A 114329-nucleotide genomic window follows, 5' to 3' on the forward strand; every position below is an offset into this window, starting at 1 on the left:
GCTTAGAATTCGGCCTCTCTCGCGATGACGGAAACGCAGAACGGGAGGGGAAGCTAGGCAGGACAAGGAGAGCGCCGGAATTTAGGCTGCTTCTTTGAACTGGTGAAGAACTCGATCGATGCGGTTTGTTGATCGAAGCGCTGAAAAAAGTAGTTGACGCGCTTCAAAATGTTCTTCATAATCTCGCTTCTCTGCTGCTGAAAACGCAGCGCCGAAACGAAGCCAAGCTTCTCTCGGAAACGCTCTTTAACAATCTACAGCCGATAAGTGTGGACGCTTGATGGAAGCGGTCCTGATCTTAGGATCAGGTCAGCAAAAGTATCAAGAGTCTCACACAAAAGTAAGTCAGGTTTATGAAGTAATTCGTAATCCTGTCAGCTTTGAGTGAGCGACCGGTTCGAAAGAACCGAAAAACAGTAACAGGTATTGAACTGAAGAGTTTGATCCTGGCTCAGATTGAACGCTGGCGGCATGCCTTACACATGCAAGTCGAACGGCAGCACGGACTTCGGTCTGGTGGCGAGTGGCGAACGGGTGAGTAATACATCGGAACATGTCCTGTAGTGGGGGATAGCCCGGCGAAAGCCGGATTAATACCGCATACGATCTACGGATGAAAGCGGGGGACCTTCGGGCCTCGCGCTATAGGGTTGGCCGATGGCTGATTAGCTAGTTGGTGGGGTAAAGGCCCACCAAGGCGACGATCAGTAGCTGGTCTGAGAGGACGACCAGCCACACTGGGACTGAGACACGGCCCAGACTCCTACGGGAGGCAGCAGTGGGGAATTTTGGACAATGGGCGAAAGCCTGATCCAGCAATGCCGCGTGTGTGAAGAAGGCCTTCGGGTTGTAAAGCACTTTTGTCCGGAAAGAAATCCTTGACTCTAATAAAGCCGAGGGATGACGGTACCGGAAGAATAAGCACCGGCTAACTACGTGCCAGCAGCCGCGGTAATACGTAGGGTGCAAGCGTTAATCGGAATTACTGGGCGTAAAGCGTGCGCAGGCGGTTTGTTAAGACCGATGTGAAATCCCCGGGCTCAACCTGGGAACTGCATTGGTGACTGGCAAGCTAGAGTATGGCAGAGGGGGGTAGAATTCCACGTGTAGCAGTGAAATGCGTAGAGATGTGGAGGAATACCGATGGCGAAGGCAGCCCCCTGGGCCAATACTGACGCTCATGCACGAAAGCGTGGGGAGCAAACAGGATTAGATACCCTGGTAGTCCACGCCCTAAACGATGTCAACTAGTTGTTGGGGATTCATTTCCTTAGTAACGAAGCTAACGCGTGAAGTTGACCGCCTGGGGAGTACGGTCGCAAGATTAAAACTCAAAGGAATTGACGGGGACCCGCACAAGCGGTGGATGATGTGGATTAATTCGATGCAACGCGAAAAACCTTACCTACCCTTGACATGGTCGGAATCCTGGAGAGATCTGGGAGTGCTCGAAAGAGAACCGATACACAGGTGCTGCATGGCTGTCGTCAGCTCGTGTCGTGAGATGTTGGGTTAAGTCCCGCAACGAGCGCAACCCTTGTCCTTAGTTGCTACGCAAGAGCACTCTAAGGAGACTGCCGGTGACAAACCGGAGGAAGGTGGGGATGACGTCAAGTCCTCATGGCCCTTATGGGTAGGGCTTCACACGTCATACAATGGTCGGAACAGAGGGTCGCCAACCCGCGAGGGGGAGCTAATCCCAGAAAACCGATCGTAGTCCGGATCGCACTCTGCAACTCGAGTGCGTGAAGCTGGAATCGCTAGTAATCGCGGATCAGCATGCCGCGGTGAATACGTTCCCGGGTCTTGTACACACCGCCCGTCACACCATGGGAGTGGGTTTTACCAGAAGTGGCTAGTCTAACCGCAAGGAGGACGGTCACCACGGTAGGATTCATGACTGGGGTGAAGTCGTAACAAGGTAGCCGTATCGGAAGGTGCGGCTGGATCACCTCCTTTCTCGAGCTAATACCGCGAAAGTTGAGCGTTCACGCTTATCGGCTGTAAATCAAGACAGACTCAGGGGTCTGTAGCTCAGTTGGTTAGAGCACCGTCTTGATAAGGCGGGGGTCGTTGGTTCGAATCCAACCAGACCCACCACTTAGTCTGGACAGTATCCTTGAGAAGTCTCTGTATGGGGGCATAGCTCAGCTGGGAGAGCACCTGCTTTGCAAGCAGGGGGTCGTCGGTTCGATCCCGTCTGCCTCCACCAATCTTCAATGACAAGCGTTCAGGTCAGCATGACCTGAGGATTTGTCATTGGCGATTGAGCCAGTCAGAGCGATCGGTACACCTTGTGTACTTATCGGCTGTCGTTCTTTAACAATCTAGAAGAAGTAGTAATTTGAATAACGGAAGCGTCTATTTGAGATGGGCGTGAAAGTTATTCGGGTTGTGATTGTATCGATGTATCTCAAGAAGATTCGAACTTAAATGTTCGGCTCAAATTGGAATACGGCACAAATGCGAGAACTCAACCTGTAACGACTGTCAAGCGCAAGCAAGACGGACTCGTTATAGGGTCAAGCGAACAAGTGCATGTGGTGGATGCCTTGGCGATCACAGGCGATGAAGGACGCGGTAGCCTGCGAAAAGCTACGGGGAGCTGGCAAACAAGCTTTGATCCGTAGATGTCCGAATGGGGAAACCCACTCCTTTTGGAGTATCCATAGCTGAATACATAGGCTATGTGAAGCGAACGCGGTGAACTGAAACATCTAAGTAACCGCAGGAAAAGAAATCAACCGAGATTCCCAAAGTAGTGGCGAGCGAAATGGGAAGAGCCTGTACTCTTTATTTGTATTGTTAGTCGAACGCTCTGGAAAGTGCGGCCATAGCAGGTGATAGCCCTGTAGACGAAAACAGTATGAAAGAACTAGGTGTACGACAAGTAGGGCGGGACACGTGAAATCCTGTCTGAAGATGGGGGGACCATCCTCCAAGGCTAAATACTCGTGATCGACCGATAGTGAACCAGTACCGTGAGGGAAAGGCGAAAAGAACCCCGGGAGGGGAGTGAAATAGATCCTGAAACCGCATGCATACAAACAGTCGGAGCCTCGTAAGGGGTGACGGCGTACCTTTTGTATAATGGGTCAGCGACTTACGTTCAGTAGCAAGCTTAACCGAATAGGGCAGGCGTAGCGAAAGCGAGTCCGAATAGGGCGTTCAGTTGCTGGGCGTAGACCCGAAACCAAGTGATCTATCCATGGCCAGGATGAAGGTGCGGTAACACGTACTGGAGGTCCGAACCCACTAACGTTGAAAAGTTAGGGGATGAGCTGTGGATAGGGGTGAAAGGCTAAACAAACTTGGAAATAGCTGGTTCTCTCCGAAAACTATTTAGGTAGTGCCTCGCGTCTCACCTTCGGGGGTAGAGCACTGTCATGGTTGAGGGGTCCATTGCGGATTACCTCGCCATAGCAAACTCCGAATACCGAAGAGTGCAATCGCGGGAGACAGACATCGGGTGCTAACGTCCGGTGTCAAGAGGGAAACAACCCAGACCGCCAGCTAAGGTCCCCAAATATAGCTAAGTGGGAAACGAAGTGGGAAGGCTAAAACAGTCAGGAGGTTGGCTTAGAAGCAGCCATCCTTTAAAGAAAGCGTAATAGCTCACTGATCGAGTCGTCCTGCGCGGAAGATGTAACGGGGCTAAGCTATATACCGAAGCTGCGGATGCACATTTATGTGCATGGTAGGAGAGCGTTCCGTAAGCCTGCGAAGGTGCACTGTAAAGTGTGCTGGAGGTATCGGAAGTGCGAATGCTGACATGAGTAGCGATAAAGGGGGTGAAAGGCCCCCTCGCCGTAAGCCCAAGGTTTCCTACGCAACGTTCATCGGCGTAGGGTGAGTCGGCCCCTAAGGCGAGGCAGAAATGCGTAGCTGATGGGAAGCAGGTCAATATTCCTGCACCATTGTTAAATGCGATGGGGGGACGGATCGCGGAAGGTTGTCCGGGTGTTGGAAGTCCCGGTCGCTGCATTGGAGAAGGTGCTTAGGCAAATCCGGGCACAGAATTCAAGGGTGTGGCGCGAGCTTCTTAGGAAGCGAAGCAATTGGAAGTGGTTCCAAGAAAAGCCTCTAAGCTTCAGTTTAACAGTGACCGTACCGCAAACCGACACAGGTGGGCGAGATGAGTATTCTAAGGCGCTTGAGAGAACTCGGGAGAAGGAACTCGGCAAATTGGTACCGTAACTTCGGGATAAGGTACGCCCTTGTAGCTTGACTGGCCTGCGCCAGAAGGGTGAAAGGGTTGCAATAAACTGGTGGCTGCGACTGTTTAATAAAAACACAGCACTCTGCAAACACGAAAGTGGACGTATAGGGTGTGACGCCTGCCCGGTGCCGGAAGATTAAATGATGGGGTGCAAGCTCTTGATTGAAGTCCCGGTAAACGGCGGCCGTAACTATAACGGTCCTAAGGTAGCGAAATTCCTTGTCGGGTAAGTTCCGACCTGCACGAATGGCGTAACGATGGCCACACTGTCTCCTCCCGAGACTCAGCGAAGTTGAAGTGTTTGTGATGATGCAATCTCCCCGCGGCTAGACGGAAAGACCCCATGAACCTTTACTGTAGCTTTGCATTGGACTTTGAACCGATCTGTGTAGGATAGGTGGGAGGCTATGAAACCGGAACGCTAGTTTCGGTGGAGCCGTCCTTGAAATACCACCCTGGTTTGTTTGAGGTTCTAACCTTGGCCCGTGATCCGGGTCGGGGACAGTGCATGGTAGGCAGTTTGACTGGGGCGGTCTCCTCCCAAAGTGTAACGGAGGAGTACGAAGGTACGCTAGGTACGGTCGGAAATCGTGCTGATAGTGCAATGGCATAAGCGTGCTTAACTGCGAGACCGACAAGTCGAGCAGGTGCGAAAGCAGGTCATAGTGATCCGGTGGTTCTGTATGGAAGGGCCATCGCTCAACGGATAAAAGGTACTCTGGGGATAACAGGCTGATACCGCCCAAGAGTTCATATCGACGGCGGTGTTTGGCACCTCGATGTCGGCTCATCTCATCCTGGGGCTGTAGCCGGTCCCAAGGGTATGGCTGTTCGCCATTTAAAGAGGTACGTGAGCTGGGTTTAAAACGTCGTGAGACAGTTTGGTCCCTATCTGCCGTGGGCGTTGGATATTTGAAGGGGGCTGCTCCTAGTACGAGAGGACCGGAGTGGACGAACCTCTGGTGTACCGGTTGTCACGCCAGTGGCATCGCCGGGTAGCTATGTTCGGAAGAGATAACCGCTGAAAGCATCTAAGCGGGAAACTCGCCTTAAGATGAGATATCCCTGGAGGCTTGACCTCCTTGAAGGGTCGTTCGAGACCAGGACGTTGATAGGTCAGGTGTGTAAGCGCAGTAATGCGTTCAGCTAACTGATACTAATTGCCCGTAAGGCTTGATCCTATAACAAGTCTGCGTCGATAGCTGTGAGTGCTTCAGCACTTACAGATATCCCGTCCTGAACCGCAGGTTCAGGATCTTAAACAGCGCGACAAGTTATACAGCATTGAGTCCTCGTGTGCCGATACACACAACTCATTACTACTTCTTCCAGATTGGTCGTGGCGCTCAACAGCGACTCGACAACCCCTTTAGCCTGATGACCATAGCGAGTCGGTACCACCCCTTCCCATCCCGAACAGGACCGTGAAACGACTCTACGCCGATGATAGTGCGGATTGCCCGTGTGAAAGTAGGTAATCGTCAGGCTTCCTCCTTCAGAACCCCCGCTGCGTATGCAGTGGGGGTTTTGTCTTTTCGGCCGCGGAATGTCGTTCACGCCGCTGCGCTTTAAAATCCCTCAAAATATCTCCTGAATTTCGCCTGAACGGACAAATCGTCCTACGAAATGCTTGCGTGCATCGATTGGCGCTGCGATGATCCGACACCAGATCGCGATTCAAACCATCGCGTCCTACACGGAATTGGTCATAAAACCCAGCCGCTCGGCGGAGTTTGAAAGGAGTGTCTAACCCGGTTGTTTCGAGGCAGCCTACCGGCTAGGATGCTTTTTTAGCACGACCATTCGAAAATCAGTAAGGAGACGTCTTGCATGGACAAGATTTGGCTGAAATCGTACCCCGCCGGCGTGCCAGCCGAAATTGATCCATCTCGCTATCCGACCGTCCCCGATCTGCTGGATGACAGCTTCCGCTCGCATCGCGACCGTACTGCCTTTATCTGTATGGGAAAGGCGCTTACCTATGGTGAAATCGATGCGTTGTCGCGCAAGCTCGGCGCGTGGTTCCAATCGCGCGGGCTGACGCGCGGCGCGCGCATCGCGATCATGATGCCGAACGTGCTGCAATATCCGGTGACGATTGCCGCCGTCCTGCGCGCCGGCTATACCGTCGTCAACGTCAATCCGCTCTATACGCCGCGTGAGCTGCAGCACCAACTGGCCGACAGCGGCGCCGAGGCGATCGTCGTGCTCGAGAACTTTGCCGCGACGCTGCAAGCGGTGATCGCCGAAACATCGGTCAAGCATGTGGTCGTCGCGGCCATGGGCGACTTGCTCGGCATCAAGGGCCTGCTGGTCAATTACGTGGTGCGCAGCGTCAAGAAGATGGTGCCGGCCTGGCAATTGCCGGCGTTCACGCGCTTCAACGCGGCGCTCGCCGAGGGCGGCCGCCAGACGTTTACACCGCCGACGCTCGGGCCAAACGACGTCGCGTTCCTGCAATACACGGGTGGCACGACCGGTGTGGCCAAGGGCGCGACGCTGCTGCACCGGAATATCGTCGCGAACGTGCTGCAATCGGAAGCCTGGCACGCGCCGGCCTATACGAAGCTGCCGGCCGGGCAAACGCAGTTCTTCACGGTGGCTGCACTGCCGCTGTATCACGTGTTCGCGCTGACAGTGTGCGGTTTCCTGACCATGCGCACCGGCGGCACCGGCTTGCTGATCCCGAATCCGCGTGACATCGCCGGCATGATCAAGGAACTGAAGCGCTATCCGGTGTCGACGTTCCCGGCTGTGAACACGCTCTACAACGCGATGCTGAATCATCCCGATTTCGACCAGCTCGACCTGTCGAGGTTGGCGGTGGCCAACGGCGGTGGAATGGCGATCCAGGAAAGCGTCGCGAAGCGCTGGTACGACAAGACACACACGCCGATCGTCGAAGGCTACGGGCTGTCGGAAACCTCGCCGGTGGTCAGTTGCAACCCGGTCACGGCCACGGAATACACGGGCACGATCGGCTTGCCGCTGTCGTCGACCGAAATCTCGATTCGCGACGACGATGGCGTCGAAGTGGCGCTCGGCCTGCCCGGCGAGATCTGCATCCGCGGGCCGCAGGTGATGGCCGGTTATTGGAATCGTCCCGACGAGACGGCCAAGGTAATGATGCCCGACGGCTATTTCAAGTCGGGCGACATCGGCGTGATGGACGAGCGCGGCTACGTGAAGATCGTCGACCGCAAGAAGGACATGATCCTGGTGTCCGGCTTCAACGTCTATCCGAACGAGGTCGAGGATGTGGTCTCCTCGCACCCGGGCGTGTTCGAGGTGGCGGCGGTCGGCGTGCCCGACGAGCATTCCGGCGAGGCCGTGAAGCTGTTCGTCGTGAGGAAGGATCCGGCGCTGACCGACGCCGATATCGTTGCCTACTGCAAGGAACGGCTGACGGGTTACAAGCGCCCGCGTTTCATCGAATTCCGCACGGAACTGCCGAAGACCAATGTCGGCAAGATCCTGCGTCGCGAGTTGCGTGACGGCAAGGCCTGATCGAGCGATAGCGGGGCGGTACAGCAACGGGCGCCAGCAGTGGCGCCCGTTTTGTTTGAGACGAAACACTGCCGGAGCGGGCGAGAAAAAAGCGCCCCGCAGGGCGCTTTCGAGGGTGAAGCGGCTGTTATTACATGCGTATTCGTCAGAACTTGTGACGGATGCCAACCTGCGCCGACACCTGATTCGGCGTGGCGGAGGCGGTGATGTTGTTGATTGCCGCGACCGCGCGGTTGCCGGTCGAGTCGTAGCCCAGTGCGTGCTGATAAACGCCGATTGCGTAAAGATCGGTGCGCTTTGACAGAAAATAATCGACACCGAGGTTGACCTGGTGATACTGGGCCGCCGATTGCCCGTTGATCTTGGAGCCGCGCGTGTAGTCGTACGCGATGCCTGCCAGCAGTGCCGGGCTCAACTGATACTTGAAGCTCGCTTCGACGTTGTTGAACACCGCGTCGCCGCGCAGGTTCAGCGGGTTCAGGCTGGCGCCCGCCGTCGAGCCGACCGCGTCGAACCGCGTATAGCTGTAGGTCAGGCCCAGTGTTGCCGCGCCGATCGAATAGGCGCCGGCTGCCGCCACGATTTCCAGCGTATTGGCCGACGCGTAGCCGCGGTAGACGGGGCTGGTCATGTTCAGGCCGCTCGTCGTTGCCGCCGTGTTCGAGTTCGGGTTGTTGCCGAAGAACGAGTAGTTCGGATTGCGCGCGTTGACGTAGCCCACGCCCAGGGCAAGCGGGCCGTTGTTGTAGCCGGCCCCGGCCGAGAATATCTGGTTGCGGCCCGGCTGGCCGGCCACGCCGCCCAGGCTGTACAAGCCGCCGAACTGAAAACCGCCGTACACGGGGCTGGTGTACTTGATCGCGTTGTTGACGCGATTGGCGTTGTTCATGTTGTCGAGGTCGCCCGGGTGCGCGCCGATGTAGCCGGCCCACTGGCTGCCAGTCGCGAGCGCGCCGGTGTAGTCGACCACGGAGTCGTACTGGCGACCCAGCGTGACCTTGCCGAACGCATCGCTCGACAGGCCCACGAAGGCTTGCCGGCCGAACTCGCCGCCGCCCTGGCCGAGCGCGCCGCTCGACACGCTGAAGCCGTTCTCGAGCACGAAGATGGCCTTCAATCCGCCGCCGAGATCCTCGACGCCTTTCAGGCCCCAACGGCTGCCCTGCAGCACGCCGCTCGACTGCTGCCACTGGCGTGCGCCATTCGAATTGTTGTTGAACAGGATGCCGGCATCGATGATGCCGTACAGCGTGACGCTGCTCTGCGCGTGGGCCGCGCCAGCAAACGCACCCAGCGCGACGAGCGCGAAAAGCGACTTTTTCATTCGACGATCTCCAAGGATTACTGAATGATTTTTTATCTGGCGGGGCGTTTGCTTTTGAGTAGGTTCGTTGCCCCGCTTCACTTCTGAGTAGCCGCACGTACTGTAGCGCAAGGCATTTTTACGAAAAAGGAAAAGACCGACGCGACATGGCGCATGTCCTCTTTTGGCAACAATGGTTAAAATTGGGGGTTTACCGCAATGTTCGCGGCAGAATTGGATCAGTTAGCGCAACAAACAACTGACGAAACCCTGCGGCGAGTGGCTGACCGGAGATCCCGAATGCTGTTCGATGAACTAATTAACGAATTCGACCGAGGCCTGCGCGCGATCGCCGGCGTGAGCCGCATGACGCGTCCGGTGCCGCTGCCCGATGGCGACCTCTCGCCGGAATTGAGCGCGGAACAGCGCAAGCACGCGGCTGGCCTGATGCGGGTCAATCACGTCGGCGAGGTGTGCGCGCAGGCGCTGTACCAGGCGCAGAAGCTGTCGACGGCGTCGCCGTCGCTGAAGGCGCTGTTCGAAGAATCGGCGCGCGAGGAGGAAGATCATCTGGCGTGGACGATGCACCGCCTCACGTCGCTCGGCTCGCGTCCGAGCCTGCTGAATCCGCTCTGGTTCGGCGGCGCCATGGCGATCGGCCTGGTGGCGGGGCGGCTGGGCGACAAGGCAAGCCTCGGCTTCATGGCCGAGACGGAGCGCCAGGTCGAACGCCATCTCGACAGCCATCTGTCCGAGCTGCCGGCAGCCGATTCGGCCTCGCGTGCCATCGTCGAACAGATGCGTGATGACGAGGCCAAACACGGCCGCACGGCTGCCGATGCCGGCGGTGCGGAGCTGCCGATACCGGCTCGCTGGCTGATGCAGGCGGCCTCGAAAGTGATGACGAGGACTGCCTACTATCTCTGAGTTTTCGGTGGGACGCGGAGCCTCCCGCGTCTCGCCAACTTCAACGCCCCATCCGCACTTTCCCGCCTCCCTAACCCTCGCCATCACGCCAGCTTGCGCGCGTCTTTTCACGTATCACATCCACACATCACGCTAGTCCGTTCATTTCAAACGAATTTCGGTTTCAGGGTCAGCGTGAAGAGGTGAGCGTAAGTCCTTGTTCTAACTAACAAAATTCGTCAAAAAAACGGCGGCCGCCCTTGACCGTCCCTGACCCTTCCTCTAAAGTGGGAAACAGTGTGAGGAAGTGTATTTTTGTGTGATTCAGCGGGTCGTTCCGGTTAGATTCTCAGTCAATGGGCGGGTGTCGAGACACCCCGAACAGGAGAGCGGAAAGTGTTCCAGGGGGCGTCGGCGCTGACGCTCGATGCGAAAGGGCGGATGTCGGTCCCTTCTCGCTATCGCGAGGCGCTGCAAGGACAGGCAGAAGGACGGGTGACTGTGACCAAGCATCCGGACGGCTGCCTGTTGCTGTTTCCACGCCCCGAATGGGAAGTTTTCCGCGCCAAGATCGCCGCCCTGCCGATGGACGCGCACTGGTGGCGCCGCATTTTTCTCGGCAACGCGTCGGATGTCGATCTCGACAGCGCGGGCCGGATTCTCGTATCGCCGGAGCTGCGAATGGCAGCCGGGCTGGAAAAGGAAGTCATGTTGTTGGGAATGGGTAGTCACTTCGAGCTGTGGGATTCGCAAACCTACATCGCGAAGGAGCAGGCGGCGATGGCGCAGGGCATGCCCGATGCGCTGAAGAATTTCACCTTCTGATTGCGGTGACGGAGACGCCCGCGATGGGAAATGAATTTCAGCACCGGACGGTGCTGCTCGATGAAGCGGTCGATGCGCTCGTGACGCGGCCCGACGGCCTTTACGTGGATGGCACGTTCGGCCGCGGCGGCCATAGCCGCCTGGTGCTCGATCGGCTGGCCGAAGGCGGCCGCCTGATCGCGTTCGACAAGGATCCGCTCGCGATCGAGACGGCGCGTCGGATCGGCGATGCCCGCTTCTCGATCGTGCATGACAGTTTTGCGTCGCTCGGCGACGCGCTTGCCGAACGCGGCGTGCCGCGCGTGACGGGCGTGTTGCTGGATCTGGGGGTGTCTTCCCCGCAGATCGACGATCCCGAGCGCGGTTTCAGTTTCCGCGCGAACGGCCCGCTCGATATGCGGATGGATACCACTCGTGGCGAATCGGCAGCCGACTGGCTGGCCCGCGCGCCCTTGCAAGAACTGACTGAGGTGATACGCGATTATGGGGAAGAACGGTTTGCTTTTCAGATTGCAAAGGCGCTTGTTGCTCGCCGGGCGGAATCCGAGCGCCTTGGTCCCCTCGACAGCACGGGCGAGCTTGCCCAAATCGTGGGTCACGCCGTCAAGACACGTGAGAAAGGCAAGGATCCGGCAACCCGCACCTTTCAAGCTATACGGATTCACGTCAATCAAGAGCTTGCGGACCTGCAAGTCGTTCTAGCGTCCGCGTTGTCGTCGTTGGAGCAAGGGGGGCGGCTGGTCGTGATCAGCTTTCATTCGCTCGAGGATCGGATCGTCAAACGCTTCATGCAGACGCACGCGAGCGCGCCTGTGGTCGATCGCCGCCTGCCGATCCGCGCCGCCGATCTCCCGTCTCCGCCGCTCAAGCTGCTCGGCCGCAAGTTCCCGAGCGACGCCGAAGTGGCCGCGAACCCGCGGGCCCGGTCCGCCGTGATGCGCATCGCGGAGCGCATCGCGCCATGAACCGCCTCAACATCTTCCTGCTGATCGTCGTGATGGGCTGTGCCCTGTCGGTCGTCAATTCGACCAATCAGCAGCGTCAGATCTTCTTCCAGTTGCAGCGTGCGCAATCGCAGGAGCATCAGCTCCAGCAGGATTACGCGCAACTGCAATATCAGCAGGGCGCGTTGTCCAAGACCTCGCGCATCGAGCAGCTCGCCAACGATTCGCTGAAGATGCAGACGATCGTTACCGGTCGCACCCAATACCTGACGCTGCCGCCCGATGCCGTGAAGGCCGTCGACACGCCGCTGCCGAGTTCGGCTGCCGCTGGCGACCAGGGGAGCCGGCGATGAAACAACGCCAGTCGAACGTGAAATTCGCGTCCAGCCCGGTCCTGTCGGTGCATCTGCCGATGTGGCGCTCGAAGCTCGTCGTGTTCATGCTGTTCATGGCCTTCGTCGCGCTGGCCGCGCGCGCCTTCTGGATCCAGGGGCCGGGCAATGCGTTCTACCAGAAGCAGGGCGAAAGCCGTTATCAGCGCACGCTCGAACTGCCGGCCACGCGCGGCAAGATCCTCGATCGCAATGGCCTCGTGCTCGCGACGAGCCTGCCCGTGCGCGCGATCTGGGCGATCCCCGAAGCGGTGCCGGACGATCTCGGCGCCGGCAAGCTCGACCAGCTCGGCAAGCTGCTCGACATGAGCGCGCCCGAGCTGCGCCGCAAGCTGTCGGGCGACCGCAGCTTCGTCTACGTGAAGCGGCAGGTGCCGATCGACGTGGCCGACAAGGTCACCGCGCTCGATATCCCCGGCATCTATGCGCGCAACGAATACAAGCGCTTCTATCCGGAAGGCGAGATCACCGCTCACTTGATCGGCTTCACCAATGTCGAGGACGAAGGCCAGGAAGGCGTCGAGCTGGCGGACCAGAAGCTGCTGGCCGGGGTGTCGGGCAGCCGTCACGTGATCAAGGATCGCGTCGGCCATATCGTCGAGGACGTCGACGAGCAGCTGCCGCCGCACAACGGCACCGACGTCGATCTGTCGATCGACAGCAAGATCCAGTACGTCACCTACGCGAACCTGAAGGCCGCGGTCGAGAAGTTCCACGCCAAGGCGGGCGCGGCGATGGTGGTCGACGTGCGCACCGGCGAGGTGCTGGCGCTGGTCAACTATCCGACCTACAACCCGAACGACCGTTCGCACCTGACCGGCGAGCAGCTGCGCAACCGCGCGCTGACCGACACGTTCGAGCCGGGCTCGATCATGAAGCCGTTCACGGTGTCGCTCGCACTCGACCTGCACCGTGTCTCGCCGAATACGCTGGTCGATACCGGCAACGGCCACTTCGTGCTCGACGGCGCGCCGATCAGCGACGATGCCGGCTTCGGCGTGCTGACGGTGGGTGGCGTGATCCAGAAGTCGAGCAACATCGGCGCGACCAAGATCGCGATGACGATGCGGCCCGAGGAAATGTGGAATATGTATACGAGCATCGGCCTCGGCCAGGCGCCGAAGGTCGGGTTCCCCGGCGCCGTGGCCGGCCGCCTGCGGCCGTGGAAGAGCTGGCGCCGCATCGAGCAGGCCACCATGTCGTACGGCTATGGCCTGTCGGTGTCGCTGTTCCAGCTCGCGCACGCCTATACGGCCATCGCCCACGACGGCGAGCTGATGCCGCTGTCGCTGTTCAAGACCGACGACAAGCAGCCGCCGCAAGGCCCGCAGGTGTTTTCGCCCACCACCGCGCGCGAAGTGCGCGAAATGCTCGAAAGCGTCGTGACGAAGAACGGTACGTCGCCCGACGCGGCGGTGCCCGGCTATCGCGTCGGCGGCAAGAGCGGCACGGCGTACAAGCAGGTCGGCCGCGGCTACGACCACAAGAAATATCGCGCATCGTTCGTCGGCATGGCGCCGATGCCGAATCCGCGCATCGTGGTGGCCGTCTCGGTCGACGAGCCCACCGCCGGCAGCCACTTCGGTGGCGCGGTGTCTGGCCCGGTGTTCTCGACGATCGCCGGCGATACGCTGCGCGCGCTGAACGTGCCGCCGAACATGCCGGTCAAGCAACTGGTCGTGAACGACGACACGCCGAAGCCACCTGCCCCGCCGAAGGCCGGCGCCGCGCGGCTCGCGGCCATGCCGGCGCATCACATGGTGGTGTCGAGCAACACGCATGACCGCCCCGGAGTCGTTCGATGAGCGCCGTACGCAGCGCCCATCCGGCGCACGCCCGAATCGCAGCCGCGCTCGCGTGGCTGCGCGCACATCTGCAGCCCGGCGCGAATCTGCATTCCGATTCGCGCGCGGTGCAGCCGGGCGACGGGTTCCTCGCCTATGCCGTCGACGGCGTCGACAACCGCCAGCACATCGCCGGCGCGCTGTCGCGCGGCGCGGCCGCGGTGCTGGTGCAGCCCGAAGGCTTCGCCGTCGATGCGCTCGACGCGGCCGTCACGCACGCCGTGCCCGAACTCGGCGCGCTGGCCGGCGAGATCGCCAGCAGCTGGTATGGCGACCCGAGCGATGCGATGTTCGCGGTCGGCGTGACGGGCACCAACGGCAAGACCTCCTGCACGCAATGGATCGCGACGGCGCTGAGCGCGCTGCGCACGCCGTGCGCGCTGATCGGCACGCTCGGCAGCGGCATGCCGGGCCGGCTGGTCGCCACCGGCTTCACGACGCCCGATGCGCCGCAGCTGCAGCGCAGCCTGGCGCAACTGCGCGACGAAGGAGCCAAGGCCGTGGCGATGGAAGTGTCGTCGCATGCGCTGCAGCAGGGCCGGGTCAACGGCACGGCGTTCGACGTGGCCGTGTTCACGAATCTGACGCAGGATCACCTCGATTACCACGGCAGCTTCGCAGCCTACGAGGCCGCGAAGGCGAAGCTGTTTGCGTGGCGCGGGCTGCGTCACGCCATCGTCAACCGCGACGACGCGGCCGGCGAACGCCTGCTCGAAGCGCTGGCCGGGCGCACGCGCACCGTGGCGTACGGCATTGGCGATCGCGCTGATGCGCCCGACGCCGATCGCGAACTGATCGCGCACGACGTACACGCCACGGCTACCGGCACGGCATTCCGTCTGGCGTCGTCGTGGGGCGATGCCGATGTCGAAGTCGGCACGCTCGGCCTGTTCAACGTCAGCAACCTGCTGGCCGTGCTCGGCACGCTGCTGGTGGCCGACGTGCCGTTCGACGCGGCGCTTGCCGAACTGCGCAAGCTCGAATCCGTGAACGGCCGCATGCAGCGGCTCGGCGGCCGGATCGCGAGCGACGAACCGCTGGTCGTGGTGGATTACGCGCACACGCCCGACGCGCTCGAAAAGACGCTCGAAGCCTTGCGTCCGATCGCGGCGGCACGCGGCGGCGCGCTGGTCTGCATGTTCGGCTGCGGCGGCGATCGCGACACCACCAAGCGTCCGCTGATGGGCGGCATCGCCGAGCGGCTCGCCGATCGCGTCGTGGTCACGAGCGACAACCCGCGCAGCGAAGTGCCGCTCGCCATCATCGAGCAGATCGCCGCCGGCATGCGCACGCCGGATGCGGCGCAACGCATCGAGGATCGCGCCAGCGCGATCCTGCAGGCCGTACGCGGCGCGGCGCGCGAGGATGTCGTGCTGCTCGCCGGCAAGGGCCACGAAGCTACACAGGAAATCATGGGCAAGAAACGCGAATTCTCGGATCAGGACCATGCGCGGCTCGCGTTGGCCGCGCGCGCGACGCACGCACACGGAGGCAACGAATGACGATGCTGACCCTGCGCGAAGCCGCCGAACTGATTCCGGGCGCGACGATCGCGGGCGACGGGAACATCGCGTTCTCGCGCGTGTCCACTGACAGCCGCACGGCAGGCGAAGGCGATCTGTTCGTCGCGCTGAAGGGCGAGCGCTTCGACGCGCACGATTTTCTCGCCGACGTTGCCGCACGCGGCGTGAGCGCGGTGCTGGTGTCGCGCAGCGACGCACCGGCCACGCTGGCGCAACTGAAGGCGGCCGATACGCGCGTGGCGCTCGGCGCGCTCGCACATGGCTGGCGCCGGCGCTTCACGGGGCCGCTGGTTGCCGTGACGGGCAGCAATGGCAAGACCACCGTCAAGGAAATGATCGCGTCGGTGTTCGCGGCGGCGGTGGGCAAGGATGCGCGGCTGTCGACGGCCGGCAACTTCAACAACGACATCGGCTTGCCGCTGACGCTGTTGCGGCTCGCGCCGGCGCACCGGCTCGCCGTGATCGAACTGGGGATGAATCACCCCGGCGAGACGCAGACGCTCGCGAAGATCGCCGCGCCCACGGTCGCGCTGGTCAACAACGCGCAGCGCGAGCATCAGGAATTCATGGCGACGGTCGAGGCCGTCGCGCTCGAACATGCTTCGGTGATCCATGCGCTGACGCCCGACGGCGTCGCGGTGTTTCCGGCCGACGACAAATACGCCGGGATCTGGCGCGTCGCGGCCACCGGCAACCGGATTGTCGATTTCGCGCTGAACGACGGCGCCGGCACGACCAACGCGGCGGTGACGGGCACCATGCAGGGCGGTGTGCTGTCCATTGCGACGCCGGCCGGCGCGCTGGAGGTGCGCCTGCAGGCGCTGGGCGCGCACAACGCACGCAACGCGCTCGCGGCCACCGCGGCTGCGATTGCGGCGAACGTGCCGCTCGACGCGATCCGCGCCGGCCTCGAAGCGTTCGAGCCGGTGAAGGGCCGCCTGCAGGTCAAGCATGCGGCGCTCGCGTCGCTGGCTGGCGCGACCGTGATCGACGACAGCTACAACGCGAATCCCGATTCGATGCGCGCCGCGATCGACGTGCTGGTCCAGCAGGCCGCACCGCGCGTGCTGGTGATTGGCGAGATGGGCGAGGTGGGCGACGAAGGGCCGGCCTTCCATCGCGAGATCGGCGCCTACGCACGCGAGCGCGGCATCGAGGCGCTCTACGCGATCGGTGACGCCACGCGCGACGCCTGTGCCGCGTTCGGCCCCGCCGCACGGCACTTCGGCGAGATCGGCGCGCTGCTCGCGGCGCTCGACGCCGCCGGCCACGGCCCGGCAGCCACGGTGCTGGTGAAGGGCTCGCGTTACATGAAGATGGAGCGCGTGGTCGACGCACTGACGAACCAACCCGCGACGGGCGCGACGCCCGACGCACACTGAGAAGGAAGTAAGCAATGTTGCTGGCGCTGGCGCAATGGCTGCAAGGAGACGCAAGCTTTTTGCGCTTGTTCACCTATCTGACGTTCCGTGCGGTGATGGCTACCATCACCGCGCTTGGCATCGGCCTGGTCTGCGGTCCGTGGGTCATTCGCAAGCTGGCCGAAATGAAGGTCGGCCAGGCGGTGCGCAAGGACGGTCCGCAAACCCATCTCGTCAAGTCGGGCACGCCGACCATGGGCGGCGTGCTGATCCTGATCGGCATCGCGGTCGCCACGCTGCTGTGGGGCGATCTGACGAACCGTTTCATCTGGATCGTGATGCTGGTCACGTTCGGCTTCGGCGTGGTCGGCTGGGTGGACGATTACCGCAAGGTCGTCCACAAGGACCCGCGCGGCATGTCCTCGCGCGAGAAATATTTCTGGCAATCGTTGATCGGCTTGTTTGCTGCGGTCTATCTCGCATTTAGCGTGTCCGAGGCCAGCAACGTGCGGGTGTTCGACCTGTTCATGAGCTGGGTGCGCAGCGGCCTGTCGATGGGCCTGCCGGCACGTGCCGACCTGATGCTGCCGTTCCTGAAGTCGATCAGCTATCCGCTCGGCGTGTGGGGTTTCATCGCGCTCACGTATTTCGTGATCGTCGGCGCGAGCAATGCGGTGAACCTGACCGACGGCCTCGACGGGCTCGTGATCATGCCGGTGGTGCTGGTCGGCGCGTCGCTCGGCGTGTTTGCCTACGTGATGGGCAGCTCGGTCTATTCGAAATACCTGCTGTTCCCGCACATCGCGGGCGCGGGCGAACTGCTGATCTTCTGCTCGGCGATGGGCGGGGCGGGGCTGGCGTTTCTCTGGTTCAACACCCACCCGGCCCAGGTCTTCATGGGCGACGTCGGCGCGCTGGCGCTGGGCGGCGCGCTCGGCACGGTGGCCGTGATCGTCCGCCAGGAAATCGTGCTGTTCATCATGGGCGGCGTGTTCGTGGCCGAAACCCTGTCCGTCATGCTGCAGGTGACCTGGTTCAAGTACACCAAGCGCCGTTACGGCGAAGGGCGTCGCATCTTCAAGATGGCGCCGCTGCATCACCATTTCGAATTGTCCGGCTGGAAAGAGACGCAGGTGGTCGTGCGTTTCTGGATCATCACGTTGATGCTCTGCCTGTTCGGTTTGACCACGCTCAAATTGCGGTAAAGGGATAGCAAGCGATGTCTGGCGAGATGTTTGGAGATCGGCAACGGCCGATGGTGCTCGTGCTGGGGCTCGGTGAATCGGGCCTCGCGATCGCGCGTTGGTGCGCGAGGCACGCGTGTCCGTTGCGCGTCGCGGATACCCGCGAGGCGCCGCCGAATCTTGCCCAATTGCGCGACGCCGTCGCCGAAGCCGAATTCGTCGGCGGCCCGTTCTCGCCCGCGCTGCTCGACGGCGGCGTGGAGCTGGTGGCGCTGAGCCCCGGCTTGTCGCCGCGCGATCCGGCCACCGCCGCGCTGCTCGACGCCGCGCGCGAACGCGGCATCCCCGTGTGGGGCGAACTCGAATTCTTCGCGCGTGCGCTGGCCGCGCTCGGCGCGAACGGCTATGCGCCGAAGGTGCTGGCGATCACCGGCACCAACGGCAAGACCACCACCACCAGCCTGACGGGCCTGCTCTGCGAACGTGCGGGGCGCTCGGTCGCGGTGGCCGGCAACATCAGCCCGGCGATGCTCGACAAGCTGTCGGCCGCGATCGATGCGGCCGCGCTGCCCGACGTGTGGGTGCTCGAACTGTCGAGCTTCCAGCTCGAAAGCGCCGAAAGCTTCGCGCCCGACGCGGCCACCGTCCTGAACATCACGCAGGATCACCTCGACTGGCACGGCGGCTTCGACGCCTACGCAGCCGCGAAGGGCCGGATTTTCGGGCCGCGCACGGTGCGCGTGCTGAACCGCGACGACGCCGAAGTCATGAAGTTCGTGCCGCCCGCCGCAGCCGCCGACGCGCCGCGCGCGGTCACGTTCGGCTTGAACGAGCCGTCGCGCGAGGGCGATTACGGCCTGCTGCGCGAGGGCGGAATCAACTGGCTGGTGGAAGCGATCGATCGCGATGGCCACGACGAGCCGGTATCGCCGCGCCGTCGCAAGGCCGAAGCGGCCGTCGCGCCCACGCTGGCTCAGAAACGCCTGATGCCGGCCGACGCGCTGCGCATTCGTGGTCTGCACAACGCCGCGAACGCGCTGGCCGCGTTCGCGCTCGCCCGTGCGATCGGCCTGGCGCCGGCCGCGCTGCTGCACGGGCTGCGTGAGTATCGCGGCGAGGCGCATCGCGTCGAGCTGATCGCCGCGCTCGATGGCGTCGATTATGTCGATGACAGCAAGGGCACCAACGTCGGCGCGACCGTGGCCGCGCTCGACGGCCTCGCGCAGCGCACCGTGCTGATCGCCGGCGGCGAAGGCAAGGGCCAGGATTTCTCGCCGCTCGCCGCGCCGGTCGCGCGCTGGTGCCGCGCCGTGATGCTGATTGGCCGCGATGCCGGGCTGATCCGCGCCGCGCTGGCCGATGCCGGCGTGCCGCTGATCGATCAGGCCACGCTCGAAGCCGCCGTGCAGGCCGCCGTCGAGCTGGCCGAGCCGGGCGACGCCGTGCTGCTGTCGCCGGCCTGTGCGAGCTTCGACATGTTTACCGGTTACGCACATCGCGCCGCGGTGTTCCGCAGCGCGCTCGAGGACATCGCACTCGACCGAGGTACGACGCTATGAGCTGGTCCGACCGCTTTGTTTCCCGTTTCATCGGCCAGCGCGAAGCCGGCGGCGGCGCGGCCGTCGCACGGCCGGCCACGCGCGGCGCCTCGTCGTCGGGCGGTTTTGCCGCCGGCCTCGGCGGCGTGCGCCCGACCCGCTCGCGCGTGCTCGATTTCGACTACTCGTTGATGTGGGTGGCGATCGCGCTGCTCGGTCTCGGCGTGGTGATGGTCTATTCGGCCTCGATCGCGATGCCCGATTCGCCGAAGTACGCGGCCTATCGCGACTACGCGTTCCTGATGCGTCATTGCATCTCGCTGACGGTCGCGTTGATCGCGGCCGTGTTCGCGTTCCGCGTGCCGATCGCGACCTGGGACAAATACGCGCCGCACCTGTTCCTGCTGGCGCTGGTCGCGCTCGTGGTGGTGTTGATCCCGCACATCGGCAAGGGCGTGAACGGCGCGCGGCGCTGGATTCCGCTCGGCATCACGAACATGCAGCCGTCGGAGATCATGAAGCTCGCGGTGACGATCTACGCCGCGAACTACACGGTGCGCAAGCAGGAATACATGCAGAGCTTCGCCAAGGGCTTCCTGCCGATGGCGGCCGCGGTCGGCCTGGTCGGGATGCTGCTGCTGCTCGAACCGGACATGGGCGCATTCATGGTGGTCGCTGCGATCGCGATGGGCGTGCTGTTCCTCGGCGGCGTGAACGGCAAGCTGTTCGGCGGCCTGGTGGCGACGGCGGTGGGCACCTTCACGATGCTCGTGTGGGCATCGCCGTGGCGTCGTGAGCGGATCTTCGCCTATCTCGATCCGTGGGACGAGCGTTACGCGCAGGGCAAGGCTTACCAGCTGACCCACTCGCTGATTGCGTTCGGACGCGGCGAATGGTTCGGCGTCGGGCTCGGCGGCAGCGTCGAAAAGCTCAACTACCTGCCCGAAGCGCATACCGACTTCATCCTCGCCGTGATCGGCGAGGAACTCGGCTTCGTCGGCGTGCTGGTGGTGATCCTGCTGTTCTACTGGATCGTGCGCCGCGCGTTCGAGATCGGCCGTCAGGCGCTCGCGCTCGACCGCACGTTCGCCGGCCTGATGGCCAAGGGCATCGGCCTGTGGTTCGGCGCCCAGACCTTCATCAACATGGGCGTGAACCTCGGCCTGCTGCCGACCAAGGGCCTGACGCTGCCGCTCGTCAGCTACGGCGGCTCGGGCATCCTGCTCAACTGCGTGTCGCTGGCCGTGCTGCTGCGGGTGGACTACGAAAACCGGGTGCTGATGCGCGGAGGCAAGATATGACCGCACGGCAGCGCACGCTGATGGTGATGGCAGGCGGCACCGGGGGCCATGTGTTCCCGGGGCTGGCGGTCGCCCATCGGATGCAGGCGCAGGGCTGGCGGGTGGTATGGCTCGGCAATCCGGCCGGGATGGAAGCCACGCTGGTGCCGAAGCACGGCATCGCGATGGAGCCGGTGCGTTTCGGCGGCCTGCGCGGCAAGGGCCTGAAGACCAAGCTGACGTTGCCGCTGAACCTGCTGCGCGCTTGCGCCCAGAGCCTCGGCGCGCTGCGCCGGGTGCGGCCCGACGTGGTGCTCGGGATGGGCGGCTACATCACGTTCCCGGCGGGCGTGATGACGGCACTGACCGGCCGTCCGCTCGTGCTGCACGAACAGAATTCGATCGGCGGCCTGGCCAACAAGGTGCTGTCCAAGCTGGCGCGGCGCGTGCTGGTGGCGTTCCCGGGCGCGCTGCCGAACGCCGAGTGGACAGGCAACCCGATCCGCGACGAGCTCACGCACACCGAGCCGCCTGCCGCGCGCTACGCCGCGCGCACCGGCCCGCTGCGCGTGCTGGTGGTGGGCGGCAGCCTCGGTGCCGCGGCGCTCAACGAAGTCGTGCCGCGTGCGCTGGCGCTGCTCGCGCCCGAGGCGCGCCCCCAGGTCGTGCATCAGGCCGGTGCCAAGCACATCGATGCGCTGCGGGCCAACTACGACGCGGCGGGCCTCGCGGCCGGCCAGGACGTCGCGCTGCTGCCGTTCATCGACGACATGGCCGCCGCCTACGCGAACGCCGACCTGGTGATCTGCCGGTCGGGCGCGATGACGGTGTCGGAGATCGCCGCGGTGGGCGTGGCGGCGCTGTTCGTGCCGTTCCCGCACGCCGTCGACGATCACCAGACCACCAATGCAGCCTTCCTCGCCGATCAGGGCGCGGCCGTGCTGATGCAGCAACGCGACCTGTCGGCCGAGCGTCTGGCCGACTGGCTGCGTGGCCAGACCCGCGCCTCGCTGGCCGGCATGGCCGAACGTTCGCGCTCCCTCGCGAAGCCCGATGCCACCGACGTGGTCGCGCGCGTGTGCGCGCAAGTCGCGGGCGCGAACCTGGAATCGAAGCAATGAAACACATCGTCAAACATATCCATTTCGTCGGCATCGGCGGCGCGGGCATGAGCGGCATCGCCGAAGTGCTCGTCAACCTGGGCTACCAGGTCAGCGGCTCCGATCTGTCGCGCAATGCCGTGACCGAGCGCCTCGAGGCGCTGGGCGCGCACGTGGCGATCGGCCACGACGCCGCCAATATCGAGGGCGCGAACGCCGTGGTGGTGTCCACCGCGGTGCGGTCGGACAATCCCGAAGTGCTGGCCGCGCGCCGCCTGAGCGTGCCGATCGTGCCGCGCGCCGTCATGCTGGCCGAGTTGATGCGCCTCAAGCAGGGCATCGCGATCGCCGGCACGCACGGCAAGACCACCACCACCAGCCTGGTCGCCAGCGTGCTGGCCGCGGGCGGGCTCGATCCGACCTTCGTGATCGGCGGCCGCCTGATCAGCGCCGGGGCCAACGCGCGGCTCGGTTCGGGCGATTTCATCGTCGCCGAGGCGGACGAATCGGACGCGTCGTTCCTGAACCTGTATCCCGTCATCGAAGTCATCACGAACATCGATGAAGATCACATGGATACCTACGGGCACGATTTCGCGCGTCTGAAGCAGGCCTTCATCGAATTCACGCAGAAGCTGCCGTTCTACGGCAGCGCCGTGGTGTGCGTCGACGATCCGAACGTGCGCCAGATCGTGCCGTTCATCTCGAAGCCGGTGGTCGGCTACGGGCTGTCGGCCGATGCGCAGGTGCGCGCCGAACAGGTCGACGCGCGCGACGGCCGCATGCATTTCACGGTGATCCGCGAGGGGCGCGCGCCGCTGCCCGTGGTGCTGAACCTGCCGGGCCTGCACAACGTGCAGAATGCGCTGGCCGCGATCGCGATCGCGACCGACCTGGGCGTGTCGGATGCCGCGATCCAGCAGGCGCTCGCCGAATTCAACGGCGTCGGCCGGCGCTTCCAGCGCTACGGCGAAGTGGCCGTGGCGGACGGCAGCGGCAGCTACACGCTGATCGACGACTACGGCCACCATCCGGTCGAGATGGCGGCCACCGTCGCCGCCGCGCGCGGCGCGTTCCCGGGCCGCCGCCTCGTGCTGGCGTTCCAGCCGCACCGCTACACGCGCACGCGCGACTGCTTCGAGGATTTCGTCAAGGTGCTGTCGACCGTCGACGCGCTGGTGCTGACCGAGGTGTACGCGGCCGGCGAGGCCGCGATTCCGACCGCGAGCGGCGAGGCGCTGTCGCGCGCGCTGCGGGCGATCGGGCAGGTCGATCCGGTGTTCGTCGCAACGGTCGACGAATTGCCGGCCGCGCTGGCCCAGGTGGTGCGCGCGGGCGATGTGGTGATCACGATGGGCGCGGGTTCGATCGGCGCGGTGCCGGGGCGAATCGCGCAGCAACAGCAACACAAGGAATGACATGAGCGGGATCGATCCGAAACGTTTCGGCAAGGTGGCGGTACTGTTCGGCGGCGTGTCCGCCGAGCGCGAGGTGTCGCTGAATTCGGGCCGGCTGGTGTTGCAGGGCCTGCGCGAGGCAGGCATCGACGCGCATCCGTTCGACCCGTCCGAGCGGCCGCTGGCCGCGCTGAAGGACGAAGGCTTCGTGCGCGCGTTCAACGCGCTGCACGGCGGCTACGGCGAGAACGGCCAGATTCAGGGCGCGCTCGATTTCTACGGCATCCGCTACACGGGCACCGGCGTGCTCGGCTCGGCGCTGGGCCTCGACAAGTTCCGCACCAAGCTGGTGTGGCAGCAAACCGGCGTGCCCACCCCGCCGTTCGAAACCGTGATGCGCGGCGACGACGTCGCGCAGCGCGCCCCCGGGATCGTCGCGAAGCTCGGTCTGCCGCTGTTCGTGAAGCCGGCCAGCGAAGGCTCGAGCGTCGCCGTGATCAAGGTGAAGGACGCCGCGGCGCTGCCGGCCGCGATCGAGGAAGCCGCGAAGCACGACAAGATCGTGCTGGTCGAGCAGAGCATCGAGGGCGGCGGCGAATACACGGCGTGCATCGCGGGCGATCTCGATCTGCCGGTGATCCGCATCGTGCCGGCCGGCGAGTTCTACGACTATCACGCGAAGTACGTCGCCGACGACACGCAATACCTGATTCCCTGCGGTATCGCACCGGAACAGGAAGCCGAATTCAAGCGGCTCGCGCGTCGCGCGTTCGACGTGCTGGGCTGCACCGATTGGGGCCGCGCCGATTTCATGCTGGATGCGGCCGGCAAGCCGTACTTCCTCGAAGTGAACACGGCGCCGGGCATGACCGACCATTCGCTGCCGCCGAAGGCGGCGCGCGCGGTCGGCATCAGCTATTCGGAGCTGGTGGTGAAGGTGCTGTCGATGACGCTCGACGACTGACGGAAACGGGACGCAACCCATGTGGAACAACGTTCGCCAACTCAACTTCGCCGCCAGCGCGCTTTACGCGTTGCTGCTGCTCGGTTGCACGGCGGCGGGCTGCTACTGGCTGATCCAGCGCCCGGCGTTCGCGTTGCGGACGATCCTGATCGACGGCGATACCGATCACATCAACTCGCCGACGGTGCGGGCCGGCGTGGTCGGGCGCCTGAAAGGCAATTACTTCACGGTCGATCTCGACACCGCGCGGGTCGCGTTCGAGCAGATGCCGTGGGTGCGTCACGCGAGCGTGCGGCGGGTCTGGCCCGATGCGCTGGCCGTCACGCTGGAGGAGTACAAACCGCTCGGCACCTGGGGCAGCGATCAGCTGGTCAGCACCGACGGCGAGCTGTTCACGGCGAACCAGGGCGAGCTGGACGAGGAACTGCCCGCGTTCGACGGCCCGGACGGCAGCGCGAAGGAAGTCGTGCAGCGCTATCGCGACTTCACGAAGTGGCTCGCGCCGCTCAATTCGGAGCCGGAGGAAGTGACGCTGTCATCGCGCTACGCCTGGACGGTCAAGCTGGCGAACGGCATGGAAATCGAATTCGGGAGGGAGCGCAACACGGATACGCTGCCGGACCGAGCGCAGCGGCTGGTGGCGGCATGGCCGGCCGTCTCGCAGCGCTGGGGCAACGACATCGAGTACGCGGATCTGCGCTACCCGAACGGATTCGCGATCCGCGCGGCGAACATGCGGTTCTTGAGCGATACCGACAAGGGCAAGAAGTAACAGGACATCACACGCAAGAGCACTTATGAGCAAAGACTACAAAGATCTGCTGGTTGCCCTCGACATCGGCACGTCGAAGGTCGTGGCCGTCGTCGCCGAGCTGAAGGGCGAGGGCCACTACGAGGTCATCGGCCTCGGCCAGAGCGAATCGAAAGGTCTCAAGAAAGGCGTCGTGGTGAACATCGAGGCCACGGTGCAGTCCATTCAGCGTGCGCTCGAAGAAGCCGAGCTGATGGCCGACTGCAAGATCACCAACGTCTTCACGGGGATCGCCGGCAGCCACATCCGCAGCTTCAATTCGAGCGGGATGGTCGCGATCAAGGAGAAGGAGGTCACGCAGACGGACGTCGCGCGCGTGATCGAGACGGCGAAGGCGATCAACATCCCGACCGATCAGCAGGTGCTGCACATCCTGACGCAGGAATTCATCATCGACGGCCAGGAAGACGTGCGCGAGCCGATCGGCATGAGCGGGATCCGCCTCGAAGTGAAGGTGCACATCGTGACGGGCGCGGTCAGCGCCGCGCAGAACATCGTCAAGTGCGTGCGCCGCTGCGGCCTCGAAGTGAACGACCTGATCCTGCAGCCGCTGGCGTCGTCGCTGGCGGTGCTGACCGAGGACGAGAAGGACCTGGGCGTGGTGCTGGTCGACATCGGCGGCGGCACGACCGACATCGCGATCTTCGCGGAAGGCGCGATCCGTCACACCGCGGTGATCCCGATCGCGGGCGACCAGATCACGAGCGACATCGCGATGGCGCTGCGCACGCCCACGCCGGACGCCGAGGACATCAAGGTCAGTTGCGGCATCGCCAAGCAGGCGCTGGCCGATCCGGACGAGATGGTCGAAGTGCCGGGGCTCGGCGAGCGCGGTCCGCGCACGCTGTCGCGCCAGGCGCTGGCGGCGGTGATCGAACCGCGCGTCGAGGAGCTGTTCTCGCTCGTGCAGCAAGTCGTGCGCGAGTCGGGTTACGAAGAGTTACTCAGTTCCGGTGTGGTGCTGACCGGTGGCGCTGCCATGATGCCCGGCATGGTCGAACTGGGCGAAGACATTTTCCTGAAACCGGTGCGCATCGGTGCGCCGGAATATGCGGGCGGCCTGGCCGACGTGGTGCGCAATCCGCGCTACTCGACCGCGATGGGCCTGCTCGTCGAGGGTAGCGCGCAGCGGATGCGCGGCCGCAAGGTGGCCGTGCAATCCGGCTCGGCGGGCCAGATCTTCACGCGAATGAAAGACTGGTTCCTGAGCAATTTTTGACGATTTCAAGCGCTGGTGCCGGCGGCTGGCGCGCGCGCAGGGGGTTGCCCGATCTCCTGCCGAATAACGCCGAGCAGATTTATCTTTCTTGACGGAGGCAATAATGGAATTCCAAATGCTGGAAACCGAGACCAACGGCACCATCATCAAGGTGATCGGGGTCGGTGGCGCGGGCGGCAATGCCGTTTCGCACATGATCAACCGTGGCGTGCAGGGCGTCGATTTCGTCGTCATGAACACCGACGCGCAAGCCCTGTCGCGTTCGCGTGCACCGAACGTGATCCAGCTCGGCAACACCGGCCTCGGCGCCGGCGCGAAGCCGGACATGGGCCGTGCGGCGGCCGAGGAAGCCCGTGAGCGCATCGCCGATTCGCTGCGCGGCGCGCACATGGTGTTCATCACCGCCGGCATGGGCGGCGGCACGGGTACGGGCGCTGCGCCCGTGGTCGCGCAGATCGCCAAGGAAATGGGCATTCTGACGGTCGGTGTCGTCAGCAAGCCGTTCGAATTCGAAGGCGGCAAGCGCATGCGCGTCGCCGAAGCGGGCGCGCAGCAGCTCGAGGATCACGTCGATTCGCTGATCGTCGTGCTCAACGACAAGCTGTTCGACGTGATGGGCGACGACGCCGAAATGGACAAGTGCTTCCAGTGCGCCGACGACGTCCTGAACAACGCGGTGGCCGGCATCGCCGAAATCATCAACGTCGACGGCCTCGTCAACGTCGACTTCGAAGACGTCAAGACGGTGATGGGCGAGCAGGGCAAGGCGATGATGGGCACGGCCACGGTGGCCGGCGTCGATCGCGCGCGTCTGGCCGCCGAGCAGGCCGTGGCCAGCCCGCTGCTCGAAGGTGTCGATCTGTCGGGCGCGCGCGGCGTGCTCGTCAACATCACGTCGAGCCGTTCGCTGCGTCTGTCGGAAACGCGTGAAGTCATGAACACCATCAAGAGCTACGCGGCGGAAGACGCCACGGTGATCTTCGGTGCCGTGTACGACGACGCGATGGGCGATGCGCTGCGCGTGACGGTGGTCGCGACGGGCCTCGGCCGCGCCGCGAAGAAGCAGCAAACGCCGATGACCCTGCTGCGCACCGGTACCGACAACCAGCCGGTTGCCGCGGTGGGCCACAGCTACGCACCGGCGCACGTGAACACGGCAGATTACGGCGCGCTCGACACGCCGGCCGTCTGGCGCAATTCGCGTGAAACGGCGGCTTCGCACGTGCAGGCGCTGCAGGAAAAGGGCGTCGATACGTACGACATTCCGGCGTTCCTGCGCAAGCAGGCCGACTGACACGGGCAGGCCGGCCGCTCGCGCGGCCAGCCGACGTGACGGGTGGAACGGATCGACCGAGGCCGCGTCGCCAGCGACGCAGGGCAGGGCCAATCGCCCGCTTCGCAGTCGCGAGGTGGCATGGGCCGTGTTGTCCGTAACCCAACCCGCAACCGCATCGCAATGAAGGACCAGTCATGATTCAAGCAGGCGACACGCTGCCCGACGCACAAGTCTTCGAATTCGTCGACGAAGCGCGTGAGGGTTGCACGCTCGGGCCGAATGCGCTGAGCGTGCGCGAACAGACAGCCGGCAAGCGCGTGGTGATCTTCGGATTGCCGGGCGCGTTCACGCCCACCTGTTCGGCGAAGCACGTACCCGGTTATGTCGAGGCCGCCGACGCGTTCGGCGCGGCCGGCATCGACGAGATCTGGTGCGTGTCCGTCAACGACGCATTCGTGATGGGCGCTTGGGGAAGGGATCAGCACACCTCGGGCAAGGTGCGCATGATCGCGGACGGCAGCGCAGCCTTCACTCATGCACTGGGGCTTACGCAGGATTTGTCCGCGCGCGGCATGGGAATCCGTTCCCAGCGCTACGCGATGGTGATCGACGACGGCGTGGTCAAGACGCTGGCCGTCGAGGCGCCGGGCAAATTCGAAGTCAGCGACGCGGCAAGCATCCTGGCGGCGGCGAAACGCTGAGCGTTTCTCGCCGAACGTTGCGTCGCGGCAACGCGTCGTGACAACAGGGTGCCGCAATACGGGCCGACGTCCGGGAACGCCTCCGTTCCGGGCGTCGGCCTGTCTTTCTCGACCTGCACGGGCTCCGCGAGAGTAACGTGCAGAAACAGTTGCTACGACAATCGGCCGAACGCCGTCTGTTGTTTTGCGCTATACTCTCGCCTATCGAATAAAAGTACTGATTGATAACTTCAATCAAGAAGCGCACCGCCATGTTGAAGCAGCGAACCATCAAATCGATCGTGAAGACGGTCGGCATCGGCCTCCACTCGGGCCGCAAGGTCGAACTGACCCTCCGTCCGGCAGCGCCGGGCACGGGGATCGTCTTCACGCGCGTCGATTTGCCGACGCCGGTCGAGATCCCCGCCAACGCGATGGCGATCGGCGACACGCGGCTCGCGTCGGTGCTGCAGAAGGATGGCGCGCGCGTTTCGACCATCGAGCATTTGATGTCGGCCTGCGCCGGCCTCGGCGTCGACAACCTCTACGTCGACGTGACGGCCGAGGAAATCCCGATCATGGACGGCAGCGCCTCGTCGTTCGTGTTCCTGATCCAGTCGGCAGGCATCGAGGAGCAGGGCACGCTGAAGCGTTTCATCAAGGTCAAGCGCACGGTGGAAGTGCGCGACGGCGACAAATTCGCGCGCCTCGATCCGTTCTTCGGTTTCAAGCTCAAGTTCACGATCGATTTCCGTCACCCGGCCGTCGATAAAACGGGTCAGGAACTGGAAGTCGATTTCGCCAATACGTCCTATGTGCGCGAAATCGCGCGGGCGCGCACGTTCGGCTTCGCGCACGAAGTCGAGATGATGCGCGAGCTGGGGCTGGCGCGCGGCGGCAGCATGGACAACGCGATCGTGCTCGACGAGTACCGCATCCTCAACAACGACGGCCTGCGCTACGACGACGAGTTCGTGAAGCACAAGATGCTCGATGCGATCGGCGATCTGTACGTGGTCGGCCATCCGCTGTTGGCGTCCTACACGGCGTACAAGTCGGGTCACGGCCTGAACAATGCGCTGCTGCGCGAACTGCTCGCGCACGAAGATGCCTACGAGATGGTCACGTTCGACGATCTGAAAGCCGCGCCGCGTGGCTTTGCGTTCGACGCGCAAACGGCCTTCGCCTGAGCGAAGCCGCACGAATTCGGTAAAAAGGCAGCCCGCGGGCTGCCTTTTTCTTTTCCTGCCGGGGGCCGGGGCGTTCAGCGCACCGGCTTCTTTACATGGCGCGCGGCCATTTTCGCGAGCGCATCCTGCAGCGGCGAGGGCGGCAGCGTGTCGGCCAGATCGCGCAGCGCGTCGGCGCCGACCGGCGTCATGCGCGCCTGTTTGACGCGCACCGGCTCCGGTGCATCCTGGGGCCGCACGCGCACCTTCAGCGCCGCCACGTTCCAGCCGCGGGCCTGCAAGTCCGCCACCAGGCGCGGCGCGACCTGCCGCAGCCGCGCGGCCAGGGCGTTATGGGCCGCGAACAGCGTCAGCGTGCCGTCCTTGATCGATCCCGGATCGACGTGATTGGCCAGATAGTCGGGCAGCAATGCGCGCAGGTCGCGCTGCAACGAGGCCACCTGCTCGACGCCGGCCCGCAGCGCGGCGAACGCGTCGGTGCGCTTGAGCACGTCGGCGGCCACCTGCGCGCGTGCGAAGCCGGATGAACGGAGGTACCTCGGGGGGCGATTCATGAAGGCGTGGAGCGGCGTGATGACGGTCGATGGCCGGATTGTACCGCGCACACCCTCTGCCGAACGGCCGCGCCGCCATGCCGCGGGAAAGGGCTCGATCGCCGCGCCGGACGGGCTGTTCGGGCCGTTTCGCCCCGCCTCTTGACGCAGCCCCGATCCGGCCGCATATCGGAACCTGAGCCGACACGGGCCGTTCGCGGTCCGGCCGGCGGATTGCCCGTGCAAAGTCCATACCGGAGCGACACCGGCTTGCCCAAATGCGCGTGCTAAAATTCCCCGTTTGCATTCACTCATACGCTAAGCCGCCAAGGCTCGGCGCGCCGGGGCTGGCGCCATTTCTGCTCCGGGGCCGTTGCTGCGACGCAGATCCGATCCGATGACAACCGGTTTTCTCCAGAAGATTTTTGGCAGCCGCAATCAGCGGCTCGTCAAGCAATACCAAAAGACCGTCGCGGCGATCAATGCGCTCGAAGCGCAAGTCGAGAAGCTGACGGACGACCAGTTGCGCGGCAAGACGGACGAATTCCGCCAGCGCGTCGCGGGCGGCGAATCGCTCGACAAGGTGCTTCCCGAAGCCTTCGCGGTGTGCCGCGAGGCCAGCCGTCGGGTGCTGAAGATGCGGCACTTCGATACGCAGCTGATCGGCGGGATGGTGCTGCACTACGGCAAGATCGCCGAAATGCGCACCGGCGAAGGCAAGACGCTCGTCGCCACGTTGCCGGTCTACCTGAATGCGCTGTCGGGCCGCGGCGTGCACGTCGTCACGGTCAACGACTACCTCGCCCAGCGCGATGCCGAATGGATGGCGCGCCTCTACAACTTCCTCGGTCTGTCGGTCGGCATCAACCTGTCCGGCATGGAGCACGAGCAGAAGCACGAGGCCTACGCCGCCGACATCACCTACGGCACCAACAACGAATTCGGCTTCGACTACCTGCGCGACAACATGGTCTACGAGACCGACGGGCGCGTGCAGCGGGTGCTGAACTTCGCGGTGGTCGACGAGGTGGACTCGATCCTGATCGACGAGGCGCGTACTCCGCTGATCATCTCGGGCCAGGCCGAGGATCACACCGAACTCTACGTGCGCATGAACGCGCTGCCGCCGCTGCTCGAACGCCAGATCGGCGAAGAGAAGGCCGACGGCACGGGCGTCGAAAAGCCGGGTGACTACACGCTCGACGAAAAGGCGCGCCAGGTGTTCCTGACGGAATCGGGCCACGAGAAGGCCGAGCGCCTGCTCGCCGAGTGGCACCTGATCGGCGAGGGCGAAAGCCTCTACGCGCCGCAGAACATCACGCTGATGCACCACGTGTATGCCGCGCTGCGCGCCCATACGCTGTTCCATCTCGATCAGCACTACGTCGTGCAGAACGGCGAAGTCGTGATCGTCGACGAATTCACGGGCCGCCTGATGGCCGGCCGCCGCTGGTCGGATGGTCTGCACCAGGCGGTCGAGGCCAAGGAACACGCCAAGATCCAGAGCGAGAACCAGACGCTCGCGTCGATCACGTTCCAGAACTACTTCCGGATGTACGCCAAGCTGTCGGGCATGACCGGCACGGCCGATACGGAAGCGTACGAATTCAACGAGATTTACGGTCTCGAAACGGTCGTGATCCCGACCAACCGGCCGCCGAAGCGGATCGACAAGCAGGATCAGATCTACAAGAGCGCGAAGGAGCGCTACGACGCCGTCACGCGCGACATTCGCGATTGCTACGAGCGCGGCCAGCCGGTGCTGGTGGGCACCACCTCGATCGAGAACTCGGAGCTGCTCTCGCACCTGCTCAAGCAGGCCGGGCTGCCGCACGAAGTGCTGAACGCGAAGCAGCACGCGCGCGAAGCGGCGATCGTGGCCGAAGCGGGCCGTCCGAAGCGCATCACGATCGCCACCAACATGGCCGGTCGCGGTACCGACATCGTGCTCGGCGGCAACGTCGAGAAGCAGGCCTCGTTCATCGAAGCCGACGAATCGATCCCGGCCGAAGAAAAGGCCGCGCGCATCCAGAAGCTGCATGACGAGTGGGAATCGCTGCACGAGCAGGTCAAGGCGGCAGGCGGCCTGCACATCATCGGCACCGAGCGCCACGAATCGCGCCGGATCGACAACCAGTTGCGTGGCCGTGCCGGCCGCCAGGGCGATCCGGGTTCCTCGCGCTTCTTCCTGTCGCTCGACGATCCGCTGCTGCGCATCTTCGCCGGCGATCGCGTGCGCGCGATCATGGATCGCCTGAAGATGCCGGAGGGCGAGGCGATCGAGGCGGGCATCGTCACGCGTTCGATCGAATCGGCGCAGCGCAAGGTCGAAGCCCGCAACTTCGATATCCGCAAGCAGTTGCTCGAATACGACGACGTGTCGAACGACCAGCGCAAGGTGATCTACCAGCAGCGCAACGAGCTGCTCGAGGCGAACGACATCGCCGAGACGATCGGCGCGATGCGTCATGGCGTGGTGGCCGAGATCACGCACCAGCACGTGCCGGCCGGCAGCATCGAAGAGCAATGGGATCTGCCCGAGCTCGAGGAAGCGCTGCGCAACGACTGGGGCCTCGATCTGGCGATCCAGGAGATGGTCAACGAATCGCAGTCGATCAGCGTCGATGAAATTCTCGAGGCGGTCGTCACGGCGGCCGACGAGCATTACGAGGCGAAGGTCGCGATGGTCGGCCGCGAGGCATTCAACTCGTTCGAGCGCTCGATCATGCTGCAGACGCTCGACCGCCTCTGGCGCGAGCATCTCGCCGCGCTCGATCACCTGCGCCAGGGCATCCATCTGCGCGGCTATGCGCAGAAGAACCCGAAGCAGGAATACAAGCGCGAAGCGTTCGAACTGTTCGCCGCGATGCTCGACGCCACCAAGCAGGAAGTCACGCGCATCGTCATGAACGTGCAGATCCAGTCGCCCGAGCAACTGGAAGAAGCGGCCGAGCAGATCGAGGAAGCGGGCGGCAATCTCGACCACGTCGAATTCCGTCATGCCGATTTCTCCGATACCGCCGGGGTCACGGCGGGCGCGGCCGTTGCGACGGCCGTGGCCGTCGATGCCACCGCGGGCCTCGTCGACGACGCGATGGCTGGTGCGGCGCCGGCCGGCGACGTGCCACGCGTGGGTCGCAACGACCCCTGCCCGTGCGGCAGCGGCAAGAAGTACAAGCAGTGCCACGGCAAACTGAGCTGATGCCTGCGGTGAATGCGGCGGCGTGCGATCCATGCCGCCGGCAGTCGCCGGTTCGTCACACAGAGTTTGCAAGATGAATCCGCGGCGGCCCGCAGTCATGCGCGCCGCCGCTTCGTCCCAATCCAACAATGCCGGCAGGAGCCGGCATTGTCCTTTCGGCAGGTGAATCCATGGCTGTCAACTTCCCTTCGATCGATCCCGCGCAACTGCATCCCGTGGCCGGCGTCACGCTCGGCTGGGCGGAAGCGAATATCCGCAAGCCGAACCGCAAGGACGTGCTCGTCATTTCCGTCGAAGAAGGCGCGACGGTGGCGGGCGTGTTCACCGAGAACCGTTTCTGTGCCGCGCCCGTGATCGTCTGCCGTGAGCATCTGGCAGGCGTGAGCGCCGGCGCGCCGGCGATTCGCGCGCTGGTCGTCAATACCGGCAATGCCAACGCCGGCACCGGCGAGCCGGGCCTTGCCGCCACCCGCGCAACATGTGACGAACTGGCCCGCCTGGCTGGCTTGCAGCCGTCGCAGGTGCTGCCGTTTTCGACCGGCGTGATTCTCGAACCGCTGCCGGTCGATCGCCTGAAGGCCGGCCTGCCCGCCGCGCTGGCCAATCGCGCGGCCGCGAACTGGTTCGACGCCGCGCAGGCGATCATGACCACCGACACGCTGCCGAAGGCCGCCTCGCGCCAGGTCGCGATCGACGGCCATACCGTCACGCTGACCGGCATCAGCAAGGGCGCCGGCATGATCAAGCCGAACATGGCCACCATGCTCGGCTTCCTCGCGTTCGACGCTGCGGTTGCCCAGCCGGTGCTCGACCAGCTCGTGAAGGACGTGGCGAACCGCTCGTTCAACTGCATCACGATCGACGGCGATACCTCGACCAACGATTCCTTCATCCTGATCGCATCGGGCAAATCGAGCCAGCCGGCCATCACGTCGACCGATTCGCCGGCCTACGCGGCGCTGCGCGAAGCCGTGACCGACGTGGCGCAAACGCTCTCGCAACTGATCGTGCGCGACGGCGAAGGCGCGACCAAGTTCATGACGGTGCAGGTCGAAGGCGGCAGGAACGTGGCCGAATGCCGTCAGATCGCCTACGCGATCGGCCATTCGCCGCTCGTCAAGACGGCGTTCTTCGCCTCGGACCCGAACCTGGGCCGGATTCTCGCGGCGATCGGCTACGCGGGCGTGGCCGATCTGGATGTCGGCAAGATCGACCTGTACCTCGACGATGTGCTGGTCGCCAAGGCCGGCGGCCGCAACCCCGAGTACCAGGAAGCGGACGGCCAGCGCGTCATGAAGCAGAGCGAGATCACGATCCGCGTGCTGCTCGGCCGCGGCGACGCGGCAGCGACCATCTGGACCTGCGACCTCTCGCACGACTACGTCAGCATCAACGCCGACTATCGCTCCTGATCGGTTCCCGACTGGCCTTGCGGCGCGTCCGACCGGCGCGCCGTGCCCCTGAATTTCCGGATTCCCAGACAGATGGACAAGCTCGAACAGTTTCTCGATCGCGCCGAAGCGCTGATCGGCCGCTTTGAAGCGCTGCTGCCGCCGGCCCCCGCCGACATCGACTGGAGCGCCGCGAACGCGTTCCGCTGGCGCAAGCGCCAGGGCCGTGGCTACCTACAGGCGGTGCCCGCCATTTCGCAGATCTCGCTCGGCGATCTGCACAACATCGATCGCCAGAAAGGGCTGATCGAGCAGAACACGCGCCAGTTCGTACAGAGCCGCCCGGCCAACAACGTGCTGCTGACGGGCGCGCGCGGCACCGGCAAATCGTCGCTGATCAAGGCCTGCCTCAACGAATTCGCGGCCGACGGCCTGCGTCTGATCGAAGTCGACAAGGACGATCTGCACGATCTCGGCGACATCGTCGACCTGATCTCGGCGCGGCCCGAGCGCTTCATCGTGTTCTGCGACGATCTCTCGTTCGAAGATGGCGAATCGGGCTACAAGGCGCTCAAGGTCGCGCTCGACGGCTCGATCTCGGCGCAATCCGACAACGTGTTGATCTACGCCACGTCGAATCGCCGGCACCTGCTGCCCGAGTACATGAGCGACAACGAGTCGTACAAGCACCTGCCGGACGGTGAAATCCATCCGGGCGAGGTGGTCGAGGAGAAGATCTCGCTGTCCGAGCGTTTCGGTTTGTGGGTCAGCTTCTATCCGTTCAAGCAGGACGACTATCTGGCGATCGTCGGCCACTGGCTGCGCCATTTCGGCTGCAACGACGCCGATGTCGAGGCGGCGCGCGGCGATGCGCTGGTGTGGGCGCTTGAACGCGGTTCGCGCTCGGGCCGGGTCGCATGGCAATTCGCGCGCGATCGCTCGGGCCGTCAGGAGACGGCATGAGCACGGCAACCGAAACCGGCGGCGCGGCGCCGCGCAAGGTCACGGAGGTTGCCGTCGGCGTGCTGGTGCAGCCCGACGGCCGCTATCTGCTCGCGCAGCGTCCGGCCGGCAAGCCCTACGAAGGGTATTGGGAGTTTCCGGGCGGCAAGCTGGAGGCGGGCGAAAGCGTCGAGGCCGCGCTCGCGCGCGAGCTGCACGAGGAGCTGGGCATCCATGTGACGGCCTGCCATCGCTGGCACACGCTCGAGCACGATTACCCGCACGCCTACGTGCGCTTGTTCTTCTGCAAGGTGACGGGCTGGGATGGCGAGCCGCACAGCCGGGAAGGGCAGGCGTTCGTCTGGCAGCATTTGCCGGTGGAGGTCGCGCCGCTGCTGCCGGCTGCACTGCCGGTGCTCGACCTGCTGACCAAGGAAGCCTGCGCGCGTTGAACGATCAGTCGTGACGGCCGTTGCGGTCGTCCGGCTCGTCTTCCGACGACGGTTCGTCGGTGCTGCCGATCCGGTAACGTTCGGCGGCCCAGGCGCCGAGATCCATCTGCTTGCAACGGGCCGAGCAGAACGGGCGGAAGCTGCTTTCCGGAACCCAGCGGACAGGCTTGCCGCAGGCCGGGCATTTGACGACAGTAGTCACGATTTCAGAGATTGCAGAGCGTCAACTGGAACGGTACGTCGATATCGACCGCGCGCGGCCGGACGTCGCCATCCTGGACGGTGAAGCGCACCCACAGCATGTACTTGTTGGCGCTGGCTTCGGGGATCACATGGAGTTCGGGCGGCACGCGCACCTGCATGAGCTGGTAGCTGCGTCCCGACAGCATTTGCTGGTAACTGCCCTGCATCGCCATCACTTTCGACGCCTGGCCCGATTCGCGCGCCAGACGCAGCACGATGGTCGCCGCGTCGCGCAACGGCAGCATCGGCATCGCCCACTTCGCGATGTCCTGGCGCCGCTGCTCGGCGGGCCATTGCTGCCACGCATAGTAGGACGGCAGATCGAATTTGCAGGTACCGCCCGGAATGACGGCGCGGCTGCGAATACTGCTGAGCCATTCGTTGTCGAGCAGATGCTGGCCGGTCTTGCCCTGCATCTGGCTCAGGTTCGCGAGCGTCTGCTCGATTTCGCCGAGCACGGATTCGAGCGCGTTCTGCTCGATGCCGGGATTGCCGCGAAACGGCGCGAGCGTTTGCCGCTGGCGCTCCAGTTCCTTCATCAGGTCCGATTTGAGGTCCGCCCGGCCCGCGACTTCCGCGATTTCGAACAGCGTCGTGAGCGCAACGTGATGCTCCCTCGGGTCTTCCTGCGCGAGGAAGAACGTCAGGCGCTCGAACAAATCTTCGAGGCGCAGCAACGTGCGGATGCGTTCGTTGAACGGATACTCGTAAAGAATCAAGCGCGCTCGCCTAGGTTGGGACAAATGGACCGGAATTGCCGCCCATTCTAATGCCCACTGTCTGGTGTCGCAATCGCGCCATTTTGACCTTGCTTGGCGCGTGCTCCTGCACGGTGCGCGCCGCGCACGAATGCTCAGGACTTCGATGCGGCGAGCGCGAGATAGCGGGTGTGCAGCGCATCGATGCGGGCGTCGAGCACGGCATCGGGCGCATGTTCGTTGACGATCACGTCGTCGGCTGCCGCCAGGCGTGCCTCGCGCGTGGCCTGGCGGGCGACGATCGCCTCGACCTGCTCGCGCGCGAAACCATTGCGCTGCATGACGCGCGTGATCTGTGTTTCCACTTCGCAATCGATCACGAGTACGCGATCGACGCGGCTGCGCCAGCTTCCCGATTCGACCAGCAGCGGCACCACGAAGATCACGTAGGCGCCGGTTGCCAGCGTGGCCTCGCGTTCGGTTTCGGCGCGGATCAGCGGATGCGTGATCGCTTCGAGCCGCTTGCGCGCGGCGTCGTCACCGAACACCAGCGCGCGCATGCGGGCGCGGTCGAGTGCGCCGTCGGCCGCGACGAATTCGTCGCCGAAGGCTGCCGCGATCGGCGCCATGGCACTGCCGCCCGGCGCCGTGACGCGATGAGCAATGGCATCGGTGTCGACCAGCGTGGCGCCGCGCTCGCCGAAGCGGTTCGCCACCGTGGTCTTGCCGCTGCCGATTCCGCCCGTCAATCCAACCGAGAACATGGGGTCAGCCTCCGAGGGCCAGGTAGAACGGCGTGCCATGCAGCAGCGTGACGATGCCGCCGAGCGCGAGGAACGGGCCGAACGGCAGCGGTTCTTCATACCGCATGCGGCCGCGCCACATTGCCACCAGCCCGACCGCTGCGCCGCTCAACGCCGCGATCAGCAGCACCTGCGGCAGCGCAACCCAGCCGAGCCACGCGCCGAGCGCGGCCAGCAGCTTCAGGTCGCCATAGCCGATGCCCTCGATGCCGCGCAGCAGCTTGAACAGCCAGAACACGCACCAGAGGAACAGATAACCGGCAATCGCGCCGATCACCGCCTCGCGCAGTTCGACGAAGTTGCCTGACAGGTTGACGATCAGGCCGGCCCACAGCAGCGGCAGCGTCATCGAATCGGGCAGATAACCGGTTTTCGTGTCGATCAGGCTCATCGCCAGCAGCGTCGCGCACAAGCCGAACGCGGCCAGCGCGGCCGGTGCGGGGCCGAACGCGTAGAGCGAGGCGGCCGCGAGCAAGCCGGAGCCTAGCTCGACGAGCGGATAGCGCAGGCTGATTGGCGTGCGACATCGGGCACAGCGCCCGCGCAGCGCGAGGTAGCTGAATACCGGCACGTTCTCCCAGGCGCGCAGGACATGGCCGCAATGCGGGCAGGCGCTGCGCGGCGCCCAGAGGTCGTAGCGCGGCGGCAGCCCGTCGTCGTGCGCCGGATCGTTGCCCGTTGCCTCCGCGAGCTCCGCCTTCCAGGCGCGCTCCATCATGACCGGCAGCCGATGCGCGACGACGTTCAGGAAGCTGCCGACCACGAGGCCGATCACGACCGCGAACGCGTAGCGAACGGCGGCCGGCAACGCGGCGAACGCGAGCCAGGAATCGGACAGGGCGGAGAGCGAATTCATCGAAGCCGGGGAAATTCAGAGCAGGAACCGGGAGCGATGCTACACCACCACGTTGCCGAGCTGGATGATCGGCAGGTACATGGCGATCACGAGTGCGCCGACCAGCCCGCCGAGCACGATCACGACGAGCGGCTCGCAGAGGCTGGTCAGCGTGCCGATTCGTTCGTCGACCTGCCGCTCGCAGAGCACGGCGATATCCGCCAGCATGGCGTCGAGCGTGCCCGATTCCTCGGCCACGGCGATCGGCTGCACCACCTCGGCCGGGAAGCAGCCGGCCGCGCGCATGGCCGCCGCGAGCCGCTCGCCGCGCAGCAGCCGCGCCGCGATGTCGGGCGTGGCCCGGTCGAATACGGGGTTGCCGGTGGCGTGCGCGAGCGAATCGAACGCGTCGGCCAGCGGCGTGCCCGCACGCAGCAGCGTGCCGAGCGTGCGGCTCCAGCGCGCGGCCGCGAGCGTGCGCAACAACGGGCCGAGCAACGGCAGGCGCAAGGTTGCGCGGCTGATGACGATTTGCGCATCGGGTGAACGGCGCAGCAGCGTGGTGCCGGCGATGACGGCCACCGCACCGGCAAGCAAGGCCGGCGGCCCGTAACGGGCGACGCCATCGGACAGCGCCAGCACGAAGCGAGTGGGCGCGGGCAGTGCCGCGCCGAAGCCCTCGAAAACTTGCGCGAAGGTCGGTACGACCCACACCAGCAGCGCCGCCGTGATCGCCAGTGCGAAGGCCAGCACGGCAGCCGGATAGGTCAGCGCCGAACGCACTCGCGCGCGCAGGGCGGCGGCGTGTTCGCGATCGTCGGCCAGGCGCGCAAGCAAGGCGGCGAGTTGGCCCGAGGCCTCGCCGACCGCGATCAATTGCCGAAACATCGGATCGAACTGGCGCGGATAGCGGCACATGGCCTCCGACAACTGGCTGCCCGCGACGATCGCGCGGGACAGCCCTGCCGCGATGCGTGCGATGTCGTGCCGGCCGCCCGGCTCGGCGAGCAGGTCTAGCGCGGGCGCGAGCGGCAAGCCCGCGCGCAGCAAGCCGCCGAGCTGGCGCGTTAGACGCGTGACGTCGCGCGCCCGCGCAGCCGGTAGGCGGGCCGGGCCGCGATCGGCGAGATCAAGCACGGTGACGCCGCCGCGATGCAGTTGCCGGCGTGCCGCAGCGCCGTCGATGGCGATCAGGGTGCCTTGGCGGCGTGCACCATCTCGCGCCACCCCGGCCCAGCGGAACCGCCGTTCGTCCATCAGCGGCGCGCTCATCCGGCGTCCGTGGCGGCCAATGCCTCGTCGAGGCTGGTGGTGCCGTCGTACACGCGTGCCAGCGCGGCTTCGCGCAAGGTCCGCATGCCGTCGGCCCGTGCTTGCCGGACGAGCGCGCCGATGCCGTTGCGCGCGACGATGGCTTCGCGCAATGCATCCGAGACGCGCATCACCTGATGTATACCGATCCGGCCTCGATAACCGATGCCGTGGCAGGCCTCGCAGCCGGTGGCCTCGAAGGGCTGCCAGCCATCGTCGAGCTGCGCCGGATCGAGGCCGGCGGCTGCGAGCGCGGTGCGGGTCGTGCGCGAGGGCTGGCGGCAGGTGCCGCAGAGCCGCCGCACGAGCCGCTGGGCCGTGACCACGCGCAGCGCCGCCGCGATGTGATACGGCGCGACGCCGATATCTAGCAGGCGGGCAATCGCGCCCGGCGCGTCGTTGGTGTGCAGCGTCGACAGCACGAGGTGGCCGGTCTGAGCGGCCTTCAGTGCGACATCGGCGGTTTCCGTGTCGCGGATTTCGCCAACCATGATGACGTCCGGGTCCTGCCGCAGGAACGCGCGCAGCGCGACGGCGAAATTCAGCCCGGCCTTGTCGCGTACGTTGACCTGATTGAGGCCGTCGAGCTGCAGTTCCGCCGGATCTTCGATGGTGCAGAGATTGCGCGAGGCGAGGTTGAGCCGTTGCAGGCAGCAATAGAGCGTGACCGTTTTGCCGCTGCCGGTCGGCCCCGTAACCAGCGCGAGGCCATGTGGTGCGGCGATCGCCGCATCGAGTTCGGCAGCTTGCTGCGGATCGAAGCCGAGCGCCGGCAGCGACAGGTCGGCCGGCAGCGTGTCGAGCCGGCGCAGCACGAGTTTTTCGCCATGCAGCGTCGGCAGCGAATTGACGCGATAGTCGCCCGTCTGGCCCGGCGCGAGCGTCAGGCGCAGGCGACCGTCCTGCGGCACGCGGCGCTCCGCGATGTCCATCCGCGCGAGCACCTTCAGGCGTGTGACGACACCGTCGCGCAGATGCGCAGGCGGCGCGGCGAACGCATGCAGTGCGCCGTCGATCCGCAGCCGCACGCGCCAGCCGCGTTCGGCCGGCTCGATATGGATATCGGACGCGTCACGCGCGGCCGCCGCTTGCAGGATTTCGTTGACGAGGGCGACGACGGGCGCGTCACCGGCTGACACCGGCGGCGTGAGCCGCGCGGCGTCGGAGGAATGGGGCGTGGACATCGGAAACCGGCCTCGCGGCCGCCTCGGGATTGCGACGAGACGATCATCGCGCGGGCGGTGGCGGGCCGGTAGTCGGCCGAACGGCCAATGGTGCGGGAGCGGCGGCTCCGTCAGGATTCGAATATGACAGGAATCAGCGCAGCAGCCCGCGAGCCGCACGCGTGGTGCGCGGCTTGAACAGCTTGACGGTGCGCACCGCCTGGTCGTCGCTGCGCATGACCTCGAGCATCACGTCGCCGATCTTCATGCATACGTCGCCCTCGGGAATTTCTTCAAGGGTTTCGAGGATCAGCCCGTTGAGCGTCTTCGGCCCCCTGGTCGGCAGGCTCAGATGCAGCCAGCGGTTCAGTTCGCGCAGCGGGATGCCGCCCGACACGATGCACTCGCCGCTGGCGTTCCAGCCGCCGCGCGAGCCGCTGCCGTTCGGCGTCGACGAGGTGAATTCGCCGATCAGCTCCTCGATGATGTCCTCGGGTGTCATGAGGCCTTCGAGCTCGCCGTATTCGTTGACCACCAGCGCGGTGCGCTGGCGGCTCTCCTGGAAATATTGCAGTTGCTGGAACACGGGGGTGCCCGACGGCACGTAATACGGCTCGGCCAGCAGCCGGCGCAGCGTGTCGCGGTCGAGTTCCTGATTGCGCAGCGCAGCTAGCGTCTTGCGCACGTGCAGCACGCCGAGCACCTGGTCGATATCGCCTTGATACACGATCAGGCGGTTGTGGTAGCAGGTTTCGATCTGATGGAGGATGTCGTCGAGCGGCGCGTCGAAGTTCAGCGATTCGATCTGGCGGCGAGGGATCATCACGTCGTCGACGGTGATGTTCTCCAGGTCGAACAGGTTCAGCAGGATGCTGCGGTGCTTGGTCGGCATGAAGCTGCCCGATTCGAGCACGATCGAGCGCAGTTCCTCGATCGAGAAGCGCTGGTCGCGGCCCCCCTTGGTGTTGATGCGCAAGAGGCCGAGCGTGCCGTTCGCGAGCTGATTGACGAACCAGATCACCGGCTTCATCACGCGCATCAGCGGCGCGATCAGCAGGCTGGCCGGCAGGGCGATGCGCTCGGGGTAGGTTGCGCCGACGATCTTCGGCGTGATTTCGGCGAACACGATGATCAGGAACGCCACGATGCCGGTCGCGATCGACAGCACCAGGTTGTCGTGACCGAACGTGCGCAGCGCGATCGAGGTGGTCAGGACCGGGATGATCGTGTTGAACAGGTTGTTGCCGATCAGGATCACGCTCAACAGTTGATCGGTACGCGTCAGCAACCGTTGCGTGGTTTTCGCGCCAAGTGCGTTCTGATTGGCGAGGAGCTTCAACCGATGGCGGTTGAGCGCCATCATGGCCGTTTCAGAAATCGAGAAGAAGCTGGAGCAGAGAAGCAGGACAAAGACGGCGCAGATTTGCGCCCATAAGGGAATGTGGTCCACGCGGATCGGGAACGGTGAGGTTCAGGGATGGGGTGACTATAGCAGAGGGCCGCCCGGCGATCGTGACGGGCCGCAGTACGGCTCGTGGAGGCGCTTGCCGGGGCAGGGCGATGAAATCAGGCAAAAAAAAACCGCATACGAATATGCGGTTTTTTCAAAATTCTGGTCGGGGTGAGAGGATTCGAACCTCCGGCCTCTACGTCCCGAACGTAGCGCTCTACCAGGCTAAGCTACACCCCGAATTGGACTCTTCTGCTACTTCAGTCTCGTTCAAGACTTCCGTGTCGTCGAGTAAGAACATAATTCTAGCAGCGAGTTTTTGAAAATGGAAGAGGGGAATGAAAAAATTGCGTCGGCGGCGGCCTGCGCTTCCTGCCGCGCGCATTCGAGCGTGTGATCGAGGGCGCCCGAACGCGTGATCGCGTCGAAGATCGTGTCGAATCGATCGGTGCCGCCTTGTTCGATCGCGTCGCGCGCGAGCGTCTGCTGTTCGGGCGTGCCGTGCTCGAGCAGATGGATCAGCGGCAGCGTCGGCTTGCCCTCGCGCAGGTCGTCACCGGCGTTCTTGCCCATCGATTCGGCGGTGCCGGCGTAGTCGAGCCAGTCGTCCATGATCTGGAACGCGGTGCCGATACGGCGGCCGTACTCGGCGGCGGCCGCTTCGACCGTTGCGTCGGCGCCGGCCAGCACGGCGCCCAGGCGCGCGGACGCCTCGAACAGCTTCGCTGTCTTGTAGCGGATCACCTGCATGTAGCGCGATTCGTCCACATCGGCGTCATGCATGTTGAGCAACTGCAGCACTTCGCCTTCGGAGATGATCGTGGTGGCTTCCGAGAGGATTTCCATCACGCGCATCTTGCCGACGCCGACCATCATCTCGAACGAACGGGAATAGAGGTAATCGCCGACCAGCACGCTCGCGGCATTGCCGAACAGCGCGTTGGCCGTCTTGCGGCCGCGACGCAGTTCCGATTCGTCGACGACATCATCGTGCAGCAGCGTGGCCGTGTGGATGAACTCGACGACCGCGGCCAGCGTGTGGCGGTGGCTGGAGCTGTCGCCCAGCGCGCCCGCGACGAGCAGCAGCAGTGCCGGGCGCAGCCGCTTGCCGCCCGCGCCGATGATGTATTCGGCGATCTGGTTGATCAGCAGCACATCGGACGACAGGCTCTGCCGAATGACGCGGTTGACCTGCTCCATATCGTCGGTGATCGGGGCCAGCAGTTGGGCGGCGCTCGGGGAAGGGGAGGCAGTGGACGACATGATCATGGAATGGGGTAGTGCGCCGGATTATAAGGCGATTCGGGAGATCGCCGGGCCGTAGCCTGCCGGACGGCCAGGTTTGCTTCGCACGTGTCGCACCGGAGCACGCGGCGGCGGCCGGATCCGACGCGTGTTTCACGCCCCGTTTCACACGGCCGGCACCCGACGCCAGGCGGGGCAAGGGCTTTCCGAGGGTCGTATCGACCGGCGCGGCGCGCGGCGGAGGCGCTTGCGCGGGCGATCGCGATTGGCTTTGACCTATCTCCTAACTCTCTGTATAATCACGCGTTTTCCACGCACGGTGCATGGAAAAACAGATCTAGAGTGAGGTTTGCAATGTACGCGGTCATAAAAACCGGTGGCAAGCAGTATAAGGTTGCTGTCGGCGAAAAATTGAAAGTAGAACAGATACCGGCAGACATTGACGCAGAAATCACGCTCGACCAGGTTCTCGCAGTGGGCGAAGGCGAATCGATTCAGTTCGGTACGCCGCTGGTCAGTGGGGCTTCCGTCAAGGCTACCGTTGTGTCGCACGGTCGTCATGCCAAGGTCACCATCTTCAAGATGCGTCGCCGGAAGCACTACCAAAAGCACGGCGGCCACCGCCAGAACTACACCGAACTGCGCATCGACGCGATCACCGCGTAAGCGCTACGGTAAAGGAGCTATCAAATGGCACACAAAAAGGCAGGGGGTTCCTCCCGTAACGGCCGCGACTCCGAATCGAAGCGCCTCGGCGTGAAGGTTTACGGCGGTCAGGCCATCAATGCCGGCGGCATCATCGTTCGTCAGCGCGGCACGCGCATGCACCCGGGCGATAACGTCGGTATCGGCAAGGACCACACGCTGTTCGCACTGGTTGACGGCCACGTCAAGTTCGCGACCAAGGGCGCGGACAAGAAGCACCTGGTTATCGTCGTCCCGGCTGCTGCGTAAGTTTTCGCCGGTTCGGGCTTCATAGCCACAAAGGCCCCGCTGAAAACGCGGGGCCTTTTTCATTTGCGCGACGCCGCGCGTCTGGCCGGGTCGGCCCGACCTGGCCGAATGGCCGAATGGTCAAGCGCGGCGGCTCGCGGCACAATATTGGTTCACATTCTGGGCGGAGCAACGGATGAAGTTCATTGACGAAGCGCGAATCGAAGTCATCGCCGGGGACGGAGGTGATGGCAGCGCGTCGATGCGCCGCGAGAAGTTCGTTCCGTTCGGCGGGCCGGACGGCGGCGACGGCGGCCGAGGCGGCAGCGTGTATGCGGTGGCTGACCGCAACATCAATACGCTGATCGACTATCGGTTCTCGAAAAAGCACCTGGCGCGCAACGGCGAAACCGGCCGTGGCTCGGATTGCTATGGCAAGGGCGGCGACGACATCACGCTGCGCATGCCGGTGGGCACCATCATTACCGACATGGATACCGGCGAGCTGATCGCCGACTTGACCGAGCACGAGCAGAAGGTGCAGGTCGCGGAAGGCGGCGCGGGCGGCCTCGGTAACCTGCACTTCAAGTCGAGCACGAACCGTGCGCCGCGTCAGAAGACCGACGGCAAGCCCGGCGAGCGACGCATGGTGAAGCTCGAACTGAAGGTGCTGGCCGACGTCGGCCTGCTCGGCATGCCGAATGCGGGCAAGTCCACCTTCATTTCGTCGGTGTCGAACGCCAGGCCGAAGATTGCCGACTACCCGTTCACGACGCTCGCGCCGAATCTCGGCGTGGTGCGCGTCGGCCCGAGCAAGAGCTTCGTGATCGCCGATATTCCGGGGCTGATCGAAGGCGCGGCCGAAGGCGCGGGCCTTGGCCACCAGTTCCTGCGCCACCTGCAGCGCACCGGCGTGCTGCTGCACCTGGTCGATCTCGCGCCGTTCGACGAGAACGTCGACCCGGTGGCCGAGGCGAAGGCGATCGTCGGCGAACTGCGCAAGTACGACGAATCGCTCTACGAAAAGCAGCGCTGGCTCGTGCTGAACAAGCTCGACATGGTGCCGGAAGACGAGCGCGCCGAACGCGTTGCCGATTTCATCAGCCGTTTCGGCTGGGAAGGCCCGGTGTTCGAGATCTCCGCGCTGACGGGGCAGGGCTGCGAAAGCTTGATCTATGCGGTGTACGACTACGTGTCGGCGCACTCGGATGCGCATCGTGCGGCCGAAGCCGAGGATCTCGCCGCCGACGTGCGGTTCCGCGAAGCGCCGGGCGTCCATCCTGCGTCGCCGGAGCCGGGTGCCGAGCCGGCAGGCGAGTAATCGTACCCGGGCGGCTCAGGCCGCTGACCGATGCGCGGCAGGCTGCTCCGGCCGCCGCGCTCCGATTGAATTGCGCTTCACTACAGGAGCAGCGCACGATGCGTTCGATCATCGCCGATTCGAAGCGATTGGTTGTGAAGGTAGGTTCCAGCCTCGTCACCAACGACGGGCGCGGGCTCGATCATGCCGCGATCGGCCGCTGGGCCGCCCAGATCGCCGCACTGCGCGAGGCCGGCAAGGAGGTCGTGCTGGTCAGCTCGGGCGCGATCGCCGAGGGCATGCAGCGGCTCGGCTGGAGCAAGCGTCCGCGTGAAATCGACGAGTTGCAGGCCGCCGCCGCGGTCGGTCAGATGGGGCTGGCGCAAGTCTACGAAAGCCGTTTCGGCGAACACGGTATCCGCACCGCCCAGATCCTGCTGACCCACGCCGACTTGGCGGACCGCGAGCGTTATCTGAATGCGCGCTCGACGCTGCTCACGCTGCTGCGTCTGGGCGTGGTCCCGATCATCAACGAGAACGACACGGTCGTTACCGACGAAATCAAATTCGGCGATAACGATACGCTGGGTGCACTCGTCGCGAACCTGATCGAAGGCGATGCGCTCGTGATCCTGACCGATCAGCCGGGGCTGTTTACGGCCGATCCGCGCAAGGATCCGAAAGCCACGCTGGTGCAGGAGGCCGATGCCGGCGCGTCCGATCTCGAGTCGATGGCCGGCGGCGCGGGGTCGAGCCTCGGCCGTGGCGGCATGCTGACCAAGATCCTCGCGGCGAAGCGCGCGGCGCATAGCGGCGCAAACACCGTGATCGCGAGCGGCCGCGAGGCCGACGTGCTTGTGCGGCTCGCGGCGGGTGAAGCGATCGGCACCCAGTTGATCGCGCGCACGGCGCGCATGGCGGCGCGCAAGCAGTGGATGGCCGATCACCTGCAGGTGCGTGGCCACGTCGTCATCGATGCGGGGGCGGTCGAGAAGCTGACCAGCGGTGGCAAGAGCCTGCTGCCGATCGGTATCGTCAATGTGCAGGGCGTGTTCGCGCGCGGCGAGGTGATCGCCTGCGTCAACGACGCAGGCCGCGAGATCGCGCGCGGGCTGACCAATTACAGCAGCGCTGAAACCAAGCTGATTCAGCGCAAGCCGAGCAGCGAGATCGAAACCGTGCTCGGCTACATGCTCGAGCCCGAGCTGATTCATCGCGACAACCTCGTGCTGATCTGACGCACGTCGGGCTGCCAACGCCGTAAAAAACAAAGCCCGCTGATGCGGGCTTGTTTTTTTGACTTCCTGGTAACGAAACGCGTTGCGGCGACCGCGGCCGTTCAGCGAATCTGTTGACTCAGGATCGTGCGGTGCGCGCGCAGGTTCTCGATGATCGCCTTGGTGGTGGCGGCCGGCATCTTGTTCGAGCAGAAGTAGTCCTGGTAGAGCGCGGCGCGATAGGCGTTCAGGTTGCCATTCTCGATGCGCGTCCAGTCGGTTTCGACGGTGCGGTCCCAGCCGTCGTGGTCGGCGTTCAACGCCGCGTACTGGCGCCATTCATAGGTGTCGCAGCGGATCGCTTCGTAGGTCACGTTGCGCGCGCCGGCCGGGCTGGTAATGACCGACGTGTAACGAACGATGCCGTCGGTGCCGACAGCCAGCGACTTGTCGTCGACGGAAAACTGCAGCGGCGTGTTCTGCGAGACTTCGAACGGGATCAGGTTCGAGGCTTGTGGCAACGGCGGGAGCGTGTCGACCTTGTTTTCCTGCCAGGTCGGATGACGGTCGAGCAGATAGACGAACGTGCTGTTGTCCTTGCTGTCCTTGCCGTCCTGGTCGGACGGCTGACTTTGCGTTTTGGAGTGAGCGCAGCCGGCCAGCACGGCGACCGCAGCCAACGATGCTGCGGCAAGAGCGAACGATTTCAAATTGCACACCTCGAAAAAAGGGCGCGGCAACCGCTGCCGCGCCCGGACATGCTTCATGGTTTTCCCGGTCGGCGGGATCAGTCGCGCAGCAGGTAGCGAACCGGGGGCTCGTCGAGCACGCTAGCGCCCGGCTCGACCTCGGAACACACCTGCGATGCGTCGATCGGATGAACCCCGATCATGCGCGGATAACGCGTGGGCCGCACTGCGGCGCGCGTTTTGTTGCCGTCGGGCCGCTGCGCCGGCCGGCGCAGGAAACGCGACAATTCCGTCAACGCCAACTGATAGACATCCCGCTTGAACTCGATCACTGCGTCAAGCGGCACCCAGTACTCGTTCCAGCGCCAGGCATCGAACTCCGGGTGGTCGGTTGCGCGCAAGCAAATGTCGCAATCGCGTCCGACCATCCGCAGCAGAAACCAGATCTGCTTTTGCCCGCGATAATGCCCGCGGACTTCACGCTTGATGAACTTGTCCGGCACCTCGTAACGCAACCAGTCGCGTGTGCGGCCGATGATCTTGACGTGCTCGGGAAGCAGGCCCGTCTCCTCGTGCAATTCCCTGAACATGGCCTGCATCGGGGTCTCACCATACTTGATGCCCCCTTGCGGGAATTGCCAGGAATGCTCACGAAGCCGTTTGCCCCAAAACACCTCATTGTGCGCGTTCAAGAGGATGATGCCGACGTTCGGGCGAAAGCCTTCACGATCCAGCATACAACCACCTTCGAATCCTTTAAAATTGCTTTGATTATAAACAGATAACGGGCGCCGCGCACCGCATTGGCCCGAATCTCGGCGAGGTTCGCAGCTACACTGTCCCCGATTCGTCTGCTACGTCATCTGCGCCGCGATCGCCTCGTTGCACACCGTTGCGCGCAGTTATCCACCCCTTTTCGCCTTTTTCCGGCGGCCCCGCGTTGGGCCGTCGTTTCTGGAACTGTCCGCATGAAAGCCTCCCGTTTCTTTATCGGCACCCTGAAGGAAGCTCCCGCCGACGCCGAGATCGTCAGCCACAAACTGATGGTGCGCGCCGGCATGATTCGCCGCGTCGCCGGCGGTATCTACAACTATCTGCCGATCGGCCTGCGCTCGATTCGCAAGGTCGAGGCGATCGTGCGCGAGGAGATGAACCGGGCAGGTGCGATCGAACTGCTGATGCCGGCCGTCCAGCCGGCCGAGCTGTGGCAGGAATCGGGCCGCTGGGTGCAATACGGCCCCGAACTGCTGCGCTTCAAGGATCGCAAGGACAACGACTTCGTGATCGGGCCGACGCACGAGGAAGTCATCACCGACATCGCGCGCGCGCAGATCAAGAGCTACCGGCAAATGCCGGTGAACTTCTATCAGATCCAGACCAAATTCCGTGACGAGATCCGCCCGCGCTTCGGCGTGATGCGCGGCCGCGAATTCATCATGAAGGACGCCTATTCGTTCGACAAGGATCAGGCCGGCCTCAAGGAGTCGTACCGCAAGATGTACGAAGCCTACGTGCGCGTGTTTACGCGCATCGGCCTCGAATTCCGCGCGGTGGCGGCCGACAACGGCTCGATCGGCGGCAGCGGCTCGCATGAATTCCACGTGATCGCGGACACCGGCGAGGACGCGATCGCCTATTGCCCGACCTCCGATTTCGCGGCGAACGTCGAGGCGGCCGAAGCGCTGCCGCTGATCGCCAGCCGCGCGGCGCCGGCCGAGGCGCTCGCCAAGGTCGCCACGCCGGGCAAGGCGAAGTGCGAAGCGGTGGCCGAGCTGCTGAATATCCCGCTGGAACGCACCATCAAGTCGATCATCGTCGCGACCGACAACGAAGGCGCCGAGCCCACCATCTGGCTGTTGATGATGCGCGGCGATCACGAACTGAACGAGATCAAGGCGTCGAAGCAGCCGGGCCTGGCCGGTTATCGCATGGCGACCGAAGCCGAGATCGTCGAATGGTTCGGCACGCCGCCGGGCTACCTCGGCCCGATCGGTACCAAGAAGCCGGTCAAGGTGATCGCCGATCGCACGGTCGCGAACATGAGCGATTTCGTGGTGGGCGCCAACGAGGTGGATTACCACATCGCCGGCGTGAACTGGGGCCGCGACCTGCCCGAGCCGGTCGTCGCCGACCTGCGCAACGTCAGGAAGGGCGACGCGTCGCCTGACGGCAAGGGCGTGCTCGACATCTGCCGCGGCATCGAGGTCGGCCATGTGTTCCAGCTCGGCACCAAGTACTCGAAGGCGCTCGGTTCGACGTTCCTCGATGAAAACGGCAAGCCGCAGCCGATGGAAATGGGTTGCTACGGGATCGGCGTCACGCGCATTCTCGGCGCCGCGATCGAACAGAACTTCGACGACAAGGGCATCATCTGGCCCGAATCGATCGCCCCGTTCCAGGTCGTGCTGTGCCCGATGGGCTATGACCGCAGCGAAGCGGTGCGCGAAGCGGCCGATACGCTGCACGCCGACCTGCTGGCAGCCGGCATCGACGTGATCCTCGACGATCGCGGCGAGCGCCCGGGCGTGATGTTCGCCGATTGGGAACTGATCGGCGTGCCGCACCGCCTCGTGATCGGCGATCGTGGCCTGAAGGACGGCAAGATCGAGTATCAGGGCCGTCGCGAAACCGAGGCGACGCTGCTGCCGGTTCAGGGCGCGGCGCTGACGGTGATCGAAAAGGTGCGCGAAGCGCTCGCGCGCTGAACGCGGGCCGGCGGGAAGGGCGCCTCGGTGCGCCGTTCCCGGGGCCGCCCATGAAAAAACGGCTCGCGTTCTGGCGCGAGCCGTTTTGTTTTGTGCGCGGGCGCCGCGCGCGTGGCGCTGGCGTTGGCCGGCGTCAGACCTCGGCCGTCAGCGCGCGGATCGTCGGCAGGTTGCGCCAGTAGCCCTTGGCATCCATGCCGCAGCCGAACACGTAACGATCCGGCACCGAAAAGCCGCAGAAATCCGGATGCAGCGGCTTGTCCTTGGCGAGCGTCTTTTCGCACAGCACGGCGGACAGGAACCGCTTCGCGCCCATGTCGAGGATGCGGTCGCGGATCGCGGCCATCGTTTCGCCTTCGTCGAGGATGTCGTCGAGCACGATCACGATGCGATCCTTCACCGATTCGCGCGGCGCCACGCGCCAGTGCATTTCCGGGCTGCCCTGGGTGGTGTTCCGGTAGCGCGTCAGGTGGATGTAGTCGAACTCGAGCGGGAAATCGAGGTGCGGCAGCAGCATGCCGGTAAACACGGCCGCGCCGCCCATCACCGACAGCACGAGCGGGAACGCATCGCCGATTTCGTCGCGGATCGCGGAGGCCATCCGCGAGATCGAGGCGTTGACCTCCTCGGCGGAGACGATCTGCTCGGAGTGCTGGAATATCTGAAGGGCTTCTTCGCGGTTCATGGGTTCTGAGGTGCGATCGGATCAATCGGAAACGGCCCGCGAACGGGCCGGCGGACGATGCGTGAGTAGGATATACCTCGCATCGTGCCGCGTGGGGCGCGGCAAAATTCGATGCGGGGCCGCTTAACGCATGCCCGGCATCATGCCCTTCAGGCCGCGCATCATTTTCTGCATGTTGCCGCCCTTCAGCTTCTTCATCATGGTGCGCATCTGGTCGTACTGATTCAGCATGCGGTTGACTTCCTGCACCGGCACGCCCGCGCCGGCCGCGATGCGGCGCTTGCGGGTGGCCTTGATCAGTTCGGGCTTGGCGCGCTCGGTCGGCGTCATCGAGTTGATGATGCCTTCCATGCGGCGGATCTGCTTCTCGGCCATGCCCATGTTGGCGCCGGCGGCGGCTTGCTGGAACTGCGCCGGCAGCTTGTCCATCAGCGACGACAGGCCGCCCATGTTCTTCATCTGGGAGATTTGCGCACGGAAATCGTCGAGGTCGAAATCGCCGCCCTTCTTGACCTTGTTGGCGAGCTTTTCGGCCGCCTGCATGTCGACGCCGCGCTGCGCTTCCTCGACCAGCGCGAGGATGTCGCCCATGCCGAGGATGCGGTTCGCCATGCGATCCGGGTGGAACACTTCGAGGCCGTCGAGCTTTTCGGCCACGCCGACGAACTTGATCGGCTTGCCGGTGATGTGGCGCACCGACAGCGCCGCGCCGCCGCGCGAATCGCCGTCGAGCTTGGTCAGCACCACGCCCGTGAGCGGCAGGGCGTCGTTGAACGCCTTGGCGGTGTTGACGGCATCCTGGCCCAGCATCGCGTCGACCACGAACAGCGTTTCGGCCGGATCGAGCGCCGCGTGCAGGTCGGCGATTTCCTTCATCATCGCCTCGTCGATACCGAGGCGGCCGGCCGTGTCGACGATCAGCACGTCGCAGTAATGGCGCTTGGCCCAGTCGACCGCGGCGCGCGCGATCTCGACGGGCTTCTGGTCCGGCGTGGACGGGAAGAATTCGGCGCCGACCTGTTCGCTCACCGTTTTCAACTGGGCGATCGCGGCGGGGCGGTAGATGTCGCACGACACCGTCAGCACTTTCTTCTTCTGCTTGTCGCGCAGCAGCTTGGCGAGCTTGCCGACCGTGGTGGTCTTGCCCGCGCCTTGCAGGCCGGCCATCAGGATGATCGCGGGCGGCGTGACGGCGAGGTTCAGCTCGGCGGCCTTGCCTTCGTAGTCGCCGCCGATCACGGCGGTCAGTTCCTTCTGCACCACGCCGACGAGCGCTTGGCCCGGCGACAGGCTGCTGATCACATCCTCGCCGAGCGCCTTTTCCTTGACCTTGGCGATGAATTCGCGGACGACCGGCAGCGAAACGTCGGCCTCGAGCAGCGCGAGACGGACTTCACGCAGCATCTCCTGCGTGTTCGCTTCGGTGAGACGGGCTTCGCCGCGCAGCGTCTTGACGACGCGCGCCATCCGTTGGGTGAGATTGTCGAGCATGGGGAGCGATGGACAGTGGGGCCTGAAGGCTGGCGTCGGCTATATTGACAGCCGTCGCAGGCAAGGGGCCTAGTGTAAACTTCGAACATGGATATTGTACTGTATGCCCTCACCGCGCTCCTGTACGGCGGCCTGTCCGTCGCAGGATGGCGCGCGCACCGTTCCGGCCTTGCGCAGCCGCTCGTCGCGAGCGTGCCTCCCGTGCCGCGGGACCTGCGCGCATCCGCCGCGTCCGGGGTGAGCGGCACGGGCCGCGCGCTGCTGTTCGCGGCGCTGCTCGCCCACGGCGTGCTGCTGCACGCCACCATCTTCCCGCACGATTCGATGGTGTTCGGCTTCGCGTTCGCGTTGTCGGCGATGTTCTGGCTCGGCGCCGGCATCTACTGGATCGAGAGCTTCTTCTTCCGGCTCGACAGCCTGCGCCTGCTGGTGCTGCCGCTGGCCTGCGCCGCTTCGCTGCTGCCGCTCGCGTTCGGCGGCGTGCGCGTGCTGCCGTATGCGGCCGCGCCATTGTTCAAGATGCACTTCCTGATCGCCAACATCGCCTACGGATTGTTCGCGATCGCGGCACTGCACGCGGTGCTGATGCTGATGGTCGAGCGCCGCCTGCAGGCGCTGCGGCAAGGCGCGCGGATCGAGTCGGCCAGTTTCCTGGCGGGCTGGCTCGAAACGCTGCCGCCGCTGCTGACGCTCGAAAAGCTGCTGTTCCGTCTGATCGCCGCCGGCTTCGTGCTGCTGACACTCACGCTCGCCTCGGGCATCCTGTTCAGCGAGCAGGTGGATGCGCGCGCGCTGCGCTTCGATCACAAGACGGTGTTCGCGATCCTCTCGTGGTTCATGTTCGGCGGTATCCTCGTCGCGCGCCGCCTGTCGGGCTGGCGCGGGCGCGGCGCCGCACGCTGGGTGCTCGCCTCGTTCGGCGCGCTGCTGCTCGCCTATGTCGGCAGCCGCTTCGTGCTCGAGGTGCTGCTGCACCGTTCCGTGGTCTGATGGTCTGAATTCGATGCGTAACCTTCTCCTGCTGATCCTCCTGTTCTTCGCCGGCTCCTGGGTGGCGCGCAAGCTGCGCCAGGCGCAGGAACGCACCGCACGTGGCGTTTCGGCCGGCGGCCCGTCTTCCGGGCGCGGCCCCGGCTTCGGCGGCGCTCGACCGTCGGCCGAGCGTGCCGCCGCGCTGCCCGAGCCGATGGTGCGCTGCGCGCACTGCGGCGTGCACACGCCGAAGGGCGAGGCGGTGTCCGCCGGCGGCGAATTCTTCTGCAGCACCGAGCACGCGGCACGTCACACGACGTCGGCCAGCCGCGGCGCGTGACGCAAGCGCTGCCGGTGATCGACGCGTACGGCTGGGTGCGTGATGCGCGCCACGCGCCGTCGCCGAATCACGAGGCCAGGCCGGCAGGGGTGACGCCCACGCTGCTGGTGGTGCACAACATCAGCCTGCCGCCCGGCGAGTTCGGCGGCGAGGCGATCGAGGCGCTGTTCCAGAACCGGCTCGATTGCGATGCGCATCCCTATTTCGACGCGAACCTGCGCGGCCTGCGCGTCTCGGCGCATTTCCTGATCCGCCGCGATGGCGAGCTGGTGCAGTTCGTGTCGTGCGACGCGCGCGCCTGGCACGCCGGCGCGTCGAACTTCCTCGGCCGCGAGCGATGCAACGATTTCTCCATCGGCATCGAACTCGAAGGCGCCGACGACCAGCCGTTCGAGCCGGCGCAATACGCCACGCTGGCCACGCTGACGCGTGCGCTCGTCGCCCGCTATCCGGTCGAGGCAGTGGCCGGCCATGCCGACATCGCGCCGGGCCGCAAGACCGACCCCGGCCCGTGCTTCGATTGGCAACGCTATGCGAGCGATACCGGCCTCGGCCCCGAATCCTTTCCTTATCGTCGCTAACCGGGCAAGCGTCGAGCACCGCTCGGCACGCTGCGCTGCCGCGACGATTTCGCTCGATCCTTGCCCCGTCTACGCCTTCGCCAATGTGCTTCGCTGTCAATAGCGAAGCCCCAAATTTTCCGTTTTGAGATAGCAAGAACGTCCACTATACTTGGTGCCAGTTGACGAGTTTGTCACTAGATATAGTGTTAAAACAGTGGGCACCGCCAAGGTGGCCCGCTCCACCGGCAGGGGGCTGCCGGCACGAATTCTGAGCGCGGCGCCCGGCCAGCCCGGCGCGCCGCGGATAGCGCAGACACACCAGGCGGCAAGGGGCGCGATACGCATGACGAAAGCAGACGTCGGTTGTACGGTATCGCGCGGCCCGTGCCGCTATTGTGTTTTGCCGCCCGCGCCAAGCCCGGCGCATTAATCTTCAAATCCGCGGATCTCTCCGCACCATCCAACACCAGGAGCTTTGCACATGCAAACGACCGACACCGGGACGTCCCAATACGAGAGCGCGCAGCGCCCTCTTGGAACGGCTTCGCAGGCGCCCGCACTGGCGCCGCAGACGACGTTCGCCGACTACAAGGTGATCCGCCGTAACGGCAGCGTGGTGGCGTTCGAGCCGTCGAAAATCGCGATCGCCGTGACGAAGGCGTTCCTCGCGGTGAACGGCGGCCAGGGTGCCGCGTCGGCGCGTGTGCGCGAGCTGGTCGAGCAACTGACGCAAAGCGTCGTGCGCGCGCTGGTGCGCAGCCGCCCGAACGGCGGCACGTTCCATATCGAAGACATCCAGGATCAGGTCGAACTGGCGCTGATGCGCGGCGGCGAGCACAACGTCGCACGCGCCTACGTGCTGTACCGCGAGAAGCGTCACCTCGAGCGCGCGCATGCCGACGCGCCGGTCGACGCACCGGCCGGCACCACCGGCCTGAACGTGACCGACAAGGGCGTGACGCGTCCGCTCGACCTGGCCGACCTGCGTGCACTGGTCGGCGCGGCCTGCGAAGGGCTGGGCGATGCCGTCAACCCGGAGCCGATCGTCACGGAAACGATCAAGAACCTGTACGACGGCGTGCCGTTGAGCCAGGTCTACGATTCGGCGATCCTGGCCGCCCGCACGATGATCGAGAAGGACCCGGCTTACAGCCAGGTCACGTCGCGCATCCTGCTGCACACGATCCGTCGCGAAATCCTCGGCGAGGAAGTGCTGCAAGGCGAGATGCAGGCGCGCTACGTCGAATACTTCCCGCAATTCCTGAAGCGCGGCGTCGAAGCCGAGCTGCTCGACGACAAGCTGCTGCAGTTCGATCTGCCGCGCCTGGGTGCCGCGCTCGACGCAAGCCGCGACTTGCAGTTCGGCTATCTGGGCCTGCAGACGCTGTACGACCGCTACTTCCTGCACGTCGACGGCACCCGCATCGAAATGCCGCAAGCGTTCTTCATGCGCGTGGCGATGGGCCTGTCGCTGAACGAAGTCGACCGCGAAGCACGGGCGATCGAGTTCTACAACGTGCTGTCGAGCTTCGACTTCATGAGCTCCACCCCGACGCTGTTCAACTCGGGCACGCGCCGCTCGCAACTGTCGTCGTGCTACCTGACGACGGTTGCCGACGATCTCGACGGCATTTATGAAGCGCTGAAGGAAAACGCGCTGCTCTCGAAGTTTGCCGGCGGCCTCGGCAACGACTGGACGCGCGTGCGTGCGCTCGGTTCGCATATCAAGGGCACGAACGGCAAGTCGCAAGGCGTGGTGCCGTTCCTGAAGGTCGTCAACGACACGGCCGTGGCGGTCAACCAGGGCGGCAAGCGCAAGGGCGCGGTGTGCGCGTACCTCGAAACGTGGCACCTCGACATCGAGGAATTCCTCGAGCTGCGCAAGAACACCGGCGACGATCGCCGCCGCACCCACGACATGAACACGGCGAACTGGATTCCCGACCTGTTCATGAAGCGCGTGATGGAAGGCACCGACTGGACGCTGTTCTCGCCGTCGACCTGCCCGGATCTGCACGACAAGTTCGGCGCCGAATTCGAAGCGGCCTATGTCGGCTACGAACAGAAGGTTGCGCGCGGCGAGCTGAAGCTGTTCAAGAAGATTCCGGCGCAGCAACTCTGGCGCAAGATGCTCGGCATGCTGTTCGAAACGGGTCACCCGTGGATCACGTTCAAGGATCCCTGCAATATCCGTTCCCCGCAGCAGCACGTCGGCGTGGTCCACTCGTCGAACCTGTGCACGGAAATCACGCTGAACACGAGCGACACCGAAATCGCGGTCTGCAACCTCGGCTCGGTCAACCTCGTCGCTCACCTGGTCAAGCAGGCGGACGGCAACTACGCGCTCGACCACGACAAGCTCAAGCGCACCATCAGCGTGGCGATGCGCATGCTCGACAACGTCATCGACATCAATTACTACGCGGTGGCGAAGGCACGTAACTCGAACCTGAAGCACCGCCCCGTCGGCATGGGCATCATGGGCTTCCAGGATTGCCTGCACCTGCTGCGCACGCCGTTCTCGTCGGATGCGGCGGTCGAGTTCGCCGACCGTTCGATGGAAGCGGTCTGCTACTACGCCTACTGGGCGTCGACCGAGCTGTCGGAAGAGCGCGGCCGCTACTCGAGCTACCGCGGTTCGCTGTGGGATCGCGGCATCCTCCCGCAGGATTCGCTGAAGCTGCTGGAAGAAGCGCGCGGCGGCTATGTCGAAGTCGACATGAGCGAATCGCTCGACTGGGCGCCGCTGCGTGAGCGGATCGCCGTCCACGGCATGCGCAACTCGAACTGCATCGCGATCGCGCCGACCGCCACCATCTCGAACATCATCGGCGTCTCGCCGTGTATCGAGCCGACCTTCCAGAACCTGTTCGTGAAGTCGAACCTGTCGGGCGAGTTCACGGTGGTCAACGAGTTCCTGGTGCGCGACCTGAAGGAACGCGGCCTGTGGGATGAAGTGATGGTCGCCGACCTGAAGTACTTCGACGGCATGCTCTCGCGCATCGATCGAATCCCGTCGGACCTGCGCGCCATCTACGCGACGGCGTTCGAAGTCGATCCGAAGTGGCTGGTCGAAGGCGCCTCGCGTCGTCAGAAGTGGATCGACCAGGCGCAATCGCTCAACATCTTCATGGCCGGTGCATCGGGCAAGAAGCTCGACGAGATCTACAAGCTCGCTTGGCTGCGTGGCCTGAAGACCACCTACTATCTCCGCACGATGGCGGCGACGCACGTCGAGAAGTCGACGGTGGCGCACGGCGCACTGAACGCGGTGCCGTCCGGCGGCATGAGCGGCGGCGGTTCGGCCGGTGGTGCGCAAGGCGCGGCCGGTGGTTTCGGCGCGGCGGGTGGCTCGGATGTGTCGGGCGCCTTGAACGCGGCACCCATCGAAGCCGATGGTCCGGTCTGCACGATGCGTCCGGGCGACGCGGGCTTCGAAGAGTGCGAAGCGTGCCAGTAAGCGCGGCACGTTGAAGTGAACGCGGCGCGCATTCGAGACGAAGGTTGAACTGCGCGCCGTCGTTGACTACAAACGGATAAGGAATCCGTACTTTGGCAGTCTCGCGACACGCATCGCGAGTGCCGTGAGCGGGACGATCGGGCGACGCAGTCGCACACTCGACGATCATCGCTCGATGTCCCGAACCCACCGCATCACTCGCGAGTCATGCATCGCGATCGGTCTCATGCTGCGCGAAGTGTTGTATCGAGGTCGCAGCGCGAATCGAAAACAGGATTTTTCATGAGCGAACCCTTTTATCGCTCAAGAAAAGATGGTACAAACCGTTCTAAATTGATGGTGAGAATTTATGCTCAATTGGGATGACGAGAAGACGGCCGCAACGCCCGCGAGTGGAGCGCAACGCGCCCCCGCCGGAATGGCTGTCGGTGTGCAGGCAGCGCCTGCCGCTCATCAGGCTCCGTCGGTACGCGACATTTTCGAAGGCGACCTCGCGGTCGCACCGTACGCACCGGCGGCAGCGCCCTTGGCCGGCTCGCAAGAGCGCGTCAATATCGACGACAAGCGCATCATCAACGGCAAGACCGACGTCAATCAGTTGGTGCCGTTCAAATACAAGTGGGCGTGGGAAAAGTATCTGGCGGGTTGTGCGAACCACTGGATGCCGCAGGAAGTGAACATGTCCCGCGACATCGCGCTGTGGAAAGACCCGAACGGTCTGACCGAAGACGAGCGCCGCATCGTCAAGCGCAACCTCGGCTTCTTCGTGACGGCCGATTCGCTCGCCGCGAACAACATCGTGCTGGGCACCTATCGCCACATCACCGCGCCCGAGTGCCGGCAGTACCTGCTGCGCCAGGCGTTCGAGGAAGCGATCCACACCCACGCCTATCAGTACATCGTCGAATCGCTCGGCCTCGATGAAGGCGAGATGTTCAACGCGTATCACGAGATCAAATCGATCCGCGACAAGGACGAGTTCCTGATTCCGTTCATCCACACGCTGACGGACCCGGCGTTCGTGACGGGCACGCCCGACGCGGACCAGAAATTGCTGAAGTCGCTGATCGTGTTCGCCTGCATCATGGAAGGCCTGTTCTTCTATGTCGGCTTCACGCAGATTCTCGCGCTGGGCCGCCAGAACAAGATGACGGGCGCCGCGGAACAGTATCAGTACATCCTGCGCGACGAGTCGATGCACTGCAATTTCGGCATCGACCTGATCAACCAGATCAAGCTCGAGAATCCGCATCTGTGGACGAACGAGTTCCGCGCCGAGATCCGCGAGCTGTTCAAGCATGCAGTCGAGCTCGAGTATCGCTACGCTGAAGACACGATGCCGCGCGGCGTGCTCGGTCTGAACGCGGGCATGTTCAAGGGTTATCTGCGCTTCATCGCGAATCGTCGTTGCCAGCAAATTGGCCTCGACGCGCTTTATCAGAACGAAGAAAACCCGTTCCCGTGGATGAGCGAGATGATCGATTTGAAGAAAGAGCGGAACTTCTTCGAGACGCGAGTGATCGAGTATCAGACGGGTGGCGCGCTGTCCTGGGAATAACCCGGGCGCGACTCCGTCAGCAGCATGTGAACCGCCGGGCGTGCACGCCCGGCGCAAGGTTTAGGAGCAGAACGCCTGATGCAAAGCGTGGCCTGCGCCGATACGGCGCTCAGATATGACAGGCACCTTGCGAACCCTTCAGTGGGCTGGGCAAACTTCCCTCCGGAAAAGCCGGCAGGCCTCGAGCCTCCCGTCTTTATCAAGCGATTCGGGGCGACGGCGCGAACGGCGTCGGCTGCCCACTTGATCTGGCGCGCGGTGCCGCAGGGCACGGCGCGCCTTACCGTATTCATTAGCGTAAGCGCGAGCAGGAAGCGTACGCCGATGAATAGCCCGCTTCGTAGCGCGCGTAACGCCTATACCGTCCGCGAGAAACGGGTTTTGACGAAGGGTGTTTGAACTGACTCTCATCTGAACCTGAAGGAGAACATCATGGCAGTTGCCAAGAAGAAACCGGCTGCGAAGAAAGTCGCCGCCAAGAAGGCCGCACCGGTCGCAGCGAAGAAGGCTGCCCCGGCGAAGAAGGTCGCAGTGAAGAAGGTTGCTGCGAAGAAAGTCGCGGTGAAGAAGGTTGCCGCGAAGAAGGCAGCACCGGCCGCCAAGAAGGCAGCGGTGAAGAAGGTTGCTGCGAAGAAGGTCGCAGTGAAGAAGGTTGCCGCGAAGAAGGCAGCACCGGCCGCCAAGAAGGCAGCGGTGAAGAAGGTTGCCGCCAAGAAGGCGCCGGCAGCGAAGAAGGTTGCGGCGAAGAAAGTTGCCGTGAAGAAGGTTGCTGCCAAGAAGGCAGCACCGGCCGCCAAGAAGGCAGCAGTGAAGAAGGTTGCTGCCGTCAAGAAGGCACCGGCAGCGAAGAAGGCTGCACCGGCCGCCAAGAAGGCCGCAGCCGCACCGGCAGCGAAGAAGGCGCCGGCCGCCAAGAAGGCAGCCCCGGCAGCGAAGAAGGCACCGGCCGCCAAGAAGGCAGCGCCGGCGAAGAAGGCAGCCGCGAAGAAGGCCGCAGCCGCTCCGGCGACGACCACGGCGTCGACGGCGTCGGTGGCACCGTCCTCGGGTGCGAAGACCGCGCTGAACCCGGCAGCGGCATGGCCGTTCCCGACGGGCAGCCGTCCGTAATCGGTTTGCCGCGCGACCGTAGACCGGTTGCGCGGCACCGTACGGCCAGCGTTGTATAGCCTGAAGCAGATGATGTAGCGGGCCGATTCGTCGGCTCGATCAGATCCCGTTGCCGGTTTCGGCAGCGGGATTTTTTTATGCGTGCGCGACGGCGGGAATGGCCTCGCATGCTGCGTACGCTTCGCACCCGCGTCGCACGTTTTTCGCGCGCATAAAAAACGCATACGCGAAACGAATCGCGTATGCGCGGGATATCGCGGCTTGAGCCGCGCGCTGAGGTCTCCTCTAATGCGTGACGCGGGTGACGCCGCCGCTCGACAGCAGGCGGACGCGGTCACCGGCGCGGAATACTTCAGGCGTGGCGGCCTGCGTGATCGAACGCAGATCGCCGTTGTCGAGGCGCACGGTGATTTCCACACCGTTCGCCGTGCTCATGCCCTGGCCGATCGCATTGCCTGCCACCGCACCGGCGATACCGCCGGCGATTGCGGTGAGGATCGACCCTCGGCCGCCGCCGATCGCGCTGCCGGCCACCGCACCGAGTGCGCCGCCGCCGAGCGTGCCGAGCGTGGAGCCGGCACCGGTGTCGCTTTCGATGCGCACGGCACGCACGCTTTCGATCGTGCCGAGCCGGACGCTTTGCTCGCGATTCGCCTGGCTCGAGCTATAGACGTCCGCCGAGCCCGGCGGTGCGAAGCAGCCCGCGAGCGACACCGAAGCGGTGATCATCGCGGCGAGCATGAGGGTTTTCCTGGTCAGCATGGGTGGTTCTCTCCAACAAATCTTATTCGATACTGTAGCCGAACGCGGTCTCGAAGCGGGACAGGATTTCCGCGCGGCTCAGCGTGTAGCTTTGCGGGCCCGGGTGAGCGATCTTGATCGACCCCATGAGGCTCGCGAGGCGGCCGGTGGTGGCCCAATCCAGGCCCTTCTCGATCCCGTACAGCAGGCCGCCGCGGAAGGCGTCGCCGCAACCGGTGGGATCGACGATCTGTTCGGCCTTCACGACCGGGATCTGCTCGGTGCCTTCGCGGTGGCGGATCGTGGCGCCGTGTTCGCCGCGCGTGATGATCAGGGCCTGGACCCGGCTCGCGATCTCGTCTTCCGACCAGCCCGTCTTGTCGCTCACCAGTTTGGCTTCGTAATCGTTGACCGCCAGATAGGTGGCAAGTTCAATGCTGCGACGCAACGTGTCGCGGTCGAACAAGGGCAGGCCCTGGCCCGGATCGAAGATGAACGGCACGCCCGCCTTGGCCAGTTCCTCGACGTGCTGGACCATGCCCTGGAAGCCGTCCGGGCCGACGATCGCAAGCGTGATGTCGCGCGCTTCGCCGGCGTGGTTCAGGTGCGACTGCATCATCGCGCCCGGGTGGAACGCGGCGATCTGGTTGTTGTCGAGGTCGGTGGTGATCATCGCCTGCGCCGAGTGCGTGTCGGGCACCACGCGCACGTGGTCGCGCGACAGGCCGAGCGCATCGAAGCGGTCGAGATAGAGCTGGGCGTCGATGGCGCCGATCGTGCCCATCACGCGCGCATCGCCACCGAGCGCATGCAGCGCATAGCCGATGTTGCCGGCGCAGCCGCCGAACTCGCGGCGCATGGTGGGCACCAGGAAGCTCAGGTTGATGAGGTGGACCTGGTCGGGCAGGATGTGCTCCCGGAAGCGCCCTTCGAAGGTCATGATGTTGTCGTAGGCGATCGAACCGCAAATCAGGGTAGCCAAGGTCGTTCCTGTTCAGAAGGGAAGGCGGCGAGAGAAGAAAAAGCGACGCGCATCGCCATGCCGGGGCGATGCGCGCGGGTACCTAAGCGGAGTGCTTACTTCAGTGCGGCGAGGGCGGCGTCGTAGTTCGGCTCGTCCTTGATTTCGCCGACCAGTTCCGTGTAGACGACCTTGTCGTTCGCATCGATGACCACCACCGCGCGCGCGGTCAGGCCGTTCAGCGGGCCGCTCGTGACGTCGACGCCGTAGGCGTTCGCGAATTCGCGGCCGCCGCGGAACGTCGAGGCCGTCGACACGTTTTCGAGGCCTTCGGTCGTGCAGAAGCGCTTGGCGGCGAACGGCAGGTCGCCCGACACCACCACCACGGCCGTATCCGCCAGCTTGCCGGCCGCTTCGTTGAACTTGCGCGTGGACGTGGCGCAGGTCGGCGTGTCGAGGCTCGGCACGATGTTCAGCACCTTGCGCTTGCCCGCGAAGCTCGCGAGCGACAGCTCGCCGAGGTCCTGGCCAACCAGCTTGAAGTCGGGGGCTTGCGCGCCGACCGTCGGGAACGCGCCGGCGAGTTCGATCGGGTTGCCGCCCAGGGTGACTTTGCTCATTTCGTACTCCGGAGAGAGGGCGTCATGCGACGCCGAGGTTGAGGCCGGCGCGCCCGGTGCGGGGCGCCGTGCGCTTACGGATAGAAGATCTGGACGCGGAAATTCGATGCGGCGATGCCGGGCGCGCCGTCGGCGGCCCCCGGCGCGGTATCGATCCGCACGTACGAGGTTTCGGTGGCGCCGGCCGGCAGGCCCGCGCCCATCGGCGTGCCCGGCCTGACGTAATCGGCGGGCGCCAGCACGCGACGCGCGGCCACCCGATCCGACACATCGAGCAGCGTCAGCTCGATCGACGGGTAGGCGAGCGCGATGGTGGTGCGGTTCGACAGCGGCACCTTCAGTTCGAGCACGCGCGAGCCGTCGAGCTGGCGCAGGTCCGAGGCGCCGAGCCGCAGCCCGTCGATCGCACGCGGCGGTTCGAGCGTGCAACCGAACGCCGAGCAGGCCTGCGCGAACAGCGGCTGGCTGGCCGGCCAGTGCACGATCAGCGGTTCGCGGCACCACCAGGCCATCTGGCCCGCCAGCACCACGATCAGCAAACCCGCGACGAAGCCGCCGAACACGCGCCGGCCGAAGCCGCCGCGTGCGGTGGCCGGCGATTCGCGCGTCATCGCGAAATGGACGCGGCCGTCGGCGGCGGGCTCGGCGGCGAACGGCTCGTTCGGGGGCGTGTGGCGCGGCGGCAGGTGGACGCGGACGTGATCGTCCGCTTCGACCGGGTGCAGGGGATCGTCGGTATCGACGAGGGGAAGCGGTGCCACGGCGAGGCCGAGCGACGGCTCGGCCGCATCGCGTGGCACCGCAGCGATCGGCGGCGCCGTATCGATGGCAGCGACGGCCACGGCGGCTTCATGCTCGCCGTCATGGAGGGCGACGGCGGGCTGGCCGTTCGCGGGCCGCGTCATCGCCCCGCGCATCAGGCCGGCCTGATTGGCCGGCGCTTCGAGGCGAGAGGCCGATTCGATCGGCACCAGCGGCTCGGTACCGGTGTTGCCGCCGTGATGGCGCAGCGCGGGATCGATGCCGCCGTCGAGCCAGGGCGCCCACATGTCCCAATCGCCGGGCGTGAAGTTGCCGTTCGCGGGCTGGTCGGGGGTGGCGTGCGCCAAGGTGGCCGAGAACACGCGCGGCGGCTGAGACGGCGCGCTTGCCGTGGCGGGCTGCGGTTCGACGATGGCCGGGGCCAGTTCGGGATCGGGCTCGACGAGCGAATTCGCCGCGTCGAAGACCTGCTGGCAGTGCCCGCAACGTGCGAGCCCGCCGTGCAGCTTCAGATGTTCCGGCTGAATCCGGAACACGGTTTCACAGTGGGGGCAGCGCGTCGCGAGTGGCATGGTCACGGGCAGCGGGGCCGGAGTGAAGGACAGCGCCTATTCTAATGGCTTTCGCGCCGGGTTCCGGCAAGGCACACCCAACCTTCGTGCTCGCGCCAGACCGAAATGTTGACATAGCGCGCATACACGGCCGCGACTTCGTCCGCCTGCCGTGCCAGCACGCCCGACAGCGCGATGCGGCCGCCCGGCTTGACCTTCGACGCCAGCATCGACGCCATCAGTTTGAGCGGGTTCGACAGGATGTTGGCGACCACGATATCGAATTCACCGGCCGGGCAATCGTCGGGCAGGCCGTAGGTCACGTCGGCGCGATTGCGCTCGCTGTTGTGGCGAGCCGATTCGACGGCTTGCGGATCGATGTCGATGCCGGTCACCTCGCCCGCGCCGCACTTCCTGGCGAGGATCGCGAGAATGCCCGAGCCGCAGCCGTAGTCCAGCACCGATTGGCCGGCCTGCACGGTTTGCTCGAGCCATTCCATGCAAAGTCGCGTGGTGGGGTGGCTGCCCGTGCCGAACGCGAGGCCCGGATCGAGCTCCAGCACCAGCGCGTCGGGATCGGGTGCATCGTGCCACGAGGGCACCACCCAGATCCGTTCGCCGATCGGGATCGGATCGAACTGCGATTGCGTGAGTCGCACCCAATCCTGCTCCTCGACGTCACGCACGCTGAACGCGGGCGCGGCATCGAGGCCGACTTCGTTCGCGGCGGCCGCCAGCAGCACGGCCGGATCGGCTGTTTCCGCCAGCAGCGCGATCACCCGCGAATGTTGCCAGGCGGCGCGCTCGGGCGTGAGGCCGGGCTCGCCGAACAGCGGCTGCTCGTCGGGTGTGTCGGCGTCGGCATCCTCGACGGACACCGACAGCGCGCCCAGCTCGATCAGCGCGTCCGACAGCGCTTCCGCATGCTCGCGCGCGAGCTCGACGACCAGTTCCCGGTAGCTCATGCTCAGGCCTCGTCCGGCGCGACCTGCTGCTTGGCGGCCAGGCGATTTTCCAGATAGTGGATGCTGGTGCCGCCTTCGACGAACTTCGAGTCGAGCATCAGCTCGCGGTGCAGCGGGATGTTCGTCTGGATGCCTTCGACGACCATTTCCGACAGCGCGATGCGCATGCGCGCCATGGCCTGCTCGCGCGTCGCGCCGTAGGCGATCAGCTTGCCGATCATCGAATCGTAGTTCGGCGGGACGAAATAGCCGTTGTAGACGTGCGAATCGACGCGGATGCCCGGGCCGCCCGGCGTGTGCCACGACGTGATCCGGCCCGGCGACGGCGTGAACTTGAACGGATCTTCGGCGTTCACGCGGCATTCGATCGCGTGGCCGCGGAACTGGATGTCGCGCTGGCGCAGCGCGAGCTTCTCGCCGGCCGCGATCTTGATCTGTTCCTGCACGATGTCGACGCCGGTGATCAGCTCCGTGACCGGATGCTCGACCTGCACGCGCGTGTTCATCTCGATGAAGTAGAACTCGTTGTTCTCGTACAGGAATTCGAACGTGCCCGCGCCGAGGTAGCCCATCTTCTTGCAGGCGTCGGCGCAGCGGTCGCCGATGCGATCGATCAGGCGGCGCGCGATGCCCGGCGCCGGCGCTTCCTCGATCACCTTCTGGTGGCGGCGCTGCATCGAGCAGTCGCGTTCGCCGAGCCAGAGCGCGTTCTTGTGCGAATCGGCCAGCACCTGGATCTCGATGTGGCGCGGATTCTCGAGGTACTTCTCCATGTACACCTGCGGGTTGCCGAACGCACGGCCGGCTTCCTCGCGGGTCATGTTGACCGCGTTGACGAGCGCCGCTTCCGTGTGGACGACCCGCATGCCGCGGCCGCCGCCGCCGCCCGCCGCCTTGATGATGACGGGGTAGCCGACCGCGCGCGCGATCTTGACGATTTCCTTCGGATCTTCGGGCAAAGCGCCTTCCGAGCCCGGCACGCACGGCACGCCGGTGCGGATCATGGTCTGCTTCGCGGTGACCTTGTCGCCCATCATGCGGATCGTGTCCGGACGCGGGCCGATGAAGGTGAAGCCCGATTGCTCGACGCGCTCGGCGAAGTCGGCGTTCTCGGACAGGAAGCCGTAGCCGGGGTGGATCGCTTGCGCGTCGGTCACCTCGGCCGCGCTGATCAGCGCGGGCATGTTCAGGTAGCTGAGGTTCGACGGAGCGGGGCCGATACAGACCGCTTCGTCGGCCAGCTTCACGTACTTGGCTTCCTTGTCGGCTTCCGAGTACACGACGACCGTCTTGACGCCGAGTTCGCGGCACGCGCGCTGGATGCGCAAGGCGATTTCGCCGCGATTGGCGATGAGGATTTTTTCAAACATAGCGGGTATTCGTCTTTCCGGTAGCGCGCTCTGGCGCGGGGCGGCGCGCTCGGCTTTAGCCGATCACGTACAGCGGCTGGCCGTATTCGACCGCCTGGCCGTTCTCGACGAGGATTTCCTTGATGATGCCCGACTTGTCGGACTCGATCTCGTTGAGCAGCTTCATCGCTTCGATGATGCACAGCGTCTGGCCTTCCTTGACCGTGTCGCCCACCTGGACGAACGGATCGGCGCCCGGCGACGGTGCGCGATAGAACGTGCCGACCATCGGCGAGGTGACGACGTGGCCTTGCGGTGCGGCCGGCGCCGGCGCGGCGGCCGGTGCGGCAGCTTCGCCGCCGACGTTCCCGACCGGTGCGGGTGCGCCGGCTTGCGGCAGGTAGCCGGGGGCGGACTGCACATAGACGGGCGGCGCGTTCTTGACGATACGCACCTTGCCTTCGCCTTCCGTGACTTCCAGCTCGGAGATGCCGGATTCGGAGACGAGGTCGATCAGGGTTTTCAGCTTGCGAAGGTCCATCGGGTATTCCCCTTGTCTAGTCGTGAAGCGCCGGCCGTGCCGGCTGCGATTCGGATTCTTGAAACTGCTCAGCCGCGCGACGCACCCTGCAGCGTATCGAGCGCATGCTCGAGCGCGTACAGGTAGCCCTTCCAGCCGAGGCCGCAGATCACGCCTTCGGCCTGATCGGAGAAGTACGAGTGATGCCGGAACGACTCGCGGCGGTGCACATTCGACAGATGTACCTCGACGAACGGAATGGCGACGCCGGCCAGCGCGTCGCGGATCGCGACACTCGTATGCGTGTAGGCGGCCGGGTTGATCACGATGAAATCGGTCTTTTCGTCCCGGGCAGCGTGGATGCGGTCGACCAGCGCGCCTTCGTGATTGCTCTGGAACGAGCTCAGTTCGGCGCCCGCTTCGGTTGCCCGCGCGGCCAGGGCCCGATCGATCTCGGCCAGTGTTACGCGCCCGTAGACCCCGGGTTCCCGGGTGCCGAGAAGATTGAGGTTGGGGCCGTGCAGTACCAGCAATCGTGTCATGGTCGCTTCAATTTCTGCGGAATTGGGCGCACTTTATCGCCGTTTCGAGAAATTTGTCCAGTTTTGCCGTGTGGCGCGCTTGCTCGCGGCGGGCCGAATTGCCCGCCGTAGCGCGAAGTTCGCGGTATTTTTCGCCAATCTGCCGCGAACCGGAGGTCAACCGCCGGTAACGCGCGATACGAAAAGCTTCGCGCTTAAAGCGTGTCGAGCGTCTTCTTGAGCTGGTTCGGCTCGATTTCGCCTAATTTTGTCATGCGTACCCGGCCGTTCGCATCAATTACGACCGTAAACGGCAAGGCGCCGGCCGTGTTGCCAAAATTACGGGCCAGATCCGCGCCGGCGTAGCCGCTGACGAATACCGGGTAGTCCACCTTCACTTTCTGCAGGAACGCCTGGACGTTCTTGTCCGAGTCGACGGCCACCCCGACGAAACGAATGCCCTTCGCCTTGTAGGCGTGCGAGAGCTGCACGAGTTCCGGCATTTCCTTGACGCAGGGGCCGCACCACGACGCCCAGAAGTTCACCACGACCTTCTGGCCCTTGAAGGCCGCCAGCGATTGCGGCTTGCCGTCGTCGTCGGTGACCGATGCGGCCCACAGCGTGGCGACCGGATCGGCCTTGGCGGTGGCCGCTTCGGCGGCGTTCTCGAACACGTCGCCGCGCATCCAGTGGCCGGCGGCGAGACCGCCGGCGACCGCAACGGCCGCGACCACGGCGATGGGGAGGTATCGTTTACTGTTCATCTTCGGATCGAATCGGAGTGGAAAGGGCGGCCGGCGCGTCGAGCAGCGCGCGCAGGGCCGCGGCGTCGGCGCGATTGAGCCGGCCGCGCGCATCGGCGCGCACCGCGCCGCGCAGGTCGTCGGCGCCGTAGAGTGCCAGGTGAATGCCGATCGGGTCGGCATCGCGACGCTCGCGCCAGAGAAAGCTCAAGGTCTCGACGTCGCCGCGACCGGCGAAATGCCGGGTTTCGGACACGTCGTACTGGATGTTCTGGTTCAGCAGATAGATCGCGACTTCCTTCTGGCTGTCGGAAAACATCTGCAGATGGATGTCGGAGTGCGCGTTGGCGGTGCCGTTCAGCACGGAGCCGGCCAGGTAGGGCGCGAACGGCGCGAGCCGCTCCATCCAGTCGAGCGCCACCTGCCGCAGCCGCGCCAGCTCGGCCGGTTGCGTGTCGGACTGGAACAGCGCCATGTATTCGTGCAGCTCGGCCTCGATCATGTCGTTGTCGGGCAGCCATTCCCCGGCGATCCGGGTGTCGCCGAGCAACTGGCGGGCGGCCTTGCGTTTCGCGGCGGCGTAATCGAGCCCGTCCTCGGCGATGAGGCGGGCGGCGGCGAGCGCGATTTCCTCGCGGACGCGGCGCGGATCGAGCAGGGAGTGTCGAGGCATGGTGCGGCAATCATACTCGATCGGCCGGACGGCGCAGCGCCTGCCCGGCCGACGCGGCGGGGCAGGCGGCTCGGTTACAATGGCAGCCTTTCTCCGGCTGCCGGCCGGCGCGATCCTCGCGGCACGGCGCGCCCGCCGGTTTCGATTCGCGACTTCGCATGGCGCCCGCGCGGCGCGACAGCTCTCTATGCATATCCACATTCTTGGCATCTGCGGCACGTTCATGGGCGGGCTCGCCGTGCTCGCCCGCGAGGCGGGCCATACCGTGACCGGATGCGACGCGGGCGTCTATCCGCCGATGAGCACCCAGCTCGAAGCGCAGGGTATACAACTGATCGAAGGTTACGGCGCCGAACAGGTCGATCTGGCGCCCGACCTGTTCGTGATCGGCAATGTCGTCTCGCGCGGCAATCCGCTGATGGAAGCGATCCTCGATCGCGGCCTGCCGTACACGTCCGGCCCGCAGTGGCTCGGCGAGCACGTGCTGGCCGGCAAGTGGGTGCTGGCCGTGGCCGGCACCCACGGCAAGACCACCACCAGCTCGATGCTGGCCTGGCTGCTCGAGGATTCCGGCCTGAACCCGGGCTTCCTGATCGGCGGCGTGCCGCTGAACTTCGGCGTGTCGGCGCGGCTGACCGATTCGAGCTTCTTCGTGATCGAGGCCGACGAGTACGACACGGCGTTCTTCGACAAGCGCTCCAAGTTCGTCCATTACCGGGCGCGCACCGCGGTGCTGAACAACCTCGAATTCGATCACGCCGACATCTTCCCTGATCTCGCCGCGATCGAAACCCAATTCCATCACCTCGTGCGCACCGTGCCGGGCGTCGGCCGCATCGTCTCGAACGGCCGCGAGGCCGCGCTCGACCGCGTGCTGGCGCGCGGCTGCTGGAGCGAGGTCGAACGCTTCGGCGTGGAAGGCGGCTGGCAGGCGCTGCCGGCCGAGGACGGCGTGCCCGTCGACGAGCGCTTCGCGGTTTACTGGCGCGGCGAGCGGATGGGCGAAGTCGAATGGACGGTGCAGGGCGAGCACAACCGCCAGAACGCGCTGGCAGCGATCGCGGCCGCGCGCTCGGTCGGCGTGCCGCCGGCCCAGGCGGCGCGTTCGTTCGCCACCTTCCGCAACGTCAAGCGGCGCATGGAGGTTCGCGGCAGCGTCGACGGCGTGACCGTCTACGACGATTTCGCGCACCACCCGACCGCGATCGACACCACGATCGCCGGCCTGCGCGCGCGAATCGGCCGCGATCACACCCGCATCCTCGCGGTGCTGGAGCCGCGCTCGAACACCATGAAGCTCGGCACCATGAAGGCGCAACTGCCGGGCAGCCTGGCCGATGCCGATCTCGTGTTCGGCTACGGCGCGGCGTCGGGCCGCGACGCGCTCGGCTGGAGCCTGGCCGATGCGCTGGCGCCGCTCGGCGAGCGCGCGCAGGCGTTCGACGATCTCAATGCGCTGGTCAAGGCCGTCACGGCCGCCGCCCGGCCGGGCGACCAGATCCTCGTGATGAGCAACGGCGGTTTCGGCGGCGTGCACCAGAAGCTGCTCGACGCGCTGTCCGCACGGGGCGGCGCGTGATTCTGTATCTGCACGGGTTCCGGTCGTCGCCGCAGTCGTTCAAGTCGCGGCTGCTGGCGGCGCGCATGGCCGAACTCGGCCGAGCCGACGAATGGCGCTGCCCGGCGCTGTCGGTGTCGCCGCTCGAAGCGGTGGCGCGGGCCGAAGCCGAGGTGGCCGGCGCGGCGTCGGACACGGTCACCGTGATCGGCAGCTCGCTGGGCGGTTATTACGCCACCTGGCTGGCCGAACAGCATGGCTGGCGCGCGGTGCTGCTCAATCCGGCCACGCTGCCGCAGCGCGACCTGGCGCGCCATCTCGGCGAGCAGCCGCTCTGGCACGGCGGCGGCAGCATCGTCGTCGAACCGCGCCATCTGGGCGAACTTGACGCGTTGAGCGTGCGCGCCGTGACGCGCCCGGAACGCTACTATCTGATCGCCGCGACGGGCGACGAAGTGCTCGACTACCGCGAGATGCTCGCGCACTATCCGGGCGCGCGCACCCGCCTCATCGACGGCAGCGATCACGGCATCAGCGAGTTCGCCGACTACGCCGACGAGGTGCTGGCGTTCTGCGACGCGCCGCGAACGCCCTAGCCGCGCCCGTCAGGGCCGGCAACCGAATTCAATCCAAGCTGGACGAGGCGCCGCCGGGCGGCGCCGGACAGTCTCAACGAGAGTAATCGAGTGAACGTTTTTTTCGAGGAATCGGGCAGTTTCAAGGCCGGCAGCGTGCTGTCGCGCCAGGGCGATGCGTTTCAGGTCGAACTGCCGGGCGGGCGGCGCGCCAAAGTGCGCGCCAAGGATGTGCTGATCGAGTTCGACAAGCCGGCGGCCGGCGAGCTGATGCAGCAGGCCGACGCGGCCGCACAGGAAATCGACCTCGATTTCCTGTGGGAATGCGCGCCGAATGAGGAATTCGCCTACGCCGCGCTGGCCGACGAGTATTTCGGCAGCGGCTACGGCCCCGTCGAGCGCGCGGCGCTGGTGCTGCGCATGCACGGCTCGCCGGTGTATTTCCGCCGCAAGGGGCGCGGCCAGTATCAGCGCGCGCCCGAAGAGCAACTGAAGATGGCGCTCGCCGGGCTCGAGCGCAAGCGCCAGCAGGCGCTGGTGCAGGCCGGTTACGAAGAGGAACTGAAGGCGCGCAAGCTGCCGGCCTCGTTCGAGGGCAAGGCGCTGGCGCTGCTGACCCGCCCCGACAAGAACTCGATCGAATACAAGGCGCTCGACGCCGCGGCGATCGCGCTCGGCGTGTCGCAGGCGCGCCTGATGCTCGACTGCGGCGGGGTGGCCTCGCCGCGCGCGCTGCACGAGGCGCGCTTCCTGGCCGAACACTTCCCGCACGGCACCGGCTTCCCGCCCGTCACGGTCGGCGCGTTGCCGGACGACCTGCCGCGCGCGAACGTCGAGGCGTTCTCGATCGACGACGTGACCACCACCGAAATCGACGATGCGTTCTCGGTCGAGCACCTGCCCGAGAATCGCGTGCGGATCGGCGTGCACATCGCCGCGCCGGCGCTCGGCATCACGCGCGGCGACGCGATCGATGCGATCGCGCGCGCGCGGCTGTCGACCGTCTACATGCCCGGCGACAAGATCACCATGCTGCCCGACGACGTGGTGGAGGTGTTCACGCTGAAGGAAGGCGGCTTCCGCCCGGCGCTGTCGCTGTACATCATCGTCGACCGCGAGACGCAGGACATCGTCGCCAACGAAACGCGCGCCGAATACGTGTTCGTGAAGAGCAACCTGCGCCACAACACGCTCGACGAGCTGGTCAACGAGGAAACGCTCTCGGCCGGCAGCGGCGAGTATCCGCACAAGGACGACATCGCGGTGCTGTGGCCGCTCGCGCAGGCGCTGTTCGAGAAGCGCCAGGTGGCGCGCGCCGGCTACGGCCTGAAGCGCGAGGTGCAGCGCAACACCGATTACAACTTCTACGTGGAAGGCGAGCACATCTCGATCACGCCGCGGCGTCGCGGCTCGCCGCTCGACCTGATCGTGTCCGAGCTGGCGATCCTGTCGAATTCCACGTGGGGCGCGTTCCTGCACGATCACACCGTGCCCGGCATCTACCGCTCGCAGCGCGCGCTCGGCGTGCCGACCGGCCCGAAGCGCACCCGCATGCAGACCTCCGCCGCGCCGCACGAAGGCCTGGGCGTCGCGCAATATGCGTGGAGCACCTCGCCGCTGCGCCGCTACGTCGACCTGGTCAACCAGTGGCAACTGCTGGCCTGCGTTCAGCACGGCGTGACGGCCAAGCTGGCCGCGCCGTTCAAGCCGAAGGACGCCGATCTGTACGCGGTCGTGCAGGGCTTCGACGATACCTACACGGCCTATGCCGATCATCAGCGCCGCATGGAGTATTTCTGGTGCCTGCGCTGGCTGCGCCAGGAAAACCGCCGGCAGGTCGTGGCGGCGGTGGTGAAGGGCGATCTGGTGCGGCTCGAGGAAATCCCGCTGCTGCTGCATGTGCCGGGGCTCGGCGTGCATGCGCGCGGCACGCGCGTGCTGCTCGACGTGATGTCGATCGACGAGCTGACGATCGAGGCGTCGGTGCGCCTGCTCAACGTGCTCGATGCGCCGGTCGTCACGAGCGGCGAGGCGGCCGAGGAGGATGAAGGCGGCGAGGAAGCGGCGGGCGACACGCTCGTCGAGGCCGCCGACGATTCGGCCGAAAGCGAAGCCGAGGCATTGGCCGAGGCTGGCGATGCCGCCGAAGGTGCCGCCGCGCCGGAAGCGGGCGACGCGGAACACACAGAACAGACCGGCCCGGCGGCCGGCGACGAGGAGACGAAATGAGCGAGCGCGACCCCTATGTCGTGATCGGCAACCCGGTGGCGCACAGCAAGTCGCCGGCGATCCATGCCGCGTTTGCCGCGCAGACGGGCGAGCCGGTGGCCTACACGCACCGCCTCGCGCCGCTCGACGGCTTCGAGGCGTCGGTGCGCGAGTTCATCGCGGCGGGCGGGCGCGGCGCCAACGTCACGGTGCCGTTCAAGCTGGAAGCGCATGCGCTGGCCGATACGCTGTCGCCGCGCGCGGCGGCGGCGGGCGCGGTCAATACGCTGCGTTTCGATGCCGATGGCGGCATTTACGGCGACAACACCGACGGCGTCGGCCTCGTGCGCGACATCGAGCAGAACCTCGGCGTGTCGCTGGCCGGCGCGCGCATCCTGCTGCTCGGCGCGGGCGGCGCGGCGCGCGGCGTGGTGGTGCCGATGCTCGATCGCGCGCCGCTGTCGATCACCATCGTCAATCGCACCGCGAGCAAGGCCGAGGATCTGGTCAGCCAGTTCATGCAGGCCGCGCACGATGCCGGTTGCCGGTTGGCGGGCGGCAGCGCGGCGATCGTCGAGCGCCGTCCGTACGACGTGATCGTCAACGCCACGGCCGGCAGCCTCGACGCCGCGCTGCCCGAATGCGACACGGCCGCGTTCGGCGCGGGCACGCTCGCCTACGACATGATGTACAGCGCCCAGCCGACCGTTTTCATGCGGCACGCGGCCTCGCTCGGCGCGCGTCCTGCCGACGGGCTCGGCATGCTGGTGGAGCAGGCCGCCGAGGCGTTTCATGTGTGGCGCGGCGTGCGGCCCGATGGCGCACCGGTGCTCGCGGCGCTGCGCGACGCGCTCGTCGCGGCGGCCTGAGCGGCCCGTTTCCGCATCGCCATGGCGATCCCGCTCGGTGCCGGCAAGGCTCGCACGACCGGCCCGGCGCGCCGGCGCGGGCTCGCACGCTGGGCTGCTTACGTGGCGGCCGTGCTGGCGCTCGCGTGGTTCGTCACCCAGCTTTATTACTTCGCGCAAATTGCGCTGTGGAACGTCGTCGACCCCGGTTCGACCGCGTTCATGCGCGCTGACGCTTGGCGGCTGAAGGCCGAAACGCCGCCGGTGACGATCCAGCACCAGTGGGTGCCCTACGACCAGATCTCGCGCAATCTGAAGCGCGCCGTGATCGCCTCCGAAGATGCCGATTTCGCCAACAACAACGGCTACGAAGTCGATGCGATCCTGCAGGCCTGGGAGCGCAACCGCGCACGCGGGCGGATCGTGGCGGGCGGCTCCACCATCTCGCAGCAGCTCGCGCGCAACCTGTTCCTGTCGAGCCAGAAGAGTTATCTGCGCAAGGGGCAGGAGCTGATCATCACCTGGATGCTCGAAACGCTGCTCGACAAGGAGCGGATCTTCGAGATCTATCTGAATTCGGTGGAGTTCGGGCGCGGCGTGTACGGCGCGGAAGCGGCGGCGCGCTACTACTACAAGGAGCCGGCAAGCCGGCTCACGGCCTGGCAGGCCGCCCGGCTTGCCGTGATGCTGCCCAATCCGAAGTTCTTCGATGCCCATCGCAATTCGCCCTGGCTCGCGCAGCGCACGCGCGTGATCGCGCGGCGGATGGGGGCGGCGGAGTTGCCGGCTTCGCAGTGAGATCGGGCGGCGCGCCGGCCGCTGCCACAGTGTTTCGCTGATCCAACCCCACGCGCCGTTCCGGCCACGATATTCCTCGCTCGATTTCCCGCCGCATGCCCAGCCGGCCTGCTGCAGGCGCACGTCCGCTCGCCGTTTCTCCCGAGCGCCATTTCTGTCAATATCTCAATATTTGGGCGACGCATTCAAATATTGAAGATGCCGCGCCACGGCCCCTACAATCGGCACCCATCGATATGCACGGCGCGAGACCCCGAAGGGGCCGCAGCCGCAAGCAACCAGGAGACAGACGATGACGCCGATCCAGCAGTCCGCCGAGGTGCGCGCACGCTTGCCGCGAGGCGCGGTCCAGCCCGCCGCCTTGTGATCGCCCGTCACGTGACCCGCTCCCTCATGACCAAGACCCCGATTTCCATCGCGCCGGCCAACGGCACCCGTCCGTCCAACGACAGCCATGCGCAAGCCCCGCTCGGCGCGCTGGCCGACACCATCGGCGCGACCGGTTCGCCGCTCGACCTCGCCGCGCAACAGGCCGGCACGCAAACCTTGCTGCGCGGCCTCGCGATCATCGAGGCGATCGCCGGCGGCGCCCGCGACATGCGCGCCATCGGCGCCGCGCTCGGCACGACGCGCAGCACCACGCACCGCCTCGTCAGCAGCCTGGTTCAGGCGCGCTACCTGCGCCAGATCCAGGGCGGTTACCTGCTCGGCCCGAAGCTGATCGAACTCGGCACGGTCGCGCTCGAACAGATGCCGCTGACCGCCGTGGCCCGCCCGCATCTCGAAGCGCTGGCCGACGCGACGCTCGACACGATCCACCTCGGCGTGCGCGATGGCGACGACGTGCTCTACATCGACAAGATCCCCGGCACGCGCGGCCTCGAAATGCGCTCGCGGATCGGCCACCGGATGCCGCTGGCCTCGACCGGCATCGGCAAGGCGATGATGCTCGACCTCGTGCCCGATACCTGGGCCGCGCTGTTCGAGGCGTCGCGCCGCTCGCTGGCCGGCGTGAACTTCAAGCCCGACCGCCGCCCCGACGCCACCACCTTCCTCCAGCGCATGGCCCATTACGCGGCCGGCGGTTACACGTTCGACCTGGAGGAGAACGAAGCATCGATCCGCTGTGTGGCCGCGCCGGTGCGCGACGCGTCGGGCGCGATCGTCGCGGCGGTGTCGGTGGCGAGCACGATTCCCTACATGCCGCTCGACCGGATGGACGAACTGATCCCGGTCTTGCAGCGCGAAGCGCGCGCCATCTCGTCGGAGTTGGGCTGGAGCGCACCGCAAACGACCCGCAGGATCAAGCGATGACGATGGACCGTCCGGACCCGAAGCCTGCCTCGCCGGCGCTGATCGCGCTCGACTGGGGCACCACGTCGATGCGCGCGTTCCTGTTCGCGGCCGACGGCTCGGTACTCGAATCGAACGCCCACGCCGCCGGCGTGATGAACCTGCCGCGCGGCGGCGGCGCGGCCGCATTCGACGCGGCGTTCGAAACCGCCTGCGGCGCCTGGCTCGACGCCACGCCCGGCCTGCCGGTGCTGGCGGCCGGCATGGTCGGCAGCGCACAGGGCTGGCGCGAGGCGCCCTATGTGACGACGCCGGTCGATGCCGATGCCTTGGCGGCGGGCCTGATTCGCGTCGAGACGGCGCGCGGCGTATCGGTGGCGATCGTGCCCGGCGTGCTCGAAGCCGGTGCGCTGCCCGATGTGATGCGCGGCGAGGAAACCCAGATCGTCGGCGCGCTGGCCGGCGATCCGGCGCTGGGCGGCGACGGCACTGGCGCGTTGATCGGCCTGCCCGGCACCCATGCGAAGTGGGCCTGGGTGCGCCAGGGCCGCATCGAGCGGTTCCGCACTTATATGACGGGCGAGCTGTTCGCGACGCTGCGCGATCACACGATCCTCGGCCGGACCATGCGCGCCGGCGCGGCGGCCGATCTCGACGCGTTCCGGCGCGGCGTGGACGTGGCGCGCGACGGCCGCGACGCGGGCCTGCTCGCAACGATTTTCAGCACCCGCACGCTGGGCCTGACCGGCCGGCTCGCGCCCGAATCGCAGGCCGATTATTTGTCGGGACTGTTGATCGGCCATGAAATGAACGCGCTGGTCGCGATGCTGGCGAGCGTCGGCGCCAGCCTGGCCGCGCAGCCGCCGCGCCTGATCGGCGATCCGGCCTTGTGTGCGCGCTATCTGACGGCGCTGCGTGCGTTCGGCTGCGACGGCGCGCGTGTGGTCGAGCGGGCCACCGAGCGCGGCCTTTGGCGCATCGCGACGCAGGCGGGGCTGGTGGCCGCTGCCGCGTGCACGCCGGGCTGAGCGCCATTCACTGTATTCAGGAGATCGAAACGATGTCATCCGAACTGACGCTGCCCGCACCGTACACGCCGCACGCCGGCCTGGTGCGCGCCTTCGAGGCGTGCCCGCTGGTGGCGATCCTGCGCGGCCTGACGCCGGCCGACGCGGTCGCGCACGGCACGGCGCTGGCGGAAGCCGGTTTCCGGCTGATCGAGGTGCCGCTCAATTCGCCCGATCCGTTCGCGAGCATCGCCGCGTTGCGCGCCGCGCTGCCGCCCGAGGTGCTGATCGGCGCGGGCACGGTGCTGCGTCCCGAATATGTCGACGAAGTGGCGCGCGCGGGCGGCGAGCTGATCGTGATGCCGCACGCCGACGCCGCCGTGATCGGCCGCGCCAAGACGCTCGGCCTGGCCAGCGCGCCCGGCGTGGCGACGCCGAGCGAGGCGTTCGCCGCGCTGCGCGCCGGCGCCGACGTGCTGAAGATGTTCCCGGCCGAGCAGCTCGGCCCGATCGCCGTGAAGGCCTGGCGCGCCGTGATCGACAAGCGCGTGCCGCTGGTGCCGGTCGGCGGCGTGACGCCCGACAACATGGGGCCGTACCTGGCGGCCGGCGCGAACGGCTTCGGCCTCGGCTCGGCGCTGTTCAAGCCGGGCCAGACCGCCGCCACCACTGCGCTGCACGCGCAGGCCTACGTGAAGGGCCTCGCGATCGCGCGCAGCGGAGCCGCGAGATGAACCGGCTGGCCGGCAAGACGGCGCTGGTGACGGGCGCGGGCCGGGGCATCGGCGCGGCGATCGCGCTGGCGTTCGCCCGCGAGGGCGCGGCCGTGACGATCGCCGAGCTGGACGAAGCCGCGGGCCGCGAGGCCGCCGCCGCGATCGCGCGCGAGGTGCCGCAGGCGCGCGTGCAGGCGGTGCGCACCGACGTGACCGACGCGGCGTCGGTGGCCGATGCGGTGGGCGCGGCCGAGCGTGAATTCGGCGCGCTCGACGTGCTGGTCAACAACGCGGGCGTCAACGTGTTCTGCGATCCGCTGACGATGCGCGACGAGGATTGGCGGCGCTGCTTCGCGGTCGATCTCGATGGGGTCTGGAACGGCTGCCGCGCGGTGCTGGCCGGCATGATCGAGCGTGGCCGCGGCAGCATCGTCAACGTGGCCTCGACGCACGCGTTCCAGATCATCCCGGGCTGCTTTCCGTACCCGGTCGCCAAGCACGGCGTGCTGGGCCTGACGCGCGCGCTCGGCATCGAATACGCGCCGCGCAACGTGCGCGTCAACGCGATCGCGCCCGGTTACGTCGAAACGCAATTGACGCACGACTGGTGGAACGCGCAGCCGGACCCGGTCAAGGCGCAGGCGGAAACGCTGGCTTTGCAGCCGATGAAGCGGATCGGCCGTCCCGACGAAGTGGCGATGACGGCGGTGTTCCTCGCCTCCGACGAGGCGCCGTTCATCAACGCCACCTGCATCACGATCGACGGCGGACGCACCGCGCTGTACCACGATTGAGGCCGGCGGCCCCGCGCGACGGGGCGGCAGGCGAGCCGGAAAGGCAGGATACCGAAAGACCGCAGCACGCGAAGGCCGCGCGTGTGCCGCGTCAAAAAATCAGGCGGCCGGAACCGATGTGGCATCAACAGGAGACGAAACACATGAAACGCAGAACCTTTGTCACGCTGGCCGCCGCTGCGGCCGTGCTGGCCGGCGGCGCCCCGTTCGCGCAGGCCGCGGACCCGGTGAAGATCGGCTTCCTCGTCAAGCAACCCGAGGAACCGTGGTTCCAGGACGAGTGGAAGTTCGCCGAAATGGCCGCGAAGGAGAAGGGCTTCACGCTGGTGAAGATCGGCGCGCCGTCGGGCGAGAAGGTCATGAGCGCGATCGACAACCTCTCGGCGCAGCAGGCGCAGGGCTTCATCATCTGCACGCCCGACGTCAAGCTCGGGCCGGGCATCGTCGCCAAGGCCAAGTCGCACAAGCTGAAGATGATGACGGTGGACGACCGCCTGGTGGACGGCAGCGGCAAGCCGATCGAATCGGTGCCGCACATGGGCATCTCGGCGTTCAACATCGGCAAGCAGGTCGGCGACGGCATCGCCGCCGAGATCAAGAAGCGCGGCTGGAACATGAACGAAGTCGGCGCGATCGACATCACCTACGAACAGCTCCCGACGGCGCACGACCGCACCGGCGGCGCGACCGAAGCGCTGGTTGCGGCGGGCTTCCCGAAGGCGAACATCATCGCGGCGCCGCAAGCCAAGACCGATACCGAGAACGCGTTCAACGCGGCCAACATCGCGCTGACCAAGAACCCGAAGTTCAAGCACTGGGTGGCGTACGGCCTCAACGACGAGGCGGTGCTCGGCGCGGTGCGCGCGGCCGAAGGGCGCGGCTTCAAGGCCGACAACATGATCGGCATCGGCATCGGCGGTTCGGATTCGGCACTCAGCGAGTTCAAGAAACCGCAGCCGACGGGCTTCTACGGCACCGTCATCATCAGCCCGAAGCGCCATGGCGAGGAAACCGCCGAGCTGATGTACGACTGGATCACGCAGAACAAGATGCCGCCGCTGCTGACGCTGACGACCGGCATGCTCGCGACGCGTGACAACGTCGAGAAGGTACGCACCGAGATGGGTCTCGCATCGAAGTAAGTCGAGGCGATCGAGGCGGGGGCGCGCCGGTCTGGCCGGCGCGCCTCGCGAAGCAGGAACGGGCGCCGCGCGAGGCGGCGGCCCGGTAACGACGAGTGGAGGCCAAGTGGCTGCGGTTCTGCGTTTCGACAATATCGGCAAGGTCTTCCCCGGCGTGCGGGCGCTCGACGGCATCTCGTTCGACGTGCACGCCGGGCAGGTCCATGGCCTCATGGGCGAGAACGGCGCGGGCAAGTCGACGCTGCTGAAGATCCTCGGCGGCGAGTATCAGCCCGATTCCGGCAGCGTGCTCGTCGACGACGAGCCGGTGAAATTCACGAGCGCGGCGGCGTCGATCGCGGCCGGCGTGGCGGTGATTCACCAGGAGCTGCAATACGTGCCCGATCTGACGGTGGCCGAGAACCTGATGCTCGGCCGGCTGCCGAACTCGCTCGGTTTCGTGCGCAAGCGCGACGCACGGCGCCACGTGCGCGAGCGGCTGGAGGCGATGGGCGTCGATCTCGACCCGGGCGCCAAGCTGCGCCGGCTGTCGATCGCGCAGCGCCAGATGGTGGAAATCTGCAAGGCGCTGATGCGCAACGCGCGCGTGATCGCGCTCGACGAACCGACCAGCTCGCTGTCGCACCGCGAGACCGAGGTGCTGTTCAAGCTGGTGGACGACCTGCGCGCCGACGGCCGCGCGCTGATCTACATCTCGCACCGCATGGACGAGATCTACCGGTTGTGCGACGCGTGCACGATCTTCCGCGACGGGCGGCGGATCGCTTCGCACCCGGTGCTGGCCGAGGTGACGCGCGACCAGATGGTCAGCCAGATGGTCGGCCGCGAAATCAACGACATCTATCACTACCGTCCGCGCCAACTCGGCGCGGTGCGGCTCGAGGCCGACCAGGTGGCGGGCGATGCGCTGAAGGCGCCGGCCAGCTTCTCGGTGCGGGCCGGCGAGATCGTCGGCTTCTTCGGCCTGGTGGGCGCGGGCCGCAGCGAGCTGATGCGGGTGATTTACGGCGCGGACCGCAAACGCGGCGGCGCACTGACGCTCGACGGCAAGCGCATCGAGATTCGCCGCACCGGCGACGCGATCCGCCACGGCATCGTGCTGTGCCCGGAAGACCGCAAGGAAGAGGGGATCGTCGCGATGGCGACGGTCGCCGAGAACATCAACATCAGCTGCCGCCGCCATTCGCTGCGCGCGGGGATGTTCCTGAACGGCCGCAAGGAAGCCGAAACGGCCGATCGTTTCATCAAGCTGCTGAAGATCAAGACGCCGAGCCGCCGCCAGAAGATCCGGTTCCTGTCGGGCGGCAACCAGCAGAAGGCGATTCTGTCGCGCTGGCTCGCCGAGCCGGACCTGAAGGTCGTGATTCTCGACGAGCCGACACGCGGCATCGACGTCGGCGCGAAGAACGAGATCTACCAGGTGATCTACGAGCTGGCCGAGCGCGGCTGCGCGATCGTGATGGTGTCGTCGGAATTGCCCGAGGTGCTGGGCGTGTCCGATCGCATCGTCGTGATGCGCGAGGGCCGGATCGCCGGCGAGCTGGCGCGCGCCGACGCGAACGAACAGGCGGTGCTCAGTCTGGCGCTGCCGCAGGGTCCGAGCGAGCAGGCCGCCTGACGGCGTGCGCGAGCGGACAGACGAACATGGAGACCGCGCGGCACACTCTTCGCCGCGCATCGTAGGGAGCAACACGATGGAAGCCAGAGAAAATATCGCGCAGGCCGCCGCCAAAAAAGCGGCCGAAGCCTTGATTCCGCAGAGCAACGACAAGCAGAAGTGGTGGCAGCAAGTCACCGACTACAGCCTGATCGTGATCTTCGCGGTGATGTTCATCACCATGTCGGTGACGGTCGATCACTTCTTCTCGATCGACAACATGCTGGGCCTCGCGCTGTCGATCTCGCAGATCGGCATGGTGGCCTGCACCATGATGTTCTGTCTCGCCTCGCGCGATTTCGACCTGTCGATCGGCTCGACCGTCGCGTTCTCGGGCGTGCTCTGCGCGATGGTGCTGAACGCCACCGACAACACCTTCATCGCGATCGTCGCGGCGGTGGTGGCCGGCGCGGCGATCGGCTTCGTCAACGGCGCGGTGATCGCCTACCTGCGCATCAACGCGCTGATCACCACGCTGGCCACCATGGAAATCGTGCGCGGCCTGGGCTTCATCGTCTCGCACGGGCAGGCGGTGGGCGTGTCGTCGGACACCTTCATCGCGCTCGGCGGCCTGGCGATGTTCGGCGTGTCGCTGCCGATCTGGGTCACGCTGCTGTGCTTCATCGTGTTCGGCGTGATGCTGAACCAGACGGTGTACGGCCGCAACACGCTGGCGATCGGCGGCAACCCGGAGGCGTCGCGCCTGGCCGGCATCAACGTCGAGCGCACGCGCGTGTGGATCTTCCTGATCCAGGGCGCGGTGACCGCGCTGGCCGGCGTGATCCTCGCCTCGCGCATCACCTCGGGCCAGCCGAACGCGGCCGAAGGCTTCGAACTGAACGTGATCTCGGCCTGCGTGCTCGGCGGCGTGTCGCTGCTCGGCGGGCGTGCCACGATCTCGGGCGTGGTGATCGGCGTGCTGATCATGGGCACGGTCGAGAACGTGATGAACCTGCTCAATATCGACGCGTTCTACCAGTACCTCGTGCGCGGCGCGATCCTGCTCGCCGCCGTGCTGCTCGACCAGTTGAAGAACCGCGGCACGCGCGACTGACGCGGCTTCAAGGATCAAGGACCACGCACCATGCAAACCCATCAGCCGATCGCCGCCGACGACGCACACGGCGCGCGCTTTCCGAGCCTGACCGACCGGGCGGTGTTGATCACGGGCGGCGCCACCGGCATCGGTGCCGCGTTCGTCGAGCACTTCGCGGCGCAGGGCGCGCGCGTCGGCTTTCTCGATCTCGACGCGCAGGCCGGCGTTGCGCTGGCCGAGCGGCTGTCCGACGCGCGCCATGCGCCGGCGTTCGTCGCGGCCGACCTGACCGACATCGACGCGCTGCGCCGCGCCATCGCCGAGCTGCGCACGCGCACCGGCCCGTTCGGCGTGCTGATCAACAACGCCGCCAACGACCGCCGCCACAGCATCGAGGACGTCACGCCCGAATCGTTCGACGCGGCCATCGCCGTGAACCTGCGCCATCAGTTCTTCGCCGCGCAGGCCGTGATCGACGACATGAAATCGCTCGGCGGCGGCGCGATCGTCAACCTCGGTTCGATCGGCTGGATGCTGAAGAACGGCGGCTACCCGATCTACGCCACTTCGAAGGCCGCGATCCAGGGGCTCACGCGCACGCTGGCGCGCGACCTCGGCCCGTTCCGGATTCGCGTCAATGCGCTGGTGCCGGGCTGGGTGATGACCGACAAGCAGCGCGCGCTGTGGCTCGACGACGCCGGGCGCGCGGCGATCAAGGCCGGGCAGTGCATCGGCGACGAGCTGCTGCCCGACGACGTGGCCCGCGCCGCGCTGTTCCTCGCGGCCGACGACAGCCGCATGATGACCGCCCAGGACGTCGTGATCGACGGCGGCTGGGCCTGACCCGGATTCGCGTGCCGCCCGCGCGGCGCTGACAGGAGACGAGCATGACGACATCGACCATGGGCAGTGCTTCTTCCTCGCCGGTGGGTTCGCCGGCTGCGGCCCGCGCGCGCCGCGCCCGGCTGGCGGCCGCCGCGCAGCCGGTCAGCCCCGGCCCGCAAACGGCCAGCGTCGCGCAGGGCGTGCTGTCGGCGGCCGACGCGGCGGTCACGCTCGCCACCGCCGAATTGCGGCTCGATGTGGTGCCGCACCTGGGCGGCGGCATCGCGCGCTTCGACTGGCGCGGCGACGGCGCGTCCACGCCGATCTTCCGCGGCTGCGAGCACGTCGAGGCGGCCACCGATCCGAACGCGCTCGGCTGCTATCCGCTGCTGCCGTATTCGAACCGGATCGGCGGCGGGCGCTTCGAGTGCGACGGACGCCGTGTCGAGGTGCCGCGCAACCGCGCGAGCGAACCGCTGCCGATTCACGGCGACGGCTGGCTGTCGCGCTGGCGCATCGACGAGGCGTCGGCCACCGAGCTGCATCTGTCGCTCGACCGTTGCGGTAGCGCGCCGTACGCCTATCGCGCGACGCAATCGTTCGTGCTCGACGGCCCCACGCTGTCGATCGCGCTGTCGATCGAGAACGCCGGCCGCGAGCCGCTGCCGTTCGGGCTCGGCGTGCATCCGTTCATCGTGCGCGACGACGCCACCGAGCTGGCCGCTTCGGCGGGCGGCCTGTGGCTGTCCGGCCCCGACTGGCTGCCGCGCCGGCATGTCGGCGTGCCGCCCGCCTGGCAGTTCGGCATCGCGTATCCGCTGCCGTCCACGCTCGTCAATCACGCGTTCACCGGCTGGGGCGGGCGCGCGACCGTGGCCTGGCCGTCGCGCGGGCTCAGCATGGCGATCGAATCGGACGCCGATTGCTACGTGCTCTACACGCCGCCCGGCGAGCGCTTCTTCTGCTTCGAGCCGGTCGATCACCCGATCAACGCGGTGAACCTGCCCGGCGGCGCCGAGGCGCACGGCATGACGCTGCTCGCACCGGGCGAACGGCTCGCGCGGCGCTTCCGCTTCACGGTCGAACGCGCCGACCCGCGCGCGGGCGCGGCGGCGCGCGGCGCCAGGGCGGCCGGCCGCTGACGCGGGTTCGGGCCGGGGCTCGGCCCGATTGCGGCGAGCGGCCGCGGCGCAGCGGGTAAAATACGCGGCATTTCTCACCCGATCCGCCGCGAACATGTCCGCTCCGCTGACCTTCATCGATACGCTGCGCGCCGCCTGGCAGCGCACCAACTCCCTGCTCTGCGTCGGTCTCGACCCCGAACCGACGCGTTTCCCCGCCCATCTGTCGAACCGCCCCGAAGCGATCTTCGATTTCTGCCGCGAGATCGTCGACGCGACCGCGCCCTACGCGAGCGCGTTCAAGCCGCAGATCGCCTACTTCGCCGCGCACCGCGCCGAAGATCAGCTCGAACGGCTGATCGCGCACATCCACCTGCAGCACCCGGGCCTCCCGGTGGTGCTCGACGCCAAGCGCGGCGACATCGGCAGCACCGCCGAGCAATACGCGCGCGAGGCGTTCGAGCGCTATCGCGCCGACGCCGTGACGGTGAATCCGTACATGGGCTACGACTCGATCGAGCCGTATCTGGCCTACGAGGACAAGGGCGTGGTGGTGCTGTGCCGCACCTCGAACCCGGGCGGCTCGGATCTGCAGTTCCTCGAAACCGGCGGCCGTCCGCTCTATCAGGTGGTGGCCGAGCTGGCCGCCACCAAATGGAACGCGAAGACGGGCCAACTGGCGCTGGTGGTCGGCGCGACGTTCCCGAAGGAGATCGAGATCGTGCGCGGCCTCGTCGGCGACATGCCGCTGCTGATCCCCGGCGTGGGCGCGCAGGGCGGCGACGTGCAGGCGACGGTGTCGGCCGGCCGCACGGCCGATGGCGGCGGCATGATGATCAACTCGTCGCGCGCGATCCTCTACGCGAGCAACGGCGAGGACTTCACCGAAGCCGCAGCGCGCGCCGCGCAGGCCACGCGCGACGCGATCAACGCGCATCGCTGATCGCTCCGCCGCTCGCGTCACGGTAAGCGGCAATCGAAGCAGCAATAAAAAAGCGCCCGAGGCAGCGATGCCCGGGCGCTTTTTTCTTAGGATCGGCGACGGTTCAGCGCTCGCGTTCGTCGAGCAGTTTGAGCAGCCCGCGCAGCGCGTGCACGGCGGCCTGCACGCGGATCTGTTCGCGATCGCCGCGAAACACGCGCGTTTCGACCTCGGTATGCAGCCGGTTGCTCCAGCCGAACGAGACGGTGCCCACCGGCTTGTGCTCGGAGCCGCCGCCGGGGCCGGCGATGCCCGTGACCGACAGCGCCACCTGCGCGCGGCTGTTGCGCAACGCGCCCTCGGCCATCGCGCGCGCCACCGGTTCGCTGACCGCGCCGTGCTTCTCGATCAGCTCCGGCGGCACGCCGATCATCTCGCTCTTGGCCTGGTTCGAATACGTGACGAAGCCGCGCTCGAACCAGCCGCTGCTGCCGGAAATATCGGTGACGGCGGTGGCGATCATGCCGCCGGTGCAGGATTCGGCGGTCGCGAGCATCAGGTGCTCGTCGCGCAGCTTGTTGCCGGCGCGGATCGCGAGCTGGTGGACGACGGAATCGGTCGGCATGCGTGCGGTATCAGCGAGAAGTGGAAAACAGGGCCTGCCCCATCGCGATCACGAACAGCGTCACGAAGGCGGCCGGCAGATCGTCGGCCATGATGCCAAAACCACCTTTCAAACGGCGGTCGAAATGGCGGACCGGCGGCGGTTTGACGCTGTCGACGAGACGAAACAGCACGAACGCGCCGAGTTGCTGCGCGAAGCCGGCCGGCGTCACGAGCCACATCACGAGCCAGACTGCGACGATGCGATCCCAGACGATCGCGCGCGGCTTCACGTCCGGCTTTGCGTCCGGCTTTGCGCCGCCGAGCGCGCGGGCCGTGAAGCCGGTGGCGGCCACGCCCAGCGCGAAGCCGGCCGCGATCAGCGCGGCCCAGCCGGCGTCGCCCAGGTACGGCGCCAGCGCGACGAAGCTGATCCAGCCGAACAGCGAGCCGATCAGGCCCGGAGCGAGCGGGGCGAGGCCGCTGCCGAAGCCGAGCGATAGCAGATGCAGCGGGTGCGAGCGCATGAACGGTGCGCTCGCGCGGCGCGGTTGCGGGCGGGTGTCGTCGTGAATCTCGTGGATGTCGTGGATGTCGTGGAATGCGGCGGAGGCCGCGCCGGGTTCGATGCGTTCGGTGCGCGCGGTGGCCGCGGGCTCCGGCTCGGGTTCGCGCTCCCGGGCGGCCGGAATCAGGGGCAGGGCGTCGGGGCGGCTGTCGTCGGGCCGCGGCGCCGGATCATTGATCGTCATGGAAGTGATCGAAACCGTGCAGGGTCAGCGAAAGCGGCGCGCCCTGGCCGTCGCGCCAGCGGATCGCGGGCGTTTCTCCGGCGGCGAGCGCGCGGATCTCGCCGATCCGCGTGACCGGCACGCCGGCTGTTTCGCCGGCTGCCAGCACGGCCTTGCGTGCCGTGACCGGGGCCGTGAAGCAGAGTTCGTAATCGTCGCCGCCGGCCAGCGTGCAGGTGCGCTGCACGGCGCTCGGCAGCGTGGCGAGCGCGGCCGAGCGCGGCACCGCGTCCGCGTCGATCTCGGCGGCGACCTGCGAGCGTTCGAGGATGTGGCGCAGATCGCCGGCCAGGCCGTCGGACACGTCGAGCGCCGCATGCGCGATGCCGGCCAGCGCCAGCCCGAGCGCGACGCGCGGCTCCGGCCATTCGAGCGCGCGGCGGAACGTGGCGATTTCCGCGTCGCCTGCCGGCCATTCGCCGCGTACGACGCCGAGCCCGGCGCGTGCGTCGCCGAGCGTGCCCGATACCCACACGTCGTCGCCGTCGCGCGCCGCGTCGCGGCGCAGCACGCGGTCGGGCGCGACGTCGCCGAACACCGTCACGCACAGGTTCAGCGGGCCGCTCGTGGTGTCGCCGCCCACCAGCTCGCAGCCGTGGCGATCGGCGATCTCGAACAGGCCGTCCGAGAACGCGTCGAGCCAGTCGGCGTCGGCGCGCGGCAGCGCGAACGCCAGCGTGAACGCACGCGGCTGCGCGCCCATCGCGGCGAGATCCGAGAGATTGACGGCCAGGGTTTTATGGCCGAGCGCGCGCGGCGGCACGTCGGGGAAGAAATGGCGGCCTTCGACCAGCATGTCCGTCGAAATCGCCATCATCGTGTCCGGGTTGGGCGCGAGCAGCGCGCAATCGTCGCCGATGCCGAGCACGGTGTGCGCACCGTGCCGCCGTGCGCGGCGCGTGAAATAGCGATCGATCAACGAGAATTCGGACAGGGCAGAGGCGGCCACGGCAGGCGGTTCCGGCGAGCAGACGAAGGGCGGCCATTGTAAGGCTGCGCGGCCCCGTTACGTGCATTCCGGTCAGGGCTGTTGTAGCCGGCGCGACAAATTGCGGGGCGGGGATTGGCGCTACAATGTGCCTCGAACAGATATTCTAATTCCGCCCTTCTTCCAGCTCCCATGTCCACCAAACCCTCCTCGAAAGCCGATCTCCGCGCAGCCGCCCTCGATTACCACGAATTTCCGACGCCGGGCAAAATCGCCGTCCAGCCGACCAAGCAGATGATCAATCAGCGCGATCTCGCGCTGGCCTATTCGCCGGGCGTCGCGTTCGCCTGCGAAGAGATCGTCGAGAACCCGCTGAATGCCGCGCGCTTCACGTCGCGCAGCAACCTGGTGGGCGTCGTCACCAACGGCACCGCGGTGCTCGGCCTCGGCAACATCGGCCCGCTCGCCTCGAAGCCCGTGATGGAAGGCAAGGCGGCGTTGTTCAAGAAGTTCGCCGGCATCGACGTGTTCGACATCGAGCTGAACGAATCCGATCCGCACAAGCTGGTCGACGTGATCACCGCGCTCGAGCCCACCTTCGGCGGCATCAACCTCGAAGACATCAAGGCGCCGGATTGCTTCATCGTCGAACGCGAATGCCGCAAGCGCATGAAGATCCCGGTGTTCCACGACGACCAGCACGGCACGGCGATCGTGGTGGCGGCCGCCGTCACGAACGGCCTGAAGGTGGTCGGCAAGGACATCAAGAAGATCAAGCTGGTCGCGTCGGGCGCGGGCGCGGCGGCGCTGGCCTGCCTGGACCTGCTGGTCGACATCGGCCTGCCGCTCGAAAACATCATCGTCACCGACCTGGCCGGCGTGGTGTACAAGGGCCGCACCGAGCTGATGGACCCGGACAAGGAGCGCTTCGCGCAGGAAACCGAAGCACGCACGCTGGCCGACGTGATCGCCGGCGCGGATGTGTTCCTCGGCCTGTCGGCCGCCGGCGTGCTGAAGCAGGAGATGGTCAAGGGCATGGCGGATCGCCCGCTGATCCTCGCGCTCGCCAACCCGAACCCGGAAATCATGCCGGAAGCCGCGCATGAAGTGCGTCCGGACGCGATCCTCGCGACGGGCCGCACCGATTACCCGAACCAGGTCAACAACGTTCTCTGCTTCCCGTTCATCTTCCGCGGCGCGCTCGACGTCGGTGCGACCACCATCACGCGCGAGATGGAAATTGCCGCCGTGAACGCGATCGCCGGCCTGGCGCAGCAGGAACAGAGCGACATCGTCGCCACCGCCTACGGCATCGAAGATCTCTCGTTCGGCCCCGAATACCTGATCCCGAAGCCGTTCGACCCGCGCCTGATCGTGACGATCGCGCCGGCGGTGGCCAAGGCGGCCATGGAAGGCGGTGTCGCGACCCGTCCGATCGAGGACATGGACGCCTACGTCCAGCATCTGCAGCAGTTCGTCTACCACAGCGGCAACACCATGAAGCCGGTGTTCCAGCTCGCACGCAGCGCGCCGGAAGACAAGAAGCGCGTAGTGTTCGCCGAGGGCGAGGAAGAGCGCGTGCTGCGCGCCGTGCAGATCCTGGTCGACGAAAAGGTGGCCAAGCCGATCCTGATCGGTCGCCCGCAGGTGATCGAAAACCGCATCAAGCGCTTCGGCCTGCGCATCACGCCAGGCGTCGATTTCACGATCGTCAACACCGAGCACGACGAGCGCTACCGCGATTTCTGGCAAACCTATTACCAACTGATGGCGCGCAAGGGCATGGGCCATCAGCTCGCCAAGCTCGAAATGCGCCGCCGCACCACGCTGATCGGCGCGATGCTGGTCAAGAAGGGCGAAGCCGACGGCATGATCTGCGGCACGATCAGCACCACGCACCGCCATCTGCACTTCGTCGATCAGGTGATCGGCAAGCGCGAGGGTTGCAGCGTGTATGCGGCAATGAACGGCCTGGTGCTGCCGGGCCGTCAGATCTTCATCGTCGATACGCACGTCAACGTCGATCCGACCCCGGAGCAACTGGCCGAGATCACGATGATGGCAGCCGAGGAAGTGCGCCGGTTCGGCATCGAGCCGAAGGTCGCGCTGCTGTCGCATTCGAACTTCGGCACGAGCAACGCACCGACTGCGATCAAGATGCGCGACACGCTGGCGATCCTCAAGGAACGCGCACCGGGCCTCGAAGTGGACGGTGAAATGCACGGCGACGTGGCGCTCGACGCCGCGCTGCGCAAGGAAATCCTGCCTGATTCGACGCTGGAAGGCGACGCGAACCTGCTGGTGATGCCGAACATCGACGCGGCCAATATCGCCTACAACATGCTGAAGACGGCGGCCGGCAACAACATCGCGATCGGCCCGATCCTGCTGGGCGCGGCCCAACCGGTTCACGTGCTGACCGAGTCGGCCACGGTGCGCCGCATCGTCAACATGGCGGCACTGCTGGTGGCGGACGTCAACGCACGCTAACTCGGCGCCGAGCGCAAGCCGCCTTCGCGGCTGCGCCTGCAAGTCAATCCGCGGTCGCCACGGCGTCCGCGCATCGCCCGGCCTTCAAACGCCGGGCGATTTTCTTTTAACGGCGGGGTTCTTCGTCGATCGGGCGCGAATCGGAAACGGAAAAGCGGCGTGCCTCATTGCAAGGCACGCCGTCGGGCATGGCAGAACGCGTTTACCCAAGATCGAACAACAGCATCGCCGGGCCGCCGGTAGCTGGCGAGAAGGCAAGTCTCGTCAGCCGATGCTGTTGGTAAAATATTATCTCGATCAAGATAAAAAAGTATTGATCTAGATACAATGCTGCGCTAAATGTGTCAAATAGCCGCAAATGGGGCTTTCAATTCCAGGTCGAACATTGATTCCGCCCGCCATTAGCGCTACGCTTACGCCTTTCCTGGTCGTCAACTTGTTGATTTAACAGCGGGAACCCCGGTTCATGGCACGCAAGTGGCTCCGCAACGGCGCGCTCGCGTCCGTTTTCGCGCTTATCGCACTGGGTACTGCCGGCTTGCCGGTGGGCAGTTCGATGCCTTCCGCGATTTCCACCGTCGAAGCACGGGAGATGCCGGATGGCGCGGCGGTCGGCACGGTGCCGGCCTCTGCCTTGCCGCGCGAAGCTGTCGCGACGCTCGGGCTGATTGCGTCGGGCGGCCCTTATCCGTACTCGAAAGATGGCGTCGTGTTCGGCAACTTCGAGCGCATCCTGCCGAAGCAACGGCGCGGCTATTACCACGAGTACACGGTGCCAACGCCTCGCGCGCGCAATCGCGGCGCGAAGCGCATCGTCTGCGGCGGCCCGCTGCGCCGGATCGACAACTGTTTTTACAGCGACGACCACTACACCAGTTTTAAACGTATTGTTGAATGATCTCGGGATAATCGGCATGAGCGACATTACCTACGCGCACGATACGTCGGCGGCGGCGGAGCTGTTCGCGGCCGGCGACGGCAACCTGTTCCAGCGCGTGATGCAGCTGCACGAGGCCGCGCTGGGCGGCGGAGCGCCGGAATCACAGCCGGTCTGCCCGGAGCTTTCATCGACCGAGGAGCCTATGAGTCTTTTCGCGACCGTGCGACCCAATCTCGTGCAGTCGATTCGCGCATTCCGTGTTCACGATCTCGCCGATGAGGCCGCTCGTCTCGGCGAGCATTTCCTGTTCGCGTATTGCGGCATGGCGCAGTCGAAGCAGGAGGTGCTCGAAACGATCGCGACGTCGTTCCTGTTCCCGAAGCATTTCGGCAAGAACTACGACGCGCTGTACGACTGCCTGACCGATCTGGTGAGCAAGGCCGGCGATCAGCCCGGTTTCGTGATCGTGCTGGAAGCGTTGCCGATCGCCCAGAAGTTCGACAAGGAAGGCCGCGAGACGCTGCTGGACGTGTTCCGTGAGGCCGCCGAGTTCTGGGCCGAGCGTGGCGTGGCGTTCCGCGTGTTTTACTCGTTCGCGTAAGCGGGCGCCGTTATTCCCGTCGTGCCGAATGCACCGGTCATGCCGGTGAGCACCGCGTCGCATGTGTGCGCGCGTGCCTGTCAGCCGAAAGCCCGCCTGGTGCGGGCTTTTTTGCGTCGATGGCCGGCGTGCTTCGGCCCGCATTTCGCATGTCGGCTGCAATGGCCGACCGCTCGCGCCATCCCACCTTGCCCGAGGGCCTGATTCCGATGATCGCCATCCGAGCCTCGCGCGCCGTCGCCGCGCTCCGAACCGTGTGCCGTCTCGCGCCGTGCCTGGTGGCCGGCGCGTTTGCAGTGGCCGCGCACGCCGCATCCACGGTGCCGCCTTCACCGACACAAAGCACCGATCTGCTGCTGGGCTTGTTCGTGAACGGCGATCTGTCCAAGGGCCAGCAATATAACGACGCGATGCGCGGCGTCAGCGGCGGCGCGCAGCAGGTCGATCTCGAAACCTATGCGACGCTGCGCGCCCAGAACCCGCGGCTGCTGGCCGAGCGGATCACCGAGACGATGCCCGAAGCCCGCCGCGAGGCGATGGCCGAGCCGCTGCGGCGCCTGTTGAGCGCGGTCGCGGATGCGATCGGCCGCTCGCGCTGCCGCACCATGGGCGAGACGCGCGAGCTCGATCCCGCGAACGACGAGCAGTGGATCGCGAAGGTCGGCTACACGTGCGAAATCGCCAATCTGGCGCCTGTCATGGAGCGGCTGCGCGTGACGCTGCCGCGCCAGCAGATCACCTCGGAAAAGGCGGCCGAGGCCGCCGCCGTGAACCGGATGTCGCGGCTGGCGGACATGATTCCGTCAGCGCCGATCGAGCTGCCGGTATCGGGCACGCTCGAATTGCAGGGCAGCGACATGACCGGCTGGCGCGCGCCGGCGGCGGGCGACATGATCGACGTGGTGTCGCGGCCGATCCTCGATGCGGTCGGGATTCCGGCCGAGATGAAGGGGCAGTGAGCCGGGAAGTAAAGCCGGCCGAAGCGCCGGCCCGCTTTACCAGCCGCCCCAGCGCGCGGCGAGCGCCGCAAGCATCGCCATGCCGGCCGTCTCGGTGCGCAGCACGCGCGCGCCGAGCACGATCGCTTGGAACCCGGCCTCGCGTGCGGCGTCTTCCTCGGCCGGCGAGAGCCCGCCTTCCGGCCCGATCAGCAGCGTGACGCCGCCGGCCGGCGCCGTTGCCGGCAACGCGTCGAACGCGATGCTCGCGCGCGGCGACAGCATCAGCCGCAATGCATCGCCTGGCGCAGGCGGCAGCGCCGCGAGCCAGCCGTTGAAATCGGCGATGTTCGCCACCGTTGGCAGCCGGTTGCGGCCGCATTGCTCGCACGACGCACGCACCACACCTTGCCAGTGCGAGACGCGCTTCTCGGCGCGCTCGCCCGACAGCCGCACCACGCCGCGCGCGGTGGACAGCGGCGCGACCGCCGCCACGCCCAGCTCCACGGCCTTCTCGATCAGCCAATCCATCTTGTCGCCGCCAGCGATGCCTTGCGCGAGCGTGACGCGGTAAGGCGTTTCCACTTCGCGCGCGTCGAACGCGACGGTGCGCACGATGGCCGTGCGCTTGCCGACCTCGATCAGCTCGGCGCGATGCTGGCCGCCGGTGCCGTCGAACAGCGTGAGCGCATCGCCGGCTTCGAGCCGCAGCACCTGCACATGGCGCGCGACCTCGGCCGGCAGCGTGACATGGGTGTCGGCCGCGAGCGGAACATCGACAAAAAAGCGCGGAATCGACGACGTACTGCTGCCGCTCATGACGCAATCCGGCACGCGAGCGCCCAGCGATAACCGTCGAGATCCTCGACCTGCGCGAAGCGGTCGCCCCAGAACTGGTCGCACGGTTCGGTCAGCGATTTCGCGCCGGCGTCGAGGGCGCGGCGGTGGACGGCATCGACGTCGTCCACGTACAGATAGAACGATTGCGGCGCCATGGCGTCCGCGCTGCGCGGCGTGCGCGCGGTCGAGCCGAATGCGCCCTCGGGCGCGAACATCACGATCAGCTGGCCGTGGTAGCTCATCTCGACGTGCATGATCGCGCCGTCTTCGTCGATCAATTCACGCTTTTCGAACCCGAATGCGTTGGCATAAAACGCGATCGATGCCTGGGCGTTGCGAACGGTCAGATAGGGCGTCAACCACGGCACGTTGGCCGGACGTGGGTCGGTCATCGAACAAGCTCCTGCGGGATGGGGGACGATAGCGCCAATTCAGCGGCGTAGGCCGAGTGTATCGCGCAGCGTGCGGCGCAGGGTGAACAGGGCGGGATGCAACTCGGCATCGTAGAAGCGCAAGCCGCCGATACCGCGTGCGGCCAGCCGCTCGTCGATGTCATGGGCGAACAGCGCGCCCGCGTCGAGCGTGTCGCTGGCCACCGCCATCAACCATTCGCCGCCGTACAGAGGCACCGGCGCGGCCAGCGGCGCGACCACCGCGAAGCTGGCGCGCAGTTCGGCCACCAGCGCGGCGATCCGTTCGATGTGGAAACCCGGCGCGCCGAGGTGCATCGACAGCGCCGCGCACGGCGTCAGCAGGCGCTTGAGCCGGGCGAGGAAGGCGCGCGTGTAGAGGCCGGCGGCCGGCGAATCGGGCGGCGTCAGATCGAATACGACGAGGTCGAAATGCCCGGGCGCGTGCTCGACGTAGTGCGCCGCGTCGCCGATCACGAGTTCGACGCGCGGGTCGTCGAACGCGCCGCCGTGGACTTCGCCGAGATGGCGGCGCGCCATGGCGACCACCGCCGCGTCGAGTTCGGCGATCACGATCCGCTCGATCGACGGGTGCTTGAGCAACTGGCGCGCGGCGCCGCCGTCGCCGCCGCCGAGCACCAGCGCGCGACGCGGCCGCGGATGAGCCAGCGCGGCCGGGTGGGTCATGCACTCGTGATAGACGAATTCGTCGCCGGTCGAGGTCATCGGCTGGCCGTCGAGCGTGAACAGCCGGCCGAGCTGCGGCGTGTCCCAGACCTCGATGCGCTGATGCGGCGAGGCGAGCGATTCGAGCCGGCGCGCGTCCGGGAAGCCGTAGGTCGCGTCGGGGGACGGGTGGAAGAACAGCGTGGTGCTCACGGGCGGCGGCAGGGGCGGGGGATGCGGTGAATTATAGGAGGCGGCCGGTGCGTGGGGCGGCAAATCGTAATGTGTAGCGCGGCGATGGCGCGATACCGCACTGCCCGAGGCGCCGCGCCTGCGGGACGGTCCCGTGGCGTGGCCGTCGGGGGCGGATTCGTCGGTCGCCGATGTGGTGCCGGGATGCGATCGAAACAGGGCCAAAGCGATATCGATATGACCCCGAGCCACCGTCGATTCCGCCCCGGCTCGGCCCCGAACCCGGCGCACCGGGCATGCCGCCGCCCGCTGCGCCCCGAACTCCGTTTTCACCGGGGCGCGAACCGGGTCATCTGTTAAAATGACTGGCTTTGCAGCCTCCCGTCCGATTGCTCGTCCGCTTCGCGTCCTGATGGCGCCGCATCGCGCGCCGGGGTCGGCTGGCCCGCGAGCTTCCGGACATGCCGTGCCCTGTTTTTCTCGACTCGTTCTCCGGACTCGACATGACGACCTCGTCTCCCGCCAATACCTCCCTGATGGCCAACGCGATCCGTGCGCTCGCGATGGATGCCGTGCAGCAAGCCAATTCCGGCCACCCCGGCATGCCGATGGGCATGGCTGAAATCGGCGTCGCGCTGTGGTCGCGCCACCTGCGCCACAACCCGGTGAATCCGCATTGGGCCGATCGCGACCGCTTCGTGCTGTCGAACGGCCATGGCTCGATGCTGCTGTACTCGCTGCTGCATCTGACCGGCTACGACCTGCCGATCGAAGAACTGAAGAACTTCCGCCAACTGCATTCCAAGACGCCGGGCCACCCGGAATACGGCATCACGGCCGGCGTCGAAACGACCACCGGCCCGCTCGGCCAGGGTCTGGCGAACGCGGTCGGCATGGCGCTCGGCGAAGCGCTGCTCGCGGCCGAGTTCAACAAGGCCGACGCGAAGATCGTCGATCACCACACCTACGTGTTCCTCGGCGACGGCTGCCTGATGGAAGGCATCTCGCACGAGGCCTGCTCGCTGGCCGGCACGCTGAAGCTGAACAAGCTGATCGCGCTGTACGACGACAACGGCATCTCGATCGACGGCGACGTCGTGCACTGGTTCCACGACAACACCCCGAAGCGCTTCGAAGCCTACGGCTGGAACGTGATCCCGAGCGTGGACGGCCATGATGTCGATGCAGTCGACGCCGCCATCGCCCAGGCCAAGCAATCGGACAAGCCCACGCTGATCTGCTGCAAGACGGTGATCGGCAAGGGCGCTGCCACCAAGGCCGGCGGCCACGACGTGCACGGCGCGGCGCTCGGCGCCGAGGAAATCGCCAAGACGCGCGCGGCGCTGGGCTGGACCTGGGAGCCGTTCGTGATTCCGCAGGAAGTCTATGCGGCATGGGACGGCAAGCCGGCCGGCGCGAAGTTCGAAAGCGAATGGCAAGGCGCGTTCGACGCCTACCGCGCGAAGTACCCGGCCGAAGCCGCCGAATTCGAGCGCCGCTCGGCCAACAAGCTGCCGGCCGACTGGGCCGAGAAGGCCGCCGCGATCGTCGCCGCCGCCAACGAGCGCGCCGAAACGGTCGCCACCCGCAAGGCATCGCAGCAAACCATCGAAGGCCTGGCCGCGGCGCTGCCCGAACTGCTCGGCGGTTCGGCCGACCTGACCGGCTCGAACCTGACCAACTGGAAGGCCTCGAAGCCGGTGCGCGCCGGCGAGCACGGCATCCAGTGGGGCAACCACATCAACTACGGCGTGCGCGAATTCGGCATGAGCGCCGCGATCAACGGCCTGGTCGTGCACGGCGGCTACAAGCCGTTCGGCGGCACGTTCCTGACCTTCTCCGACTACAGCCGCAATGCGCTGCGCGTCGCCGCGCTGATGAAGGCGCCGTCGATCTTCGTGTTCACGCACGATTCGATCGGCCTCGGCGAAGACGGCCCGACCCACCAGTCGATCGAGCACGTCTCCAGCCTGCGCCTGATCCCGCATCTGGACGTCTGGCGTCCGGCCGACACGGTCGAAACGGCCGTGGCCTGGACCGAATCGATTGCCGCGCAACGTCCGTCGTGCCTGATCTTCAGCCGTCAGAACCTGCAATTCAACACCCGCAGCGAAGCGCAGATCGCCAACGTCGCCAAGGGCGGCTACGTGCTGCGCGACTGGCAGGAAGACATCGTCGCCCGCAAGATCATCCTGATCGCCACAGGTTCCGAGGTCGAGCTGGCCATGAAGGCGATCGAGCCGCTGGCGCAGCAAGGCATCGCGGCGCGCGTCGTGTCGATGCCGGCCACCACCGTGTTCGACCGCCAGGACGCCGAGTACCGCGAGCGCGTGCTGCCGGCCGGCGTGCGCCGCGTGGCGATCGAAGCGGGCGTGACCGATTTCTGGCGCAAGTACGTCGGGCTCGAAGGCGGCGTGGTCGGCATCGATTCGTTCGGCGAATCGGCCCCGGCCGGCGAGCTGTTCAAGTACTTCGGCTTCACCGTCGAGAACATCGTCGAGACGGCCAAGCGCGTGCTTGCCTGAGCATCGAATATTCAGGCGTCGGCCGGGTTTCCCCAAGCCAGGCCGGCGCCGTCGTGAAGCTGCACGTATCGAATTTTTTCAGCCATCAGGAGATAGACCATGACGATTCGCGTCGCAATCAACGGCTACGGCCGTATCGGCCGCAACACGCTGCGCGCTTTCTATGAAAACGGCAAGAAGCACGACATCGAGATCGTGGCGATCAACGACCTCGGCGATGCCAAGACCAACGCCCACCTGACGCAATACGACACGGCACACGGCCGCTTCCCGGGCGAAGTGTCGGTGGACGGCGATTACCTGATCGTCAACGGCGACCGCATCCGCGTGCTGGCCAACCGCAACCCGGCCGAACTGCCGTGGGGCGAGCTGGGCGTCGACATCGTGTTCGAGTGCACCGGCTTCTTCACCACCAAGGAAAAGGCCAGTGCCCACCTGAAGGGTGGCGCGAAGAAGGTCATCATCTCGGCGCCGGGCGGCAAGGACGTCGACGCGACGATCGTCTACGGCGTGAACCACAACGTGCTGAAGGCCGAGCACACCGTGATCTCGAACGCATCGTGCACGACCAACTGCCTGGCCCCGCTGGTCAAGCCGCTGAACGACAAGATCGGCCTCGAAAACGGCCTGATGACGACGATTCACGCCTACACGAACGACCAGGTGCTGACCGACGTCTATCACGAAGATCTGCGCCGCGCGCGTTCGGCCACCCACAGCCAGATCCCGACCAAGACGGGCGCTGCCTCGGCGGTCGGCCTGGTGCTGCCGGAACTGAACGGCAAGCTCGACGGCTACGCCATCCGCGTCCCGACCATCAACGTGTCGATCGTCGACCTGTCGTTCATCGCCAAGCGCGACACGACGGTCGAGGAAGTTAACGCGATCATGAAGGAAGCCTCGGAAGGCGCGCTGAAGGGCGTGCTGGCCTATAACGACGCACCGCTGGTGTCGGTCGACTTCAACCACAACCCGGCTTCGTCGTCGTTCGATTCGACGCTGACGAAGGTGTCGGGCCGTCTCGTGAAGGTGTCGAGCTGGTACGACAACGAGTGGGGCTTCTCGAACCGCATGCTGGACACGGCCGTGGCATTCGCCAACGCCAAGTAAGCCGGCTGCGGTCGCCGGCCCTGGTGGTTCGGGCTGGCGGCAGTATCTCGAAACCCGCCGTCGCGCCTCGTGCGCGGCGGCGGGTTTCGTTTTGGAGCGGGAAAAAGGACGGGCGGCAGCCTCAGCCGCGCGGCGTCGGGAAGAACACGCCGGCGCGTTGCGCGGCGCTTTCGATGTGCGTTTCGATCGCGCGGCCCGCGGCGGCGGAATCGCGGGCGATCAGCGCGTCGAGGATCGCGCGGTGCTCGTGCCAGGTCGACAGCATCAGCTCGCGCCGGTAGAACGGCATGCGCTGGCTTTCCTTCATGATGTCGGCGCTGTTGCGCAGCACCGATTCGATCGCGGCATTGCCGGCCAGCCCGAGGATCCGCATGTGGAACTCGAAATCGAGTTGCGCCGCGTCGTCGAGCGTGTTTTCGGTCAGCGCCACGTGCAGCGCGGCGAGGTTTTCCTCGAACCAGGCGAGGTCGGCATCGCTCACCGCCAGCGCGGCCATGCGCGCCGCGAAGCCTTCCAGCGCATAGCGCATCTGATAGGTATCGGGTGGCGACGATTGCGCCGCGAAGCGCCACGGATGGCCGGCGGCGGCCTGCGCGCGTTCGACGTAGACACCCTTGCCGGGCCGGATCGTCAGCATGCCGAGCGCTTCGAGCGTGGACAGCGCTTCGCGCAGCGAGGCGCGGCTGATCTCCAGTTCCTCGGAAAGCTGGCGCTGCGCCGGCAGCAGGCTGCCGACGGGGTAGGCGCCGGTTTCGATGCGGGCCTGGATCGTCGCCACGGCGGCGTCGGTAACGGTATGGGGAACGTTCTTCATGACTACACGGGGGCCGGTCAGACCGGCATTGTAATCCGGCCCGACTGCACGCGCCGTGCCGTTCGACCGGGTATCGACGATCGGGTAATCCCTGTTTTTGACACGGTTGACGCCGCCATATCGGCTTCCTACACTCCGTCATAACTTAACTGGTATGACCAGTATGAACAGTTGGTCCACAACAACCGTGGTGACGGGAGGTGCGATGTCGAGATTCCTGAATTCCCTGTTCGGACGCGTGGTGATCGCGCTCGTGATCGGCGTCGTGCTCGGTGCGGCGTTTCCGCATCTGGCGCAATCGCTGCGGCCGCTCGGCGACGGCTTCCTCAAGCTGATCAAGATGGTGATCGGGCCGATCGTGTTCTGCGTGGTGGTCGGCGGCATCGCCAACGCGGGTGACCTGAAGAAGGTCGGGCGGGTGGGCGTGAAGGCGATCGTCTACTTCGAGCTGATGACCACGCTGGCGCTCGGCATCGGGCTGGTGCTGGCCGTGGTGACGCGCCCCGGCGCGGGCATGAACGTCGATCTGCACTCGCTCGATCCGGCCTCGCTGGCCGAATACGCGAAGAACGCGCAGAGCCTCAAGGACACCGCCGGCTACCTGATGAAGATCATCCCCGACACGGCGTTCGACGCGTTCGCGAAGGGCGACATCCTGCAGATCCTGGTGTTCGCGGTGCTGTTCGGCTCGGCGCTGTCGCTGCTCGGCGAGCGTGCCAGCCGCCTGAACGGCCTGATCGACGAGTTCTCGCAGGTGTGCTTTCGCGTGATGGGTTTCATCATCAAGCTCGCGCCGCTCGGCGTGCTCGGTGCGATCGCGTTCACCACCGGCAAGTACGGCGTCGCCTCGCTCGAACAGCTCGGGCTGCTGGTGGCGGTGTTCTACGTGAGTTGCGCGCTGTTCGTCGCGGTGGTGCTCGGCGCGGTCATGCGGCTGGCCGGCTTCAACGTGTTCAAGCTGATCCGCTATCTGCGCGAGGAACTGACCATCGTGCTCGGCACCGCCTCGTCGGACGCCGTGCTGCCGCAGGTCATGCGCAAGCTCGAATTCATGGGCGTCAAGGATTCGACCGTGGGCCTGGTGATCCCGACCGGCTATTCGTTCAACCTCGACGGCTTCTCGATCTACCTGACGCTCGCCGTGCTGTTCATCGCGCAGGCCACCAATACGCCGTTGTCGGCGCACGACCTGATCGTGGTGCTGCTGGTGTCGCTGATCACGTCGAAGGGCGCGCATGGCATTCCCGGCTCGGCGATCGTGATCCTGGCCGCGACGCTGTCGGCGATTCCGGCGATCCCCGTGCTCGGCCTGGTGCTGATCCTGCCGGTGGACTGGTTCGTCGGCATCGCGCGCGCCGCCACCAACCTGATCGGCAACTGCGTGGCGACGGTGGTGGTGGCGGTGTGGGAGCACGACATCGATATCGCCCGCGCGCGCCGCGTGCTGAACCGCGAGCTGCAGTACGTGCCGGCCGGCGACGAAGCGGCCGAGGCCGGCGATGCCGTGGCGGGCGGCCGCCACGCCCATTCGCACTGACACCCCATTTCCTCGCCTTTCCCCTTTTTCGGCTCGGCGCGCGGCGCCGGGCCTGTTCCCCGACAGGAGACATCATGGCTGCACCGATCCTCGATCCCGACGCACCGGCCTTCACGCGCCGCTACATGAATCTCGCCGATCCGCGGCTCGGCGCGAAGGCGCTGGTGGCCAGCGACGAGTTCTTCGCGCCCAAGGAGCGCATGCTCGATCCGGAGCCGTCCGTGTTCATTCCCGGCAAGTACGACGACCACGGCAAATGGATGGACGGCTGGGAAACGCGCCGCAAGCGCACCGCCGGCCACGACTGGTGCATCGTGAAGCTGGCGCGGCCCGGCGTCGTGCACGGTGTCGATCTCGACACGAGCCATTTCACCGGCAACTTCCCGCCGGCCGCGTCGATCGAGGCGTGCAGCGCCGAAGGCGAACTGCCGCCCGAGCATGCCGACTGGCAGGCGCTGGTGCCGGCCACCACGCTGCAGGGCAACCGCCATCATTACCTCGCCGTGGACGCCGCGCGCACCGTCACGCACCTGCGCGTCAATCTCTACCCGGACGGCGGGCTGGCGCGCCTGCGCGTGTACGGCCAGCCGCTGCGCGACTGGAGCCGCGCGACGGCCGGCGAGCTGGTCGATCTGGCCGCGACCGAGAACGGCGCGTATCTGGTGGCCGCGAACAACCAGCACTTCGGCGCGGCCTCGCAGATGCTGATGCCGGGGCGCGGCGTGAACATGGGCGACGGCTGGGAAACGAGGCGCCGCCGCGAGCCGGGCAACGACTGGGCGATCGTCGCGCTGGCGCGGCCGGGCATCATTCGCCGCGTCGAGGTGGATACCGCGCACTTCAAGGGCAATTTCCCGGATCGCTGCTCGCTGCAGGCCGCGCGCGTGGCGGGCGGCACTGACGATTCGCTGGTCACGCAGGCGATGTTCTGGCCGGAACTGCTCGGCGAGCAATCGCTGTCGATGGATCACGTCCATGTGTTCGAGAGCGGGCTGGCCGCGCTCGGCCCGGTCACGCATGTGCGCTTCAACATCTTCCCGGACGGCGGCGTGTCGCGCCTGCGCCTCTGGGGCGAGCTGGCCTGAACGGAGGGCAATCATGAATGCGCCACTGGCACCGCTGCCGCTGCAACTGGAGCCGCTCACGCGCGAGGCGTTCGCGCCGTTCGGCGACGTGATCGAACTCGACGGCGCGCGGCACTTCCCGATCAACGGCGGTACCACCGAGCGCTTCCACGATCTGGCGACGGTCGACGTCGGCACGGCGGGCGGGCGGCCGCTCGTCAACCTGTTTCGCGGGCAGCCGCACCCCTGGCCGATCGCGATCGCGATGATGGAGCGGCATCCGCTCGGCAGCCAGGCATTCGTGCCGCTCGCCACGGCGGGGCGCTACGTGGTGGTGGTCGCGCCGGCCGGCGAACTCGACCCGTCGAAGCTGCGCGCATTTCTCGTCGAGGGCTGGCGCGGCGTCAATTACGCGAAGGGGGTGTGGCACCACCCGTTGCTCGCGCTCGATACGGTCAGCGATTTCGTGGTGGTCGATCGCGGCGGCAACGGCGAACACAACTGCGACGAACGGGCGCTGGAGTTGCCGCGCGTGCTGCTGGCGCCATGATGGAGTGAGGCGATTTGCCGCATGCGGTATTTGCCTGACAAATGCCGCATGCGGCTTTTCGGAGCGGAAACGATTCGGCCCGGCCGGGCTTGCGCCCGCCGGGCCGAATCGTTTGCGTGTGAACTGCCGGCGTTCAGTGCTTGCGGTGCGGGCAGTCTTCCGTGGTGCAGGAGCCGTACATGGCCAGCGAATGCTCTTGCAGCTTGAAGCCGCGATCCTTGGCGATGGCTTGCTGACGGCTTTCGATTTCGGCGTCGAAGAATTCCTCGACACGGCCGCAATCGAGGCAGACCAGGTGATCGTGGTGCGAACCTTCGTTCAGCTCGAACACCGCCTTGCCCGATTCGAAGTTGCTGCGCGACAGCAGGCCGGCTTGTTCGAACTGCGTCAGCACGCGGTAAACAGTAGCCAGACCGATGTCGAGCTGCTCGTGCAGCAGGTTGCGGTAGACATCTTCGGCGGTCAAATGGCGCACTTCGCTTTGCTGGAAGATTTCGAGAATCTTGAGGCGAGGTAGGGTGGCCTTGAGCCCGATATTTTTCAGCTCGGTCGGATTGGTCATGGCTAGGCATCCCTAGAGTACAATGCAGGGTTCCAATAGTACCGGCTTTTCGCCCTGTCAGTCACCTGTGAACCGCGTCCCCGACCGGCCCAGGCTGGCAGGTGGACAAGTTTCCCGTATCCCGTTCGCAACTTCAGAGGACCCGCATGCGGAGTGCCATCACTGCTGCCGTCGCTGTCGCCGTCGTCACGCTGGCAGGCTGTTCGTCTTATGACAGCGTCTCGCAACGAATCGCGCAGAGCATCACGCCTTACCGCATCACGGTTGTCCAGGGGAACTTCGTTTCCGAGGAAAAGGCTTCGCAATTGCAGGTCGGCATGTCGCGCGACCAGGTCCGCGCGCTGCTCGGCACGCCGCTGCTGGCCGATTTGTTCCACGCGGATCGCTGGGATTACCTGTTCTACTTCAAGCGCGGCTCGACCTCGATCGTCCAGCAGCGCGACCTCATCGTGAATTTCCAGGGCGACCGTGTCGCGAGCTGGTCGGGTGGCGAGAACCTGCCGTCCGAACTCGATCTGCTGGCCGACATCGACGGCGATCGTCGCAGCAAGAAGCAGGCGAAGGCCGCAGCCGCCGCCCGCGCCGCGGCGGCATCGGCCGCTGCCGCATCGGCACCGGTGGCAGCCGCCAGCGCGCCCGACATGGCGCCCGCCGCCACGCCGGCTGTCGCGCCGCCGGCTTCGGCCAGCACGGTCGGCCAGTCCGACGCGAATTCCGAAGCGGCCCGCGCAGCGAACCGCGCCACCGCGCAGGTTCCGAATCAGGGCACGCAAGGCCGCCGTTTCTCGCCTTCGTCGCAAACGGCACCGTCCGCCCCGACCCCGGGCGGCCTGCCGCCCGGCGCAAGCCCGGCGATCCAGCCGCAGTTCCAGTTCCATCGCCCGCCGGCTCCGGTCGCGCCGAGCGACGGCACGCAGCCGGTCGGCCCGCGCAGCACCGACAATCTGCCGAACCAGCCGCTGACCTCGCCGCCGGCCGACATTTCGGCGCCGCCGAGCAACTGATCCGGCAGGATCTCCCGACGGGCGGCTTCGGCCGCCCGGTTCGTTTTCCGGGGCGAAATGTGCGCTCCGATCGGTTTTTTCAGTCCGTTTTTTTTCAGATCATTACGCAGATTCGCGACACACGACCATGAACATTGCCATTGCCGGAGCATCGGGCCGTATGGGCCGGATGCTGATCGAAGCGGTTCTCAACGATGCCGACGCGAAGCTGGTCGGCGCGCTCGGCCGCACGGGTTCCGCGCATCTGGGCCAGGACGCCGGCGCGTTCCTCGGCAAGCCGACCGGCGTGATCATTACCGACGACGTCGAGCGCGTGTTCGCCAGCGCCGATTACCTGATCGATTTCACGCGCCCCGACACCACGCTCGGCTATCTCGACGCGGCGCGCCGCCACGGCGTGAAGCTGGTGATCGGCACCACCGGCTTCAGCGAGCCACAGAAGGCGCAATTGCGCGCGGCGGCCGAGCAGGTCGGCATCGTGTTCTCGGCCAACATGAGCGTGGGCGTCAACGTCACGCTCAAGCTGCTCGAATTCGCCGCCAAGCAGTTCGCGCAGGGCTACGACATCGAAATCATCGAGGCGCATCACCGCCACAAGGTCGATGCCCCGTCGGGCACCGCGCTGATGATGGGCGAGACGGTGGCCGCCTCGCTGGGCCGCACGCTCGACGCGTGCGCCGTCTACGGCCGCCACGGCGAAACCGGTGCGCGCGATCCGTCCACCATCGGCTTCGCGGCGATTCGCGGCGGCGACATCGTCGGCGATCACACCGTGCTGTTCGCCGGGATCGGCGAGCGCGTCGAGATCAGCCACAAGTCGTCGAGCCGCGTGTCGTACGCGCAGGGCTCGATGCGCGCGGTGCGCTTCCTCGCGGACAAGCCGGCCGGCCTGTTCGACATGCAGGACGTGCTCGGCCTGCGCTGAGCCGAACGACCGGGAGGCGCGAATGGCGACGGACACCGGTGTGATGCACTACCTTGCGAGCGGCGACGCCGTCACGCATGGCGTCGCCTGGCTGCTGCTGGCGATGTCGGTGGCGAGCTGGTGCTTTCTGCTGCTGAAGGCCTGGACGCTGGTGCGCGCGAAGCGCCAGGGGCCGCCCGCGATCGTCGCGTTCTGGCGCGCCGGTTCGTTCTCCGAAGGGCTGGCGGCGCTGCGCGCCGCCGACCGCGAGCGCGTGTTCGCGCCGCTGGCCGAAGCCGCCCATGAGGCGGCGGCCGCCTCGCCCGCGCTGCTCGGCGCGCGTGTCGATCGGGCCGAACGCGTGCTGCGCGCGGTGCGGCGGGCGTTGCGCCGTTCGCAGCGCCGGCTCGAATTCGGCCTCGTGCTGCTGGCCTCGATCGCCAGCACCGCGCCGTTCGTCGGCTTGCTCGGCACCGTCTGGGGCATCTACCACGCGCTCGGCAGCATCGCCGAAAGCGGTCAGGCGCAGATCGGCAGCGTGGCCGGCCCGGTGGGCGAGGCGCTGATCATGACCGCGTTCGGGCTGGTGGTGGCGATTCCGGCCGTGCTCGCCTACAACATGCTCGGCCGGCTGGTGCGCCAGTTGATCGAGGATCTCGACGGTTTCGCGCGCGATCTGCACGCTTTTGCGGGCAATGAGGCCGGCGATGAACCCGGCCGCGCGTCCGGCGCGCCCCGGGCCTGAACGGGAGCGCGCGATGGCATTCGGCGGACTCGACGATCGCGAACCGGCCGCGCCGATGGCGGACATCAACATGACGCCGCTGATCGACGTGATGCTGGTGCTGCTGGTGATCTTCATCATCACCGCGCCGCTGCTGACGCACGCGATCCGGCTCGACCTGCCGAAGGTGGCCGCCGCGCCGGCCGCCGAGCGGCCCGACACCATCACGCTGTCGATCGACGCCGACGGTCATTTCTTCTGGAACGCCACGCCGCTCGGCTACGACGCGCTGGTTGCGCGCTTTCGCGAGGCCGCCGCGCAGGGCCGCGCGCCCGAACTGCACCTGCGCGCTGCGGCCGCGGCGCGCTACGACACGATCGCGCGCGTGATGGGCGCCGCGCAGGCGGCCGGCTTGTCGCGCATCGGTTTCGTCACCGATCCCGATGCACCGGCCGGGCCGTCGCCCGCACCGGCCGGCGCCGGCGCGCCGTTGGCCGCGCCATCCGCGGCGCCTGCCGCCGCACCACGGAACACGCCGCACCCGGTCGCACCCGGCCATTGAGCCTATGCCGTGTGCGATGGCCTGACGGGCCGGAGCGGACGGTATAATCGACCCTTTCCCCGCGACCCGGGGAGTGCGACTTTCAATCCACTCCAGCCAGCGCGCGCCACGCACGCCGACAGCCAAGCCGAACACACCATGCAAGAACGATACGTACCCGCCGACGTCGAAGCCGCCGTCCAGCAAGACTGGCGCGCTACCGACGCCTACCTGACGAAGGAAGATTCGCAAAAGCCGAAGTTCTTTTGCGTGTCGATGCTGCCTTACCCGTCGGGCAAGCTGCACATGGGTCACGTCCGCAACTACACGATCAACGACGTGATGTACCGCTACTTGCGGATGAACGGCTACAACACGTTGATGCCGATGGGCTGGGATGCATTCGGCATGCCGGCCGAAAACGCCGCGATGGCCAACGGCGTGCCGCCCGCGAAGTGGACCTACGACAACATCAGCTACATGAAGGGCCAGATGCAGTCGATGGGCCTCGCGATCGACTGGTCCCGCGAGATCGCCACCTGCAAGCCCGATTACTACAAGTGGAACCAGTGGCTGTTCCTGAAGATGCTCGAGAAGGGCATCGCATACAAGAAAACAGGCACCGTCAACTGGGACCCGGTCGACCAGACCGTGCTCGCCAACGAGCAGGTGATCGACGGCCGCGGCTGGCGTTCGGGCGCGGTGGTCGAGAAGCGCGAAATCCCGATGTACTACCTGCGCATCACGCAGTACGCCGATGAGCTGCTGAACGATCTCGAAGGCCTCGGCTGGCCCGAGCGCGTCAAGATCATGCAGCAGAACTGGATCGGCAAGAGCTTCGGCGTGAACTTCGGCTTCCCGTACGAGCTCGACGGCGAGCAGAAGCTGCTGCGCGTGTTCACCACGCGCGCCGATACGGTCATGGGCGTCACGTTCTGCGCCGTCGCGGCCGAGCACCCGCTCGCCACGCGCCTGGCCGAAGGCCGCCCGGAGCTGCAGGCCTTCATCGAGGAATGCAAGCAGGGCGGCGTGGCCGAGGCCGACATGGCCACCATGGAAAAGAAGGGCGTTGCCACGGGTTTCTCGGTTAAGCATCCGCTGACCGGCGAGCCGGTGCCGGTGTGGATCGGCAACTACGTGCTGATGAGCTATGGCGAAGGCGCCGTGATGGGCGTGCCCGCGCACGACGAGCGCGATTTCGCGTTCGCCACCAAGTACGCGCTGCCGATCAAGCAGGTGATCGCCGCCGAAGGCGAAACCTATTCGACCGAAGCGTGGCAGGAGTGGTACGGCGACAAGTCGCGCAGCATCTGCATCAACAGCGGCAAGTACGACGGCCTCGGCTACGAAGCGGCCATCGATGCGGTGGCGGCCGACCTGAACGCCGGCGGCTTCGGCGACAAGCAGGTCACCTGGCGCCTGCGCGACTGGGGCGTGTCGCGCCAGCGTTACTGGGGCACCCCGATCCCGATCATCCATTGCCCGTCGTGCGGCGATGTGCCGGTGCCGGAAGCGGATCTGCCGGTGGTGCTGCCGGAAGATCTCGTGCCGGACGGCACGGGCAACCCGCTCGCGAAGTCGGAAGCGTTCGTGAACTGCACGTGCCCGAAGTGCGGCGCGGCCGCGAAGCGCGAAACCGACACGATGGATACCTTCGTCGATTCGTCGTGGTACTTCTCGCGCTACACGGCGCCCGACGCGAACACCATGGTCGATGCGCGCACCGATCACTGGATGCCGATGGATCAATACATCGGCGGCATCGAGCACGCGATCCTGCACTTGCTGTATTCGCGCTTCTGGACCAAGGTCATGCGCGACCTGGGCCTGGTGAAGTTCGGCGAGCCGGCCAAGAACCTGCTGACGCAGGGCATGGTGCTCAACGACACGTTCTACCGCGAAGACGCGGCCGGCAAGAAGACCTGGTACAACCCGGCCGACGTGACGGTCACGCACGACGACAAGGGCCGCCCGGTCGGCGCGGTGCTGAACGCCGACGGCCAGCCGGTGGTGATGGGCGGCATCGAGAAGATGTCGAAGTCGAAGAACAACGGCGTCGATCCGCAACTGCTGATCGACCAGCACGGTGCCGACACGGCCCGCCTGTTCACGATGTTCGCGGCGCCGCCCGAGCAGCAGCTCGAATGGTCGGGCGCCGGCGTGGAAGGCGCGAGCCGCTTCCTGCGCCGCGTCTGGGCGTTCGGCGCGGCCAACCGCGCGGCGCTGGTCGCGCGCGAGGCGTTCGATGCGGCCCAGCTCGACGACACGGCGCGCACGCTGCGCCGCGAGGTTCACGGCGTGCTCAAGCAGGCCGATTTCGACTACCAGCGCCTGCAATACAACACGGTGGTGTCGGCCTCGATGAAGATGCTGAACGCGATCGAAGGCGCCAAGGGCGTGTCGGCCGCCGTGCAGCGCGAAACCTACGGCATCCTGCTGCGCGTGCTGTATCCGGTCGTGCCGCACCTGACCTTCGAGCTGTGGCGCGAACTGGGCTACGCCGACGAATTCGGCACGCTGCTCGACGCGCCCTGGCCGAAGGTCGACGAAGCCGCGCTCGAACAGGCCGAGATCGAACTCGTGCTGCAGATCAACGGCAAGGTGCGTGGCGCCGTGAAGGTTGCCAAGGATGCGGGCCGCGACGTGATCGAAGCCGCCGCGCTCGCCGACGAGGCGTTTGCGAAGTTCAGCGAAGGAAAGCCGGCGAAGAAGGTCATCGTCGTGCCGGGCCGTCTCGTCAACGTCGTGGTCTGACGCGCAGTACGAACCAGCAAGGAGCGAAGGTGATTCGCAGATCGTTTTTGATGGCCGTGGGCAGCGCGGCGCTGCTGTCCGCGTGCGGTTTCCAGTTGCGCGGCACGCAGGATTACGCGTTCAAGCATCTGATGATCGCGGGCGCGCCGCCGGCCGTCGCCGCGCGCCTGCGGCGCATGGTCGAGGGCGGCAGCGATACCAAGATCGTGACGAACCCGGACGCCGCCGATGCGGTGCTGCGCGTGGCCGAAACGCGCGGCACGAGCACGCTGACGCTCGACCAGTTCGGCACGGTCGAGGAATACCAGCTCAACTATTCGCTGAACTACACGCTGACCACGAAAGACGGCGCGTTGCTGATCGCGCCCAGCGTGATCTCGCTGAATCGCGCGATGACCTACAACGCGCAATTCGTGCAGGCGAAGGCGCAGGAGTCCGACCTGCTGTACGCCGACATGCAGAACGACGCCGTCGATCAGTTGACGCGCCGGCTGGCGATCGTGCACACGCTGACGCCGCAGCCGAACGAAGTGGTGCCGGGCGTCGCGCCGCGCGCGCCGCTGCCGCCGCCGCCGCTTTGATCGCGGCGCACTTTCCGATCGTCGTTTTCTTCCGACTGCCGAGCGTTCGAACCGATGCAATTGCGACTTGACGCGCTGGAGCCGCACCTCGCGAAGGGGTTGGCCGGCCTTTACACCGTGTACGGCGACGAGCCGCTGCTGGCGCTGGAGGCATGCGACCGGATTCGCGCCGCCGGGCGGGCGGCCGGCTTTACCGACCGTTCGGTGTTTACCGTCGAGCGCAGTTTCGACTGGAGTTCGCTGCTCGGCGCGACCCAGGCGATGTCGCTGTTCGGCGATCGCCAACTGATCGAGCTGCGCATTCCGTCCGGCAAGCCGGGCAAGGAAGGCGCCGACGCGCTGAAAACCCTGGCCGGTGCGGGCAATCCCGACGTGCTGGTGCTCGTCACGCTGCCGCGGCTCGATGCGGCCACGCAGAAGTCGGCGTGGTTCACCGCGCTGGGCAACGGCGGCGTCGCGTTGAAGATCGATCCGGTCGATCGCACGCAACTGCCGAACTGGATCGGCCAGCGGCTGTCGGCGCAGGGCCAGCGCGTTGCGGCCGGCGAGGACGGGCGCCGCGCGTTGCAGTTCATCGCCGAGCGCGTCGAGGGCAATTTGCTCGCGGCGCACCAGGAAATTCAGAAGCTCGGGCTGCTGTATCCATCGGGCACGCTGAATTTCGAACAGGTGCAGGACGCCGTGCTCAACGTCGCGCGCTACGACGTGTTCAAGCTCAACGAAGCGATGCTGGCCGGCGATGCCGCGCGCCTCGCGCGCATGATCGACGGCCTGAAGGGCGAGGGTGAAGCGCTCGTGCTGGTGCTGTGGGCCGTGGTCGAGGAGTTGCGCACGCTGCTGCGGATCAAGCGCGGCGTCGAGGCCGGCAAGCCGCTCGCGGTGCTGGTGCGCGAGAACCGCGTCTGGGGGCCGCGCGAGCGGCTGATCGGCCCGGCGCTGGCGCGTGTGTCGGAGGTGGTGCTCGAAAAGTCGCTGGCGCTGGCCGCCAAGCTCGACCGCCAGGTCAAGGGCTTGTCCGGCATCGCGCCGGGCGGGCTGCCGCGTGCCGACGAGCCGCCGCCCGATCCTTGGGACGGGCTGTTCCAGCTCGCGATGACGGTGGCCGGCGCGCAGGGCTCGTCGCGCGGCGCGGCCGGCCCGCGCGCGGGTGCGGCAGGACGTCGCCCGGCCTGACGCCGCCGGCTTCGGCAGGCGCGCGCCGGCGCGCATACAATCTTCACTCGCCGCGCCCAAGCCGGGCGGCGGCGCTCATCATCACCACGGCGAGCCGCCGCACGGCGCGGTTGCCATTCCGGATTCGGGTTTCACGATGGATATCGATCAGTACATGTCGGACGTCGGCCGCCGCGCGCGACACGCCTCGCGCGCGATCGCGCGCGCCGACACCGCCGCCAAGAACGCCGCGCTCGCCGCGATTGCCACCGCGATCGAACGCGAGGCCCCGGCGCTGAAGGCCGCCAACGCGCGCGACGTCGAACGTGCGCGCGCGAACGGCCAGGACGCCGCGTTCATCGATCGCCTGACGCTGTCGGACAAGGCGCTGAACACGATGATCGAAGGGCTGCGCCAGGTCGCCGCGCTGGCCGATCCGATCGGCGAGATCTCGAACCTCAAGTTTCGCCCGAGCGGCATCCAGGTCGGCCAGATGCGCGTGCCGCTCGGCGTGATCGGCATCATCTACGAATCGCGGCCGAACGTGACGATCGACGCCGCGGCGCTGTGCCTGAAGTCCGGCAACGCCACCATCCTGCGTGGCGGTTCCGAGGCGCTCGAATCGAACACCGCGCTGGCGAAGCTGATCGGCGAGGGGCTGTCGGCGGCCGGGCTGCCGGCCGACGCCGTGCAGGTGGTCGCCACCGCCGATCGTGCGGCCGTCGGCAAGCTGATCACGATGACCGAATACGTCGACGTGATCGTGCCGCGCGGCGGCAAGAGCCTGATCGAACGGCTGATGCAGGACGCACGCGTGCCGATGATCAAGCACCTCGACGGCATCTGCCACGTGTTCGTCGACGATCGCGCCGATCTGGCCAAGGCGCTCACGGTGTGCGACAACGCCAAGACGCACCGCTACGGCACTTGCAACACCATGGAAACGCTGCTGGTGGCGCGGGGTGTGGCGGCCGCGGTGCTGCCGCCGCTGGGCCGGCTCTATCGCGACAAGTCGGTCGAGCTGCGCGTCGATGCGGCCGCCAGGGCGGTGCTGGAAGCGGCCGGCGTCGGCCCGCTGGTAGATGCCACCGAGGAAGACTGGCGCACCGAATATCTCGCGCCGGTGCTCGCGATCAAGGTGGTCGACGGCCTCGACGCCGCGATCGAGCACATCAACACCTACGGCTCGGCGCACACCGACGCCATCGTCACCGAGGATCACGACCGCGCGATGCGCTTCCTGCGCGAGGTCGATTCGGCCAGCGTGATGGTCAACGCGTCGACGCGTTTCGCCGACGGCTTCGAATACGGCCTCGGCGCCGAAATCGGCATCTCGAACGACAAGCTGCATGCGCGCGGCCCGGTCGGGCTGGAAGGGTTGACCTCGCTGAAATACGTCGTGCTCGGGCACGGCGAGGGCCGGCAGTGATCGCCGCCCGCCACTGACGAACGGACGATTCGATGACGTACCTCTGGGTCAAAACCTTCCACATCGTGCTGATCGCCGCCTGGTTCGCGGGGCTGTTCTATCTGCCGCGCATCTTCGTGAACCTGGCGATGGAAACCGATCCCGGCGCCGTGCGCCGCCTGCTGACGATGGCGCGCAAGCTGTTCCGCTTCATGAGCTTCATTGCCGTGCCGGCGCTGGCGTGCGGGTTGTGGCTCTGGCTGGTGGCCGGCGTCGGCCAGGGGCAGGGCTGGATTCACGCGAAGCTGACGATCGTGCTGCTGCTGATCGGCTATCACGTCTATTGCGGCCACCTGCTGCGCGTGTTCGAGCGCGGCGATAACCGCCGGTCCGACCGCTGGTATCGCTTCTTCAACGAACTGCCGGTGCTTGGCATGCTCGGCGCCGTGGCGCTGGCGGTGATCAAGCCGTTCTGAGGCGGTTTGGCGGAGCCGATCGGCCTCTGCTGCCTCCTCGATACACCTCGACGCCCGCACGGGCCGTGGTCCTCCAAGGGCACGGTTCGCGCGGGCGTTGTGCGTTGGCGGCGCCGAAGAAAAAGAAACGCTCAGGCGTCGCCGCCGGAATCCTCCGGTGCTGCCTCGCGCGCCTCACGCATGCTCCGGCGCTCGCTCGGGCGCACCTCGGCATCGATGCGCCGCCGCACGATGGCGGCCTTGGCGCGGCCGAGCCGATCGACAAGTTCGGGGCCGCGCTGCAGCGCCACGCCCACCGCGAGGATGTCGCCGATCGCCAGATGCGACATGCGCGAGGTCATCGGCGAGAACACGTCGGTTTCCTCGGCGATGTTCGACGCGAGGTTGACGCTGGCGATCTGCGCGAGCGGCGAATGACTGTGCGTGATCGACACCACCTTGGCCCCGCAGGCGAGCGCCGATTTCGCGGCCTCGACGATGTCGCGCGTGCGGCCGGTGTTCGAGATCGCGACGACGATGTCCTGCGGCCCGAGCAGCGCGGCCGACATCGAGAACGTGTGCGGATCGGAATAGGCGACGCTCGGCACGCCGAGCCGGAAGAACTTGTGCTGGATGTCCTGCGCGGCGATGCCCGAGCCGCCCGCGCCGTAGAACTCGATACGCGACGCGCGCGCGAGCAGGGCGATCGCCTCGGCCACGCTGCCGGCCGACAGGCTGTTGCGCACCTCGATCAGCGCGCCGATGGTGCGGTCGAACACCTTGCCGATGATGCCGGGCGCGGGCTCGTCGGGCTCGACGTCGCGATACACCGACGGCACGCCCGGCGCCACGCTTTGCGCGAGGCGGATCTTGAATTCGCGAAAGCCGCTGCAGCCGAGCGCCTGGCAAAAGCGCGCGATGGTCGGCTGGCTGACGCCGGCGCGCGCCGCGAGGTCGGTCATCGACATGTCGAGGATCTCGCGCGGCGCGGCCAGCACGTAATCGGCGAGTTTCTGCTCGGACGGGCGCAACTGCGCGCGCAGCGCTTCGATTCGGGGCAGCATCGGCGGCTCGTTTTGGAAATGACGGATTGTAGTATTACGCACGATGTGTAGAAAAACTACATGATTTTTTGGATCGTTCTAGCTCACAGATAAACCAAATATCAGGGTTTTCACTGATCCATAACCCATGCGTAGCAAGCTTTGTGCAAGATGCGACCGAGCCGATGCTGCGCCGCAAGATTGCAGGCATGTAGTTTTTCTACTAAACTTCGCGGCGATTGGTCGGTCGAACCGGCCTCCCCCCACGATTTCCGATGCCGGCCTCGCCGGCCACAGAGGAGCCGCCCAGCATGGCCTCGCTGCATTCCACCCTCGTGAACGTGACCGAGCGCGTCGTCGCACGCAGCCGTCCCACCCGCACCGCCTACCTTCAACGCATCGATGCCGCGCAAGGCCGTTTCCCGGCGCGCGGCGCGCTGTCGTGCGCCAATCTCGCGCATGGCTTCGCCGGCCTCGAAGGCAACGACAAGTTCGTCATCAAGTCGGTGCGCGAGCCGAACATCGGCATCGTCTCGTCGTACAACGAGATGCTGTCGGCGCATGCGCCGTTTGTCAGCTATCCGGATCTGATCAAGGCGGCC

General features: G+C 66.1%; 102 protein-coding genes, 3 tRNA genes, 3 rRNA genes and 1 pseudogene (1 of these 109 running past the window's edge). 75 read left to right on the forward strand and 34 right to left on the reverse strand.

The window, feature by feature from the left end; genetic code table 11:
* The first annotated feature begins 128 nt into the window (after positions 1-128).
* The 7 genes from AB4850_RS14925 (at position 129) to AB4850_RS14955 (ending at position 7726) form a co-directional block, all read left to right on the forward strand.
* Entirely contained in the window at positions 129-281 is a 153-nt protein-coding gene (locus tag AB4850_RS14925) for a hypothetical protein (RefSeq protein WP_414440956.1), read from the forward strand.
* A 147-nt stretch (positions 282-428) separates the two neighbouring features.
* Positions 429-1959, forward strand: a 16S ribosomal RNA gene (locus AB4850_RS14930).
* Between the two features lie 64 nt (positions 1960-2023).
* Positions 2024-2100 (forward strand) — tRNA-Ile (locus AB4850_RS14935).
* 36 nt (positions 2101-2136) lie between these two features.
* A tRNA-Ala gene (locus tag AB4850_RS14940) sits at positions 2137-2212 on the forward strand.
* A 308-nt stretch (positions 2213-2520) separates the two neighbouring features.
* A 23S ribosomal RNA gene (locus AB4850_RS14945) occupies positions 2521-5400 on the forward strand.
* A 192-nt stretch (positions 5401-5592) separates the two neighbouring features.
* Positions 5593-5706, forward strand: a 5S ribosomal RNA gene (gene rrf, locus AB4850_RS14950).
* Together the 16S, 23S and 5S rRNA genes with 2 tRNA genes alongside form the textbook arrangement of a ribosomal RNA operon.
* 343 nt (positions 5707-6049) lie before the next feature.
* The gene (locus tag AB4850_RS14955) at positions 6050-7726 is read left to right on the forward strand and encodes a long-chain fatty acid--CoA ligase (RefSeq protein ID WP_414443823.1); all 1677 of its coding nucleotides are present in this window, start codon (positions 6050-6052) and stop codon (positions 7724-7726) included.
* A gap of 145 nt (positions 7727-7871) precedes the next feature.
* On the opposite strand, the gene AB4850_RS14960 is transcribed toward AB4850_RS14955, so the two are convergent.
* Positions 7872-9050: a porin gene (locus tag AB4850_RS14960; protein ID WP_414443824.1), complete on the reverse strand. Its 1179-nt coding sequence runs from the start codon at positions 9048-9050 to the stop codon at positions 7872-7874.
* A gap of 279 nt (positions 9051-9329) precedes the next feature.
* Here AB4850_RS14960 and coq7 point away from each other — a divergent pair, with 279 nt between their 5' ends.
* The 18 genes from coq7 to lpxC all read left to right on the forward strand — a co-directional run bounded on the left by coq7 (position 9330) and on the right by lpxC (position 29463).
* Positions 9330-9956, forward strand: a complete 627-nt coding sequence (coq7, locus tag AB4850_RS14965) for a 2-polyprenyl-3-methyl-6-methoxy-1,4-benzoquinone monooxygenase (protein ID WP_414445523.1) — start codon at positions 9330-9332, stop codon at positions 9954-9956.
* A 375-nt stretch (positions 9957-10331) separates the two neighbouring features.
* Positions 10332-10760 (forward strand): division/cell wall cluster transcriptional repressor MraZ, encoded by a 429-nt coding sequence (gene mraZ / locus AB4850_RS14970; protein ID WP_206129819.1) that lies wholly within the window; start codon positions 10332-10334, stop codon positions 10758-10760.
* 23 nt (positions 10761-10783) lie between these two features.
* On the forward strand, positions 10784-11725 hold the full coding sequence (rsmH, locus tag AB4850_RS14975; RefSeq protein ID WP_414443825.1) for a 16S rRNA (cytosine(1402)-N(4))-methyltransferase RsmH: 942 nt from the start codon (positions 10784-10786) through the stop codon (positions 11723-11725).
* Positions 11722-12057: a cell division protein FtsL gene (gene ftsL, locus AB4850_RS14980; RefSeq protein WP_414443826.1), complete on the forward strand. Its 336-nt coding sequence runs from the start codon at positions 11722-11724 to the stop codon at positions 12055-12057. The genes rsmH and ftsL overlap by 4 nt, the downstream gene beginning before the upstream one ends.
* The gene (locus AB4850_RS14985) at positions 12054-13901 is read left to right on the forward strand and encodes a peptidoglycan D,D-transpeptidase FtsI family protein (protein ID WP_414443827.1); all 1848 of its coding nucleotides are present in this window, start codon (positions 12054-12056) and stop codon (positions 13899-13901) included. The genes ftsL and AB4850_RS14985 overlap by 4 nt, the downstream gene beginning before the upstream one ends.
* A complete protein-coding gene (locus tag AB4850_RS14990; RefSeq protein WP_414443828.1) occupies positions 13898-15442 on the forward strand; it encodes a UDP-N-acetylmuramoyl-L-alanyl-D-glutamate--2,6-diaminopimelate ligase in 1545 nt (514 codons plus the stop codon). Before AB4850_RS14985 ends, AB4850_RS14990 begins: the two co-directional genes overlap by 4 nt.
* Positions 15439-16845, forward strand: a complete 1407-nt coding sequence (locus AB4850_RS14995; RefSeq protein ID WP_414443829.1) for a UDP-N-acetylmuramoyl-tripeptide--D-alanyl-D-alanine ligase — start codon at positions 15439-15441, stop codon at positions 16843-16845. Before AB4850_RS14990 ends, AB4850_RS14995 begins: the two co-directional genes overlap by 4 nt.
* 14 nt (positions 16846-16859) lie before the next feature.
* On the forward strand, positions 16860-18029 hold the full coding sequence (mraY, locus tag AB4850_RS15000; RefSeq protein ID WP_414443830.1) for a phospho-N-acetylmuramoyl-pentapeptide-transferase: 1170 nt from the start codon (positions 16860-16862) through the stop codon (positions 18027-18029).
* A 26-nt stretch (positions 18030-18055) separates the two neighbouring features.
* Entirely contained in the window at positions 18056-19567 is a 1512-nt protein-coding gene (gene murD, locus AB4850_RS15005; protein ID WP_414445524.1) for a UDP-N-acetylmuramoyl-L-alanine--D-glutamate ligase, read from the forward strand.
* Complete coding sequence (gene ftsW, locus AB4850_RS15010; protein WP_414443831.1) at positions 19564-20847, forward strand: putative lipid II flippase FtsW; 1284 nt, start codon at positions 19564-19566, stop codon at positions 20845-20847. Before murD ends, ftsW begins: the two co-directional genes overlap by 4 nt.
* Complete coding sequence (gene murG, locus AB4850_RS15015; RefSeq protein WP_414443832.1) at positions 20844-21947, forward strand: undecaprenyldiphospho-muramoylpentapeptide beta-N-acetylglucosaminyltransferase; 1104 nt, start codon at positions 20844-20846, stop codon at positions 21945-21947. The genes ftsW and murG overlap by 4 nt, the downstream gene beginning before the upstream one ends.
* Positions 21944-23344 carry a UDP-N-acetylmuramate--L-alanine ligase gene (gene murC, locus AB4850_RS15020; protein ID WP_414443833.1) on the forward strand — a complete coding sequence of 467 codons (1401 nt, stop codon included), beginning with the start codon at positions 21944-21946 and terminating at the stop codon, positions 23342-23344. The genes murG and murC overlap by 4 nt, the downstream gene beginning before the upstream one ends.
* Before the next feature lies 1 nt (position 23345).
* Entirely contained in the window at positions 23346-24287 is a 942-nt protein-coding gene (locus AB4850_RS15025; protein WP_414443834.1) for a D-alanine--D-alanine ligase, read from the forward strand.
* Positions 24288-24306: 19 nt separating this feature from the next.
* Positions 24307-25059, forward strand: coding sequence for a cell division protein FtsQ/DivIB (locus AB4850_RS15030; protein ID WP_414443835.1), 753 nt, complete (start codon positions 24307-24309; stop codon positions 25057-25059).
* Between the two features lie 25 nt (positions 25060-25084).
* On the forward strand, positions 25085-26317 hold the full coding sequence (gene ftsA, locus AB4850_RS15035) for a cell division protein FtsA (RefSeq protein ID WP_206127294.1): 1233 nt from the start codon (positions 25085-25087) through the stop codon (positions 26315-26317).
* A 103-nt stretch (positions 26318-26420) separates the two neighbouring features.
* Positions 26421-27611, forward strand: a complete 1191-nt coding sequence (gene ftsZ, locus AB4850_RS15040) for a cell division protein FtsZ (RefSeq protein WP_414443836.1) — start codon at positions 26421-26423, stop codon at positions 27609-27611.
* Positions 27612-27787: 176 nt separating this feature from the next.
* Positions 27788-28294: a peroxiredoxin gene (locus AB4850_RS15045; protein WP_206127293.1), complete on the forward strand. Its 507-nt coding sequence runs from the start codon at positions 27788-27790 to the stop codon at positions 28292-28294.
* A gap of 251 nt (positions 28295-28545) precedes the next feature.
* Positions 28546-29463, forward strand: coding sequence for a UDP-3-O-acyl-N-acetylglucosamine deacetylase (lpxC, locus tag AB4850_RS15050; RefSeq protein ID WP_414443837.1), 918 nt, complete (start codon positions 28546-28548; stop codon positions 29461-29463).
* Between the two features lie 74 nt (positions 29464-29537).
* Here lpxC and AB4850_RS15055 read toward each other — a convergent pair whose 3' ends face one another.
* Positions 29538-30017 (reverse strand): DciA family protein, encoded by a 480-nt coding sequence (locus AB4850_RS15055; RefSeq protein ID WP_414443838.1) that lies wholly within the window; start codon positions 30015-30017, stop codon positions 29538-29540.
* Between the two features lie 376 nt (positions 30018-30393).
* On the opposite strand from AB4850_RS15055, the gene secA reads away from it, so the two are divergent.
* The 4 genes from secA to AB4850_RS15075 all read left to right on the forward strand — a co-directional run bounded on the left by secA (position 30394) and on the right by AB4850_RS15075 (position 35983).
* On the forward strand, positions 30394-33198 hold the full coding sequence (gene secA, locus AB4850_RS15060) for a preprotein translocase subunit SecA (RefSeq protein WP_414443839.1): 2805 nt from the start codon (positions 30394-30396) through the stop codon (positions 33196-33198).
* A 170-nt stretch (positions 33199-33368) separates the two neighbouring features.
* A complete protein-coding gene (argJ, locus tag AB4850_RS15065) occupies positions 33369-34610 on the forward strand; it encodes a bifunctional glutamate N-acetyltransferase/amino-acid acetyltransferase ArgJ (RefSeq protein WP_414443840.1) in 1242 nt (413 codons plus the stop codon).
* A 72-nt stretch (positions 34611-34682) separates the two neighbouring features.
* On the forward strand, positions 34683-35552 hold the full coding sequence (locus tag AB4850_RS15070; protein WP_414443841.1) for an ATP-binding protein: 870 nt from the start codon (positions 34683-34685) through the stop codon (positions 35550-35552).
* Complete coding sequence (locus tag AB4850_RS15075) at positions 35549-35983, forward strand: NUDIX domain-containing protein (protein WP_414443842.1); 435 nt, start codon at positions 35549-35551, stop codon at positions 35981-35983. Before AB4850_RS15070 ends, AB4850_RS15075 begins: the two co-directional genes overlap by 4 nt.
* A gap of 4 nt (positions 35984-35987) precedes the next feature.
* Here AB4850_RS15075 and AB4850_RS15080 read toward each other — a convergent pair whose 3' ends face one another.
* From AB4850_RS15080 to AB4850_RS15120, 9 genes are all read right to left on the reverse strand, one after another.
* The gene (locus AB4850_RS15080; protein ID WP_414443843.1) at positions 35988-36185 is read right to left on the reverse strand and encodes a DNA gyrase inhibitor YacG; all 198 of its coding nucleotides are present in this window, start codon (positions 36183-36185) and stop codon (positions 35988-35990) included.
* Positions 36186-36189: 4 nt separating this feature from the next.
* Positions 36190-36945, reverse strand: coding sequence for a cell division protein ZapD (gene zapD, locus AB4850_RS15085; RefSeq protein ID WP_414443844.1), 756 nt, complete (start codon positions 36943-36945; stop codon positions 36190-36192).
* Between the two features lie 134 nt (positions 36946-37079).
* Entirely contained in the window at positions 37080-37688 is a 609-nt protein-coding gene (gene coaE, locus AB4850_RS15090) for a dephospho-CoA kinase (RefSeq protein ID WP_414443845.1), read from the reverse strand.
* A gap of 4 nt (positions 37689-37692) precedes the next feature.
* Positions 37693-38583 carry a prepilin peptidase gene (locus AB4850_RS15095; protein ID WP_414443846.1) on the reverse strand — a complete coding sequence of 297 codons (891 nt, stop codon included), beginning with the start codon at positions 38581-38583 and terminating at the stop codon, positions 37693-37695.
* A gap of 39 nt (positions 38584-38622) precedes the next feature.
* Positions 38623-39834: a type II secretion system F family protein gene (locus tag AB4850_RS15100; protein WP_414443847.1), complete on the reverse strand. Its 1212-nt coding sequence runs from the start codon at positions 39832-39834 to the stop codon at positions 38623-38625.
* A complete protein-coding gene (locus AB4850_RS15105) occupies positions 39831-41057 on the reverse strand; it encodes a GspE/PulE family protein (protein WP_414443848.1) in 1227 nt (408 codons plus the stop codon). Before AB4850_RS15105 ends, AB4850_RS15100 begins: the two co-directional genes overlap by 4 nt.
* 133 nt (positions 41058-41190) lie before the next feature.
* Entirely contained in the window at positions 41191-42486 is a 1296-nt protein-coding gene (locus AB4850_RS15110) for an HlyC/CorC family transporter (RefSeq protein WP_414443849.1), read from the reverse strand.
* 163 nt (positions 42487-42649) lie between these two features.
* Positions 42650-42726: transfer RNA gene (locus AB4850_RS15115), tRNA-Pro, on the reverse strand.
* A 30-nt stretch (positions 42727-42756) separates the two neighbouring features.
* Entirely contained in the window at positions 42757-43749 is a 993-nt protein-coding gene (locus tag AB4850_RS15120) for a polyprenyl synthetase family protein (RefSeq protein WP_414443850.1), read from the reverse strand.
* A 336-nt stretch (positions 43750-44085) separates the two neighbouring features.
* Here AB4850_RS15120 and rplU point away from each other — a divergent pair, with 336 nt between their 5' ends.
* The 4 genes from rplU to proB all read left to right on the forward strand — a co-directional run bounded on the left by rplU (position 44086) and on the right by proB (position 47202).
* A complete protein-coding gene (gene rplU / locus AB4850_RS15125; protein WP_091010980.1) occupies positions 44086-44397 on the forward strand; it encodes a 50S ribosomal protein L21 in 312 nt (103 codons plus the stop codon).
* Between the two features lie 24 nt (positions 44398-44421).
* Complete coding sequence (rpmA, locus tag AB4850_RS15130) at positions 44422-44685, forward strand: 50S ribosomal protein L27 (RefSeq protein WP_278651142.1); 264 nt, start codon at positions 44422-44424, stop codon at positions 44683-44685.
* Positions 44686-44860: 175 nt separating this feature from the next.
* Positions 44861-45985, forward strand: coding sequence for an Obg family GTPase CgtA (gene cgtA / locus AB4850_RS15135; RefSeq protein ID WP_414443851.1), 1125 nt, complete (start codon positions 44861-44863; stop codon positions 45983-45985).
* Positions 45986-46083: 98 nt separating this feature from the next.
* Positions 46084-47202 (forward strand): glutamate 5-kinase, encoded by a 1119-nt coding sequence (proB, locus tag AB4850_RS15140; RefSeq protein ID WP_414443852.1) that lies wholly within the window; start codon positions 46084-46086, stop codon positions 47200-47202.
* Between the two features lie 101 nt (positions 47203-47303).
* Here proB and AB4850_RS15145 read toward each other — a convergent pair whose 3' ends face one another.
* Positions 47304-47891: a CNP1-like family protein gene (locus AB4850_RS15145; protein ID WP_414443853.1), complete on the reverse strand. Its 588-nt coding sequence runs from the start codon at positions 47889-47891 to the stop codon at positions 47304-47306.
* 77 nt (positions 47892-47968) lie between these two features.
* Complete coding sequence (locus AB4850_RS15150) at positions 47969-48607, reverse strand: RNA pyrophosphohydrolase (protein ID WP_414443854.1); 639 nt, start codon at positions 48605-48607, stop codon at positions 47969-47971.
* Between the two features lie 231 nt (positions 48608-48838).
* Here AB4850_RS15150 and AB4850_RS15155 point away from each other — a divergent pair, with 231 nt between their 5' ends.
* The gene (locus AB4850_RS15155) at positions 48839-50575 is read left to right on the forward strand and encodes a proline--tRNA ligase (protein ID WP_414443855.1); all 1737 of its coding nucleotides are present in this window, start codon (positions 48839-48841) and stop codon (positions 50573-50575) included.
* A 133-nt stretch (positions 50576-50708) separates the two neighbouring features.
* Here AB4850_RS15155 and AB4850_RS15160 read toward each other — a convergent pair whose 3' ends face one another.
* Positions 50709-51260, reverse strand: a complete 552-nt coding sequence (locus tag AB4850_RS15160; protein ID WP_414443856.1) for a hypoxanthine-guanine phosphoribosyltransferase — start codon at positions 51258-51260, stop codon at positions 50709-50711.
* Between the two features lie 123 nt (positions 51261-51383).
* Positions 51384-52751 carry a signal recognition particle protein gene (gene ffh / locus AB4850_RS15165; protein ID WP_414443857.1) on the reverse strand — a complete coding sequence of 456 codons (1368 nt, stop codon included), beginning with the start codon at positions 52749-52751 and terminating at the stop codon, positions 51384-51386.
* Positions 52752-52838: 87 nt separating this feature from the next.
* Between ffh and AB4850_RS15170 the strand changes: the two genes are divergently transcribed.
* From AB4850_RS15170 to AB4850_RS15200, 7 genes and pseudogenes are all read left to right on the forward strand, one after another.
* The gene (locus AB4850_RS15170) at positions 52839-53741 is read left to right on the forward strand and encodes an inner membrane protein YpjD (protein WP_414443858.1); all 903 of its coding nucleotides are present in this window, start codon (positions 52839-52841) and stop codon (positions 53739-53741) included.
* A gap of 13 nt (positions 53742-53754) precedes the next feature.
* Positions 53755-54063 carry a PP0621 family protein gene (locus tag AB4850_RS15175; protein ID WP_414443859.1) on the forward strand — a complete coding sequence of 103 codons (309 nt, stop codon included), beginning with the start codon at positions 53755-53757 and terminating at the stop codon, positions 54061-54063.
* Complete coding sequence (gene ampD, locus AB4850_RS15180; protein ID WP_414443860.1) at positions 54060-54644, forward strand: 1,6-anhydro-N-acetylmuramyl-L-alanine amidase AmpD; 585 nt, start codon at positions 54060-54062, stop codon at positions 54642-54644. The genes AB4850_RS15175 and ampD overlap by 4 nt, the downstream gene beginning before the upstream one ends.
* Before the next feature lie 463 nt (positions 54645-55107).
* Complete coding sequence (locus tag AB4850_RS15185; protein WP_414443861.1) at positions 55108-58086, forward strand: ribonucleoside-diphosphate reductase subunit alpha; 2979 nt, start codon at positions 55108-55110, stop codon at positions 58084-58086.
* 349 nt (positions 58087-58435) lie between these two features.
* Entirely contained in the window at positions 58436-59644 is a 1209-nt protein-coding gene (locus AB4850_RS15190) for a ribonucleotide-diphosphate reductase subunit beta (protein WP_414443862.1), read from the forward strand.
* A gap of 78 nt (positions 59645-59722) precedes the next feature.
* Positions 59723-60048: pseudogene (locus tag AB4850_RS15195) on the forward strand (hypothetical protein).
* 28 nt (positions 60049-60076) lie between these two features.
* On the forward strand, positions 60077-60754 hold the full coding sequence (locus AB4850_RS15200; RefSeq protein WP_414443863.1) for a histone H1-like DNA-binding protein: 678 nt from the start codon (positions 60077-60079) through the stop codon (positions 60752-60754).
* Between the two features lie 285 nt (positions 60755-61039).
* Here AB4850_RS15200 and AB4850_RS15205 read toward each other — a convergent pair whose 3' ends face one another.
* From AB4850_RS15205 to AB4850_RS15250, 10 genes are all read right to left on the reverse strand, one after another.
* The gene (locus AB4850_RS15205) at positions 61040-61516 is read right to left on the reverse strand and encodes a glycine zipper 2TM domain-containing protein (protein ID WP_414443864.1); all 477 of its coding nucleotides are present in this window, start codon (positions 61514-61516) and stop codon (positions 61040-61042) included.
* A 22-nt stretch (positions 61517-61538) separates the two neighbouring features.
* Positions 61539-62477, reverse strand: coding sequence for a carbohydrate kinase family protein (locus tag AB4850_RS15210; protein ID WP_414443865.1), 939 nt, complete (start codon positions 62475-62477; stop codon positions 61539-61541).
* A gap of 95 nt (positions 62478-62572) precedes the next feature.
* Positions 62573-63076 carry a thiol peroxidase gene (gene tpx, locus AB4850_RS15215; protein WP_206128790.1) on the reverse strand — a complete coding sequence of 168 codons (504 nt, stop codon included), beginning with the start codon at positions 63074-63076 and terminating at the stop codon, positions 62573-62575.
* A gap of 74 nt (positions 63077-63150) precedes the next feature.
* Positions 63151-64410 carry a zinc-ribbon and DUF3426 domain-containing protein gene (locus AB4850_RS15220; RefSeq protein ID WP_414445525.1) on the reverse strand — a complete coding sequence of 420 codons (1260 nt, stop codon included), beginning with the start codon at positions 64408-64410 and terminating at the stop codon, positions 63151-63153.
* A 41-nt stretch (positions 64411-64451) separates the two neighbouring features.
* Positions 64452-65354, reverse strand: a complete 903-nt coding sequence (prmA, locus tag AB4850_RS15225) for a 50S ribosomal protein L11 methyltransferase (RefSeq protein WP_414443866.1) — start codon at positions 65352-65354, stop codon at positions 64452-64454.
* A 2-nt stretch (positions 65355-65356) separates the two neighbouring features.
* Positions 65357-66724: an acetyl-CoA carboxylase biotin carboxylase subunit gene (gene accC, locus AB4850_RS15230; protein ID WP_414443867.1), complete on the reverse strand. Its 1368-nt coding sequence runs from the start codon at positions 66722-66724 to the stop codon at positions 65357-65359.
* Positions 66725-66779: 55 nt separating this feature from the next.
* A complete protein-coding gene (accB, locus tag AB4850_RS15235; protein WP_414443868.1) occupies positions 66780-67244 on the reverse strand; it encodes an acetyl-CoA carboxylase biotin carboxyl carrier protein in 465 nt (154 codons plus the stop codon).
* 68 nt (positions 67245-67312) lie between these two features.
* Positions 67313-67765: a type II 3-dehydroquinate dehydratase gene (gene aroQ / locus AB4850_RS15240; RefSeq protein ID WP_414443869.1), complete on the reverse strand. Its 453-nt coding sequence runs from the start codon at positions 67763-67765 to the stop codon at positions 67313-67315.
* 194 nt (positions 67766-67959) lie between these two features.
* Positions 67960-68508 (reverse strand): TlpA family protein disulfide reductase, encoded by a 549-nt coding sequence (locus AB4850_RS15245; RefSeq protein WP_414443870.1) that lies wholly within the window; start codon positions 68506-68508, stop codon positions 67960-67962.
* Positions 68498-69160 carry a UDP-N-acetylmuramate--alanine ligase gene (locus AB4850_RS15250; RefSeq protein ID WP_414443871.1) on the reverse strand — a complete coding sequence of 221 codons (663 nt, stop codon included), beginning with the start codon at positions 69158-69160 and terminating at the stop codon, positions 68498-68500. Before AB4850_RS15250 ends, AB4850_RS15245 begins: the two co-directional genes overlap by 11 nt.
* A gap of 187 nt (positions 69161-69347) precedes the next feature.
* Here AB4850_RS15250 and mpl point away from each other — a divergent pair, with 187 nt between their 5' ends.
* From mpl to pyrF, 15 genes are all read left to right on the forward strand, one after another.
* Positions 69348-70739 (forward strand): UDP-N-acetylmuramate:L-alanyl-gamma-D-glutamyl-meso-diaminopimelate ligase, encoded by a 1392-nt coding sequence (gene mpl, locus AB4850_RS15255; protein ID WP_414443872.1) that lies wholly within the window; start codon positions 69348-69350, stop codon positions 70737-70739.
* Entirely contained in the window at positions 70736-71314 is a 579-nt protein-coding gene (locus AB4850_RS15260; RefSeq protein ID WP_414443873.1) for a YqiA/YcfP family alpha/beta fold hydrolase, read from the forward strand. Before mpl ends, AB4850_RS15260 begins: the two co-directional genes overlap by 4 nt.
* Positions 71315-71404: 90 nt before the next feature.
* Positions 71405-73522 carry an RNB domain-containing ribonuclease gene (locus AB4850_RS15265; RefSeq protein ID WP_414443874.1) on the forward strand — a complete coding sequence of 706 codons (2118 nt, stop codon included), beginning with the start codon at positions 71405-71407 and terminating at the stop codon, positions 73520-73522.
* Positions 73519-74370 (forward strand): shikimate dehydrogenase, encoded by an 852-nt coding sequence (gene aroE / locus AB4850_RS15270; protein WP_414443875.1) that lies wholly within the window; start codon positions 73519-73521, stop codon positions 74368-74370. Before AB4850_RS15265 ends, aroE begins: the two co-directional genes overlap by 4 nt.
* 21 nt (positions 74371-74391) lie before the next feature.
* A complete protein-coding gene (gene mtgA, locus AB4850_RS15275) occupies positions 74392-75147 on the forward strand; it encodes a monofunctional biosynthetic peptidoglycan transglycosylase (protein ID WP_414443876.1) in 756 nt (251 codons plus the stop codon).
* Positions 75148-75540: 393 nt separating this feature from the next.
* Positions 75541-76461 (forward strand): IclR family transcriptional regulator, encoded by a 921-nt coding sequence (locus AB4850_RS15280; protein ID WP_414443877.1) that lies wholly within the window; start codon positions 75541-75543, stop codon positions 76459-76461.
* A complete protein-coding gene (locus AB4850_RS15285; protein ID WP_414443878.1) occupies positions 76458-77468 on the forward strand; it encodes a 2-dehydro-3-deoxygalactonokinase in 1011 nt (336 codons plus the stop codon). The genes AB4850_RS15280 and AB4850_RS15285 overlap by 4 nt, the downstream gene beginning before the upstream one ends.
* A gap of 32 nt (positions 77469-77500) precedes the next feature.
* On the forward strand, positions 77501-78181 hold the full coding sequence (locus AB4850_RS15290; protein ID WP_414443879.1) for a 2-dehydro-3-deoxy-6-phosphogalactonate aldolase: 681 nt from the start codon (positions 77501-77503) through the stop codon (positions 78179-78181).
* A complete protein-coding gene (locus tag AB4850_RS15295) occupies positions 78178-78957 on the forward strand; it encodes an SDR family oxidoreductase (protein WP_414443880.1) in 780 nt (259 codons plus the stop codon). Before AB4850_RS15290 ends, AB4850_RS15295 begins: the two co-directional genes overlap by 4 nt.
* A gap of 143 nt (positions 78958-79100) precedes the next feature.
* On the forward strand, positions 79101-80099 hold the full coding sequence (locus tag AB4850_RS15300) for an arabinose ABC transporter substrate-binding protein (protein ID WP_414443881.1): 999 nt from the start codon (positions 79101-79103) through the stop codon (positions 80097-80099).
* Positions 80100-80205: 106 nt separating this feature from the next.
* Entirely contained in the window at positions 80206-81717 is a 1512-nt protein-coding gene (araG, locus tag AB4850_RS15305) for an L-arabinose ABC transporter ATP-binding protein AraG (protein WP_414443882.1), read from the forward strand.
* 76 nt (positions 81718-81793) lie between these two features.
* A complete protein-coding gene (gene araH, locus AB4850_RS15310; protein ID WP_414443883.1) occupies positions 81794-82810 on the forward strand; it encodes an L-arabinose ABC transporter permease AraH in 1017 nt (338 codons plus the stop codon).
* A gap of 30 nt (positions 82811-82840) precedes the next feature.
* Complete coding sequence (locus tag AB4850_RS15315) at positions 82841-83635, forward strand: SDR family NAD(P)-dependent oxidoreductase (RefSeq protein WP_414443884.1); 795 nt, start codon at positions 82841-82843, stop codon at positions 83633-83635.
* Between the two features lie 59 nt (positions 83636-83694).
* On the forward strand, positions 83695-84759 hold the full coding sequence (locus tag AB4850_RS15320; RefSeq protein ID WP_414445526.1) for an aldose 1-epimerase: 1065 nt from the start codon (positions 83695-83697) through the stop codon (positions 84757-84759).
* Positions 84760-84853: 94 nt separating this feature from the next.
* Positions 84854-85681: an orotidine-5'-phosphate decarboxylase gene (gene pyrF / locus AB4850_RS15325; RefSeq protein ID WP_414443885.1), complete on the forward strand. Its 828-nt coding sequence runs from the start codon at positions 84854-84856 to the stop codon at positions 85679-85681.
* Positions 85682-85784: 103 nt separating this feature from the next.
* Here pyrF and AB4850_RS15330 read toward each other — a convergent pair whose 3' ends face one another.
* The 3 genes from AB4850_RS15330 to thiL are packed head-to-tail and all read right to left on the reverse strand — an operon-like array spanning position 85785 to position 88003.
* Positions 85785-86285, reverse strand: coding sequence for a CinA family protein (locus AB4850_RS15330; RefSeq protein ID WP_414443886.1), 501 nt, complete (start codon positions 86283-86285; stop codon positions 85785-85787).
* 10 nt (positions 86286-86295) lie between these two features.
* Complete coding sequence (locus tag AB4850_RS15335) at positions 86296-87015, reverse strand: phosphatidylglycerophosphatase A (protein WP_414443887.1); 720 nt, start codon at positions 87013-87015, stop codon at positions 86296-86298.
* Positions 87002-88003: a thiamine-phosphate kinase gene (gene thiL, locus AB4850_RS15340; protein WP_414443888.1), complete on the reverse strand. Its 1002-nt coding sequence runs from the start codon at positions 88001-88003 to the stop codon at positions 87002-87004. Before thiL ends, AB4850_RS15335 begins: the two co-directional genes overlap by 14 nt.
* A 171-nt stretch (positions 88004-88174) precedes the next feature.
* Between thiL and AB4850_RS15345 the strand changes: the two genes are divergently transcribed.
* The 4 genes from AB4850_RS15345 to AB4850_RS15360 all read left to right on the forward strand — a co-directional run bounded on the left by AB4850_RS15345 (position 88175) and on the right by AB4850_RS15360 (position 92912).
* Entirely contained in the window at positions 88175-90472 is a 2298-nt protein-coding gene (locus AB4850_RS15345) for an NADP-dependent malic enzyme (RefSeq protein WP_414443889.1), read from the forward strand.
* Between the two features lie 466 nt (positions 90473-90938).
* On the forward strand, positions 90939-91370 hold the full coding sequence (locus AB4850_RS15350; protein ID WP_414443890.1) for a ribonuclease: 432 nt from the start codon (positions 90939-90941) through the stop codon (positions 91368-91370).
* Between the two features lie 16 nt (positions 91371-91386).
* Positions 91387-91953 carry a barstar family protein gene (locus AB4850_RS15355; protein WP_414443891.1) on the forward strand — a complete coding sequence of 189 codons (567 nt, stop codon included), beginning with the start codon at positions 91387-91389 and terminating at the stop codon, positions 91951-91953.
* Between the two features lie 149 nt (positions 91954-92102).
* Positions 92103-92912, forward strand: a complete 810-nt coding sequence (locus tag AB4850_RS15360; RefSeq protein ID WP_414443892.1) for a hypothetical protein — start codon at positions 92103-92105, stop codon at positions 92910-92912.
* A 36-nt stretch (positions 92913-92948) separates the two neighbouring features.
* Here the strand turns inward: AB4850_RS15360 and AB4850_RS15365 are convergent, their stop codons facing one another.
* From AB4850_RS15365 to speE, 3 genes are read right to left on the reverse strand one after another with little or no spacing between them, the layout of a single operon-like run.
* Positions 92949-93710, reverse strand: a complete 762-nt coding sequence (locus tag AB4850_RS15365; protein ID WP_414443893.1) for a 16S rRNA (uracil(1498)-N(3))-methyltransferase — start codon at positions 93708-93710, stop codon at positions 92949-92951.
* Positions 93707-94123 (reverse strand): VOC family protein, encoded by a 417-nt coding sequence (locus tag AB4850_RS15370; protein ID WP_414443894.1) that lies wholly within the window; start codon positions 94121-94123, stop codon positions 93707-93709. The genes AB4850_RS15365 and AB4850_RS15370 overlap by 4 nt, the downstream gene beginning before the upstream one ends.
* Positions 94124-94162: 39 nt before the next feature.
* Entirely contained in the window at positions 94163-95020 is an 858-nt protein-coding gene (gene speE, locus AB4850_RS15375) for a polyamine aminopropyltransferase (RefSeq protein WP_414443895.1), read from the reverse strand.
* 482 nt (positions 95021-95502) lie between these two features.
* On the opposite strand from speE, the gene tkt reads away from it, so the two are divergent.
* Both tkt and gap read left to right on the forward strand, forming a co-directional pair.
* Complete coding sequence (gene tkt / locus AB4850_RS15380; RefSeq protein ID WP_414443896.1) at positions 95503-97524, forward strand: transketolase; 2022 nt, start codon at positions 95503-95505, stop codon at positions 97522-97524.
* Between the two features lie 99 nt (positions 97525-97623).
* Positions 97624-98634 (forward strand): type I glyceraldehyde-3-phosphate dehydrogenase, encoded by a 1011-nt coding sequence (gene gap, locus AB4850_RS15385; protein ID WP_414443897.1) that lies wholly within the window; start codon positions 97624-97626, stop codon positions 98632-98634.
* A 121-nt stretch (positions 98635-98755) separates the two neighbouring features.
* Here gap and AB4850_RS15390 read toward each other — a convergent pair whose 3' ends face one another.
* Complete coding sequence (locus tag AB4850_RS15390; protein ID WP_414443898.1) at positions 98756-99448, reverse strand: FadR/GntR family transcriptional regulator; 693 nt, start codon at positions 99446-99448, stop codon at positions 98756-98758.
* A 205-nt stretch (positions 99449-99653) separates the two neighbouring features.
* On the opposite strand from AB4850_RS15390, the gene AB4850_RS15395 reads away from it, so the two are divergent.
* The 3 genes from AB4850_RS15395 (at position 99654) to AB4850_RS15405 (ending at position 102599) form a co-directional block, all read left to right on the forward strand.
* Positions 99654-100985 (forward strand): C4-dicarboxylate transporter DctA, encoded by a 1332-nt coding sequence (locus AB4850_RS15395; protein ID WP_414443899.1) that lies wholly within the window; start codon positions 99654-99656, stop codon positions 100983-100985.
* A gap of 74 nt (positions 100986-101059) precedes the next feature.
* Positions 101060-102070, forward strand: a complete 1011-nt coding sequence (gene alc / locus AB4850_RS15400) for an allantoicase (protein WP_414443900.1) — start codon at positions 101060-101062, stop codon at positions 102068-102070.
* A gap of 13 nt (positions 102071-102083) precedes the next feature.
* Positions 102084-102599, forward strand: a complete 516-nt coding sequence (locus tag AB4850_RS15405) for an ureidoglycolate lyase (protein WP_414443901.1) — start codon at positions 102084-102086, stop codon at positions 102597-102599.
* Positions 102600-102732: 133 nt separating this feature from the next.
* On the opposite strand, the gene fur is transcribed toward AB4850_RS15405, so the two are convergent.
* Complete coding sequence (gene fur / locus AB4850_RS15410) at positions 102733-103161, reverse strand: ferric iron uptake transcriptional regulator (RefSeq protein WP_414443902.1); 429 nt, start codon at positions 103159-103161, stop codon at positions 102733-102735.
* Positions 103162-103307: 146 nt separating this feature from the next.
* On the opposite strand from fur, the gene bamE reads away from it, so the two are divergent.
* From bamE to AB4850_RS15455, 9 genes are all read left to right on the forward strand, one after another.
* Positions 103308-104165: an outer membrane protein assembly factor BamE gene (gene bamE / locus AB4850_RS15415; protein WP_414443903.1), complete on the forward strand. Its 858-nt coding sequence runs from the start codon at positions 103308-103310 to the stop codon at positions 104163-104165.
* A 127-nt stretch (positions 104166-104292) separates the two neighbouring features.
* On the forward strand, positions 104293-105090 hold the full coding sequence (dapB, locus tag AB4850_RS15420; protein ID WP_414443904.1) for a 4-hydroxy-tetrahydrodipicolinate reductase: 798 nt from the start codon (positions 104293-104295) through the stop codon (positions 105088-105090).
* Positions 105091-105112: 22 nt separating this feature from the next.
* Positions 105113-105814 carry a MotA/TolQ/ExbB proton channel family protein gene (locus AB4850_RS15425; RefSeq protein ID WP_414443905.1) on the forward strand — a complete coding sequence of 234 codons (702 nt, stop codon included), beginning with the start codon at positions 105113-105115 and terminating at the stop codon, positions 105812-105814.
* Positions 105815-105827: 13 nt separating this feature from the next.
* Entirely contained in the window at positions 105828-106355 is a 528-nt protein-coding gene (locus tag AB4850_RS15430; RefSeq protein ID WP_414443906.1) for an ExbD/TolR family protein, read from the forward strand.
* 138 nt (positions 106356-106493) lie between these two features.
* Positions 106494-109088, forward strand: a complete 2595-nt coding sequence (gene leuS / locus AB4850_RS15435) for a leucine--tRNA ligase (RefSeq protein ID WP_414443907.1) — start codon at positions 106494-106496, stop codon at positions 109086-109088.
* 29 nt (positions 109089-109117) lie between these two features.
* The gene (gene lptE / locus AB4850_RS15440; protein WP_414443908.1) at positions 109118-109669 is read left to right on the forward strand and encodes an LPS assembly lipoprotein LptE; all 552 of its coding nucleotides are present in this window, start codon (positions 109118-109120) and stop codon (positions 109667-109669) included.
* A 54-nt stretch (positions 109670-109723) separates the two neighbouring features.
* The gene (gene holA, locus AB4850_RS15445) at positions 109724-110842 is read left to right on the forward strand and encodes a DNA polymerase III subunit delta (RefSeq protein ID WP_414443909.1); all 1119 of its coding nucleotides are present in this window, start codon (positions 109724-109726) and stop codon (positions 110840-110842) included.
* 136 nt (positions 110843-110978) lie between these two features.
* Positions 110979-112250: a glutamate-5-semialdehyde dehydrogenase gene (locus AB4850_RS15450; protein ID WP_414443910.1), complete on the forward strand. Its 1272-nt coding sequence runs from the start codon at positions 110979-110981 to the stop codon at positions 112248-112250.
* Positions 112251-112282: 32 nt separating this feature from the next.
* Positions 112283-112705 (forward strand): CopD family protein, encoded by a 423-nt coding sequence (locus AB4850_RS15455; RefSeq protein WP_414443911.1) that lies wholly within the window; start codon positions 112283-112285, stop codon positions 112703-112705.
* 131 nt (positions 112706-112836) lie between these two features.
* On the opposite strand, the gene AB4850_RS15460 is transcribed toward AB4850_RS15455, so the two are convergent.
* A complete protein-coding gene (locus AB4850_RS15460) occupies positions 112837-113748 on the reverse strand; it encodes a MurR/RpiR family transcriptional regulator (RefSeq protein WP_414443912.1) in 912 nt (303 codons plus the stop codon).
* Between the two features lie 290 nt (positions 113749-114038).
* Here AB4850_RS15460 and edd point away from each other — a divergent pair, with 290 nt between their 5' ends.
* A protein-coding gene (gene edd, locus AB4850_RS15465; RefSeq protein WP_414443913.1) for a phosphogluconate dehydratase crosses the window boundary here: on the forward strand, positions 114039-114329 show its beginning. Its footprint extends 1575 nt past the window's final position; 291 of the gene's 1866 nt are visible here — the first part of the coding sequence; it begins with the start codon at positions 114039-114041; its stop codon lies beyond the right edge, outside the window.

Source organism: Burkholderia sp. 22PA0106 (genome assembly GCF_047497155.1).
In the GTDB taxonomy this organism is placed as follows: domain Bacteria; phylum Pseudomonadota; class Gammaproteobacteria; order Burkholderiales; family Burkholderiaceae; genus Burkholderia.

What these genes read in the sequence shown, in the direction of transcription:
- ffh (WP_414443857.1), bottom strand. Translation starts at nt 52,751, where the DNA reads ATGCTCGACAATCTCACCCAACGGATGGCGCGCGTCGTCAAGACGCTG.
- accC (WP_414443867.1), bottom strand. Translation starts at nt 66,724, where the DNA reads ATGTTTGAAAAAATCCTCATCGCCAATCGCGGCGAAATCGCCTTGCGC.
- mpl (WP_414443872.1), top strand. Translation starts at nt 69,348, where the DNA reads ATGCATATCCACATTCTTGGCATCTGCGGCACGTTCATGGGCGGGCTC.
- accB (WP_414443868.1), bottom strand. Translation starts at nt 67,244, where the DNA reads ATGGACCTTCGCAAGCTGAAAACCCTGATCGACCTCGTCTCCGAATCC.
- AB4850_RS15455 (WP_414443911.1), top strand. Translation starts at nt 112,283, where the DNA reads ATGACGTACCTCTGGGTCAAAACCTTCCACATCGTGCTGATCGCCGCC.
- AB4850_RS15160 (WP_414443856.1), bottom strand. Translation starts at nt 51,260, where the DNA reads ATGAACCGCGAAGAAGCCCTTCAGATATTCCAGCACTCCGAGCAGATC.
- gap (WP_414443897.1), top strand. Translation starts at nt 97,624, where the DNA reads ATGACGATTCGCGTCGCAATCAACGGCTACGGCCGTATCGGCCGCAAC.
- dapB (WP_414443904.1), top strand. Translation starts at nt 104,293, where the DNA reads ATGAACATTGCCATTGCCGGAGCATCGGGCCGTATGGGCCGGATGCTG.
- AB4850_RS14985 (WP_414443827.1), top strand. Translation starts at nt 12,054, where the DNA reads ATGAAACAACGCCAGTCGAACGTGAAATTCGCGTCCAGCCCGGTCCTG.
- AB4850_RS15100 (WP_414443847.1), bottom strand. Translation starts at nt 39,834, where the DNA reads ATGAGCGCGCCGCTGATGGACGAACGGCGGTTCCGCTGGGCCGGGGTG.
- aroE (WP_414443875.1), top strand. Translation starts at nt 73,519, where the DNA reads ATGAGCGAGCGCGACCCCTATGTCGTGATCGGCAACCCGGTGGCGCAC.
- AB4850_RS15155 (WP_414443855.1), top strand. Translation starts at nt 48,839, where the DNA reads ATGAAAGCCTCCCGTTTCTTTATCGGCACCCTGAAGGAAGCTCCCGCC.
- AB4850_RS14960 (WP_414443824.1), bottom strand. Translation starts at nt 9,050, where the DNA reads ATGAAAAAGTCGCTTTTCGCGCTCGTCGCGCTGGGTGCGTTTGCTGGC.
- AB4850_RS15150 (WP_414443854.1), bottom strand. Translation starts at nt 48,607, where the DNA reads ATGCTGGATCGTGAAGGCTTTCGCCCGAACGTCGGCATCATCCTCTTG.
- leuS (WP_414443907.1), top strand. Translation starts at nt 106,494, where the DNA reads ATGCAAGAACGATACGTACCCGCCGACGTCGAAGCCGCCGTCCAGCAA.
- pyrF (WP_414443885.1), top strand. Translation starts at nt 84,854, where the DNA reads ATGTCCGCTCCGCTGACCTTCATCGATACGCTGCGCGCCGCCTGGCAG.
- ftsZ (WP_414443836.1), top strand. Translation starts at nt 26,421, where the DNA reads ATGGAATTCCAAATGCTGGAAACCGAGACCAACGGCACCATCATCAAG.
- lpxC (WP_414443837.1), top strand. Translation starts at nt 28,546, where the DNA reads ATGTTGAAGCAGCGAACCATCAAATCGATCGTGAAGACGGTCGGCATC.
- cgtA (WP_414443851.1), top strand. Translation starts at nt 44,861, where the DNA reads ATGAAGTTCATTGACGAAGCGCGAATCGAAGTCATCGCCGGGGACGGA.
- murD (WP_414445524.1), top strand. Translation starts at nt 18,056, where the DNA reads ATGTTTGGAGATCGGCAACGGCCGATGGTGCTCGTGCTGGGGCTCGGT.
- argJ (WP_414443840.1), top strand. Translation starts at nt 33,369, where the DNA reads ATGGCTGTCAACTTCCCTTCGATCGATCCCGCGCAACTGCATCCCGTG.
- AB4850_RS15220 (WP_414445525.1), bottom strand. Translation starts at nt 64,410, where the DNA reads ATGCCACTCGCGACGCGCTGCCCCCACTGTGAAACCGTGTTCCGGATT.
- tkt (WP_414443896.1), top strand. Translation starts at nt 95,503, where the DNA reads ATGACGACCTCGTCTCCCGCCAATACCTCCCTGATGGCCAACGCGATC.
- AB4850_RS15405 (WP_414443901.1), top strand. Translation starts at nt 102,084, where the DNA reads ATGAATGCGCCACTGGCACCGCTGCCGCTGCAACTGGAGCCGCTCACG.
- AB4850_RS14990 (WP_414443828.1), top strand. Translation starts at nt 13,898, where the DNA reads ATGAGCGCCGTACGCAGCGCCCATCCGGCGCACGCCCGAATCGCAGCC.
- AB4850_RS15190 (WP_414443862.1), top strand. Translation starts at nt 58,436, where the DNA reads ATGCTCAATTGGGATGACGAGAAGACGGCCGCAACGCCCGCGAGTGGA.
- ftsA (WP_206127294.1), top strand. Translation starts at nt 25,085, where the DNA reads ATGAGCAAAGACTACAAAGATCTGCTGGTTGCCCTCGACATCGGCACG.
- secA (WP_414443839.1), top strand. Translation starts at nt 30,394, where the DNA reads ATGACAACCGGTTTTCTCCAGAAGATTTTTGGCAGCCGCAATCAGCGG.
- rpmA (WP_278651142.1), top strand. Translation starts at nt 44,422, where the DNA reads ATGGCACACAAAAAGGCAGGGGGTTCCTCCCGTAACGGCCGCGACTCC.
- AB4850_RS15075 (WP_414443842.1), top strand. Translation starts at nt 35,549, where the DNA reads ATGAGCACGGCAACCGAAACCGGCGGCGCGGCGCCGCGCAAGGTCACG.
- AB4850_RS15205 (WP_414443864.1), bottom strand. Translation starts at nt 61,516, where the DNA reads ATGCTGACCAGGAAAACCCTCATGCTCGCCGCGATGATCACCGCTTCG.
- fur (WP_414443902.1), bottom strand. Translation starts at nt 103,161, where the DNA reads ATGACCAATCCGACCGAGCTGAAAAATATCGGGCTCAAGGCCACCCTA.
- AB4850_RS15185 (WP_414443861.1), top strand. Translation starts at nt 55,108, where the DNA reads ATGCAAACGACCGACACCGGGACGTCCCAATACGAGAGCGCGCAGCGC.
- AB4850_RS15370 (WP_414443894.1), bottom strand. Translation starts at nt 94,123, where the DNA reads ATGACCGACCCACGTCCGGCCAACGTGCCGTGGTTGACGCCCTATCTG.
- AB4850_RS15460 (WP_414443912.1), bottom strand. Translation starts at nt 113,748, where the DNA reads ATGCTGCCCCGAATCGAAGCGCTGCGCGCGCAGTTGCGCCCGTCCGAG.
- AB4850_RS15350 (WP_414443890.1), top strand. Translation starts at nt 90,939, where the DNA reads ATGGCACGCAAGTGGCTCCGCAACGGCGCGCTCGCGTCCGTTTTCGCG.
- ftsW (WP_414443831.1), top strand. Translation starts at nt 19,564, where the DNA reads ATGAGCTGGTCCGACCGCTTTGTTTCCCGTTTCATCGGCCAGCGCGAA.
- AB4850_RS15450 (WP_414443910.1), top strand. Translation starts at nt 110,979, where the DNA reads ATGGATATCGATCAGTACATGTCGGACGTCGGCCGCCGCGCGCGACAC.
- AB4850_RS15295 (WP_414443880.1), top strand. Translation starts at nt 78,178, where the DNA reads ATGAACCGGCTGGCCGGCAAGACGGCGCTGGTGACGGGCGCGGGCCGG.
- alc (WP_414443900.1), top strand. Translation starts at nt 101,060, where the DNA reads ATGGCTGCACCGATCCTCGATCCCGACGCACCGGCCTTCACGCGCCGC.
- AB4850_RS15320 (WP_414445526.1), top strand. Translation starts at nt 83,695, where the DNA reads ATGGGCAGTGCTTCTTCCTCGCCGGTGGGTTCGCCGGCTGCGGCCCGC.
- AB4850_RS15245 (WP_414443870.1), bottom strand. Translation starts at nt 68,508, where the DNA reads ATGAACAGTAAACGATACCTCCCCATCGCCGTGGTCGCGGCCGTTGCG.
- AB4850_RS15070 (WP_414443841.1), top strand. Translation starts at nt 34,683, where the DNA reads ATGGACAAGCTCGAACAGTTTCTCGATCGCGCCGAAGCGCTGATCGGC.
- AB4850_RS15095 (WP_414443846.1), bottom strand. Translation starts at nt 38,583, where the DNA reads ATGAATTCGCTCTCCGCCCTGTCCGATTCCTGGCTCGCGTTCGCCGCG.
- AB4850_RS15045 (WP_206127293.1), top strand. Translation starts at nt 27,788, where the DNA reads ATGATTCAAGCAGGCGACACGCTGCCCGACGCACAAGTCTTCGAATTC.
- AB4850_RS15360 (WP_414443892.1), top strand. Translation starts at nt 92,103, where the DNA reads ATGTCGGCTGCAATGGCCGACCGCTCGCGCCATCCCACCTTGCCCGAG.
- AB4850_RS15390 (WP_414443898.1), bottom strand. Translation starts at nt 99,448, where the DNA reads ATGAAGAACGTTCCCCATACCGTTACCGACGCCGCCGTGGCGACGATC.
- AB4850_RS15345 (WP_414443889.1), top strand. Translation starts at nt 88,175, where the DNA reads ATGTCCACCAAACCCTCCTCGAAAGCCGATCTCCGCGCAGCCGCCCTC.
- murC (WP_414443833.1), top strand. Translation starts at nt 21,944, where the DNA reads ATGAAACACATCGTCAAACATATCCATTTCGTCGGCATCGGCGGCGCG.
- mraY (WP_414443830.1), top strand. Translation starts at nt 16,860, where the DNA reads ATGTTGCTGGCGCTGGCGCAATGGCTGCAAGGAGACGCAAGCTTTTTG.
- AB4850_RS15170 (WP_414443858.1), top strand. Translation starts at nt 52,839, where the DNA reads ATGGATATTGTACTGTATGCCCTCACCGCGCTCCTGTACGGCGGCCTG.
- mtgA (WP_414443876.1), top strand. Translation starts at nt 74,392, where the DNA reads ATGGCGATCCCGCTCGGTGCCGGCAAGGCTCGCACGACCGGCCCGGCG.
- AB4850_RS15430 (WP_414443906.1), top strand. Translation starts at nt 105,828, where the DNA reads ATGGCATTCGGCGGACTCGACGATCGCGAACCGGCCGCGCCGATGGCG.
- aroQ (WP_414443869.1), bottom strand. Translation starts at nt 67,765, where the DNA reads ATGACACGATTGCTGGTACTGCACGGCCCCAACCTCAATCTTCTCGGC.
- rsmH (WP_414443825.1), top strand. Translation starts at nt 10,784, where the DNA reads ATGGGAAATGAATTTCAGCACCGGACGGTGCTGCTCGATGAAGCGGTC.
- AB4850_RS15290 (WP_414443879.1), top strand. Translation starts at nt 77,501, where the DNA reads ATGTCATCCGAACTGACGCTGCCCGCACCGTACACGCCGCACGCCGGC.
- AB4850_RS15120 (WP_414443850.1), bottom strand. Translation starts at nt 43,749, where the DNA reads ATGTCGTCCACTGCCTCCCCTTCCCCGAGCGCCGCCCAACTGCTGGCC.
- AB4850_RS15200 (WP_414443863.1), top strand. Translation starts at nt 60,077, where the DNA reads ATGGCAGTTGCCAAGAAGAAACCGGCTGCGAAGAAAGTCGCCGCCAAG.
- AB4850_RS15025 (WP_414443834.1), top strand. Translation starts at nt 23,346, where the DNA reads ATGAGCGGGATCGATCCGAAACGTTTCGGCAAGGTGGCGGTACTGTTC.
- AB4850_RS15175 (WP_414443859.1), top strand. Translation starts at nt 53,755, where the DNA reads ATGCGTAACCTTCTCCTGCTGATCCTCCTGTTCTTCGCCGGCTCCTGG.
- holA (WP_414443909.1), top strand. Translation starts at nt 109,724, where the DNA reads ATGCAATTGCGACTTGACGCGCTGGAGCCGCACCTCGCGAAGGGGTTG.
- AB4850_RS15330 (WP_414443886.1), bottom strand. Translation starts at nt 86,285, where the DNA reads ATGCCGACCGATTCCGTCGTCCACCAGCTCGCGATCCGCGCCGGCAAC.
- AB4850_RS15300 (WP_414443881.1), top strand. Translation starts at nt 79,101, where the DNA reads ATGAAACGCAGAACCTTTGTCACGCTGGCCGCCGCTGCGGCCGTGCTG.
- prmA (WP_414443866.1), bottom strand. Translation starts at nt 65,354, where the DNA reads ATGAGCTACCGGGAACTGGTCGTCGAGCTCGCGCGCGAGCATGCGGAA.
- AB4850_RS15335 (WP_414443887.1), bottom strand. Translation starts at nt 87,015, where the DNA reads ATGACGATCAATGATCCGGCGCCGCGGCCCGACGACAGCCGCCCCGAC.
- AB4850_RS15285 (WP_414443878.1), top strand. Translation starts at nt 76,458, where the DNA reads ATGACGATGGACCGTCCGGACCCGAAGCCTGCCTCGCCGGCGCTGATC.
- AB4850_RS15105 (WP_414443848.1), bottom strand. Translation starts at nt 41,057, where the DNA reads ATGTCCACGCCCCATTCCTCCGACGCCGCGCGGCTCACGCCGCCGGTG.
- AB4850_RS15250 (WP_414443871.1), bottom strand. Translation starts at nt 69,160, where the DNA reads ATGCCTCGACACTCCCTGCTCGATCCGCGCCGCGTCCGCGAGGAAATC.
- AB4850_RS14995 (WP_414443829.1), top strand. Translation starts at nt 15,439, where the DNA reads ATGACGATGCTGACCCTGCGCGAAGCCGCCGAACTGATTCCGGGCGCG.
- AB4850_RS15395 (WP_414443899.1), top strand. Translation starts at nt 99,654, where the DNA reads ATGTCGAGATTCCTGAATTCCCTGTTCGGACGCGTGGTGATCGCGCTC.
- AB4850_RS15315 (WP_414443884.1), top strand. Translation starts at nt 82,841, where the DNA reads ATGCAAACCCATCAGCCGATCGCCGCCGACGACGCACACGGCGCGCGC.
- AB4850_RS15365 (WP_414443893.1), bottom strand. Translation starts at nt 93,710, where the DNA reads ATGAGCGGCAGCAGTACGTCGTCGATTCCGCGCTTTTTTGTCGATGTT.
- coaE (WP_414443845.1), bottom strand. Translation starts at nt 37,688, where the DNA reads ATGTTCTCGGTTGGATTGACGGGCGGAATCGGCAGCGGCAAGACCACG.
- rplU (WP_091010980.1), top strand. Translation starts at nt 44,086, where the DNA reads ATGTACGCGGTCATAAAAACCGGTGGCAAGCAGTATAAGGTTGCTGTC.
- AB4850_RS14955 (WP_414443823.1), top strand. Translation starts at nt 6,050, where the DNA reads ATGGACAAGATTTGGCTGAAATCGTACCCCGCCGGCGTGCCAGCCGAA.
- ftsL (WP_414443826.1), top strand. Translation starts at nt 11,722, where the DNA reads ATGAACCGCCTCAACATCTTCCTGCTGATCGTCGTGATGGGCTGTGCC.
- tpx (WP_206128790.1), bottom strand. Translation starts at nt 63,076, where the DNA reads ATGAGCAAAGTCACCCTGGGCGGCAACCCGATCGAACTCGCCGGCGCG.
- proB (WP_414443852.1), top strand. Translation starts at nt 46,084, where the DNA reads ATGCGTTCGATCATCGCCGATTCGAAGCGATTGGTTGTGAAGGTAGGT.
- AB4850_RS15425 (WP_414443905.1), top strand. Translation starts at nt 105,113, where the DNA reads ATGGCGACGGACACCGGTGTGATGCACTACCTTGCGAGCGGCGACGCC.
- AB4850_RS15355 (WP_414443891.1), top strand. Translation starts at nt 91,387, where the DNA reads ATGAGCGACATTACCTACGCGCACGATACGTCGGCGGCGGCGGAGCTG.
- bamE (WP_414443903.1), top strand. Translation starts at nt 103,308, where the DNA reads ATGCGGAGTGCCATCACTGCTGCCGTCGCTGTCGCCGTCGTCACGCTG.
- coq7 (WP_414445523.1), top strand. Translation starts at nt 9,330, where the DNA reads ATGCTGTTCGATGAACTAATTAACGAATTCGACCGAGGCCTGCGCGCG.
- AB4850_RS15055 (WP_414443838.1), bottom strand. Translation starts at nt 30,017, where the DNA reads ATGAATCGCCCCCCGAGGTACCTCCGTTCATCCGGCTTCGCACGCGCG.
- AB4850_RS15280 (WP_414443877.1), top strand. Translation starts at nt 75,541, where the DNA reads ATGACCAAGACCCCGATTTCCATCGCGCCGGCCAACGGCACCCGTCCG.
- araH (WP_414443883.1), top strand. Translation starts at nt 81,794, where the DNA reads ATGGAAGCCAGAGAAAATATCGCGCAGGCCGCCGCCAAAAAAGCGGCC.
- AB4850_RS15030 (WP_414443835.1), top strand. Translation starts at nt 24,307, where the DNA reads ATGTGGAACAACGTTCGCCAACTCAACTTCGCCGCCAGCGCGCTTTAC.
- murG (WP_414443832.1), top strand. Translation starts at nt 20,844, where the DNA reads ATGACCGCACGGCAGCGCACGCTGATGGTGATGGCAGGCGGCACCGGG.